Here is a 111,814-nt window from a genome sequence, read left to right as displayed (position 1 = left end):
CCAGCCCTTTGACCGGTACGGGTACGAAGTCGGTGTCGGCAACGTACTGCGCACGATCGGCATAAGCCAGGCGCTCGGCTTCGGCGATCAGGTGTACGGCTTCAGGGGCTGGCTCTATGCCCGCCGGTTTGTTGGTCTTGACCGGTTTGAGTGGTGCCAGGGCAAAGCGTGGGTCGCGGGTTTCCAGGGCCTGCAAGGTGCCGAGGATTTGCGCCACGGCGATTCCGCCCGACGACGGTGGCGGCATGCCGCAGACCTGCCAGCGTTTATAGTCGGTGCACAGCGGCGCGCGTTCCTTGGCCTTGTAGCCCTGGAGATCGTTCAGCGACAGGCTGCCGGGGTTGGTGTGGCCCTGAACCTTGGCGACGATTTCTTTTGCGATCGGCCCTGTGTACAGCGCGTCGGGACCTTCCTTGGCGATGCGCTTGAACACCGCGGCGAGTGCCGGGTTTTTCAGCTGTGTACCGACGGCTTTCGGGTGACCATCGGCAGTCAGAAAGTAGGCGGCCATGTCCGGTGAGCGCTGGATAAACGCGTCGGCCGCGATCAACTGATGCAGTCGTGGCGAGATGGCGAAACCCTGCTCGGCGAGTTTGATGGCGGGTTCGAACAGCCTCGCCCACGGCAGGCGACCGTGCTTTTGATGGGCCAGCTCCAGCGCCCGTAACACGCCCGGTGTACCCACCGAGCGCCCGCCGATCTGCGCCTGAGTGAAAGGCATCGGTTTGCCGTCGGCTTGCAGGAACAGTTTCTCGGTGGCGCCAGCCGGTGCGGTTTCGCGACCGTCGTAGGTGCGCACGGCCTTGCCATCCCACAGCACAATCAACGCGCCACCGCCGATACCCGACGATTGCGGCTCGACTAGCGTCAACACTGCTTGCATGGCAATGGCCGCATCAATCGCCGAACCACCCTCGCGTAGCATCTCCCGCCCGGCTTCGGCCGCCAGTGGGTTGGCGGCTGCGGCCATGTGTCTGGAGGCGTGCCGCGTCTGCAGGTCGGTGCGATAACCGGAGGTGATTTCCGGCGCGACCGGCAAGGTCGAGACCGAAGGCGAAGAGGGCGGGGCGTTACACGCGGCGAGGGTTAAAGCGGTGGCGATCAGCGAAAAGGCTGACAGGCGATAGCGGTTCAAGTGGAAGGCTGAGAACACGCGAGGCACTCCGTCCATGGGATAAAAGGTCCAGGGACTTTATCCGGTCGAAGGAGTGCTACGCAAATCAGGGGTCGCCCGCCACTTTTCTCGAGGCATAAAAAAACGGCCTACCTTTCGGTAAGCCGTTTTTAGTACTTGGTGGTACTTAGCCATTTTAGATCGACGGTTAGTCTAATGATTTACAAAATGTTTCATGGAGTCGAAGTATCCCAAGCCGTGCACATAGGTATCAAGCTCATCCGGATGTATCTGGGGGATAATGTCGGCGGGAATTCTTGATGAATTGGAAAGATTGTAGACGTGGAATTGATCACTGATTATTTTCCTCGCTACTATTTCGAACGACGGCAAAATCCTGGTGTGAAAATGCTGGTCCAGCCCACAAGGAGAAACTACGGTGCTTTTCTCTTCATAAAATCGGCTGATAGCTTGATTAAGATCAACCCCTACCATTACCACTTTATTGAAGCCCGCATGATAGGCGATTTGCAGAGCTAAATAGGCAACAGTGCGCGCATCGAAGAAGCCCCGTTTCAGGTTTTTACTGAAGCCAATGCGCCGATTGCGACGCTTGAGAAAATTACGATTTCTTATCAGCTCTTTATCTGCACCAACCAGCGCACCCCAGGAAAACTTTGGCGCCTTGTTCAGCAAAAATACCTTCCCTTTGGGCGTAATCGATAGATGCTGAACATGGTCCTCCCATAAGGCGACTCGCTCACTAAGAAGCATGGCTTGGGAGAACAATTCAGGTTGTTGCTTGGGAAAATCTTTATCGGTACAGGCATAGAAAAAAGGCTTCACGCCAGTTCCGATAAACTTTGAGATTGCCCCATTCATTGTAATCATAGGGATGTCAGCGAACTCCTCAGGATGAAAGTCTTTGGCAGACCCTCCCGAGGCGACGATAAAGACAGCGCCTTTATGAATATTGCGACACTCGTCCAAGTCACGAATATTAATTTTGGCACTCATTCCTAATTGCGTCCTGTTGTAATGATCATTTGATTTAGTTCGGCAGCAAATGATATTTCTGAAGCGTTCTGTGCGAGACAGATCGTCTCACCCTCCTTGGAATCTGTTCGCCATCGATTGTACTAAGATCAATCTCTTCACGCTCACGGCCTTTAGCCTCCTGTGAGACTGCTCGAATCCAGTGTGCGCTGCATTTTATTCTGTATACCAGATTCAATTTTTTCTAGCATACAGAGTGGCGAAGACTGTCAGGGCATTCGGAGAAATGAAACGAATGCCCCAGACACAAGAAAGCCCGCACTAGGCGGGCTTCTTGAGGTTGTTTAGAGACTCATGGAGACATCTGTAAACAGGTACTTGGTGGCTACACAGGGACTTGAACCCCGGACCCCAGCATTATGAATGCTATGCTCTAACCAACTGAGCTATGTAGCCAAGTGGCGCGCATTATTCACCTGGAACGACGATGCGTCAAGCGTAAATTTAAAATATTTCTCCACACTTTCAACCGCTTATCCCGCTGACCCGAAAAATCGGGTCAGGGGAGGGCATCAATCGAGCTGAAATCTCCCGGTATTCGCACTCAAGGCCTTGCTGCCCTGGCTCAAGGTGTCCGCGGCGAGGTTCACCGCCCGCGCGCCTTCGAGCAAGCGTACCGCCGCCTGATCGACTTGCTGGATGTTGCCGCTGACTTCATCGGCGGTATTCGCTTGCTCTTCAACGGCAGTGGCGATTTGTGCCAGGGTGTCGGTGACGCTTTGCACCGCGCTGGCGATTTCCCCCAGGCGTTCGCCGAGACCGGTGACGGCTTGCGCATCCGATTGCGCCTGGCCGCAGGCGGCTTCCATCAGGCTTACCGCTTCGTTCACGGTGCTACGCAGGCTGTCGACGGTGCCGGCGATCTGCGCGGTGGAGGACTGGGTGCGTTGCGACAGGCTGCGCACTTCATCGGCCACCACCGCAAAGCCGCGACCTTGCTCGCCAGCCCGTGCGGCCTCAATGGCGGCGTTGAGGGCCAGCAGGTTAGTCTGCTCGGCCACGCCGCGAATGGTATCGACCACCAATTGAATCTGCTGCCCTTGCTCGCTGACCCGACCCAGTGCCGCCGCCGTTTCGTTCAACCGCTGATTGAGCTGCTGAATACTCGCTGTCGTGCGTTGGCTGTCGCGGCTGCTGTCGGCGGCGATGCGCTGGGTGTGCTGAGCGCTGCCAGACGCCTGTTCGCAACTCTGGGCGACCCCTTGTGAGGTGGCGGCCAATTGCGTGGCCGCTGCGGCGATCTGGCTGATTTGCAACTGCTGGGCTTCGACTTCGCCAAGGGCGCCGCTGGAGTGATCGTTGAGGGTGCGTACCGCGTTGCTTAACTGCAGGGTTTCGTGATCGACCCCCAGCAAACTGTTTCGCAGTTGTACCACCGCGACGTTAAGCGAGGTGCTGATCGCCGCCAGTTCGTCGCGGCCCTGTACCGGTACTTGCAGGCTCAGGTTGCCGTCGCGCAGTGCTTCGGCCAGCAGTGTGATGCCGCTGGCGCTACGACGGATCGAGGCCTGCAAACAGATGAACAGGTACAGCGCAGCCAGCAGCAGGCAGCCAAAAATTGTCGCCACCAGGATGAACTGGCGGATGGCCGAGCCATGGTAATAATCCAGCCGTTGATCCAGAGAAACCAACGATTGCTGGCGCAGCGAGGCAAGGTTACCGAGGAGGGCGTCGAGACTGCGTTCGAAATCTTCGGGCTTTAGGTTGATGCTGCCGCCGAAAACGCCGTCGTCCAGCACTTTCAAACCGGCATCCAGCTGCTTGAGGCTGTCATGGTATTGCCCGGCCCAGGTTTGCAGGGCGCTGGGCAGGCGCGCTTCCAGCAAGCTGCCAGTTTTCACCAGCTGTTCCCGAGCGTCGCCGATGCGGCTGCGCAAGTCGCGCAGTTGCAGGCGGCTTTGCAGCGTGAACTGCCCGGACACCACCGAAGCTTGACCAACCGCGGCGAGGCGACCGACCCGTTCGATCAGGTCCGGTGCGTGTTGAGTGGAGATCTGCGTCAGCAGATAAGTTTCCAGCCATGGCGCGAGGGTCAGGCGATTGTCCATGGCGATTTGTTCGCGCAAGGCTTGCAGGGCGCTCAAAGCATTGGTGAAGCGATCGTAGCCGTCCGGCCACCATCCAACGCTGCTCAGGCTTTTCGAATCCAGGCCGGTGAGGGCGCTTTGCAGGGCTTGATAGCGGGTGAGGGTCTCGCCCTCGGCGCCTTCGGTTTTCAGGGCATTGCCCAAGTCTGTGATTGCTTGGGTCACGGCCGGCTGAACCGTGTCGAACGCTGCCATCGCCGCGATAGTTGCAGGTGTCGGCTGGCGATTGGTTTCGGTGGCGCGCCAGCGCGCGGCGCGGTCACGCTGGGCAGCGAGCAAGTTGTCGAGCGCATCCAGGGCAATCAATTGCCGGACCCCGGCGCGTTCGCCGGCGATCAGGCTCAACTTGTCACGATAGTCCTGGCCGATCATCCACAAGCTGCCTGCCAGCGGCAGGATAAACAGCAGAAACAGCAGTTGAAATTTGCGCGCGAAGCCGAAACGCCCCAGCAGCCCGATCCCCGGTGATAAAAAAGCCTGCATGCCCCATGACTCCTCTGGACACCACGCACCATTGGCGTGCGTCGAGGCCATGGCGACCGCGACTGATGTCCTTCTAAAAGGCCTCGAAAGTTCACCTTGGTCCGCTCTGTAGGCCGACTCTGTAGCGAAACTTCCCATTCTCGGTCCCCTTTGTAAGGGGCCGCGTTGAAGCGGATAAGCAAGGCAAGATTCAGACCATGGCTTTGCGCTATCACCTTTTTTGAGGTCGTTAGCAAGCTAAGGGGATAGCGCGACTGCACCGAAAAATGGCACATTGACCGACCTGCCTGTGCGCACCCATCCGCAGTACGGAAACTCTCATGGCCATCAGCAACGTTCAGTCCGCCACGACATCGGCGTCCGCTCCTTCACAAAGCAGTCCGCTGGTCATGCGCATCATCGGCGCGGTGGCGCTGGCGCATTTGATCAACGACCTGATTCAGGCGGTGCTGCCGTCGATCTATCCGATGCTCAAGGCCAACTATGGCCTGACTTTCACTCAGGTCGGCCTGATTACCCTGACCTTTCAACTGACGGCCTCGCTGTTGCAGCCGTGGGTTGGTTACCACACCGACCGCCATCCCAAGCCCTGGCTGTTGCCGGCTGGCACCGTTTGCACATTGATCGGTATTTTGATGATGTCGGTGGTCGGCAGCTTCCCGATGATCCTGCTGGCGGCAGGGTTGATCGGCATCGGCTCGTCGACTTTTCACCCGGAAGCTTCTCGTGTGGCGCGACTGGCCTCGGGCGGGCGCTTCGGCCTGGCGCAATCGACGTTTCAGGTCGGCGGTAATGCGGGCTCGGCCTTCGGGCCGTTGTTGGCGGCGGCAATCATCATTCCCTATGGTCAGGGCAATGTGGCCTGGTTCGGCTTGTTCGCGTTGTTTGCGTTGTTCGTGCTGTACCGGATCAGCCGCTGGTACGCCAATCACTTGAACCTGTTCAAACTCAAACAAGGTCAGGCAGCGACGCACGGTTTATCAAAAGGCCGGGTGATCAGTGCGTTGGTGGTGCTGGGGTTGCTGGTGTTCTCCAAGTATTTCTACATGGCCAGTCTCACCAGTTACTTCACGTTCTACCTGATCGAGAAGTTCGACCTGTCGGTGGCCAGCTCGCAGCTGCATCTGTTCCTGTTTCTCGGCGCGGTAGCGGCAGGGACCTTCTTCGGCGGGCCGATCGGCGACAGGATCGGGCGCAAGGCAGTGATCTGGTTCTCGATCCTCGGTGTGGCGCCGTTCACGCTGCTGCTGCCCCATGTGGATCTGTTTTGGACCAGTGTGTTGAGTGTGGTGATCGGTTTCATTCTGGCCTCGGCGTTCTCCGCTATCGTGGTGTATGCGCAAGAACTGGTGCCGGGAAATGTCGGGATGATTGCCGGGGTGTTCTTCGGCCTGATGTTCGGTTTCGGCGGGATTGGCGCGGCGTTGCTCGGGCATTTGGCGGATATTCGCGGCATCGAGTATGTGTACTTCCTGTGTTCGTTCTTGCCGCTGTTTGGGGTGTTGGCGATCTTTCTGCCAAGAACCAAAAAAGTCTGAACCAACACCCCTCGACTGTGGGAACCGGCGAGCTCGCTAAGCTCCCACAGTGTTTCGCAAGTGGGGCCGCTGATTTTGTTCGGCCCAAAAAGCCCGCCTCAAAAAATCCACATCGGCAGATTCGCCACCAGGCGGACCTCGTCGTAGCTTCCGTCGATCTGCCCGCCCGTGGCCCGATGGTTGTAGACGATGGTGCGAAACACCGCGTTTTTCAGTGCGCCGGATTGCACCACGTACGCCACCATTAAACCGTTTTCATCGTGTTTGGCATTGTCCAGACCCCGCACGTTGTAACCGGTATTGCGCCCGTTACGGTCGCCGCTGTAATGGGTGCCGTCGATGTCCCAGCCCTTTGCGTGCCACAGACTGGTAGTCAGGCCCGGTACCCCGAAGGACGCCAGATCCAGGTCGTAGCGCAGTTGCCAGGACTTCTCGTTCGGACCGTTGTAGTCCGAGTACAACGAGTTGGCCATGTAATTGCCCGTGGACTCCCAGACGTAATCGAAATACTCGTCGCCAAACACCTGCTGCCAGGCCAGAGTCAGGCTGTGGGCCCGGTGCGATGCGGTGAACGCCAGGCTGAAGGCGTCATTGTCGATGTAGCCCAGGCGCTGCTCGCCCTGATCCTCGGTGTGGTAGTAATTCAGTGCAGTCTTGAGCGCAATCTCGCGCCGATCCCCGATCAACTGGGTCAATCCCAGATAGGTCTGCTGCCACATGTCCTCGAAGCGTGAGGTGTAGAGGCTGACGTCCAGACCGTAAGGGGTTTTGGCCATTCCTCCGAGGTAGGAAATACGCGACCCCGAATACGCCCGGTTACCGAAGGTGGTGGTGAGTTTTTCGCTGCCGGTACCGGTTCGTGGAATCGCCCGTTCGAAGCTGCCGGCCTGCAATGACAGCCAATCGAGTTCGTTGCTGAACAGGCCTACGCCCTGAAAGCTCGAGGGCAGGGCGCGATTGTCCTTGTAACGCAGAATCGGGTTGTCGGTGAGCAAGCGACCGGCCTTGACTTCTGTGCTGGAAAAACGCAGCCGCAGATTACCGACACCCAAACGGCTCCAGGTCGGTAGCGCATCGCCATCGCTGTCCACCAGCACCCGATCGCCACCATTGGCGACACGCCCATGTCCGCGCTCCAGGTTGATGGCGCTGAACAATGAAGCGTCCAGCCCGAAGCCGACCGCCCCTTGGGTATATCCGGAGCTGTAGTTGAGCATCGCGGTTTGCACCCAGGTTTCACGGATGCGGGTCCGCTCCAGGCCATCTTCTTTCTTGATCCCCAGGTAGGTAGAACGTCGGGTGTGTTGGTTGGCATAGTAATGGCGCAAGTTCAGCCCCAAATGGCTGCCGTCGACAAAACCCGGGGCCTGGGCTTGAGTGGTCGGCGTTTCATCCGCCGTTACAATCAAAGGGCTGCCGACGGCAATGCCGGCCATCAGAAGTACACGAAAATCCATTTCGATAAGTCTCTAGAGGAACAAATCAGGCGCACGTCGCTAATGCTGTCAGTGAAGAAATTTGAGCGACAAAAATCCTGTGGGAGCGAGGTTTGCCCGCGAAGAATGCACCGCGTTTTTTCAGCGACTACGCGTTATCGTTCTTCGCGGGCAAGCCACGCTCCCACAGGCGAGACGGCGGGCTGGGCCAGTGGCGAATCGTGCCGCGCCAGTTTTCATAGGCCTTGCCGAGCCGAAGCAACCACTGGTCTGCGAAGCGCGGAGCGATCATCTGCAGGCCGATCGGCATGCCTTGGTCGGTAAAGCCGCAGTTGATTGACAGGGCTGGCTGCTCGCCCATGTTCCACGGCACAGTGAAGACGATGTGCTCGAACGGCAGGCGCGGGTCATTGGTGGGCGAGGCCCATTCAGCCGCAAAGGCACTGACCTGGTTGGTCGGCGACAACACCAAGTCGACATTATGAAAGACCTCGGCTGCCCGGCGCCGGATTTCGAACGTCTGGTTGAACCCCTCAACCGCCTGCACGGCGCTCAGCTTCTCGGCCGCTGCCGCCCAGTCGCGAATGTAGGGCAAGACTTGATCGAACCGCTCGGGGCTCAGGGCCAGCAACTGACTCCACTGTCGCGCCTGCCAGAATTGATCCAGGCCCTGGAGCACGGCTCGGTCCATCAGTGGCTTGATCTGACGTACCTGGGCGCCCTGGCTTTCGAATAGGCGAGCCGCTTCCCGAACCGCCGAGCACACCTGTTCGTCTGGTTGAATGCCACAGCCGGGATCGAGCATCAGACCGATTTTCAGCCCTTGGATCGACAACTGTTCCAGGGCCCAATCGCCTTGTTCCGGTAGCAGGCTGGTGGCATCCCGCGCATCGGGGCGGGACAGGTAGCGCATCATCAGTGCACAGTCATCCATGCTGCGGGTCATGGGGCCGGCACAACGGCCGGTGTAATACGGGTCGATGGGGATGCGCCCGAGTGTCGGCTTGAACCCCACCAGGGCGCACCAGGCTGCGGGCAAACGGACCGACCCGCCGATGTCGGTGCCGACATGCAGCGGCCCATAGCCGGCCGCTGCTGCCGCCGCCGCGCCGGCACTGGAACCACCGGGATTGTTCGCCAGGTTCCAGGGATTGCGTGTCACGCCGTGGAAACTCGACAGCCCCGACGACAACATCCCGTAGTCCGGAACCGTTGTCTTGCCCAGGACTATCGCTCCGGCCTCACGCATCCGCGCCGCCGGTGGTGCGTCCGCTGTGGCCGGGATCAACTCGGTCGCGGCGCAGCCCAGGGGAATGCAGTCGCCTTGCGTCGCTATCAACTCCTTGAGCGTCACAGGTAAACCATCGAGCAGACCACGGGGTTGGCCCCGGCTCCAGCGCTCGCTGGCGGCGGCCGCCTGTTCCCGGACCCGTTGCGGGTCAAAGGCGTACAAGGCATTAAGATGGGGTTCCCAGCGCTCGATGTGGGCCAGCAAATGGTCGTAGTACTCCAGCGGTGACAGCTCCTTGCTGGCGAACAACGCCAACAGTTGCACCGCCGATAGATCATGCAAATCGTTGACGCAGCTCATGCCGATTGCCGTCCTTTGGTATTCAGGGGCAAGCGCCGCGACCGGCGGCGCGAAAAGGTCAGGCTCAGGCGCCTGGAACCACCGAAACGTCAGCCACCGACGAGGATCGAAAGCCGAAGAACAACGCCATGAGTGCCCCGACGGCCCCCATGACCACGCAATAGCCTACGCAGACCCAAGGGCTCCACGGCATCAGTCCGATCAGCAGAAGCGGCGTGGTACTGGCCCAGAGTGCGTAGGCAATATTGTAGGTAAAGGAGATACCGGACACCCGGATCCGGGTCGGAAACAACCCCACCATTACCGAGGGCACCGCACCCACTACGCCGCAGGTCAGGCCGGCCAGCGCATAGGCCACGCTGATCCAGTAGCCACCACTGATCAGGCTGGCGTAAAGCACCGCGGTCCCCACCGGCAGCAGCAGGCTATAAACCAGCACCGCGCGCCAGGCGCCGATCCGGTCCACCAGTAATCCAGCCAGTACACAGCCGATATTCAGGAACACAATGCCCAGGCTGCTCAGCGCGAACGTATGGCTGGCACTCATGCCGAAGCTTTTCTGCATGACAGTCGGGGTGATCACCACCAGCACCACCACCGCCGATGTCAGCACACAGGTCAAAAGCATCGCCGGCAGGATGGATTTGCGGTGATCGCGCAATACTGTCCGTAATGGCAACTCCGCATCCAATTTACGTCGCGCCTGCAAGGCCATGAACACCGGGGTTTCACTCAGCCAGCGCCGCAGCCAGACCCCGATCACCCCGAATACACCACCCAGCAGGAAGGGGAGGCGCCAGGCGAAGTCGAGGATCTCGGCGGGGCTATAGAGCCGCGCCAGGAGGGTTGCGGTCAGTGCTCCCAGCAGATAGCCAAACGTTAATCCGGCCTGCAGCACACCCAGGGCATAGCCACGATGCCCGACCGGGGCATGCTCGGCCACGAACACCCAGGCGCTAGGCACTTCGCCGCCCACCGCGGCACCTTGCAGCACCCGCAACAGCAGCAGCGTCAAGGGTGCCCAGTAACCGATCTGTTCGTAGGTCGGCATGATTCCGATCAACAGGCAGGGCAAAGCCATCATCAGGATGCTCAGGCTGAACACCCGCTTGCGCCCCACCCGGTCTGCGAAATGCGCCATCAGGATGCCGCCCAGCGGACGTGCCAGATAGCCGGTGACGAAAATTCCGAAACTTTGTAGCAAGCGCAGCCACTCAGGCATCTCCGGCGGAAAGAACAACTGGCTGAGGGTCAGGGCGAAGAACACAAAGATGATGAAGTCGTAGATTTCCAGCGCACCACCCAGCGCCGCCAGGCCCAGGGTCTTGTAGTCAGACCGGGAAAAGCGACCGGGTTGTGGATCAATGTGGGCCGTCATAAAGGGGCTCTAAACAGGAACTCATGAAAACTCGCGACTGAAACAGCATTTGAAACCACGCCCTTGAACAGGCAGTGCCGTTCGAATGAAGCCATCAGGTACATAGCCGGTAATGGTCCATCCAATTACCGGGCGGGACAACCAGACAATGCATCTGGGTTGCTTTTTAGGGCAAATCTGTACATTGAGTTTTTGCGTGTTTAACCAATAATCGGGCACTTTCTAACCCTGGATATTGAGCGCAACATGGAAGAAATTCAGCGTAATTTCGACGATTTTAATCACCCGGACGTTGAAGCGATCGCGATTATCCGCGGTCGCGTGTTGCAGGCATTGCAACAATATTTGCTGGAGCGCGACTTCAAGCAGTCAAGCAGTTGATGCCCATCCTCATGTAATGACAGACGCCCCCTCCCCGGGGTTTTCAATCATCACAGGAAGACACTTATGAGCGCTCATACCCGTACTAAACGATTGACGGTTCCGCAACTGGTCGCGATGAAGGGCCAACAGAAAATCGTATCCCTGACGGCGTACTCCAGCTCTATTGCCAGGTTGATAGACCCAATCGTCGATTTCATTCTGGTCGGTGACTCTACTGCTATGGTCGGCTACGGTCGGGCCTCGACGCTGAGTATGCAGCTCGAAGAAATCATCGGACACACCCGGGCCGTGGTCGACAGCACGCGCCTGTCTTGCGTCATCGCCGACATGCCTTTCGGCAGCTATCAGGAATCTAACGAACAGGCCTTTCGCAATTGCGCGCAGGTCCTGGCGCGCACCGGTTGCGATGCCGTCAAGCTGGAAGCCAACAAGGCCCTGGCGGGTACCGTCGAGTTTCTGGTGGCACGCGGCATTCCGGTCATGGCCCACGTCGGGCTGATGCCGCAGTTCGTCAATGTCATGGGAGGGTTCAAGGCCCAGGGCCTGACCGCCGAAGCCGGTGCGATGATTGCCGAGGACGCTCGGGCCAACCTCGAAGCCGGGGCCTTCAGTCTGCTGCTCGAGGGGGTGGCTGAAGGCGTGGCCCGGCAAATTACCCTGGATTCGAAAATGCCCACCATCGGCATTGGCGCCTCACCGGTCTGCGACGGCCAGGTGCTGGTGACCGAGGACGTGCTGGGTCTGGGCGGTGAACAGGTGCCGCGCTTCGTCAAGCAGTACGCTGATGTCGGCGCGGTGATTCGCGGCGCTTGTGAGCGTTTTGCCGAAGAGGTGCGCGATGGCCGCTTCCCTGAATCGCGGCATTGCTATGGGCTCTAGGCATGGCTATGGCTCTTCGCTGATAGCCTGGGCCAGTTTCTTCAGGGCCAGGGGTATATCCTTGCTCCAGTCGAGGGTGTAGCTCAGGCGCACGTGATGCCGCCAGGCCCCCTGCTGGCTGAATATTTCCCCGGGGGCGATAACGATGCGCTGGGCCAGCAAGCGCTCGAACACCCGCCGCATGTCCACCGAGTGCCTGGCCTCGAGCCAGAAGGTCGCTCCGCCTTGCGGTGCGACAACCCGTAACTGGCCATCGCCGTGCGCCTCCAGCAAGGCCTCCATCCGTTTCATCCGGTCCAGCAGCATGGCCCGCAGCACCATTAGATGCTGGTCGATGCGCTTGGAGCTGAAGAGTTTGGCGATCGCTTTCTGACGGATCGGTGACAGACGAAATGCCCGTTCCAGAAATAACCGATGCAACTGAGGCCCGTGTCGGCGACACAGTACATAACCATAGGGCGCTTCCGAGCCGATGATCTTGTCGAAGGTTGAGAACACCAACAGCTTTTCCGGATCGGCAAAATCGCGATAGCGCGCGGGTTTGGGAGAGAAATAGAACTCGCCGTAGCTGTCGTTTTCGAACAGCCAGACATCCCGCTCCGCCAGCCAGCGACAGATTTGCTGTTTATCCTGCGCCGGCATCAGCTTGCCTTGGGGAATATTCACGGTCGACGACAGCACCGCCAGCCGGATGGGCTCACGCCTGAGCAACTCACTGAGCGTGGACAGATCGAAGCGTCCATCCTCGCCGAGCGGGACTTCGATCACGCGAATCTTGGCTGCCTGCAACTGACGCAGGATCGCCCATGAGCAAGGCGACTCCACCAGCGCCACAGTGCCACCCAGATTCAAGGCGCTGAGGGACAACTCCAGCACACTGCGCAGGTCTGAGCCGATAAACACGTGCTCGGCCTGCCAGTAGCTGTGAGTGGAACGGGTGTAGCGGTCGGCCAGGGCGCCGCGTAGCTCAGGCTCGCCGAACGGCTGATAGAGTGGCGCATGGGAGCGCGGGTATTGCCGGGCCAGTTCGCGCTCCATCATCAACAACGGGTTTTCCAGCGACAACAACATCGCCGGCGCGTCACTGCTAAGGGCCAGCATCCCCGGCTGGCGCGCGTTGGAGAATACGTTGTCCAGCAGATTGGGCGAGCCCTCGTTCAATAAGGGGGCCGGCATCGCCTTGGTGAAATAACCGAACTTGGGTTTGGCATAGATCCGTCCCTCGTCTTCGAGAAGCGAATAGGCGTACTTGGTCGTCGACACCGACACATTCAGGCGCCGGGCCAGTTGCCGCAAGGACGGCAATTTCTGTTCACGTTCCGAATTGGCGGTTTCGATCAGCTCGACCAGATAGCGGTACACCGCCTGATAGGCGAAAGAGGCGTCTTTGGTTGTAAGCAGGCTCACTTGCTGAAATTCCTGTGTGCCCACTGCACGAAAACGCTGGCGACCTGAAGCGGCAAGCCTGAGGTATGTTTTTCCAGGTGTTCAAGTCCAGCGATGACCTGGGACCTGATGGCAATGCCATCAAGCAAAACCAGACGACGTTCGAAAGGAAATGGCATGCTCTTCATCCCTGTAGTGATTGCCAATAAAACTATTCTTGCATAACTGGGCAGCGTTCCCGCGTTACCGGACAGGCTACGGATGGAGGAGGGGGGGCAATATGCAAAATCCCCGTATCAGCGAGTGATTACGGGGATTTTGTGTCTATCGAGGTCCGTGGAAAACCACGGTTCCTCTTTAGACGTTGAAACGGAAGTGCATCACGTCGCCGTCTTTAACGATGTAGTCCTTGCCTTCCAGGCGCCATTTACCGGCTTCTTTGGTGCCGGCTTCGCCCTTGTACTGGATGAAGTCGTCATAGGCGATGACTTCGGCGCGGATGAAGCCTTTTTCGAAGTCGGTGTGGATCACGCCGGCGGCTTGCGGTGCGGTAGCACCGACGCGGACTGTCCAGGCACGGACTTCTTCGACACCGGCGGTGAAGTAGGTCTGCAGGTGCAGCATTTCGTAGCCGGCGCGGATTACGCGGTTCAGGCCGGGCTCTTCGAGGCCCAGGGCTTCGAGGAACATGTCTTTCTCTTCGCCGTCTTCCAGTTCGGCGATTTCGGCTTCGATCTTGTTGCAGACCGGAACCACCACGGCGCCTTCTTCTTCGGCGATGGCCTTGACCACGTCCAGCAGCGGGTTGTTCTCGAAACCGTCTTCAGCGACGTTGGCGATGTACATGACCGGCTTGGTGGTCAGCAGGTGGAAACCGCGAATCACCTGCTTCTCGTCGGTGCTCATGTTCTTCATCAGGCTGCGCGCAGGCTTGCCCAGGGTGAAGTGAGCGATCAGCTGCTCAAGCAGGCCTTTCTGGACCACTGCGTCCTTGTCACCGCCCTTGGCGTTACGAGCGACTTTCTGCAGTTGCTTCTCGCAGCTGTCGAGGTCGGCGAAGATCAGTTCCAGGTCGATGATTTCGATGTCGCGTTTCGGGTCGACGCTATTGGAGACGTGAATCACGTTCTCGTCTTCGAAGCAGCGGACCACGTGGGCGATGGCATCGGTCTCGCGGATGTTGGCGAGGAACTTGTTGCCCAGGCCTTCACCTTTCGAGGCGCCGGCCACCAGGCCTGCGATGTCGACGAATTCCATGGTGGTCGGCAGGATGCGCTTGGGCTTGACGATGGCCGCCAGGGCTTCCAGACGCGGATCCGGCATCGGCACGATACCGCTGTTGGGCTCGATGGTGCAGAAGGGGAAGTTCTCGGCCGCGATCCCGGACTTGGTCAGGGCGTTGAACAGGGTGGACTTGCCGACGTTAGGCAGGCCGACGATGCCGCAATTGAATCCCATGGTGTTTCCCCTCGGATTAGAGTCAGGCCTTCTGGCTGTGCAGGTTTTTCATCGCGCGGTTCCATTCCCCGGCGAGGATATCCGGCAGCACGCCGAGGGCAAAGTCGATGCTGGCATCGAGTTTTTCCTGTTCGGCGCGTGGCGCACGACCCAGGACGAAATTTGAAACCATACTGGCGACGCCCGGGTGGCCGATGCCAAGCCGCAGGCGGTAGAACGTATTCTGATTGCCCAGTTGCGCGATGATGTCGCGCAACCCGTTGTGACCGCCATGGCCGCCGCCCTGCTTGAGCTTGGCGACGCCCGGAGGCAGGTCGAGTTCGTCATGCGCCACCAGAATCTCTTCCGGCTTTATGCGAAAGAAGCCGGCAAGTGCCGCTACGGCCTGGCCGCTGCGGTTCATGTAGGTGGTGGGAATCAGCAGACGAACATCCTGACCCTGATGCGAATAGCGCCCGGTCAGGCCGAAATATTTACGATCGGCCACAAGGTTGACACCCTGTGCCTGCGCGATGCGCTCAACAAAAAGGGCCCCTGCGTTATGCCGGGTCTGTTCGTATTCAGCGCCTGGATTTCCCAGGCCAACGATCAGTTTGATGGCAGTCACGATAGGGGCCCTTCCTTGAAGTGGTGGATAACATCGCCGCCATCAGGGAGTGCGGCGAAAGTGGACGACAAGTGCTCATTTACCATTATGTAAACTCCGCGTTCTCGCCCGCTTTCTCGCTACGCTCTAGTCCGCGATGTTACCGGTCACTCCGGCGTACAGAGTGAATTTACTCTGCAGCGCCTTCTGCAGCTTCTGGAGCAACACGTGGAGCGTGAACGTTGGCAACAGCCAGGTCGTTACCGTGAGCCAGAGCAACAAATTCAACGCCTTTAGGAGCGCTGATGTCGGACAGGTGAATGATCGAGCCGACTTCGGCGTTAGCCAGGTCAACTTCGATGAATTCAGGCAGGTCTTTCGGCAGGCAGGACACTTCGATTTCAGCAACAACGTGCGAAATCTCGCCGCCTTTCTTCACCGGAGCAGCTTCGTTGATGAAGTGCACTGGAACGATAGCGGTCAGCTTCTGGCCAGCAACTACGCGTACGAAGTCAGCGTGCATCACGTGGCCTTTGGCCGGGTGACGCTGCAGAGCCTTGATGATTACGTTTTGCTTGGTGCCGCCAACGTTCAGCTCGATGATGTGGCTGTAAGCCGCTTCGTTTTCGAGCAGTTTGGCAACTTCTTTAGCCAGCATGCTGATGGATTCAGGGGCTTTTTCGCCACCGTAAACTACAGCTGGAACCAGGCTTGCGAGACGACGCAGGCGGCGGCTCGCACCTTTCCCCAGGTCGGAACGCACTTCAGCATTCAGAGTAAAATCGTTCATGTTGTATCTCCAAAATAACCACATTCGCCCCAGCGTTTGCGACCAGCGCTAAAGGCGATATGGGCAAAAAAGCCCCGCCCCGACATGAATGCCGGGGCGGGGCGCTTTTCGTCAACAGGATGTAATGAAAAGGGCAGGGCCCTTAACGGAACATCGCGCTGATCGATTCTTCATTGCTGATGCGGCGGACCGCCTCGGCAACTACCGGTGCGATATCCAGTTGGCGGATACGCGCACAGGCTTGTGCTGCAGCGGACAGCGGGATGGTGTTCGTCACCACCAGCTCGTCCAGCACGGAATTTTCAATGTTTTCGATCGCCCGACCCGACAGCACAGGGTGCGTGCAGTAGGCGAAAACCTTGGCAGCGCCATGCTCTTTCAAGGCCTTGGCCGCGTGGCACAGAGTGCCGGCGGTATCGACCATGTCATCGACCAGAATACAGGTACGCCCTTCGACATCACCGATGATATGCATCACTTCAGAGTGATTGGCTTTCTCACGGCGTTTGTCGATGATCCCGAGATCCACGCCCAGGGATTTGGCAACAGCCCGTGCACGCACGACGCCGCCAATGTCCGGGGACACGATCATCAGGTTTTCGAAGCGCTGATCTTCAATGTCATCCACCAGTACCGGGGAGCCGTAGATGTTATCTACCGGAATATCGAAGAAACCCTGGATTTGGTCAGCATGCAGATCAACCGTGAGAACACGGTCGATGCCGACTACGGTAAGCATGTCAGCAACGACTTTCGCGCTGATAGCCACACGTGCGGAACGCGGACGGCGATCCTGACGGGCATAACCAAAGTAAGGAATAACAGCAGTGATACGAGTAGCCGAGGAGCGGCGGAAGGCATCAGCCATCACTACCAGTTCCATCAGGTTATCGTTGGTCGGAGCGCAAGTCGGCTGAATAATGAAGACATCTTTACCGCGGACGTTTTCATTGATCTCGGCTGTAATTTCGCCGTCGGAAAACTTACCGACAGAGATGTCGCCGAGAGGGATATGCAGCTGACGTACAACACGCCGAGCCAGATCGGGGTTAGCGTTCCCCGTAAAGACCATCATCTTGGACACGCGCAGTACCTGAAGGCTGAGGGTAACCTGGATGAGTATAGGAAAATGGCAGGGGCGGCTGGATTCGAACCAACGCATGGCAGGATCAAAACCTGCTGCCTTACCGCTTGGCGACGCCCCTGTATCTGTTGCTACGAGTACCCAGTACCCGATTCCTTTTAGAGCAGACTTTGCAGCTTGCGATGCAACATCGAAACGTTGCTTCCTTTTGCCACAAACCCTGTAAGGGTCTCTGTAAGAAGGGCCGAGACTTTATCAGCTTCAGCTTTGCTTGGGAAGCCCCCAAACACACAACTTCCAGTTCCGGTGAGTTTTGCTTCGGTAAATTTACCTAACAAATTCAAGGCGTTACGTACCTCTGGATAACGTCTTGCTACCACCGGTAAGCAGTCATTTCGACTGTTTCCCTTGGGAACGGGGCGCACTTTAATGGGAGGAGTGTTACGTGTCAACAGCGGATCTGAAAAAATTTCTGCTGTACTTACAGATACTTGCGGCACAAGCACCAGATACCACGGTTCCTCGGGTTCTACAGGCGTGAGTTTCTCCCCCACGCCCTCGGCGAAAGCCGCGTGGCCACGCACGAAAACCGGGACGTCGGCGCCAAGCGTCAGACCCAGCGCGGCCAGCCTGTCTTCATCCCAGCCCAGTTGCCAAAGATGATTGAGGCCCAGCAACGTGGTCGCCGCATTTGAACTGCCGCCACCGATTCCACCGCCCATGGGCAGGATTTTTTCGATCCAGATGTCGATGCCCAACGAACAACCGGATTGCTCCTGGAGTTTTTTTGCGGCTTTGACGATCAGGTTGCTGTCGTGAGGGACGTCGGCGAATTCGGTGTGCAACCGAATCACACCATCGTCGCGAACGGCGAAGGTGATTTCATCGCCGTAATCGAGAAACTGAAAAATCGTCTGCAACTCGTGGTAACCGTCTTCACGGCGACCGAGGATGTGCAGCATCAGGTTGAGTTTGGCGGGCGAGGGCAGTGTCAGGCGTGGGGCAGTCATCGTCATTGCCCCAGTTTGCGCGGTTGCCAGTCCTTGATCACCAGCGTGACATCAAGGTCGGTGCCGTGCAGTTTGATCCGCTCGGGCAGCCAATAGCCGTTTTGCTCGGCATAACTGAGGTACTCGACCTGCCAGCCATCCTGTTCAAGATTGGCCAGGCGGCTGTCGACGTCCAGGGTCAGACGACTTTTGCTGTCCGGGGCCGGGAGACCGCGAACCCACCACGCCAGATGGGACACCGGCAATTTCCAGCCCAGTTGTTCTTCGACCAGGGCTTCCGGAGTCGACGCGTCATAACGGCCCTGATTGGCCACTTCCAGCGAGACTTTGCCGGGGCGCCCGGTCAAGCGGGCCGCGCCACGACCCAGTGGGCCGGAGAGGCGGATGTCGTAGTAATCCTGGCGTTGCAGCCAGAACAGGGTGCCGCTGCCCGAATCTTTTGGCGCGCGGATACCGATCTTGCCGTTGATCTGCCAGCCGTCGAGGTTGCTCAGTTGTTGTTTGTGCTCGCGCCATTGGGCCGGGTTGCCGTGCCCCCCGACCGATTCGCGGGCGCTGAAGCCCGCGCAACCGGCGAGCAGGGCGATGAAGCTGAAAACGATGATGTGGCGCAAAAACATAATTTTAAAGAGTCTCTGATCCGGTCAGGCGCTTGATGGTGCTGCGCAGGGTAGGGCTGTCGGGCTGCTCCTTGAGGAACTTGCTCCAGACTTGTTTGGCTTCGCGTTGTTTGCCATTGGCCCACAGGACTTCGCCCAGATGAGCGGCAACTTCCTGATCAGGGAAGCGCTCCAGCGCCTGGCGCAAATAGCGCTCGGCTTCGTCGAGGTTGCCCAGGCGGAAATTCACCCAGCCGAGGCTGTCGAGAACGGCCGGGTCTTCCGGGTTCAACTGGTGCGCTTGTTCGATCAGGGCCTTGGCTTCGGCGTAGCGTGTGGTGCGGTCGGACAGGGTGTAGCCGAGGGCGTTCAACGCCATCGCATTGTCCGGGTCGCGTTTGATGATCAGTCGCAGGTCTTTTTCCATCTGCGCCAGGTCATTGCGTTTTTCCGCCTGCATGGCTCGGGTATACAGCAGATTCAAATCATCCGGGAATTTCTGCAGGGCCTGCTGCAAGACGTTCCAGGCCTTGTCGCCCTGTTTGTTGGCCGACAAGGTTTCGACTTCGATCAGGTACAACTGAATCGCGTAATCGGGTTGCTCGTCGCGCTGGGCCGCCAGACGGCTTTGGGCTTCGGCGGTCCTGCCGTTGTTCATCAGAATATCGGCCTGACGCAATTGCGCTGGCAGGTAATCGTTGCCGGGCCTGACCTGGGCGTACTCGATCAGCGCGCCCTGGGGGTCGTTACGCTCTTCAGCGATACGCCCAAGGTTCAGGTGCGCCGAGTCGACGTGGCTTTCCCTGGCGATCAAGTCTTCCAGATAACCTTTTGCTTCGTTCCAGGCCTTGGCTTCCAGGCAGACCAGGGCCAACGAATAACGCAGTTCGTCGTCTTCCGGGTATTGCTGCACCAGGCTCGAGAACTCGACCTTGGCGTCGTCCATGCGGTCCTGTTCGACCAGCATGCGCGCGTAGGTCAGGCGCAGGCGTTTGTCGTCCGGGTATTTCTTGATGCTTTTTTGCAGCAACGGCAAGGCTTCATCGCCACGGCTGAGCCCTTGCAGCAGGCGTGCGCGCAGCAGAATCGGCGCTATTTCGCCTTCTTCCGGCGGGTTGTCTTCGAGCAGGGTCAGCGCGCCTTTGGCGTCGCCATCCTGTTGCAACAGCAAGGCCTTGCCGAAAATCAGCTGGTTGTTGTGCGGGTGGCGCTGCAACAAACGGTCAAAACCTTTCATCAGGCCGTTGCGGGTTTCCTGGTCGGTATCGGCCGCGGACAGGGCGAGGAAGTCGAAATGCGTGTCGCCTTTGCCCTGCAGGACTTTTTCCATATAAACCATGGATTCGTCGTAACGCCCGGCGCGGGCGAGTTGCACGGCCGCCGCCCGTTGCGCCTCGAGATCGTTCGGGGCGTTTTTTGCCCAGATCAGCGAGGTGTCGAGGGCCGCTTGATCGGCGCCCAGGTATTCGGCAATACGAAATGCCCGCTCGGAGATGCCCGGATCCTGGGTATTGATGGCCTGGGTCACGTAGTTGTCCAGGGCAATGTCGTAACGATTGCGCTGGCCAGCCAGTTCGGCGCTCAACAGGCTGAAGACTGTTTCTTCGCTGAACGAGCTGTAAACCTTGGGCTTTTCAGGCGCCGGAGTGCTGTCTTCGACCGGCGGCGTACCGTCCGACGAAACGGGTGCCAAGGCCTGGCAGCCGCTGAGGAAGACAAAAGCAAGGAGCAACGCGGAAGATCTATTCATATAGGGAAGAGGACGACTAACCTGCGGTCGGATCATCATGACACAAGCCTTCGGCCAAACATAACCGCCCGGCCAATTTACCCGCACACGCAATCCCGGCAGGCCTGGTGCTGGTGTAAACGAGAACGGATCGCAGCTTCGGCAGCGTCAACCGGGACGATAGATATCGAGTGGTTGTTCTGGCTCTGTCGAAGTAGGACAATTGTCGGCTTCACGTCACCATCAGCGACCTTGAATGGCCTTCCTTGCACTCGGTATTAACCACAAGACTGCTTCAGTAGACGTCCGCGAGCGCGTGGCCTTTACCCCTGAGCAGCTGGTTGAGGCCTTGCAGCAGCTCTGCCGACTCACCGACAGCCGCGAAGCTGCGATCCTCTCCACCTGCAATCGCAGTGAACTGTATATAGAACAGGATCACCTTTCGGCTGACATCGTGCTGCGCTGGCTGGCCGATTATCATCATTTGAGCCTCGACGAGCTGCGTGCGAGCGCTTATGTGCATGAAGATGATGCGGCAGTTCGTCACATGATGCGGGTCGCTTCCGGGCTCGATTCGCTGGTGTTGGGCGAGCCGCAGATTCTCGGTCAGATGAAGTCGGCTTATGCTGTGGCTCGCGAAGCCGGCACCATCGGTCCGTTGCTCGGGCGGCTGTTCCAGGCCACGTTCAATGCGGCCAAACAGGTGCGAACCGATACCGCCATCGGCGAAAACCCGGTGTCCGTGGCGTTTGCCGCGGTCAGCCTGGCGAAACAGATTTTCAGTGATTTGCAACGCAGCCAGGCCTTGTTGATCGGCGCCGGCGAGACCATCACCCTGGTCGCCCGCCATCTGCATGAGCTGGGCGTGAAGCGAATCGTGGTCGCCAACCGCACCCTGGAGCGCGCAAGCACCCTGGCCGAGCAGTTTGGCGCCCACGCGGTGTTGCTCTCGGATATCCCGACAGAACTGGTGCGCAGCGATATCGTCATCAGTTCCACTGCCAGCCAATTGCCGATTCTCGGTAAAGGCGCAGTGGAAAGCGCCTTGAAATTGCGCAAGCACAAGCCGATCTTCATGGTGGATATCGCCGTTCCTCGGGATATCGAGCCGGAAGTCGGCGAGTTGGATGACGTTTACCTGTATAGCGTCGACGATCTCCACGAAGTGGTCGCCGAAAACCTCAAGAGCCGTCAGGGCGCTGCCCAGGCGGCCGAAGAGATGGTGTCGGTCGGTGCCGAAGATTTCATGGTTCGCCTGCGCGAACTGGCGGCGGTGGATGTGCTCAAGGCTTATCGTCAACAAAGCGAGCGCCTGCGCGACGAAGAGTTGCAGAAGGCCCAGCGCATGCTCGCCAACGGCAGCAGTGCCGAGGACGTGCTGGTGCAACTGGCCCGTGGCCTGACCAACAAACTCTTGCATGCCCCGAGCGTGCAATTGAAAAAGCTCTCTGCCGAAGGCCGCCTCGATGCGCTGGCCATGGCCCAGGAACTCTTTGCCCTCGGTGAGGGCTCATCGGATAGCTTTTCGGATAAGAAACCGCAATGAAAGCGTCACTGCTCAATAAGCTGGACATCCTCCAGGACCGTTTCGAGGAATTGACCGCCCTGCTTGGCGATGGCGAAGTCATTTCCGATCAGAACAAATTCCGCACCTATTCCAAGGAATACGCGGAGGTCGAGCCGATCGTCGACACCTATAAACAGCTGCTTAAAGTGCAGGGCGACCTCGAAGGCGCACAGGCACTGCTCAAGGACAGCGACCCGGACATGCGTGAAATGGCCGTGGAGGAAGTCCGCGAAGCCAAGGAGCGATTGATCGAGCTCGAAGCCAGCCTGCAACGCATGCTGCTGCCCAAGGATCCAAACGACGGTCGTAACGTGTTCCTGGAAATCCGCGCGGGCACCGGCGGTGACGAAGCGGCGATTTTCTCCGGCGACTTGTTCCGCATGTATTCGCGCTATGCCGAGCGGCGTGGCTGGCGGGTAGAGATTCTCTCGGAGAACGAAGGCGAACACGGTGGCTATAAAGAAGTTATCGCCCGTGTCGAAGGCGAGAACGTCTACGGCAAACTGAAGTTCGAATCCGGTGCGCACCGTGTGCAGCGGGTTCCGGCCACTGAATCTCAAGGTCGCATCCACACCTCGGCCTGCACCGTGGCGGTATTGCCCGAGCCGGATGAGCAGGAAGCCATCGAGATCAACCCGGCGGATCTGCGGGTCGACACCTATCGCTCCTCCGGTGCCGGTGGTCAGCACGTCAACAAGACCGACTCGGCGATTCGTATCACGCACTTGCCGTCGGGTATTGTCGTCGAGTGCCAGGAAGAACGTTCCCAGCACAAGAACCGCGCCCGGGCGATGTCCTGGCTGTCGGCCAAGCTCAACGACCAGCAGACCAGTGCCGCGGCCAATGCCATCGCCAGCGAGCGTAAATTGCTGGTCGGTTCCGGTGACCGCTCCGAGCGGATTCGTACCTACAACTTCGCCCAAGGCCGGGTCACCGACCATCGGGTCAACCTGACGCTGTATTCGCTCGACGAAATTCTTGCGGGCGGCGTGGATGCGGTGATCGAACCGTTGCTGGCCGAGTACCAGGCCGATCAATTGGCAGCGATAGGTGAGTAAATGACGATCATTGCCAGTTTGCTGCGCGCCGCCGATTTGCCTGATTCGCCCACCGCGCGTCTGGATGCCGAATTGCTGCTGGCGGCGGCCTTGGGAAAGTCCCGCAGCTTTCTGCACACCTGGCCTGAGCGTATCGTCCCGAGTGAAGCGGCACTGAAGTTTGCCGAGTACTTGCAGCGCCGCCGCAGCGGTGAGCCAGTGGCCTATATTCTGGGTCAGCAAGGCTTCTGGAAGCTCGACCTGGAAGTCGCGCCCCACACGTTGATTCCGCGTCCCGACACTGAATTGCTGGTGGAAGCGGCGTTGGAACTGTTGCCGGCCACCCCAGCCAAGGTGCTCGATCTGGGCACCGGCAGTGGTGCCATCGCCCTGGCGCTGGCCAGCGAGCGTCCGGCCTGGAAGGTCACCGCCGTGGATCGCGTGCTGGAAGCCGTGGCCCTGGCCGAGCGCAATCGTCAGCGCTTGAACCTGAACAATGCCACGGTGTTGAGCAGTCATTGGTTCAGTGCCCTGGAGGGCCAGCGCTTTCAACTGATCATCAGTAATCCGCCCTACATCGCTTCGACCGATCCGCATCTGGTGGAGGGCGACGTACGCTTTGAGCCGGCCAGTGCCTTGGTGGCGGGTGTCGATGGGCTCGACGATTTGCGTCTGATTGTCGCCCAGGCACCGGATTATCTTGAAGCGGGTGGCTGGTTGATGCTCGAACACGGTTACGATCAAGCCTGCGCAGTGTGCGATTTGCTGCTGACCCGCGGCTTTGAAGAAGTCCATAGCCGCACCGATCTGGGCGGTCACCAACGCATCAGTCTGGGGCGCTTGCCGTGCTGAATGATCAGGAATTGCTGCGATACAGCCGGCAGATTCTGCTGCAACACGTCGACATCGACGGCCAGTTACGGCTCAAAGAAAGCCGTGTGTTGATTATCGGTCTCGGTGGCCTCGGTTCGCCGGTTGCGCTGTACCTGGCCGCAGCTGGTGTCGGTGAGTTGCATCTGGCGGACTTCGACACGGTCGACCTGACCAATCTGCAACGCCAGATCGTTCACGACACCGACAGCGTCGGCCTGAGCAAGGTCGATTCGGCGATCCGTCGCCTGACCGCGATCAATCCAGAGATTCAGCTGATCGCCCATCGCACTGCATTGGACGAGGACTCACTGGCCGCCGCTGTTGCCTCGGTGGATCTGGTGCTGGACTGTTCCGACAATTTTTCCACCCGCGAGGCGGTCAACGCTGCGTGTGTGGCTGCGCGCAAGCCGTTGGTCAGCGGTGCGGCGATTCGCCTGGAAGGGCAATTGTCGGTGTTCGACCCGCGTCGTCCAGAGAGCCCGTGCTACCACTGTTTATACGGGCACGGCAGCGAGGCCGAGTTGACCTGCAGCGAGGCGGGCGTCGTCGGTCCTTTGGTCGGGTTGGTCGGCAGCCTCCAGGCACTGGAAGCGCTGAAACTGCTGGTGGGGTTCGGCGAGCCGCTGGTGGGGCGCCTGTTATTGATCGATGCCTTGGGCTCACGCTTCCGTGAATTGCGGGTCAAGCGTGATCCAGGCTGCAGCGTCTGCGGGTCGCGCCATGCGTGAAGCGCCGATTGCTGTGTTCGATTCCGGCGTCGGTGGACTCTCCGTGCTGGCCGAGATCCAGCAGTTGCTGCCAAACGAGTCTCTGTTGTACTTCGGCGATTGCGGGAATATTCCCTACGGCGAGAAAACCCCGGCATTCATCCGCCAGCGTTGCAGTGTCATGGCGCAGTTCTTTCAGCAGCAAGGCGCCAAGGCGCTGGTGCTGGCTTGCAACACCGCGACGGTGGCCGGCGTTGCGGACTTGCGGCGCGATTATCCCGAGTGGCCTATCGTCGGCATGGAGCCTGCGGTTAAACCGGCCGCTGCGGCAACGCGCAGCGGTGTGGTTGGCGTGCTCGCCACCACCGGTACTTTGCAGAGTGCCAAGTTTGCTGCCTTGCTCGATCGTTTCGCCACCGATGTACGGGTGATTACTCAGCCGTGCCCCGGGCTGGTGGAGCTGATTGAAAATGGCGATCTGCACAGCGAGACATTGCGTCAGTTGCTGCGAGGGTATGTCGAGCCGCTGCTGGCTGCAGGTGCAGATACGATCATTCTGGGCTGTACGCATTATCCCTTTTTAAAGCCGCTGCTAAAGCAGATGCTCCCGCAAAACATCAGCTTGATCGATACCGGTGCTGCTGTGGCGCGGCAGCTCCAGCGTCTGCTGGCCGAGCGAGAATTGCTGGCCGAGGGGCCTGCTCGCCCCGCACAGTTCTGGTCGAGTGCGGACCCAGAGCATTTCAGAAATATCTTGCCGATCCTGTGGAATATGTCTGGGGTTGTGCGAAGCTTCGAAAGATAGAGACGCGTAGCAAACGGATAATTGGGGTGAGCTTCTGATTAAACGGTGACTTCTATAGCTTTGTTTGTTGTGCAGCATAAAAACCATACTAAATTGTTCGGAAAAGGATGTTTCTAATGAAGCGACTATTCTGTTTGGCCGCGATTGCGACCGCATTGATGGGGCACAGTTTTACCGCGCAGGCGGCAGGGGTGGAGTTCGGGGTCGGCCAGACTAGCGATTCGACCATGACCTATCGACTGGGCATGCAGTTCGATTGGGACAAGAGCTGGTTGCAGAGTGATGTTGGCCGCTTGACCGGCTACTGGAGCGGCGCTTACACCTACTGGGATGGCGACAAAACGGCGAGCAATCACAGTTTGTCGTTCTCGCCGGTGCTGGTGTACGAGTTTGCCGGTCAGACCATCAAGCCCTACGTCGAAGCGGGTATCGGTATCGCGGTGTTTGCCAACACCGAATACGAAGATAACAAGCTCGGCAGTGCCTTTCAGTTCGAAGACCGTTTCGGATTTGGTCTGCGCTTTGCCGGCGGACATGAAGTCGGGATTCGCGCCACCCACTACTCCAATGCCGGGATCAGTACCCCGAACGACGGTGTAGAAAGCTACGCATTGCATTACACGATGCCGTTGTAAGCCTGCAATGTTTGGATGTGGGAGCTACCTGTAGCGGGGGCTCTCACATGGCATCGGGTGACTTCGATCTCAGCGATACGCCGTCGCAATCCCCTGGCGTTCGGTGATGCATTCCGGTGCGCCCATTTCGAACTCCCGGCAGATCAGCGGACGCTTTTCATAGATGGTGCACATCATGCTGTTGCGATCCAGTGCGGCGCACCAGCCGTCATCCAGTCGCAGCATGACTTCACCACCCCAATCATCGGTATCGATAAAACGTTCGGGCACGCCGGTGTCAGTGATCAACATCACTTCAAGCTGGCAGCAGCAGGCTGCGCAGGTCGAGCAGGTGACCGCAGGCTCGGTGACTTGCGTGTGGGGAATGGTTTTCATGGCGCGCAGTGTAAGGCAGTGGGCCCACGCTGTGTAAAAGGCCTGACAGACGCTCAGGCTTCACGGCATATCTTTGATCGGCGGCTTGTTTCGCGCTTGTTCGTCGATTGCCAGCCCCGCCCGGTCGGTTTGTTGCGGCAGGGGCCAAAGAACAGGCATGAGCAGCTCCGGCAAGGAGAATTCCAGTGGACGATTCTTGATCATGTCGAGGAGGTATCGCGCGGCTTGGCCTGCCGACCAGTCGAGATGTATCGGGACGCCGTCGTTCAGAGGCGTATCGATAAATCCTGGGCTGACCACGGTCATTTCGATGTTTTCCGGCGCCATGTCGATGCGCAACGACTCGAATAGATGACGTAACCCGGCCTTTGAATCGCCGTAGGATTCGGCCCGCGGCAGGGGTAACCAGGTCACCGAACTGGCAATGCCCACCAGATGCGGCGCAGTGCCCGCCTGCAGCAAGGGCCGGGCGGCTGCGATGCAATAACTGCTGGCAAGCAAGTTGGTACGCATGATGTGTTCGATGATTGACGAGTCGAGCTGATTGGCGTCGACGTATTCGCAGGTGCCTGCGTTAAGGATCATGGTGTCCAGAGAGCCCCATTCCTGCGCAATCTGCTCACCGATTTCGCGCACCCTTTGGCTGTTGGTCAAATCGCCTGCGACCACCAGCACTTGACCGGGATAGCGCTCAGACAGGGATATCAGTGATGCCTCCGAGCGGGAACTGGCCGCCAGATGAGCCCCGGTTTTCAGTATTTCTTCAGCCAGCACAGCACCAATACCGTTGCTGGCGCCGGTCAACCAGTATCGCCTTGGAGGTGTACGACTCATCCCAATCCCCTTATTTACCCAATATTTCCCTGGCTCAATTCCGTGTTCATGACGCAACGCTGCAGCATCAATTTAATGACGGTGGCGATAAACCCTGTCGTGATGGCAGGTTCTTGAACGCGGCCAGGGCCCGTTCACGGGAAGTGCTCAGATTGACGATAGGCGACGGATAGCCCCTCACGCCGAACAATCCGCCGAGATTGGCCAGATTGTGCAGGTCTTTATTGTTCATTTCGTTGAGCTCCGGCAACCAGTGCTTGATGAACACCCCTTGTGCATCGAACTTTTCCGACTGGCTCAGCGGGTTGAAAATCCGGAAGTAGGGCGCCGAATCAGTGCCGGTGGACGAACTCCACTGCCAGCCACCATTGTTCGCCGCCAGGTCGCCATCAATCAGGTGCCGCATGAAGAAGCTCTCGCCCTCACGCCAGTCGATCAACAGGTTCTTGGTCAGGAACATCGCCACCACCATGCGCAGACGGTTGTGCATCCAGCCGGTTTCCAGCAATTGGCGCATGGCGGCATCGATGATCGGCAGGCCAGTGCGGCCTTGCTGCCAGGCCTTGAGTTCTTGCGGGGCGTCACGCCAGACCAGGGCTTCGGTTTCCGGCCGGAAGGCGCGGTGCCGTGATACACGGGGGTAGCCCACCAATATGTGTTTGTAGAACTCGCGCCACAGCAGCTCGTTGATCCAGGTGATGGCGCCGACCTTGCCGCTTTCGAACTCGCCCTGATTGCTTCGCAACGCGGCGTGCAGGCACTGACGAGGGGAAATCACCCCGGCGGTGAGATAGGCCGAGAGCTGGCTGGTGCCGGGCTTTGCCGGGAAGTCGCGTTCGCTGTGGTAATAGTCGATCTGGGCGTCGACAAAGGTGTCGAGGCGGCGCCGGGCTTCGGTTTCACCGGCTGGCCAGAGGGCACGCAAGCTGTCGTTGGGAGAATCGAAACCCTCGACACGGGAGGGCGGTTCGTCGCTGCTGATATCCAATGGAGCCTGAAGGGCGGGTGCAGCGACCAATCCGGGCAATGAAGCGTGCAGGCGTTCGTAGCAGACCTTGCGAAACTGGCTGAAGACCTGGAAGTAGGTTCCGGTTCTGGTGAGCACGGTGCCTGGCTTGAACAGCAGCTGATCGAGGTGGCTGTAAAAGTCGATGCCCCGGGCTTTCAGCGCTTGGGCCACCGCCGCATCACGGCGGGTCTCATGAATGCCGTATTCCTCGTTGACGTGCACCGCGTCGATCTTCAACTGCTGGCACAGTTCGAGCAGAACCTTGGGCGCCTCATCCCAGCGGGGCGCCTGGCGAATCAGCAGCGGGATGTTCAGGGCGTCCAGCGCGCGACGTAATTCGCCGAGGTTGCGCAGCCAGAAATCCACTTTGCACGGCGCATCATCATGCGCAAGCCACTGCTGCGGGCTCAGCAAATACACCGCCACACTCGGGCCACGGGCTGCGGCGGCCGAGAGGGCGGTGTTGTCGTGCAGACGCAAGTCGCTGCGCAGCCAGATCAATTGCATGGTCGTATCCGTACGATTCATTAAATGAGCCCGCGCTGAATCAGGTCCAGATGGGCCGATAACGGGTTATCGGCCAGGATCAAATCAACAATGGCGGTGTTTTTTGCGGTCAAGTCGGCGTGGTGGATGCACACCGTTGGACCGGCGATCATTTTTGGGCAACTGACGCCATTCAAAAGTTTCGACAATTTTGCAAGATTCATGGCTTTGCTGGAATACAGCAGTACACCGCGGGCTTGCAGGTGATCGACCGCCAGCGTCAGTTCGCCCGCCGGGAGTGGCCAGTCGAAAACTTCCACCGGGCAATCGGTGCTGCTGATCAGCCAGGCGGTGAGCCATAGATGAGGCTCCAGAGGCAGGTCAGAGTGATTGATCAGCAGCAGCGGCGCGGTGCGCAACTGACGGTTGTTGTGATAGACCCTTGCGCCGAATTTGCTGCGCAACCAGGAATAGACAAACACCCGCTCCATCTGCGCGCCGAACTGGCCTTGCCAGCGTTGCTCCAGTTCCGCCAGCAACGGCATCAACAGGTGTTCACACAAGGTGCGTGGCGGATACAGCGCCATCGCCTGGTTCACCGTGTCATCAAGGGTGCGTTCGGCCAGTTGGGTAACGGCTTGCAGCAGTGTTTGGCGCAACACCAGCCAATCGTTTCCGACGGGCTCGGCAAGTACCTGAGGCGTGTCGAGCAGTTGCTTGACCTGACCGACCGCCACGCCGCGATTGAGCCAGGTGAGGATCGTCAGGATGCGTTGAACGTGTTCGGCACAGAACAGCCGATGCCCCTTGGGAGTGCGCTGAGGCACGATCAGCCCATAGCGCCGTTCCCAGGCGCGCAAGGTGACGGCATTGACCCCGGTCTGCCGGGCCACTTCACGGATGGGCAGCCAGCCTGCGTCCAGGGCCTTTTTGAAGTCGGTGCCGAGGTCTTCGCTGGCGCTGGTGTCCGGTGGGGTTTTCATTAGATTGCGTTTCGCAGGCTGAGGTTTTCCGGGTGCGGTTGCAGGTAAACCTGTTGCGCAATGTATGGATCCGGGTGCTGGCGAAAGTAGTGTTTGAGCAACGTCAGCGGTACCACCAGCGGCACGATGCCGTGACGATACTGGCTGATCACATGCTGCACTTCCTGTTTGTCTTCAGTGCTGATGGCCTGTTTGAGATAGCCGCTGAGGTGTTGCAGGACGTTAGTGTGGGTGCGGCGCGTGGCGCATTTTTTCAAGGCCGCCATCAGCTCGCTGAAATAGCGCGGGCCGATGACTTCAGGGTCGGTCCGGCCCATATTGCCGAGCAGGTTTCCCAGGGTTTTGTATTGCACCGGGTTGTGGGCCATTAACAGGTATTTGTAGCGCGAGTGAAAATCCGTGAGGCCGCGCCGGGTCAGGCCGGTTTGCAGCAACTGCTGCCAGGCGCTGTAGGCGAATATGCGGGTAAGGAAGTTTTCCCGCAGCACCGGATCGTTGAGCCGGCCTTCTTCCTCCACCGGCAAATCGGGATGCAGCGCGCAGAAGGTCCGGGCGTAAATGCCACGGCTACCGCCGTCCACCGGCGCGCCGTTGGCGTGGTAGACCTTGACCCGCTCCAGACCGCACGAAGGGGATTTCTGCATGAAGATATAGCCGCAGATGTCGCCCAGTTCCAAAGCCATTTTCCGAGCATATTCGGCCAGCGGCCGGGTGACGTTGTTTTCAGGGTTGACCGTGCCGACCGCCTGCGGATGTTCAGGGTTGCCGACCAGGCGGATCGGTTCGCGAGGGATACCCAGGCCGATGGCAACTTCCGGGCACACCGGGACGAAATCGAAATAATCGGAAAGGATGTGGCTGCACAGCCGTGACGTCTTGTGCCCGCCGTTGTAGCGCACCTCGGCCCCCATCAGGCAGGCGCTGATGGCGATTTTGGGTGGGGTCGTTGATTGTGCAGGCATCGGGGCACCTCGAATCCAGACCTGTACGGATTGTTAAATCTGTACAACATTCGTTCAGCATAGATTCAAAGGTGTACAAGTCAATTTTTTTGTATAGGTTTTTTCAGGGCTGCTGTCCGTGTCGACAGCAGCAATGTGCTCGAATCGAGGCGGTTCACTGCAGGTGTTCGTGCAGACGGCGGGCCGCTTCCTGGCCACTGAGCCAGGCGCCTTCGACACGGCCGGACAGGCACCAGTCACCGCATACATACAAGCCCAGATCAGCATCAGCCAGGGCACCCCACTCATGGCTGCTGGCCGGACGGGCGTAAAGCCAGCGGTGAGCGAGGCTGAAAGTCGGTGCAGGCATGGCGTCGTGTAGCAGTTCGGCAAAGGCACCATGCAATTGCTCGATCACCGCTTCCTTGGACAGATCGATATGCTGCCGGCTCCAGGCGCTGGTGGCGTGCAGCACCCACGTGTCGAGGGTGTTGTCGCGTCCCGGTTTGCTACGGTTGCGCGCCAGCCAATCGAGGGGGCTGTCCTGCACGAAGCAGCCTTCGATCGGGGTATCCAATGGTGTGTCGAAAGCCAGGGCGACCGCCCAGGTCGGCTCCATTTTTACCCCGGCGGCGGCCCCGGCGAGTTTCGGCGCGGCGGGCAGCAGCGCGGTCGCCTGAGGGGCTGGCGTGGCAATCACCACATGACTGAACGGCCCGTGGGTGAAGCCTTCGGCGTCTTGCAGATGCCAGTGCTCTTCACCACGATAGACCTCGGTGATCCGGCAGCTGAACTGCACTTCCAGGTCGCCGAGCAGCGCACGGGTGATGGCGCTCATACGCGGCGTGCCGACCCAGCGTGTCTGTTCGTCCGGCGAGGGGCTGAGTTGGCCGCCGTGGTAGGTATAGAGCTGCGGTGTCCACACGGCGACCCAACCGTTGGCTTGCCAGCGCTGGACTTCGGTGACGAAGCGACGGTCGCGGGCAGTGAAATATTGCGCGCCCATGTCCAGAGCACCCGCATCGCTGCGCTTGCTTGACATGCGTCCGCCACTGCCGCGGCTTTTATCGAACAGATGAACGACATGCCCGGCCTCCGTAAGGGCCTGGGCGGCTGAGAGTCCGGCGATGCCGGTGCCGATGATTGCGATAGGTACAGTCATAGGGGCCTCGTTTGCCTTTCTGTACAGACTACGCCGTGGTTCAAACCTGTACAATATTGTTTTTTGGTATAACTTTTAGCGTTCTCGTTCTGAGAGCTTGGCCTATTGTTAAACACAGAACCTGCCCGATACCAAAGATCCCTGCTTATAAAAATAGACTAGTGATCCGGGTAAAACGCCACGCGAGGAAGATGTCATGCACATATTGCTGACCGGCGGTACTGGTTTGATAGGACGTCAGCTCTGCCGACACTGGTTGAGTCAGGGACATCACCTCACGGTCTGGAGTCGCACGCCCGCTAAAGTCGCCAAAATCTGCGGCACTCAGGTACGGGGAATCGCACGGCTTGAGGATTTTGGGCCAGAACCGGTGGATGCAATTGTCAACCTTGCGGGGGCGCCGATCGCCGATCGGCTCTGGACCCACAAACGCAAAGCGCTGTTGTGGAGCAGCCGGATCACCCTGACTGAAACCCTGTTGGCCTGGCTCGAAAGTCGAGAGCAGAAACCGCAGGTGCTGATCTCCGGTTCAGCGATCGGTTGGTACGGCGACGGCGGCGAGCGGGAGTTGACCGAGCAATCGCCACCGGTCATCGATGATTTCGCCAGCCAGTTGTGCATCGCCTGGGAAGAAACCGCGCAACGTGCCGAGGCCTTGGGCATTCGCGTGGTTCTCATCCGTACCGGGTTGGTGTTGTCCGCCGAGGGCGGCTTTTTGTCGCGGCTGTTGTTGCCGTTCAAACTGGGGCTGGGCGGGCCGATCGGCAGCGGTCGGCAGTGGATGTCGTGGATTCATATCGAAGATCAAATCGCCCTGATTGATTTTCTTCTGCATCGCAATGAGGCCAGCGGTCCCTATAATGCCTGCGCGCCCAAACCGGTGCGCAATCGCGAATTCGCCAAAACGTTGGGTGACGTGTTGCATCGTCCCGCGTTCATGCCGATGCCGACTCTCGTCTTGAAGGTCGGACTGGGCGAGTTGTCATTGTTGTTGCTGGGGGGGCAGAAGGCGATGCCGGCTCGCTTGCTGGAAGCGGGTTTCACTTTCCGGTTCACTGATTTGCGCGCGGCATTGGACGATCTGTCCGGCCGCCTCTGAAATAGGACGTTGCATGACCGATCACGCATTGCTTCTGGTCAACCTGGGTTCACCTGCCTCCACCTCGGTGGCGGATGTGCGCAGTTACCTCAATCAATTTCTGATGGACCCGTATGTGATCGACCTGCCTTGGCCGGTGCGGCGTTTGCTGGTGTCGTTGATTCTGATCAAGCGCCCGGAACAATCGGCTCACGCTTACGCGTCGATCTGGTGGGAGGAGGGCTCACCACTGGTGGTGCTCAGCCGTCGCCTGCAACAGGCCATGACCCGGCAGTGGGCTCACGGGCCTGTTGAACTGGCGATGCGCTACGGCGAGCCGTCCATTGAGTCTGCGCTGGTGCGGTTGGCTGCCCAGGGGCATAAGAAAGTGACCCTGGCACCGCTTTATCCGCAATTCGCCGACAGCACCGTGACCACGGTGATCGAAGAAGCCAAGCGCGTGGTGCGCGATAAAAAGCTCGACGTGCAGTTCTCGGTTCTTCAGCCGTTCTACGATCAGCCGGAATACCTCGACGCGTTGGTGGCCAGTGTCAGGCCTTATCTGCAACAGGATTTCGATCATCTGCTGCTGAGCTTCCACGGTTTGCCGGAGCGTCACCTGAAAAAGCTCAATCCGGGGCACAGCTTCGAGGGTGGCGGCGATTGCTGCGCCGGTGCGCCACCGGAAGTGGTCGCGACCTGTTACCGCGGTCAGTGCCTGCGCACGGCCGCAGAGTTTGCCAAACGTGTGGGCATACCGGACGGCAAGTGGTCGGTATCGTTTCAGTCGCGTCTGGGCCGGGCCAAGTGGATAGAACCCTACACTGAAGCTCGCCTCGACGAGTTGGCCAAAAGCGGTGTGAAGAAAGTCCTGGTGATGTGCCCGGCGTTCGTTGCCGATTGCATCGAGACGCTGGAGGAGATCGGTGATCGCGGGAAGGAGCAATTCCGCGAGGCAGGAGGGGAGGAGTTGGTGCTGGTGCCTTGCCTCAACGATGAGCCACAGTGGGCGCGGGCGCTGAGCACCTTGTGCGAAAGGGCGCCATTGGCTTTGTAGGAACATACATTGAAGTGAAGGTGGGCTGGTTGTGGCGAGGGAGCTTGCTCCCGCTGGGTCGCGAAGCGGCCCCAAAATCTTTGCAGTCAATGAAGATTTTGTGAGTGCTGCGCACTGGTGCGCCAGCCCGGTCAAGCGGGAGCAAGCTCCCTCGCCACAGGGGATTGAGTCGCCTGCTTACAACAGCGGCTCATCCGCCTTCTTGTGCTTCCAGCTGTCATTGCCCGGCAGCAACAGGTTCAGCGCAATCGCCACCACCGCGCACAGCGCGATGCCTTTGAGGCCGAAATCGTTCTGGCCGGTACCGGTGCCGACCAGCATGCCGCCAATCCCGAACACCAGCGTCACCGAGACAATCACCAGGTTGCGTGCTTCGCCCAGGTCGATCTTGTGGCGGATCATGGTGTTCATGCCCACCGCGGCAATCGAACCGAACAACAGGCAGAGAATCCCGCCCATCACCGGCACCGGGATGCTTTGCAGCAGCGCGCCGAATTTGCCGATGAACGCCAGGCTGATCGCGAAGATCGCCGCCCAGGTCATGATTTTCGGGTTGTAGTTCTTGGTCAGCATCACCGCGCCAGTCACTTCGGCGTAAGTGGTGTTGGGTGGGCCGCCGAACAGACCGGCCGCGGTGGTGGCAATGCCGTCACCGAGCAAGGTGCGGTGCAGGCCGGGCTTTTTCAGGTAGTCGCGACCGGTCACGCTACCCACGGCAATCACGCCACCGATGTGCTCGATGGCCGGGGCCAGGGCCACCGGAACGATGAACAGAATCGCCTGCCAGTTGAATTCCGGCGCGGTGAAATGTGGAATCGCGAACCACGGTGCCACGGCAATCTTCGCGGTATCGACCACGCCGAAATAAAACGCCATGGCAAAACCCACCAGCACACCGGAGATAATCGGCACCAGGCGGAAAATACCTCTGCCGAACACCGCGACGATCAGGGTGGTCAGCAGCGCGGGCATCGAAATCATCATCGCCGTCTGGTAATGAATCAGCTCAGTGCCGTCGCCCGCCTTGCCCATCGCCATGTTGGCGGCAATCGGCGCCATGGCCAGGCCGATGGAGATGATTACCGGGCCAATCACCACCGGAGGCAGCAAACGGTCGATAAACCCGGTGCCTTTGATCTTCACCGCAAGGCCGAGGAAGGTGTAGACGAAACCGGCCGCCATCACGCCGCCCATGGTCGCCGCCAGGCCGAACTGACCCTTGGCGAGAATGATCGGGGTGATGAAGGCGAAGCTCGACGCCAGGAATACCGGCACCTGACGCCCGGTGACGATCTGGAACAGGATCGTCCCTAAACCTGCGGTGAACAGCGCCACGTTAGGGTCGAGGCCGGTAATCAGCGGCATCAACACCAGGGCGCCGAAGGCCACGAACAGCATCTGCGCGCCGGACAGAACCGTGCGCCAGAGCGGATCGTTGAACTCTTGCTGCATGGTCACGCGTCCTTCTGCTTGGTGCCGAAGATCTTGTCACCGGCATCGCCCAAGCCTGGGATGATGTAACCGTGTTCGTTCAGTTTCTGGTCAATGGAAGCGGTGTAGATGGTCACGTCCGGGTGAGCCTTCTCCACAGCGGCGATACCTTCGGGAGCTGCCACCAGGACCATCGCGCGAATGTCCTTGCAGCCGGCCTTCTTCAGCAAATCGATGGTGGCGACCATCGAGCCGCCGGTGGCCAGCATCGGGTCGATGATCATCGCAAGGCGCTCGTCGATTTCCGGCACCAGTTTTTCCAGGTAGGTGTGGGCTTCGAGGGTTTCCTCGTTACGGGCCACGCCCACGGCGCTGACTTTGGCGCCCGGGATCAGGCTCAGCACGCCTTCGAGCATGCCGATACCGGCACGCAGGATCGGCACCACGGTAATTTTCTTGCCGGCGATTTTCTCCACCGACACCGTGCCGCACCAGCCTTCGATGTCGTAGCTTTCCAGCGGCAGGTCTTTGGTGGCTTCATAGGTCAGCAGGGCGCCGACTTCCTGAGCGAGCTCACGGAAATTCTTCGTGCTGATGTCGGCGCGGCGCATAAGGCCAAGTTTATGACGGATCAGCGGATGGCGGATCTCACGGATGGGCATGGGGGAAGGCTCCGGCGGCGGGCAAAAAAACCGGCCTAGATTAATCTATCCGAGGGTGTTGTCCTATAGACATACAGTACGTTAGTCCACAAACGCTTGATCTGGCCGTGCGGGATGCGTACCTTTGCCCGCTTTTCCGAATCCGTCCCTCCCCCTCAAACCCCTTGGAGAGCGCCATGTCCGCTGATCTCGAGCATATCCGTCAAATCATGCGAGAGGCTGACTGCCTGTACACCGAAGCTGAAGTCGAGGCGGCCATCGCCCGCGTCGGTGCACATATCAACGAACAACTGGCTGAAAGCAATCCGGTGGTGTTCTGTGTGATGAACGGCGGCCTGATTTTCGCCGGCAAGCTGCTCACCCATCTGCAATTCCCGCTGGAAGCGTCGTACCTGCACGCCACCCGCTATCGCAACGAAACCAGCGGCGGCGAGCTGTTCTGGAAAGCCAAGCCGGAAGTTTCGTTCATCGACCGTGACGTACTGATCATCGACGACATCCTCGATGAAGGTCACACACTGGGCGCGATCATCGATTTCTGCAAACACGCCGGTGCCCGCAAAGTGCACACCGCCGTGCTGATCGACAAGGACCACGACCGCAAGGCTCGCCCGGACCTGAAGGCCGATTTCGTCGGCCTGCCGTGCATTGACCGTTACATCTTCGGTTATGGCATGGACTACAAAGGCTACTGGCGTAACGCGAACGGGATTTTTGCCGTTAAAGGCCTGTAAGCGGACCCGCCGTGCGCAGTTCACTTGAACTGCGCATTCAGTCCTGTCCGGCGAGCCAGCGTTCGCTTTTTTGCCGAGCCTGTTCCAGGTTGTTCACGTAAGCCAACTGACGCTGTTCCCGATGGATGCCCGCGCGCCTGAGTTTCAGGCGCACGCGCGCAGCCGTCCCGACCAGAATCAGGCCGATGCCGTCGGTGCGGTAATCCCTGAGGATATTGTCGAAGGCCGCCAGCGCCGTCATGTCCAGCATGGACACGGCACTCATCTCGACAATCACCACTTTGACCTCCGGGCTGAATTTGCGCAGCACGCCCAGGGCTTTTTCCGCCGCACCGAAAAACAGCGGCCCGCGTATCGCATAGCAACGAACATGCTCCGGCAAATCCTGTAAGGCTTGATGGAACTCTCGAGGCAGTTCGGCGGTGTCCGTGAGGTCGCTCATGCGCTTGACGAACAACCCGGCGGCCAGCAACAGCCCAACGGCAACGGCCAGCACCATGTCGAACAGCACTGTCAGGCTCAGGCAGGTCAGCAAGACCAGCACATCGCTGCGTGGTGCAATGCGCAAGGTGTGCACGACATGCCGGGCCTCGCTCATGTTCCACGCCACCATCACAAGCAATGCCGCCAGCGCGGCCATTGGCAAGTAGCTGAACAGCGGGGCGAGGACGAGTATCGCCAGCAGCACCACCGCGCTGTGGATAATTGCCGCCAATGGCGAAAACGCCCCGCTGCGTACGTTGGTGGCGCTGCGGGCAATCGCCGCGGTGGCGGTAATACCGCCGAACAACGGTGCGACCAGGTTACCAATGCCCTGACCCAGGAGTTCGGCGTTGGGGTCATGTTTGCTGCCCGTCATGCCATCGGCCACCACCGCGCACAACAGCGATTCGATGGCACCAAGCATGGCAATGGCGAACGCTGGCGCCATTAATTGGCGGATCAGGTCATAAGACAAATGCAGCGGCTGACCATTGGGCCCCGGCAAATTCCACGGCCAGTCGAAGCTCGGCAGAAACGGCGGAATGCCGGGGTGGCTGACTCCATCGACGATATAGCTGAAGCGCTCGCCCAGCGTCGCAATCGGTAACCCGCCGCTTTCCAGCGCCAGCCCCAACATTGCGCCGACGGCCAGCGCCACCAGATGCCCCGGAACCCTTGGCACAAACCGCGGCCAGACGATCAGAACCGCCAGGCACATGACACCGATGATCCCGTCCCCCAGACGGGCGCTGGGCAATGCCTGGAGCAGCGCACCTAATTGCTCGATGTAATGTTCGGCATGCCCGGTGGTACTCAGGCCCAGCAAATCCTTTAGTTGGAGTGTGGCGATGACAATGCCGATTCCGGCGGTAAAGCCCAGGGTCACCGGATAAGGAATGTACTGAATCAGCCGCCCGGCCCGAATCAGCCCCAAGGCAATCAGGATTGCCCCGGCGAGCATGGTGCAAAGCAGCAGGCCACCCAGGCCATATTGTTGGGTGATCGGCAGCAGTATCACCACGAACGCGGCTGTCGGCCCACTGACATTGAAACGCGAGCCTCCCGTCAGGGCGATCAGCGGGGCCGCGATCAGCACCGTATACAAACCTTGCTGGGGCGCTACTCCCACCGCAATCGCCAGGGCCATGGCCAGGGGAATGGCGATAATCCCTACCGTCACCCCGGCACTGATGTCGCCGCGCAAGCGTCTGAGGCTATAACCTGCACGCAGGGTTTGACGCCAGGCGGCGAATAACGGGGGGATGGAGAATGGCATAGGAACTCCACAGTAGACGGCACGCCGTCGAAATAGGGCTGAAAGCTCTTTCAGTATGCCCAGCCTTGTCTTCGAGAGTATTGATCTGGATCGGTTATTCGCCCGATTGATCATCATGCTAGAGTGCTCGGCCTCGTCCCAGGAGCCTGTCATGAGTCTTTTGATCCGCAGCTGCGCCGCCCTGATGTTGGTCTTCAGCCTACCCCTGGCCGCTGCCCCGGCACCGATGCATGTGCAGTTTTTGCCCCCGGACGACTTGACTCTGCGTGAAGCGGAACCCGAGCAGCAACAACTGTTGCAGGTCACCGAGTATTCAGTGGTCCTCGGCAGCCAACGTCAGTCCAACCAACAACCGATCCCGGTCACCTCACCGTTGCTGATCCGCCTCAAGGGCAAACCCTTGAATAAGGGCGCGACTATCAGCCAGGTGTTGGTCAACTTCGATGGCGAAAGCAAAAGCCTGAAAAAGCCGATCTACGACAACAAAAGCAAAACGCTAACGCTCTATTACCCGTTGGCCCAGTACCGGGTGGTGATCGACTTGTTGCGCAACGAAACGGTGTATTGCCAGTTTCTGAGTTACGCCAATGGCCATATCTGGGCCGATCTGCACACCGGCAGCGTTCGTCCGCGTTGAGCCCGGCATCAAGGCAGGGGTAAACTGCCCGCCCTGTGAAATGTCTGCGAGCTGGAGTCGGCAATGCGTAAAGATAAGAAGCAAGTGATTGGTGACGAGATCGGCGATGCGCAGATCAAACTGTTCCTCGATTTCGAGCCGGTCGACGCCACTTCACCGTCGCTGCACAAACTGATCAAGGCATACCGCGGCCTGCGCATCGATGACTTCGAGCGTTTTCTGACGTTCTTTGTCGAAGCCGGCTACGATCTGGACGGCAAGGATGAGCACGGCAATGACTTCGTGGCCCTGATTCAGGATCAACGTAACGCGGCCGAGTACATCGAGTTGATCGACAAGGCTCGCGGTTAAGATAAAAAGGCACACAAAAAAACGCCCCGCCCTCAATGAGGACGGGGCGTTTTTTATGCGGCTGAATCAAGCGTAGCTTTGGGTTTCGCTGCTTGCTTCAACCAGTTCCAGTGCGACGTTGTTCTGCGCATTGATCTTGCGATACAGCGCAGCGTCGGTTTCCAGGACTTTCTCTCGAGCCGGGAAGATTTCCGCCAGTTTGGCAGCCCACTCGCCCTTGGCCTTGTTCGAGAAGCACTTCTCGATCAGTTCCAGCATGATCGACACGGTCACCGAGGCGCCTGGCGAGGCGCCGAGCAGAGCGGCAAGAGAACCGTCCTTGGCCGCGACCAGTTCGGTACCGAACTGCAGAACGCCGCCTTTCTTCGGGTCTTTCTTGATGATCTGCACCCGTTGGCCGGCCACTTCCAGGCGCCAGTCTTCGGCTTTCGCTTCAGGGTAGAAGCGACGCAGGGATTCCAGGCGCTGCTCCATCGACTGCATCACTTCGCTGACCAGATACTTGGTCAGGTCCATGTTGTTTTTGGCCACGGCCAGCATTGGACCGATGTTGCCGGCGCGAACCGACATCGGCAGGTCCATGAACGAACCGTGCTTGAGGAACTTGGTGGTGAAACCGGCATAAGGTCCAAACAGCAGGGACTTCTTGCCATCGACCACTCGGGTGTCCAGGTGCGGCACGGACATCGGTGGCGAACCGACCGCGGCCTGGCTGTAGACCTTGGCCTGGTGGTGTTTGACCACTTCCGGGTTGTCGCAACGCAGCCACTGGCCGCTGATCGGGAAGCCGCCGAAGCCTTTGCTTTCTTCGATGCCCGACGCTTGCAGCAGCGGCAGTGCCGCGCCGCCGGCGCCGAGGAAGACGAATTTGGCGTCGACTTCGCGGGTATTGCCGCTGTTGACGTCCTTGATGCTGACGGTCCAGCCGCCGTTGTTACGCTTCAGGCCGGTGACGCGCTTGCAGTACTTGACCTGGGCATCGGGCGCGCTGGTCAGGTGCTTGAGCAGTTGGTTGGTCAGGGCGCCGAAGTTGACGTCGGTGCCGTTCATCACGCGGGTGGCGGCGAGGACTTCGTCAGCCGGACGGCCCGGCATCATCAGCGGCATCCACTCGGCCATCTTGGCTTTGTCTTCGGTGTATTCCATGTCCGAGAAGGCATGGTGCTTGCTCAGGGTCTTGAAGCGTTCCTTGAGGAAGGACACGCCATTCTCACCCTGCACGAAGCTCAGGTGCGGCACCGGGCTGATGAACGATTTGCACGAACCGAAGGTGCCTTTCTTGGTCAGGTAGGACCAGAACTGCTTCGACACCTCGAACTGGGTGTTGATATGCACGGCTTTCTTGATGTCGACGGTGCCGTCAGCGGCCTGCGGCGTGTAGTTCAGCTCACACAGCCCGGCGTGACCGGTACCGGCGTTGTTCCACGGATTGGAACTTTCCGCGGCACCGGAATCCATCAGCTCGACGACTTCCAGCTTGATCGCGGGGTCGAGCTCTTTAAGCAGTACAGCGAGGGTGGCACTCATGATGCCGGCCCCAACCAGTACTACGTCGACTGCTTCGTTATGCGCCATTTAACGCGTCTCCAAAATCTGCAGCACCAAATTGTCGGCATAGCTGCCAGGAGTGACGGGGCGTGTCAGTGATGCCCCAGGTACCCATGGCCAGGATCGCCATGTCCGAATCTTCGCAATTTTTCGCAACTTCGACGGATGCATGCGGCCTGGCTTCAAGAGTCACATGAACTCATTTCGGCACGCGGCTGGCAATTCGACTTATGGTCGAGACATCCGTTTGTGCAACCAAATCCGTAGCGGACAGGCTTCAGGCTCCGGTGTTCGAGGAGTACTCGGTCCTGTGTCGTTGGGCTGTTGTAGACGCTAATGGTGCATGTTCAGACGCAAAACTATTCATTTGCTCGCCACACTCTTGTGAAGTTGTGAAAACCCGTTTTTTTCACGCTCTTTTGAAGACGTGAACCTCAAAAAAGGGCTGTCCCAGCCTGGCACCGCGCCCGGATGGATTGCCGCCATGGGATGCATGGGCGGCAAAAACGGGCAAACAGCTCAGTGACCGAGCGTAATGACAGCTCTGCAGATTCGCGAAAAGTGGGGGTTTTGCTTGAGAAACAGCAAGCGCGCCAGCTTCACTCGATCTGTGTGGGCGGCTCTCTGTGGGCGGTTCGGGGTGTCAATACCGAGGCATTAACGATGCTGCGAGGCCCGATCAGGAGACGTCCTTATAATCGGGGGGAGATTGTATCTAAGAAACGCAGGGAAATGGTCGTGTTTAATGACTTTTATTAGGTGTCCGGTCAGGTGGTCAGCAGTTGCTGCGCGCGTGCACGTGGCGGGTGCTGGCTGACACGGGCGCTGGCGGGCAGGGGATGGTGCAGCCAGTTGAGGCGAATTTCTTCGATTTCGACCCAGCCATCGCCCATGGGCTGGAGGCTGCACTGCTTGAAGGCCTGGCAGTGGCCATTGTGGTCGAGCAGAGCGAAACTGCGGTGCAGCGGGCGTGGCGCGAACAGGGAGATGAGAAAACGCATGGCAACGTACCTTTTGGGGTGACTGCCATAAAGGTTGCCAGCGGGCGGTGACAAAGGTGTGACAGGAACCGCGCTGCGCCGGGTTTGTCAGAGATTTCAGTAATCGTTGCGCGAAGCTAGTTCGCCGCAGTGGCGCACCGCTATACTGCGGGCATTGTTAGTTGCCTGATTCTGGAGAGAAGAGCATGTTGCAACGCCTGTTGTTCGGTTTGATCACTGTGACCAGTTTGACCCTCGTCGGCTGCGCCCACAGCCCGCAACAACTGAACCCGGAACCCAAGCTGACGGCTCAGTTGGCGCCGATCGGCCATGGTCAGCCGGTGGTGGTGCGTGTGGTGGACGGTCGTCCATCGCCAACCCTGGGGACCCGTGGCGGTCTGTACCCGGAGACCAGTGCGATCACGGTGCAGGGCGCGCAGATTCTGCCGAAGCTGCAGGCTCAGGCTGAGGCGGCCGTGCGGTTGCTGGGCTTCACGCCGACGGCCAATGCGCTCAATGCGCCGCAATTGACGGTGACCCTGGCCGAGCTGAAGTATCAGTCGCCCAAAGAAGGTTTGTATGTGACTGAAGCAACAATTGGCGCGACGTTCCGTTCCGATGTGCAGAATGCCAACCGTCGTTACAGCGGTCGCTACGGCGCGTCGCTGGATCAGCGTTTTGGCATGGCGCCGAATCAGGAAACCAATACCAAGCTGGTCAGTGATGTGCTGAGTGATGCGTTGACCCGCTTGTTCAAGGACCCGACGATTGGTCAGGTGCTTGGCGAGTAACGGTTTGCAGCTTGTTTAAAGAACCCGGTGCCAGCGATGGCGCCGGGTTTTTTGTGCCTGCCGCTCCAGCAAGGGAAATCAAGCCGCTTGCGAATAGAAGTCCAGAACACTCACCCCGGTCAGCAAATCCGTCTCCGGCAAATCCGCATGTTGATGCCCGCCCAACGCGCAATACACCAGCCAATGCCGGTCCTGTACGTTGAAGGCGAGGCTGCCGACTAAGGTTTGTTGTTCGTCGCTTTGGGCAATGAGGTAAAGACGATCCTGGTTTTCGGCGTGGAGCATGACGGGGTCCGTGTCGGTTTCGAAGGGCGACAGACTGGCGGATTCAGATGACGGCGCCGTGACACAGGACAGCTATCGGTCAAATGGTTTCGTTATTTGTCGGAAAGCCGGGGCAGGCCGGTGCGCTTTCGGTAGAATTCGCGCCGCGGTCGTCGGTTGGGCGTCTGCCACACTGGTTCTGCCTGAGGTTTGTGATGTCGCTGCAATTGATTTCGCTCTTTACCGCTCATCCCGCCAAATTGATCAACCTGCTGGCCTTGCTGTTCGCCTGCCCGGGCGGCTGGTTGCTGCATGCCACCCGCCGTCGTGAACAACGCGCGATGGCCAGTATCGAAGCCCAGCGCCAGAGCCGACCCAGCGAAGAGCCGACGCTCGATTGGGCGACCTTGCGCATGAACCGGTTTTTCTACCGCTTCGGTTTTGCCTGCCTCGGGATGGCGTTACTGGTGTCGTGGGTCAGTACTCGCGTCTAATCGCGACGCGGTAACTTGTGGCGAGGGGGCTTGCCCCCGTTGGGCTGCACAGCAGCCCTGAAATGGCAATCGCTGGTCTTTCTGACATGCCCGCTGCCATCGGTTCTACGACTGCTGCGCAGCCGAACGGGGGCAAGCCCCCTCGCCACAAGGCGCCGTTGTCGTATCCAGCCATTACCCTAAAGAGGTAACCCGGCCTTGACCCGATACTGATTACGCACCGGCATCGCATATTGCAGCACCAGGAACGGACGATGTTCCTCAGGGCAAGCCTCCAGCCGACGCTGCCATTCTTCCTGAGCCTTGGCCAGTTCATCTGCCGCAAACAGCTCGGCCGCTTTCGGCACCTGCAATTGCGGGTCGGCGTCTTTCCACTGCGCATACGCCAGGTAATGCACCGGGAATAACCGGTAACCGCCCAGAATCTGCCTGTCCATTTCGATCGCCAATTGCTTGGTGTCTTCGAACAGTTCGGTGATCGGCGCGGCGAAGTTCACGTGGACCCGGCCTTTGTAGCCGGTAATGCCCTTGGCGATGCTCACGTCATCCTCGCCCGGCGCCTTGGTGTAGGTGCCGGTGGTGGCGCGGATGTACAGCTCGCGGGCCTTAGCCTGGTCGCAGGGGTCGTATTCGTAGCTGATCGACACCGGGGTGAGGTTCAGCGAGCGGATGACTTCGCCGAACGGCTCGTCCTTGCGGCTCATGTGGAACATCTTGAGGATCGCCGACTCGGTGCGGTCGTCGCCGTCCTTGGCCCGGCCTTCAGCCTGAGCAATCCAGATCGAGGCGCAATCGTTGCGGATCGAGTGATTGATGTAGGCCGACAACAATTGATACGCCGCCATTTTCTCGCGTCGACCAGTGATCGAACGGTGCACGATGAAGCTCTTGTTCAGGCGCATCAGGTCGCTGACAAAAGGCTTCTGCAGCAGGTTGTCGCCAATGGCGATGCGTGGGGTCGGCAGGCCGGCGTGGTACACGGCGTAGTTGACGAAGGCCGGGTCCATCACGATGTCGCGGTGGTTGGCGATGAACAGGTAGGCACTGCCGGACTTGAATTGCTCCACGCCGGTGTAGGTCACCCCGTCCGTGGCGCGCTCGATGGTGTGGTCGACGTAAAACTCGACTTTGTCCTGCAACGTGGCCACCGACGTGACGTCGGCGAACTCACGGCGCAGCCGATGCGCTATAAGAGGTTTGAGCATCCAGCCGAAGGCACCGGCAAAGCGCGGGAAGCGGAAGTGGGTGAGGATATCTAGAAACGCCTTGTCGCCGAGCAGCCGTGCCAGCACCGCTGGGACTTCGCTGTCGTCGTAAGGTCGGATGGCATCGAATTCGCCCATCATGCTCTCTTGTTAGAAACGGCTAGGGTAAGTAAAGGTATTGATCGAAAACCAACGGGGCATGGTCTGAAAGGTAGTCAGACGAAAATAGCCCTGCAAATAGACCGGCGATTATACGCACAAGTCACCTAGGAGACCGCGATGCTGGAAACTGCGCAGTATGAATGTCCGTATTGCGGTGAAGAAGTCGAGGCTGTTCTGGATTTGTCTGGCGGTGATCAGACCTATATCGAGGATTGTCCGGTGTGTTGTCGTCCCATTACCTTTGTCTTGCAGGTTCACGGCGAGGAATGGCACCTCGACGTCTACAGCGAAAACGAATGAAGGGGGTCACCCATGCAGCGTATCTATGAGCCGGAAAATCTGATGGAAGGCGAATTGCTGCTAAGTATGCTGGCCAGTGAAGGTATCGAGGCGCATCTGGTGGGCCGGGATTTGATCGGCGGTACCGGGGAATTGCCGATATTCGGCCTGCTGGGTGTATCGGTCGATAACGACCAGGCGCAATACGCGCGGGAACTGATCGCCGCGTACAATGCCGCGCTGCCGCTGTCCGGCGATGAACCGGACAGCTTTCCCGGCACGCTGGTCTGTTAGGCTGACGTTCGTTTGATCAAGAGTCGTATTGCCCCATGTGTGGACGTTATGCCCTGTTTCGCTGGAACCCCGCCTTCGCAGCCCTGCCCGGATTTCCCGCCGATCAGCAGGCCCAGTGGAATATTTCTCCCAACGATTCGGTGTTGATGCTGCGTGCCGGTGCAGATGGGCAGCGTGAGTTGGCCCGCGCCCGCTGGGGCCTGACGCCGCCGTGGCTGACCGACCTGTCCCGCACCCCGGCCCATGCCCGTGCCGAAACCGTTGCCGAACAGCCGATGTTTCGCGAAGCCTTGCGCCTGCGCCGTTGTCTGCTGCCGGCCAATGGTTTTTACGAGTGGCGCGGCACTACGCGCAAACGTCCGTACTGGCTGACGCCGGGGGAGGGCTCGACGCTGTACTTCGCGGCGATCTGGGAGGCGTACCCAGTGCAAGAGCAGGTATGGCTGAGTACGGCGGTGATCACCCAACCTGCTTCGAGTCAGCGTCGGCCGTTGATTCTCGATGCGGCGGGGCAGGAAGCCTGGCTCAATCCTGAAACCCCGCTACATGCCTTGCAAGCGCTGCTGGCCAGCGAACCCGCGGCGCTGCGCGAGCGGGTGCTGGCGAACATGGTGAATGATCCGAAGCTCAATGGGCCGGAGTGTTTGACCCCGGGCTGAGCGCGTAATGATCATTCCCATGCTCTGCGTGGGAACGATCATTGAACCCTAAACCTTGAACTGATTGATCAACCGGCGCTGCTGTTCCGCCAACTTGGTCAAATCCGCACTCGCTGCGCTCGATTCATCCGCGCCACCGGCCACTTCATTGGCTACTTGCCCGATGTTGATCACGTTGCGGTTAATGTCGTCGGCCACCGCGCTCTGTTCCTCGGCGGCGCTGGCGATCTGGGTGTTCATGTCGTTGATCACCGACACCGCTTGCGTAATGGTTTCCAGTGCTTCGGCCGCTTTCGCCGCGTGCTGCACGCTTTCGTCGGTGCGGTTCTGACTGTCTTCCATGACCCGCACCACATCGCGGGTGCCTTGCTGCAGTTGCTGGATCATGGTCTGGATTTCTTCCGTGGCCTTCTGGGTTTTCTGCGCCAGGTTGCGTACTTCATCGGCCACCACCGCAAAACCCCGGCCCTGTTCACCGGCCCGCGCCGCTTCGATGGCCGCATTCAAGGCCAGCAGGTTGGTCTGCTCGGCGATGCCGCGAATGGCCGTCAGGATCGCATTGATGTTTTCGCTGTCCTTGGCCAGGGTCTGCACCACGCTGACGGCTTTGCCGATTTCGATGGCCAACACACCAATCGAATTCGACGTATCCCGGACGATTTGCATGCCTTGCGCCGCCGCCTGATCTGCATGACTGGCAGCTTGCGCGGCCTGGGTGGCGTTGCGCGCCACGTCCTGGGCGGTGGCGGTCATTTCGTGTACGGCGGTGGCGACCTGATCGATCTCGGCCATTTGTTTGTGCACACCGATGTTGGTGCGAATGGCAATGTCGGCGGTGTGCTCCGACGAATCGCTGACGCTCTGCACCGATGTCACCACTTGAGTAATCATCGCCTGCAACTTGGCCAGGAAGGTGTTGAAGCCCTTGGCGATCGAGCCCAGTTCGTCGCTGCGGTCGCTGGTCAGACGGCGGGTCAGGTCGCCTTCGCCCTGGGCGATGTCATCGAGCATGGTCACCATCTGCTTCAGCGGCCGGGCAATGCCGTGGCCCACCAGCCAGATCACCAACAAACCAATGCCGGCGATCAGCAAGCCGACCATGGCCATGCCAAAGGTGTCGGACTTGCGCTGTGCGTCCAGGTCACCTTGAAGTTTTTGCAGGTCGGCCATCACCGCGTTCAGCGGCAGTTGCAGCATCAAGGTCCAGCGGGCGTCGGTCTGGCCGATGCCGAAGGGCAGGTACAACTCGATCCGGCCCTGGGCCTTGTCGACGGTGTAAGTCACTTCGCCGCGCTTGAGATTGGCCATGTTGGCAATCTGCTTGCTGTCGAGGATGTCGCTGACTTTTTCGCCGAATTTGCTCGGGTCTTTGGTGTAGGCGACGATTCGGCCGTTACCGCCGATCAGGGCCATTTCCCCGGCGCCGCTGTACAGTTTCTGATTCGCCCCCAGCAGCATTTCCTGGATGAAGTTCACCGACAGATCGGCGCCGACAATGCCCTGGAACGCGCCGTTGAGCATGATCGGTTCAATGAAGGACGCGAGCATGACGATCTTGTCGCCGACCTTGTAGGGCGCCGGATCGATCACGCAGGATTTTTTGGTTTCCTTGGAGCACAGGTAGTACTCGCTGGCGCGTACGCCGGTGGACAAGGTTTTCTGGTCGTCGACGTCGACCAGTTTGTCCAGACCCAGGCTGCCGTCTTCGTTACGGAACCACCACGGCAGGAAGCGCCCGTTACTGGCGTCGATGCCGACTACTTTGGTGTCGACGTAGGCCGCATCGTTGTGGTCGAGGGCGTTTTTTTCCCACCCAATATAGGTGCCGAGAATTTTCGGGTTCCGGGCGACGTTTTCCTTGATCAGGCTGATCAGTTGCTCACGGCTCAGGCTCAGTTGCGGCTGGCCGTCGGCGCCCGGTGTGCCGATCAATGCGTTGACCCGCACCAGACCGCCGGCAATCAGCAGCGGCGCTTCGAGTTCGCGCTGGATCTGGCTGACCTGGGTTTGCGCCAGCGACGTCAGGCGCTGTTCGATGACTTGCTCGAACTGCGCCTGAGTCCGTTGCTGGACCATGTCTTGGGTCCGGGCGCCGGAAAACAGCGCGTATAGCACCAGGGCTGCGACAACGCTGAGCACAATGGCGCCGGCCAGGGCGGCAACGGAAAACTGGATCGACTTGAATTTCATGGGTGCTCCGCACGCAAGAGGACGTCTGCAGAGCTGTATCGGCACTGGGGCGGTGGGGCATGAGCCAGGTGTAACGAATTGGCTGTTTTAGAGTGCTGGATGTCGTAAATGAATCATTGCTGGCCGTGATCAGCCGCGGCGGACGCTGTTGTGTGAATTTTTTCCTACGGTGATCGGGGCTTTGTCTGAAATGTACGTGCTACACGTCCGTTGTATCTAGCGCCGATACAAATCCCCACCTAGGATACGCGGCATGTTTCCAGGGAGCTTCTTGATGAGTAAGACATTGGTTTTGTGTGCACTGAGTGCAAGTCTGCTGCTTGCCGGTTGTCAGTCGGTCAACACCACCAACGGTGGCGCTGTGGGCGTTGAGCGCACGCAATACATGTTCAGTATGTTGTCGACCTCCGAGGTCAACCAGATGTACGCCCAGTCTTATCAACAGACCATCGGGGAGGCGAGCACCAAAGGCGTGCTGGATAAATCCAGTAATAATGCGAAGCGAGTCCAGGCCATCTCCAATCGCCTGATTGCCCAGGCACCGGTGTTTCGTCCGGATTCGGCCCAGTGGCAATGGGAAGTGAACCTGATCAAGAGCGACGAGCTGAATGCCTCCTGCGGGCCTGGCGGCAAGATCATTTTCTACAGCGGGCTGATCGACACCCTGCAACTCACTGATGACGAAATCGCCGCCATCATTGGCCATGAAATCGCTCACGCCTTGCGCGAGCACAGCCGTGAAGCGATGTCCAGGGCTTACGGTCTCGAAATGGCCAAGCAGGGCGCCGGTGCGTTGCTCGGTCTGGGGCAGGACAGCCTGGCCCTGGCAGACACCGTGGCCAAATACGGCATGACCTTGCCCAACAGTCGCGAGAACGAAAACGAAGCTGACTTGATCGGCCTCGAGCTGGCCGCCCGCGCCGGTTACAACCCGAACTCTGCGATCACCCTGTGGAACAAAATGAGCAAAGCCTCGGAAGGCGCGCCGCCAGAGTTCTTGAGCACTCACCCGGCGTCGGCCAGTCGGATTGCGTCGTTGCAGGCGGCGATTCCGAAAGTCATGCCGTTGTACGAGAGAGCCAGGAAATCCTGATCGTCATGTACTGAGGCTTGTGGCGAGGGGGCTTTTCGGAACGCCCCCTCGCCACAATCTGTTACTCACCAGATCCAGGGTTAAACCCAGCCACTGCTCTGCATCGCCTTGTACACCGCGACGATCGCCAGGATGAAGAATGCCGACGCCGCCAGGCGACGGATCAAAGTCAGCGGCAGTTTTTCCGCCGCAAAGTTGCCCGCCAGTACCACCGGCACGTTGGCAATCAACATCCCGGCGGTGGTGCCGAGGATCACCAGCCACAGATCCGGGTATTGCGCGGCGAGCATCACGGTCGCGACCTGAGTCTTGTCGCCCATCTCCGCGAGGAAAAACGCAATCAGCGTGGTCAGGAACGGCCCGAACTTGCGGGCGGTGCTGGCTTCGTCTTCGTCCATCTTGTCCGGCACCAGGGTCCACAACGCGGTGGCGGCGAAGCTGGCGGCGAGGATCCAGTGAAGCGTCGCATTCGAGAAGAAACTGCCGAACCAGGCGCCTACCGCACCGGCCGCCGCGTGGTTGGCCAGGGTTGCGGCGATGATGCCGGCGATGATCGGCCAGGGTTTGCGAAAGCGGGCAGCGAGAATGAGCGCGAGCAGCTGCGTCTTGTCGCCGATTTCGGCCAAGGCAACGATTGCGGTGGGAACGAGTAGAGAGTCCAGCATCATCAGGGTTTTCCTAAGGGGCGGGTCGACACGGCTATGACACGTACAGCCTTCCCGCCCCGGGTAAGGTGTTCGTGTCATAGGTCTTGTCAAACCCTGCGATCCGTCTGATGCGGACGCGTGGGTCGCATACGCCATGGTCTGAGGACCAAGTATGTTGACGTATGCCGGACGAGCATGGCGCTCGTGGGAGACTACTCCCCTAGGACGGAGCGGATTCTGCCTAGGCAAATCCGATAGGGCAAGCCCTCTTTTGCAAAAGCGTTTTCAGCCACGCTTGGCCCGGTAGATTCTAAAACCCTGTCCTTCAGCCTTGATCGCACACGCGCCCAAGTGCTCTTCGATCAGCGGCTGATACTTCAGGAAACTGTTTGCTACCAAGCGCAATTCACCGCCGTTTTTCAGATGTTTAGCCGCTTTTCGCAGCAAGTTCTCTGTGGCGAAGTAGTCGGTGTGTACGCCGACATGGAACGGTGGATTACTCAGAATCGCGCTCAAGCCCATGGGCGCTGCGTCGATGCCGTCACCGGTCAGCACTTCCGCTTCCAGACCGTTGGCGGCCAGGGTCAGGCGACTGCTGGCGGCGGCAAACGCGTCGACATCGAGCAGGGTGACCTGGTTGTGCGGGTAACGTCGCTTGACCGCCGCCCCCAACACGCCTGCGCCGCAACCGAAGTCCAGCAAGTGGCCGCTAGGCAGTTTGTCCAGATGCTCCAGCAACAGGGCACTGCCGCGATCCAGTCGACCATGGCTGAACACGCCCGGCAGGCTGATGACTTTCAACGGCCCTTCGGCTAATGGTAGTTCATAGGTCTGGGCCAGGCTTTCCAGCGATTTGGCTTCTGGCGCATTGGCCACGGTGACCTGCCAGAGCTGGCAATGCCGCGCACTGTCGAGCTTGCGTGGTTTGCCGAAGGGGTTCAGCTGCTTGGCCGCGCCTTCGATGCCGCTGCGTTTTTCGCCGACCAGATACAACTCACGACCGGCCAGACGAGAGGCGAGGGCGTTGAGGATATAGTCGGTCAGGTCCTTGGACTTGGGCAGAAACACCACGGCGCTGTCGAATTCGCGCTCGGGCGCATTCACGCCAAAATGGCTGCGCTCGGCGAAACGGGCGTCCAGTGCTGCTTGATCGCCGGCGTGCCAGCACCAGCCGTGGGCATCGGGCAGGCGACCCAGCAAGTCGTCGGCGGGCAAACCGGCCAGCAGCACCGAACCCTGGAACAACTCGGCCTGACGAAGCAGTACTTCACTGCGCGGATCCATACTCTGCTCCTTGAAAAAAAGTGCCGCAGTTTATCAACTGACGACCCGTAGCGCTTTACCGCTGAAGTAAGCCTGAGCGTTTTCCGTCAACTGGCCAACGATTCGCTGCCGCGCCTCGCGGCTACCCCAGGCGTTGTGCGGGGTGACGATCAGCCGTGGAATGTCCTGGGCCAGCAGCGGATTGCCCGCAGTCGGTGGTTCGACACTCAACACGTCGGTGGCCGCGCCGCCCAAGTGGCCGTTGCGCAGGGCGTCGGCCAATGCTTGTTCGTCGATCAAGCCACCGCGCGCGGTGTTGACCACGAAAGCACCGGGCTTCATCGAGGCCAGTTCACGGGCACCGATGAAGTGTCGGGTGTGTTCGTTGAGCGGGCAATGCAGGGTCAGGGCGTCGATTTGCGGCAGCAGTTCGTCCAGCGGCAAGCGATCCGGGCGGGCAGGGCGGCCCGGAATCTGCCCCAGCAAGACGCGCATGCCGAACGCTTCTGCCAGCCGCGCGACGGCACCGCCCAGTTCACCGTGGCCGAGCAAACCGAGGGTTTTACCTTCGAGTTCGACGATCGGGTAATCCAGCAGGCAGAACTGTTTCGCCTGTTGCCAGCGACCTTCGGCGACAGCTTTTTGATAGTCGCCCAGGCGCGTCGCCAGGTTCAGCAACAACATGATTGTGTGCTGAGCCACCGACGGCGTGCCGTAACCCTGGCAATTGCAAACAGTGATTCCGTGGGCGCGGGCGGCGGCCAGATCGACGTTATTAGTACCGGTGGCGGTGATCAGGATCAACTTCAACTCGGGGCTGGCCGCCATGGCCGCCACATCAATCAGGATTTTATTGGTGATGGCGACAGTGGCGCCTTTGAGGCGTTCGATCACCTGCGCAGGCGTGGTCTGGGCGAACAGCTGCAAGTCGCTGAAGCACTCGCGTAGCGGACTGAGGTCGAGATCGCCGAGGTCCAGGGACGGATGGTCGAGGAAAACGGCGCGGCGAGAGATCATCATCAACTGTACCTTTTGTGCGTTGAACTGAAGGCGTAACCTGCCGAGCCTACCAGATGAAACAAGCAGTTACGCTTGGCCAAAAGGAGCCCCCATGTACTGGACAGAATTCTTGACCGTTGCCCTGATTCACCTGTTGGCTGTTGCAAGCCCCGGCCCGGATTTCGCCGTGGTGGTGCGAGAGAGCGTGACTCACGGTCGCCGTGCCGGGACCTGGACGGCGCTGGGCGTTGGCTCGGCGATTTTCCTGCACGTCGGTTATTCGCTGCTGGGGATCGGGCTGATCGTGTCCCAGTCGATCGTGCTGTTTAACGCCTTGAAATGGGCCGCTGCCGCGTACCTGTTGTACATCGGCTACAAGGCCCTGCGCGCGCAACCGGCCAAACCTGCGGCTGACGATCTGCACCAGGAAGCGGGTGAGCGCACCGCGCGGGGCGCCTTCACTGCGGGGTTCGTGACTAATGGCCTGAACCCGAAAGCTACGCTGTTTTTCCTGTCGCTGTTCACCGTGGTGATCAACCCGCACACGCCGCTGGCGGTACAGGCCGGTTACGGGGTCTATCTGGCAGCGGCAACGGCGCTCTGGTTTTGCCTGGTGGCGATGTTGTTCAGTCAACAACGCGTGCGCGCCGGTTTCGCCCGCATGGGCCACTGGTTCGACCGGACGATGGGCGCGGTGCTGATCGCCATCGGCGTGAAACTCGCGTTCACCGAGATGCATTGACAGTGCTGAGCGTCTACGGGGGATTGAGTTCGCTCAATTTGTTCAGCGCGTTCAGGTACTCCCGAGGGTTTTCCCCGAGCAAACGGCGAAACATTGCGCTGAACGCCCGAGCACTGCCGTAGCCCAGATCGCGCGCCACGCTCTGCACGCTTTCCCCGGCGAGCAGACGCGGCAGGGCTTCCATCAGGCGCAGTTGCTGGCGCCAGGCATTGAAATTCATCTTCAGTTGCTGCTGGAACAGCCGCGCCAAAGTTCGAGAACTGGCGCCGACCTGCTGTGCCCAGTCTTCCAGGGTGTTGGAGTGCTCCGGTGCGCGCATCAGAGCCAGGCAGATGCCCAGCAGGCGTCGATCTTCGGGCATTGGAATGTGTAGCGGAAGGTTTTCCAGGCTGGCGATTTCTTCCAGCATCAGCCGCTGAATCAATGAGTTTTTCGCGTGTTGCGGACCTTGCACCGCACGCAGGATCAGCTCGCGCAGCAGTGGCGTGACGGCCAGCACGCAACACTGTTGCAGCGTTGGCGGCGACAGTTCGGGGGCAATGAACAGCGAACGCATGCGCACCTCGCCCGACATGAAAATTTCATGCGCCACCAATGGTGGAATCCACACGGCTCGGGTTGGTGGAATGACCCAGGCACCTTGCGCAGTGACCACTCGCATGGTGCCGCAAACGGCGTACAGCAACTGTGCTTCGCGGTGTTGATGCAGTTCCTGGTGAGCACCGTCCACGTAATCTCGCGGATAGGCGCTGACCGGCCCGTGCAGGAAATGGCTGATTAACATGTCAGATCCAATGACTTTGTTGTCAGAATTACTCTTTTTCGCCAACTTAGCATAAGCCGCTCACTACAACGTAAGCGTGCCGCGATGAACCAGTCCAGAAATGTCCTCCGCTATATCAACGCAGCTCATGTGATCGATCACATGTTCATGCTGATTTTTCCCGCCGCCGTTCTCGGCATGACCCAGGCCTTCGCGCAGGACTACGCCGCGCTGATCGGCCTGTCTCTCGGTGGTTTTATTGCCTTTGGCGCCTGTTCGCTGCCGGCCGGCTGGCTGGGGGATCGCTGGAGCCGACGGAAAATGATGCTGGTGTTTTTTTTCGGCATTGGCGCTTCGGCGATCTTTACCGGCGTGAGCAGCAGCGCACCGATGCTGGTACTCGGCCTGACGCTGATCGGTATTTTCGCCGCGATCTATCACCCGGTGGGCACCGCGATGCTGGTGGCTTACGCGCAGAACCGGGGCCGTGAAATCGGTATCAACGGCATGTGGGGCAACCTTGGCGTGGCGTTTTCGGCGCTGATCACCGGGTTGCTGGTGGCGCAACTCGGCTGGCGTTCGGCGTTCGTTTTGCCTGGCGTGGTGGCGATTGGGCTGGGCATCGGTTTCGCGTTTCAGGTGCGCGAAGAACCGATCCCCAAGCGTGCGCACACACCGCTCAAAGATGCGGCTGGCCAGCGGATTTCCATGGTCATGGTGTTCGGCGTACTGGCCTTGGCCACCGCGACCGGCGGTGTAGTGTTCAACGCCACGACCATGACCTATCCGAAACTGTTTCAGGAACGCCTGCACGATTTGTTTACTTCACCGCAAATCCTTGGTGTCGTAGTCAGCCTGGCGTATGCCTTCGGCGCCGTGGCGCAGTTGAGCATCGGCCGGGTCTTGCATCGTTTCAGTCTGAAATGGCCGTTCATAGTGTTGACGCTGTGCCAGGCGCCACTGTTGTTCGGGTTGGCCTATGTCGACGGCTGGGCCGTGATCGTGCTGGGTGCGGCGTTCATGTTCGTGGTGTTTGGCCAGGTCACGGTGAATGATGCGATGGTCGCCAACTTTGTCGCGCCGCAATGGCAATCCCGAGTCTTCGCGCTGCGTTACTGTTTATCGTTCGGTGCCAGTGCTACCGCGATTCCGCTGATTTCGTTCGTCGAACCGCGCCAAGGTTTTGTAGGCCTTTACCTGATATTGGCGAGTATTGCAGCGTTGACCTTCGTGGCTGCAATGGTTTTCCCCCGGACACCAGCCGAGGCTGCCGTAGGAAAAATGGCGTAACGGCTGACGAACTCTCACAAATGCTGGCGCAAAGCTAGCATTTGTACGGCTCTGCAAATCATACCTTTGGCTGATTTGGCTGGCGTTCAAGGCCTCTAGAGTGCTTAGCTTTAGCAGCCAAGACTGTGCAGTCAAAAAGGGACTCTTATGTTGCAGACTCGCGTTATTCCTCCAGCCGAGGGCGCTTACCAGTATCCGTTGTTGATTAAACGGCTGCTGATGTCCGGCGCCCGTTACGAAAAAACTCGGGAGATCATCTATCGCGATCAGTTGCGCTACAGCTATCCGACCCTGATCGAGCGGGTCGCACGGCTCGCCAATGTGCTGACAGAAGCCGGCGTGAAGGCCGGGGATACCGTGGCGGTGATGGACTGGGACAGCCATCGCTACCTGGAGTGCATGTTTGCCATCCCGATGATCGGCGCGGTGATCCACACCATCAACGTGCGCCTTTCGCCGGAACAGATTCTCTACACCATGAACCATGCCGAGGACCGCTTCGTGCTGGTCAACAGCGAGTTCGTCGGTTTGTACAAGGCGATTGCCGGGCACCTGACCACGGTGGAGAAAACCCTGCTGCTGACCGATTTACCGGAAAAGACTGCCGAGCTGCCAAACCTTGTCGGCGAGTACGAGCAGTTGCTGGCCGCGGCGAGCCCGCAGTACGACTTCCAGGACTTCGACGAAAACTCGGTGGCCACCACGTTCTACACCACCGGCACCACCGGTAACCCCAAAGGCGTGTATTTCACCCATCGGCAACTGGTGCTGCATACCATGGGTGTGGCGACCATCATGGGCGCCATCGACAGCGTGCGGCTGTTGGGCACCAACGACGTGTACATGCCGATCACCCCGATGTTCCATGTGCATGCCTGGGGCTTGCCGTATGTGGCGACCATGCTCGGGCTCAAGCAGGTTTATCCGGGCCGTTACGACCCCGAGTATCTGGTGGAGCTGTGGCGCAAGGAGAAGGTGAGCTTTTCCCACTGCGTGCCGACCATTCTGCAAATGGTCCTCAATGCCAAGGCGGCGCAAAACGTCGATTTCGGTGGCTGGAAAATCGTCATCGGCGGCAGTGCGCTCAACCATGCGCTGTACGACGCCGCCAAGGCCAAGGGCATCCAATTGACCGCCGCTTATGGCATGTCGGAGACCGGGCCATTGGTATCATGCGCCCACCTCAACGATGAGCTGATGGCCGGCACTGAAGATGAACGCACCACCTACCGGATCAAGGCGGGTGTGCCGGGGCCGTTGGTTGAGGCGGCAATCGTCGACACCGAGGGCAACTTCCTGCCAGCCGATGGCGAAACCCAGGGCGAACTGGTGCTGCGTGCGCCGTGGCTCACCGAGGGGTACTTCAACGAGCCGCAAAAAGGCGCCGAGCTTTGGGCCGGGGGCTGGCTGCACACCGGCGATGTGGCAACCCTGGACAGCATGGGCGTGATCGACATCCGTGACCGGATCAAGGATGTGATCAAGACCGGTGGCGAGTGGATCTCTTCCCTGGACCTGGAAGACTTGATCAGTCGCCACCCTGCGGTACGCGAGGTAGCAGTGGTGGGCATCGCCGATCCACAGTGGGGCGAGCGCCCATTTGCGCTGCTGGTGGTTCGCGAAGGGCATCAGATCGGGGCCAGGGAACTCAAGGAGCACCTCAAGCCGTACGTTGAACAGGGGCACCTGAGCAAGTGGGCTATCCCGAGTCAGATCGCCGTTGTTACTGAAATTCCCAAGACCAGCGTCGGCAAGCTCGACAAGAAGCGTATCCGCGTCGACATCACCGAATGGCAGGCCAACAACAGCACCTTCCTCTCGACGCTTTAAGCGTCATCTGGCGTGCCCAAAAGGGCACGCCAGAGCCACCAAGCAAGCGCTTGGCTTGTGAAATCCGAATTTTCAGCCATCCTTGCCGTGCCGACATGTGTCGGACTGGCGAAAGGACTGTTCCAGAGTGGCCGGCAGCGCAAATCACACTTTAGAGGGATCAAGCACTACTACCTGCTGGCTATAGTCCGCTCAAGGATTTTTAAGAACGGAGCTCACGCAATAAACGGGGCGATGCAACTTTGGAGTGACTTCGGACCGCTTGGCTTCCGGTTACCCAGCGTTTTTAAAAGTACTAAGCCATAACAATAATGCACATGGAGTAGCGTCGATGACATCAGTAAACCAGTTCTGGCGCCGGGCGAAACTGCCCCTGGCGGTCAGTCTCGCCTCTTCGCTCGCCGGGCCCGCATTCGGCGTCAGTTTCAACGTTGGTGAAATCGAAGGTCAATTCGACTCATCCCTGTCGATCGGAGCCAGTTGGTCTACTCAGAGTCCCAACAAAAACCTGATCGGCGTCAATAACGGGGGCCATGGCCTGTCCCAGACGTCCGATGACGGTCACGCCAACTTCAAGAGTGGCGAAACTTTCTCGAAGATCTTCAAGGGTATTCATGACCTTGAATTGAAATACGGCGACACCGGTGTCTTCGTCCGAGGCAAATACTGGTACGACTTCGAACTCAAGGATGAAAGCCGCGAATTCAAGGACATCAGCGACAGCAACCGCAAGGAAGGCGCCAAATCCTCCGGCGGCGAGATCCTCGACGCCTTCGTCTACCACAACTACTCCATTGCCGATCAGCCGGGTTCCGTGCGTCTGGGCAAGCAGGTTGTGAGTTGGGGTGAAAGTACTTTCATCGGCGGCGGCATCAACTCGATCAACCCGATCGACGTCTCCGCGTTCCGTCGTCCCGGCGCCGAGGTCAAGGAAGGTCTGATCCCGGTCAACATGTTCTACGTGTCCCAGAGCCTCACCGACACCCTGTCGGCCGAAGCCTTCTATCAGCTGGAATGGGACCAGACCGTCGTCGACAACTGCGGCACCTTTTTCTCCCAGCCCGACATCATTGCCGACGGTTGCGACAACAACCTGCGCGTGCTGAACAAGCGTTCGACCATTCCGGCCGCCGCTCTGCCGACATTGACCAGGCTGGGCGTGGACGTCAACGAAGAAGGTGTGCTGGTGCGCCGTGGCGCGGATCGCGATGCGCGGGACAGCGGTCAGTGGGGCGCGTCCCTCAAATACATGTTTGAGCCGCTGGATACCGAGTTCGGCGCCTACTTCATGAACTATCACAGCCGTGCGCCGATCTTCAGCGCCACGGGTGCTCCAGCATCGGCCTATGCACGGGCAGCGGCCTTGCCGGGGGCGCTTCGGGCTCTGGCACCATTGGTGGTCGCGGGTAACTCGAACTACTTCGTCGAGTACCCGGAAGACATCCGCCTCTACGGCTTGAGCTTCTCCACTACCTTGCCTACCGGCACGGCGTGGAGCGGTGAGCTCAGCTATCGTCCGAACGCGCCGGTGCAGCTCAACTCCACCGACATTCTGTTCGCCGGCGTGCGTCCATTGGGCGGCGCCCTGACCAATGCTTCGCTGCTTAATGGTGTGCCGGGTCAGGACTTGCACGGCTATCGCCGCAAGGAAATCACCCAGTTCCAGACCACCCTGACGCACTTCTTCGATCAGGTCATGGGCGCCAGCCGTCTGACCCTGGTGGGCGAACTGGGCGTGACCCATGTCGGTGGCCTGGAAAGCACCTCTGACGTCCGTTATGGCCGTGACCCGGTCTACGGGCCTGGCGAACTGCCGTCCACCGGTGGTCTCGATACCTGCTCGGCGATCCTTAATACCAGCACCATCAACGGTGCCGGCCCAGGTGCCGCTACCAATAACCGCAGCCGCAATTGCAACGACGACGGCTTCACTACGGCCACTTCGTGGGGTTATCGCGCCCGGGCCATTTGGGAATACCCCGACGTATTCGCCGGTGTGAACCTCAAGCCGAACGTGGCCTGGTCCCACGACGTGAGCGGTTACTCGCCAGGCCCTGGCGGCAACTTCGAGGAAGGTCGTAAAGCGGTAAGCCTGGGGCTCGATGCCGAATACCAGAACACCTACACCGCGAGCCTGGCGTACACCAACTTCTTCGACGGCAAGTACACCACCGTAGATGACCGCGACTTCGTTGCGCTCAGCTTCGGCGTGAACTTCTAAGCACAGTATTTTCAGGACGAACACATTTATGAAAATAACAAAGAGTCTGTTCCATGTTGGTGTTCTGGGGCTTTCGCTGCTGGCGACCGCTGTCATGGCGGCGGTCCCTGCGGCCGAAGCGGACAAGCTGGGCAAGAGCCTGACCCCGATGGGGGCCGAGATGGCAGGCAACGCCGACGGCTCGATCCCGGCCTGGAAACCGATGCCAAAAAACGCCGGTAGCGTGGACAGCAAGGGTTTTCTGTCTGATCCGTTCGCGAGTGAAAAACCGCTGTTCACCATCACCGCGCAGAACGTCGACCAGTACAAGGACAAACTCGCGCCGGGCCAGTACGCGATGTTCAAGCGCTACCCGGAAACCTTCAAGATGCCGGTCTACCCGTCCCATCGCGGCGCCACTGTGCCGGATGAGGTGTTTGCCTCCATCAAGAAGAACGCTACCAACACTAATCTGGTGTCCGGTGGCAACGGTCTGGAGAACTTCGAAACCGCGATCCCGTTCCCGATTCCGAAAAGTGGCGTTGAAGTCATCTGGAACCATATCACCCGTTATCGCGGCGGCAGTGTGACCCGCCTGATAACCCAGGCCACGCCGCAGGCGAACGGCTCGTTCAGCCTGGTGTACTTCGAGGACCAGTTCGTGTTCCGCGACAGGATGAAGGATTACGACCCGAAGAACCCAGGCAACATTTTGTTCTACTTCAAGCAGAAAGTGACCGCGCCGGCTCGTCTGGCCGGTGGTGTGCTGCTGGTGCACGAAACCCTCGACCAGGTTAAAGAACCGCGTTCGGCGTGGGTCTACAACGCCGGGCAGCGTCGTGTGCGTCGTGCGCCGCAAGTGTCCTACGACGGGCCGGGTACCGCTGCCGATGGCCTGCGTACCTCCGACAACCTGGACATGTACAACGGTGCGCCGGATCGCTATGACTGGAAGCTCGAAGGCAAGAAAGAGATGTACATCGCCTCCGACAGCTACAAGCTCGATTCGCCACAGCTGAAGTACGCCGACATCATCAAGGCTGGTCACATCAACCAGGACCTGGCTCGCTATGAACTGCGCCGGGTCTGGCATGTGGTCGCGACACTGAAGGAAGGTCAGCGTCACATCTACGCCAAACGTGACTTCTATATCGACGAAGACACCTGGCAGGCGGCAGTGGTCGACCACTACGACGGTCGCGGGCAACTGTGGCGCGTCGCCGAGGCTCACTCCGAGAACTACTACGACAAGCAAGTGCCGTGGTACGCCCTCGAAACCTTGTACGACCTGCAATCGGGCCGCTACCTGGCACTGGGCATGAAGAACGAAGAGAAGTCGGCCTATAACTTCGGCTTCACCGCCAGCACCGCCGACTTCACTCCGGCCGCGTTGCGTCAGGAAGGCGTTCGCTAAAACGTTGTAACCCGAGGCCGCATCCTCGTAAAAAACGCCCCGACTGGTTCGGGGCTTTTTTTTGGAAGTTCATAAAGAGCGTCGTAGCAGCTGTCCGGTATACCGACATTTTTGGTTGTAGTCTTTTTGTAGTCATTTGTAGCAATAACCTTCAATAGCTCTTCGTTTACCGCTAGGCTGCGGACATCTGTAACGCCGCCATCAGTATTTCAAACAAGAGCCGGCCATGACTGATCTGTCCCCACTTCCGGGTCCTGCAAGCGTTGCCGTCGCGGCACTGGACGGGCGCTTTTTCCGGCCTCCACTGCCTGACGGCCATGTGCTGCGACCGCGTCTGTGCGAGCGCCTGAGTGCAGGTCTCGGTGGCAGGCTGTTGCTGGTCAGCGCGCCGGCAGGGTTCGGCAAGAGTTCATTGGCGGTGGAGTTTTGTCAGGGGTTGCCGGATCACTGGCAAAGCCTGTGGCTGGGCTTGAGTCTGCGGGACAGTGATCCCGGCCGTTTTCTTGAGCGCCTGCTCGAAGGTCTTCAGGATTACTTTCCACAACTGGGCAGCCAGGCGTTGGGGCTGCTGAAAATGCGCCAACGTCATCAACCGTTCGCCTTTGAAGAATGGCTGGACGGTTTGCTCGATGAACTGACTGTGCACCTCTCACCCAACACGCCGCTGCTGTTGGTACTTGATGACTATCATCTGGCCCAGGGCCCGGTGCTTGATCGTTGTCTGCAGTTTTTCCTCAATCATTTACCCGATGGCTTGTTGGTCATGGTCACCAGTCGGCAGCGTCCGGACTGGCATCTGGCACGCCTGCGGCTGTCGCGGCAACTGCTCGAGTTGCATGAGCAGGATCTTCGGTTGACCCATGATGAAGCCCTGAGCCTGCTTGATCGACACAGCATTTCATTGCGTGGCGAGGCGCTGGAGAATTTGATCCAGCGCAGCGAAGGCTGGGTGGCAGGGCTGCGCTTTTGGCTATTGGCGGCCTCCGAGGTGGGCAGTGAGGGCGCATTGCCCCAATCGTTGTACGGTGGGGAAGGGCTGATTCGCGATTACCTGCTCGAAGAAGTCATCGATTGCCTGCCCGCCGAGGTACAGTCATTTCTGTACGACACCGCGCCCCAGGAGCGCTTTTGCAGTGAGCTGTGCGACGCTGTGCGCGAAGCCCATGACAGCGCCGAAATCCTGCGTTTCCTGCTGGCGCATCAGGTGTTTCTGGTGCCGTTGGACGAACACGGTCACTGGTATCGCTATCACCACCTTTTTTCCGATCTGTTGCGCAGCCGGCCCACCGCCCAGGCGATGGTGCCGACGGCCAGTTTGCACCTGCGCGCCTGCCGCTGGTTCAACGCCCAAGGGCTACTCGATGAGGCGGTGGAGCAGGCATTGCGCGCCGGGCATCTGGATGTCGCGGCGAATCTGGTGCAAAACCTTTCTGAAGAGCAACTGCTGGCCGAGCAGAACGTCGGCATGTTGCTGCGCTGGAAAATGGACTTGCCCGATAGCCTGTTAATCAGCACGCCACGGCTGATCGTGCTCTACAGCTGGGCATTGGGGCTGGCCTGTCAACTGGACGCCGCCGAGGAGCTGGCCAGTCACCTGAGCCGCTTCCTGCCGGCGCCGTCGGCTACTGCGCAAAAATCCATGCTGGCGCAATGGCTGGCCCTGAGCGGGATCATTGCCCGGGGGCGAGGCGATCGCGAGCTGACCATGCTCTATTGCACCGAAGCGCTGGAAAGCCTGCCGGCCAAACGGTATGGACAGCGACTGATGTGCCTGTCGACCTTGTCCAATCTGGCGATTGCCGATGGCGACTTGTGGCGTGCCCGGGGGTTGAATCGTGATTCGCTGGAGTTGGCACAGCGCGTTGGCAATCCGTTGTTCGAGGCCTTGGCTCATTACGACCGCGCCCGGGTATTGCAGGCGCGAGGGGAGATCCTGCGTTCACTGGATGAAGTCCGTCAGGGGCTGCAACGCCTGCAAGGTTTATCCCCACAACGGCTTTATGCGGTGCGCGCCCGCCTGACCTTGTACGAGGGTTTTTTGCTGGCGCTGCGCTTGCAACCCCAGGCCGCGCGGGCACGTTTACTCGCGGGGTTGGGTGAAGCCAGGGCCTGTCGTGACATCAGTGTACTGATCGGCCACTGTGTTATTGCCCGGCTGGACGGCAGCAGCGGCGAATTTGCAAAAGCCTTCGCCGAACTCGCTGAGGCCGAGCGGCTGATGCACATCTGGGACGTTCCGCCGATTTACTATCTGGCGATGATTACCCTGGTCAAATGCGAGCTGTGGCTAGCCCAGGGGCGCATCGATCTGGCCGAAGCCTGGCTCGCGCGATTGGGCCAGACTTACAACGGCGAGCACCCGGCGGCTCCTCCGGAATTTCATCCGCAATTACCGTTGCACATTGAACTGCAACAGGCGGTGCTGGACGTGATGAAGGGCCAGCCCATGCTCGCCGAAGGGCGCTTGAACGCGCTGCATGAGCACGGTCAGCGCAGTGGTCGGCAGATGCTCAGCGTGATGACGCTGAGTCAGAAAGTCATGCTGTTGCTGGTGAGTGGGCGTGAACCCGAGGCCCGCAAGGCGCTGTCCCAGGCTTTGGAGGCGGCCGCCGGAGGTGTCCTGCAACCGTTTGACCGATTACTGGCTGAGCACGCGGACTGGCTGCGCGGGCAACTTCAACTCTGTGCGCCGACGGCTGTTTCGCAGAGTCTCTTGGAAAAGCTTCCGGTCATGGCTTCCCGTTCGGTGGTGGAGTCATCGCCAGTCGCCGAACAACTCAGTACACGTGAGTTGGCCGTTCTGCGACTGATCGCACTGGGGTGTTCGAATCAGGAAATCAGTGAGCAGTTGTTCATTTCGCTGCATACGGTGAAGACACATGCCAGTCATATCAACAGTAAGCTTGGGGTAGAACGCAGGACCCAAGCTGTGGCAAGGGCTAAAGAGTTGGGGGTGTTGGGGTAGCGCATTTTTACGACGCAAATAGGTGTAAATGGATTAATGCGATTTTGTGCCAGAATTGGCCATTCCTGTTTTCCGAGCGTGCCCGATGTCTCAGCAGCCCACCCTCATTCGCGAAACCTTCCCCGTCGGCCCTTTGCAGTGCAACTGCACAATCATCGGCGACCCGATCAGCAAAAAGGCCATCGTGGTCGATCCGGGAGGTAATCACGAACTGATCCTCGCCCGTCTCGACGCCTTGGGCCTGAAGGTGGTCAGCATCATCCATACCCACGCACACCTAGATCACTTCCTGGCCTCGGGTCAGTTGAAGGAGAAAACCGGCGCGACGCTGCACCTGCATAAGGACGATCAGTTCCTCTGGGACAACCTGGAGATGCAGTGCCAGATGTTCGGTGTGCCTTACACCCCGGTGCCATCGCCGGATCGCTGGTTGGCCGACGAAGAAGAGCTGGCCTGCGGTTGTGGTGTTGCGTTGCACACGCCGGGTCATACGCCAGGTTCCATGAGCTTTTGGTTTTCAGAGGCTAAGCTGCTGATTGCCGGTGACACGCTGTTCAAGCGGGGGGTAGGGCGCACGGATTTGTGGGGCGGCGATCAGGCGACGCTCGTGCGGTCGATCAAGCAGCGGTTGTATACCCTCGACGAAGAGGCCACCGTAGTGGCCGGGCATGGTCCGGACACCTGTCTGGGCGATGAAATGCGCGGTAACCCCTTTGTGCGAGCCTGATGGCTCATGACGGAATTTTTGTCGTTGCCAGTGATCCAACGCCCGCAAAGGTTCATTGCTTAAGTCCGTTGCACCACAGAATGCAAAAAAAGTAGGAGCTCCTCCATGTTCACCTCGCGTCGTTTGATCGTTGTCGCTACTGCAGTGGCTCTGTTGTCCGGTTGCGCATCGCCGAACCCTTATGACAACCAGGGTCAGGCTGATGGCAGCTCCACGGGCATGAGCAAAACCGCCAAATACGGTGGCCTCGGCGCCCTGGCCGGTGCGCTGGCCGGTGCTGCCATCAGCCACGATAACCGTGGCAAGGGCGCGCTGATTGGCGCCGCCGTGGTGGGTGCTTCTGCCGCCGGTTACGGTTACTACGCCGACCAGCAAGAGAAAAAGCTGCGCGCCAGCATGGCCAACACCGGGGTTGAGGTGCAGCGCCAGGGCGATCAGATCAAGCTGATCATGCCGGGTAACATCACGTTCGCCACCGATTCGGCGAACATTGCCCCAAGCTTCTACCAGCCGCTGAACAACCTGGCGGGCTCGCTCAAGGAGTTCAACCAGAACCAGATCGAGATCGTCGGCTACACCGACAGCACCGGCAGCCGCCAGCACAACATGGACCTGTCCCAGCGTCGCGCCCAGAGCGTAGCGACTTACCTGACCTCACAGGGTGTCAGCGGCGCCAACCTGTCGGCACGTGGTGCCGGGCCGGATAACCCGATTGCCAGCAACGGTGATGCCAATGGCCGGGCACAGAACCGCCGCGTCGAGGTCAACCTGAAGGCGATTCCGGGCCAGCAATACGGCGGTCAGCAACAGCCAGGCACTGTTCAGCAGTACCCATAAGAGGCTGACCTCTTCCTGAAATGAAAATGCCCGATCCTTAAAGGATCGGGCTTTTTTTTGTGCCGCTTGTTCAGGCGATGAAAACTTCAGAATAAAAAAAAGCCCTCGGACAATCACTCGTCCGAGGGCTTTTTGTGTCGCGCGAAACCTGATTACTTCTTCAGGCCGTAATGCTCATCGAGCATGCCCGGCGCGTTCGGGGCTTTGGGAGCGTAATCGCGAGGCGGTTCCTGATCGCGCGGTGGCGTCAGGCGTTCCCGTGGAGCCTGCACCGCGTCAGCGTGCAGGGCAGCCAGCAAGCGTTGGCGAGTCTGCTCGTCCAGGGCCAGGCGGTTGGCACCCTCGGCGAGATGATCCTGCACTTCCTGATAGCTCTGAGTCAGTTTCTTGACCAGGGATGCAGTGCTGTTGAAGTGGGTGACCACTTCGTTCTGATACTTGTCAAAACGTTCCTGAATATCATCCAGCTGACGTTGCGTGCTGCTCGGAGCGGCATTCGGCACCAGGCGAGCGATCAGGAATCCAATGGCGACACCCACAACCAGGGCAAGAGTCGGCAACAACCAAACTAAGAGCGAGTGTTCCACGAGTCCTTCCTCTATAAACGGCTTTGCTTTACGTTAACGGCTCGAACCTGCGCTGTATACCGCGATTCACTCGCAATAGATTGGCACAGACAATTTGCTAGACGAGTCGACCCGATTCGAGGTCACGGAGTTCCTTCCTTGCTTATGCGCGAAACCCCTGTAGTGATTGATGGCCCGGTGGGTCAGTTGGAAGCCCTGTATCTGGAAAACATGAGCCCGGACAATGAGCAGCCCCGCGGCCTGGCGCTGATCTGCCATCCGAACCCGGTGCAGGGCGGCACGATGCTCAACAAAGTCGTCTCGACCCTGCAGCGCACCGCGCGGGACGCCGGTTTGATTACCTTGCGTTTCAACTACCGTGGCGTCGGTGCCAGTGAAGGCTCGCACGACATGGGCTCCGGCGAAGTCGACGATGCCCAGGCAGCGGCCGAGTGGCTGCGGGCCAAACATCCTGAATTACCTTTGACCCTGTTCGGTTTCTCCTTCGGCGGTTTTGTTGCAGCCAGTCTCGGCGGACGCCTGGAGGCCAAGGGTGAGCAGATCAAGCATCTGTTCATGGTCGCGCCTGCGGTCATGCGTCTGGGTGATCAGGATCAACTGCCGCACCAAGGTACATTGACCCTGATCCAGCCGGAAACCGACGAAGTGATCGATCCGCAACTCGTTTACGATTGGTCCGACGCACTCGATCGCCCCCATGAGCTGCTGAAAGTGGCAGAATGCGGACACTTTTTTCATGGCAAGCTGACCGATCTCAAGGATCTGATCCTGCCGCGTCTTTCGAATTGATTGCAGTCTGACAAGCGATTACCCATGACGACTCGTACCCGTATCCTCACCGGCATCACCACCACCGGCACGCCGCACCTGGGCAATTACGCGGGGGCTATCCGCCCGGCGATTCTTGCCAGCCGCGATAGCAATGCCGATTCGTTCTACTTCCTGGCCGACTACCACGCCCTGATCAAATGCGATGATCCGCTGCGCATCCAGCGCTCGCGTCTGGAAATCGCCGCGACCTGGCTGGCCGGTGGCCTGGACGTGGACCGGGTGACGTTCTATCGCCAGTCCGACATCCCGGAAATCCCGGAGCTGACCTGGCTGCTGACCTGCGTGGCCGCCAAGGGCTTGCTCAACCGCGCCCACGCCTACAAGGCGTCGGTGGACAAGAACGTCGAGAATGGCGAAGACCCGGATGCGGGCATCACCATGGGCCTGTACAGCTACCCGGTGCTGATGGCCGCGGACATCCTGATGTTCAACGCCCACAAGGTGCCGGTCGGTCGTGACCAGATCCAGCACGTGGAAATGGCCCGTGACATCGGCCAGCGCTTCAACCACTTGTTCGGCCAGGGCAAGGAGTTCTTCACCATGCCCGAGGCGCTGATCGAGGAAAGCGTCGCCACGCTGCCAGGCCTCGACGGTCGCAAGATGTCGAAGAGCTACGACAACACCATTCCGTTGTTCAGCAGCGCCAAAGAGATGAAAGACGCGATTTCGCGGATCGTGACCGACTCCCGTGCCCCGGGCGAAGCCAAAGATCCGGACAACTCGCACCTGTTCACCTTGTACCAGGCTTTCGCTACACCGGCACAAGCCGACGAATTCCGCAGCGAATTGCTCCAGGGCCTGGGTTGGGGCGAGGCGAAGAATCGCCTGTTCCAGTTGCTGGATAACGAGTTGGGCGAATCCCGCGAGCGTTATCACCAACTGATCGAACGCCCGGCCGACCTGGAAGACATCCTGCAGCTCGGCGCCAAAAAGGCGCGTGCCGTGGCCACGCCGTTCCTCAACGAACTGCGTGAAGCGGTCGGCCTGCGTTCTTTCGTCGCCCAGACTCAAGTTGCTGCCACCACCAAGAAGAAAGCCGCGAAAGCCGCGCGTTTTGTCAGCTTCCGTGAAGACGATGGCAGTTTCCGCTTCCGTCTACTGGCGGCCGATGGCGAGCAACTGCTGCTGTCGCGCCACTTCGCCGACGGCAAAACCGCAGGTCAGGTGACCAAACAACTGCAATCCGGCCAGTCATTGGACGTGCGCAGTGAAGACCTGAGCTTCAGCGTCTGGCTGGAAGGCGAGTGCGTGGCCGACAGCCCGGCCTTCGCCGACAGTGCTGCTCGCGATGCTGCCATCGGCGCATTGCGGGTTGCACTGACACCGGTTCAGGAATAAACAACGGTTCGGTCCGACCAAGGGCCGATTGCCATTCCCACGGGCCGTCGCTACAGTGACGGCCCGTTTTTGTTGCCTTGCTAACGAATTATGACGCCCCTAGAACGATACCAAGCTGATCTGAAACGCCCGGAATTCTTCCACGATGCTGCGCAGGAAACGGCAGTGCGTCATTTGCAGCGCCTGTACGACGATCTGGTCGCGGCCTCGCAGAACAAACCGGGCCTGCTCGGCAAACTGTTTGGCAAGAAGGACCAGGCGCCGGTCAAGGGCCTGTATTTCTGGGGCGGCGTGGGTCGCGGCAAGACTTACCTGGTCGACACCTTCTTCGAAGCGCTGCCGTTCAAGGAAAAGACCCGCACTCACTTCCACCGCTTCATGAAGCGCGTGCACGAAGAGATGAAGACTCTGGGCGGCGAGAAAAACCCGCTGACGATCATCGCCAAGCGCTTTTCCGACGAGACGCGAGTGATCTGTTTCGATGAATTCTTCGTCTCCGACATCACCGACGCCATGATCCTTGGCACGCTGATGGAAGAACTGTTCAAGAACGGCGTGACCCTGGTCGCGACCTCGAACATCGTGCCGGACGGTCTGTACAAGGACGGCCTGCAACGTGCGCGCTTCTTGCCGGCCATTGCGCTGATCAAGCAGAACACCGAGATCGTCAACGTCGACAGCGGCGTCGATTACCGTCTGCGTCACCTCGAGCAAGCGGAGCTGTTCCACTTCCCGCTGGACGAAGCCGCCCAGGAAAGCCTGCGCAAGAGTTTCCGGGCCCTGACGCCAGAATGCACGGCTGCCGTCGAGAACGACGTGCTGATGATCGAGAACCGTGAAATCCGCGCCGTGCGCACCTGCGATGACGTGGCCTGGTTCGACTTCCGCGAACTGTGCGACGGCCCGCGCAGCCAGAACGACTACATCGAACTGGGCAAGATCTTCCATGCCGTGTTGCTCAGCGGCGTCGAGCAGATGAGCGTCACCACCGACGACATCGCCCGACGTTTTATCAACATGGTCGACGAGTTCTACGACCGCAACGTGAAGCTGATCATCTCTGCCGAAGTCGAGCTTAAAGACCTCTACACCGGCGGTCGCCTGACCTTCGAGTTCCAGCGCACGCTTAGCCGCTTGCTGGAAATGCAGTCTCACGAATTCCTGTCCCGGGCGCACAAGCCGTAGGACATTTCGGAAAATAAAAAAGGGCCTGCATTGCAGGCCCTTTTTTATGCGCGCTGAAGAGCCAATGTGGATTGGTGTCTAGCTCTTAAGCTGCTTGTTGAAACTGCTGCCGATACTGATTCGGCGACAACTCCGTATGCTGGCGGAACAGTCGGGCGAAGAAGCTCGCATCGTCGTATCCGACTTCATAGCTGATGGTCTTGATGCTCTTGCGGCTGCCGGACAACAAGCCCTTGGCGGTCTCGATGCGCAGGCGTTGCAGGTAATGCAGCGGTTTATCGCCGGTGGCGGTCTGGAAGCGTCGCATGAAGTTGCGGATGCTCATGCCGTGTTCGCGGGCCACGTCTTCGAAGCGGAATTTATCGGCGAAGTGTTCTTCGAGCCAATGCTGGATCTGCAGGATGATCACATCCTGGTGCAGTTTCTGCCCGCCGAAACCGATCCGCCCCGGTGCATAGCTGCGTTGTACTTCGTAGAGAATGTCGCGAGCCACGGCCTGGGCCACGTTGGCACCGCAAAAGCGCTCGATCAGGTAAATGTAGAGGTCGCAGGCCGAGGTGGTGCCGCCGGCGCAATACAGGTTGTCGGCGTCGGTCAGGTGTTTGTCCTGATTGAGATGAACCTGCGGGAAGCGCTCGGCGAAAGCATTGAAGAAGCGCCAGTACGTGGTCGCTTCCTTGCCGTTGAGCAGCCCGGCTTCGGCGAGCCAGAACACCCCCGTGGCCTCGCCACACAGCACTGCCCCGCGGGCGTGTTGTTCGCGCAGCCACGGCAGGACCTGTGGATAACGTTTGCAGAGCGTGTCGAAATCGTCCCAGAAGGCGGGGAGGATGATGACGTCGGCATTTTCCAGGCCGCCGTCCACCGGCATGATCACGTCGCTGAAGCTGTTCACCGGTTTGCCGTCGGGGCTGACCAGCCGGGTTTCGAACGCCGGTGTCAGGCCGTGGCCCAGTTGTTTGCCATAGCGCAGGCTGGCCAGATGGAAGAAATCCTTGGCTTGCATGAGGGTGGAAGCGAAAACCCGGTCGATAGCCAGGATACTGACGCGCCGTAAGGGCTGTGAGGCTTGGTTAGACATAATTCAACTTTATTTTTATAGGGGAAAGTGGTCACCAGACGGCTGGATCGTCTTATTTTTTGTCGGATGTGTCCAGTGTCCTGTATCGGAAGCGAGGCTTAGTCTCTGAAGATCAATTCCGTTTGACAATAACGACAGGTGACACATGATCCCCAGAACCTTGTTCAGCCCCGAGCACGAACTTTTTCGCGACAGCGTGCGAACGTTCCTCGAAAAAGAGGCCGTGCCGTTCCATGGGCAATGGGAAAAACAAGGCTATATCGACCGCAATCTCTGGAACAAGGCGGGGGAGGCGGGGATGCTCTGTTCGCATCTGCCGGAAGAATACGGTGGGCTGGGGGCCGACTTTCTCTATAGCGCAGTGGTGATCGAGGAGGTCGGTCGTCTGGGGCTGACCGGGATCGGATTTTCTCTTCATTCGGACATTGTTGCGCCTTATATCCTGCATTACGGCAGTGAGGCGCTGAAACACAAATACCTGCCCAAGCTGGTGTCTGGCGAGATGGTCACTGCGATTGCCATGACCGAGCCGGGTGCTGGCTCCGACCTGCAAGGGGTGAAGACTACCGCGGTGCTGGAGGGCGACGAATACGTGATCAACGGTTCGAAGACTTTCATCACCAACGGCTTTCTGGCTGACCTGGTGATCGTCGTGGCCAAGACTGATCCGAAGGCGGGGGCGAAGGGCACCAGTCTGTTTCTGGTGGAGGCCAACACGCCGGGTTTCGCCAAGGGCAAGCGCCTGGAAAAGGTCGGCATGAAGGCTCAAGACACCTCGGAGCTGTTCTTCCAGGACGTTCGGGTGCCCAAGGAAAACCTGTTGGGCCAAGCGGGGATGGGCTTCGCTTACCTGATGCAGGAGTTACCGCAGGAGCGCTTGACGGTCGCGGTGGGAGGCTTGGCGTCAGCCGAAGCGGCGTTGCAGTGGACGCTGGATTACACCCGTGAACGCAAGGCTTTCGGCAAGGCCATCGCCGACTTCCAGAACACCCGCTTCAAGCTCGCTGAAATGGCGACCGAGATCCAGATCGGCCGGGTCTTCGTCGATCGCTGCCTGGAACTGCATCTGCAAGGCAAGCTCGACGTGCCGACAGCGGCGATGGCCAAGTACTGGGGCACCGACCTGCAATGCAAGGTGCTCGACGAATGCGTGCAGTTGCATGGCGGTTACGGATTCATGTGGGAATACCCGATCGCCCGGGCATGGGCGGATGCGCGGGTGCAGCGGATTTATGCCGGGACCAATGAAATCATGAAGGAGATTATTGCGCGGTCGCTGTAATGCAGCGTGATCGTTCCCATGCTCTGCGTGGGAACGATCGTCGACGTAAGTTACGGCGCAGGATTCGGCTGATCCTGGTGAATCGCCTCAATGCCTGCCAGCACTTCATCCGACAGCTTCAAATCGACACTGGCAATGTTGCTGTCCAGTTGCTCAAGCGTGGTGGCGCCAATGATGTTGCTGGTCACGAATGGCTGTTGTGTGACGAACGCCAGCGCCATCTGCGCCGGGTCCAGGCCGTGTTTACGGGCCAGTGCCACGTAACGACTGCACGCTGCTTCCGACTGTGGGTTGAAATAGCGGCTGAAGCGGCTGTAGAGGCTCAGGCGACCTTTGGGCGGGCGCGCGCCACCTTCGTACTTGCCCGACAGAAAGCCGAACGCCAGTGGCGAGTAGGCCAGCAAGCCGCACTGTTCGCGGATGGCAATTTCCGCCAGGCCGACTTCGAAGCTGCGATTGAGCAGGTTGTAGGGGTTCTGGATGGATACCGCGCGGGGCCAGCCACGGGCTTCGGCGAGGGCAAGGAAGCGCATGGTGCCCCACGGGGTTTCGTTGGACAGGCCGATGTGGCGGATCTTGCCGGCCTTGACCTGCTCGTCCAGCGCTTCGAGGGTGTCCTCCAGTGGCGTCAGATTGGCTTCTATTTTGTGCTTGTAGCCGAGCTGACCGAAGAAATTGGTGCTGCGTTCCGGCCAGTGCAACTGATACAGGTCGATGTAGTCGGTTTGCAGGCGCTTGAGGCTGGCATCCACGGCTTCGCGGATGTGTTGGCGGTTGTGCCGCAGGTTTTTGTCGCGAATGTAATCGATGGTGTTGCCGGGGCCGGCGATCTTGCTCGCCAGGATCCAGTCGGCACGATCGCCGCGACTTTTGAAATAGTTGCCGATGTAGCGCTCGGTGGTGGCGTAGGTGTCGGCCTTGGGCGGTACCGGGTACATCTCGGCGGTGTCGATGAAATTGATCCCGGCGCTCTTGGCGCGTTCGATCTGGGCGAAGGCTTCAGCCTGGCTGTTTTGCTCGCCCCAGGTCATGGTGCCGAGGCAGATGGCACTCACGTTCAGATCGGTACGGCCTAGCTGGCGATAGTCCATCGGGTGCTCCTTGGGCAAAACAATCATAAAAGCAGGTTGAAATATTTTTCGCAATCTGCATAATTGCGCACCTCTTTCTGCAGTGGAAGTGATGCGCCGCCGCCGAAGAATCTTGCCGTTGAACGGACGCGCCGACCCGAGCCCCCGAAAGCGTCTGTATCCGGCTGCCTTTGACTTGTCAAAGTACGCACTATTCAGTAAGATCCGCCGTCTAATTTACAGGGCGGCCCCTGAGGCTATAAAGAATGAAAACTTTTACTGCTAAACCGGAAACAGTAAAGCGCGACTGGTTTGTCGTCGACGCTGCTGGTCAGACCCTGGGTCGTCTGGCCACTGAAATCGCGAGCCGTCTGCGTGGCAAGCACAAGGCTGAGTACACTCCTCACGTTGACACCGGCGACTACATCGTCGTAATCAACGCTGAGCAAGTACGTGTTACTGGCGCTAAAACCACTGACAAAATGTACTACTCCCACTCCGGTTTCCCGGGCGGCATCAAGTCGATCAACTTCGAAAAGCTGATCGCTAAAGCCCCTGAGCGCGTGATCGAGACCGCGGTCAAAGGCATGCTGCCTAAGAACCCGCTGGGTCGCGACATGTATCGTAAGCTGAAAGTCTATGCGGGCGCTGCTCACCCTCATACTGCTCAGCAGCCCCAAGAACTGAAGTTTTAACGGAATAGTTCATTATGTCGGCGACTCAAAATTACGGCACTGGCCGTCGCAAGACTGCAACCGCACGCGTTTTCCTGCGTCCGGGCACTGGTAACATCTCCATCAACAACCGTTCGCTGGATAATTTCTTCGGCCGCGAAACTGCCCGCATGGTAGTTCGTCAGCCGCTGGAATTGACTGAGACTGTCGAGAAGTTCGACATCTACGTCACCGTGATCGGCGGTGGTGTAAGTGGTCAAGCTGGCGCAATCCGCCACGGTATCACTCGCGCTCTGATGGATTACGACGAAACTCTGCGCTCTGCTCTGCGCAAAGCTGGCTTCGTAACCCGCGATGCTCGTGAAGTTGAACGTAAGAAAGTCGGTCTGCGTAAAGCGCGTAAGCGTCCGCAGTACTCGAAGCGTTAATTCGCTTTCACGTTCAAAAAGAACGCCCAGTTTCCTTGCGAAGCTGGGCGTTTTTTTATGGGCGCTATTTATCAACGAATTGCGCTGTGACAACTTGCCACATCCGCAGAGGCCCTATACTACAAGGCTTGGCAGTGGAGCCCTTCGGTAATTACCTTGTCAGAATTGGGGCTTTTCATTACCATTCGGCAAAATTTTTATAAGTTCAGATTTTTACTTAGTAGACGCCTGATTTAACAGGCCACAAAGCTGATGGGAGAGGACTGAATGAGCAATGACGGCGTGAATGCAGGCCGGCGTCGCTTCTTGGTAGCAGCCACATCCGTGGTGGGTGCTGCAGGAGCGGTGGGGGCTGCGGTCCCGTTCGTGGGGTCATGGTTTCCCAGTGCCAAGGCGAAAGCCGCAGGTGCACCGGTGAAAGTGAATGTCAGCAAAATCGAGCCAGGCCAGCAAATGATTGCTGAGTGGCGCGGCCAGCCGGTGTTCATCGTCCGCCGTACCGAGGAAATCCTGGGGAATCTGAAAAAGATTGAGGGCCAGCTGTCTGACCCCGCCTCCAAGAACTCGACGCAACCGACCTATGTCGACCCGCAGACGCGTTCGATCAAGCCAGAAGTCCTGCTGCTGATCGGCATCTGCACTCACCTGGGTTGCTCACCGACCTTCCGTCCGGAAGTGGCACCTGCCGATCTGGGCAAGGATTGGGTCGGGGGCTACTTCTGCCCTTGTCACGGTTCCCACTACGATTTGGCTGGCCGCGTCTACAAGTCGCAACCCGCGCCTTTGAACCTGCCAGTTCCCCCGCATTCCTATGAGACCGATGACATCATTGTCGTTGGCGTCGATACGGAGAAAGCGTGATGAGCAAGTTCATGGATTGGGTTGATGCGCGCTTCCCCGCGACCAAAATGTGGGAAGACCATCTCAGCAAGTATTACGCCCCGAAGAACTTCAACTTCTTCTATTTCTTTGGCTCCCTGGCGCTGCTCGTTCTGGTCAATCAGATCGTTACCGGTGTCTGGCTGACCATGAGCTACACCCCGTCGGCGGAAGAAGCATTCGCTTCCGTCGAATACATCATGCGCGACGTCGAGTACGGCTCGATCCTGCGTCTGCTGCACTCCACTGGCGCTTCGGCGTTCTTCATCGTGGTTTATCTGCACATGTTCCGTGGCCTGCTCTACGGTTCGTACCAGAAGCCGCGTGAGCTGGTGTGGGTGTTCGGCATGCTGATCTACCTGGCGCTGATGGCTGAAGCCTTCATGGGTTACCTGCTGCCGTGGGGCCAGATGTCCTACTGGGGCGCCCAGGTGATCATCTCGCTGTTCGGTGCGATCCCGGTCATCGGTAACGACCTGACCCAGTGGATCCGTGGTGACTACCTGATTTCCGGTATTACCCTGAACCGTTTCTTCGCCTTGCATGTGGTTGCCTTGCCGATCGTGATCCTCGGCCTGGTAGTGCTGCACATTCTGGCGTTGCACGAAGTGGGTTCGAACAACCCGGACGGCGTGGACATCAAGAAACACAAAGACGAAAACGGCGTACCGCTGGACGGCATTGCCTTCCATCCGTACTACACCGTGAAAGATATCGTCGGCGTGGTGGTGTTCCTGTTCATCTTCTGCGCGATCGTGTTCTTCTTCCCGGAAATGGGCGGCTACTTCCTCGAGAAGCCGAACTTTGAAGTGGCGAACGCTTTCAAGACCCCTGAGCACATCGCTCCGGTCTGGTACTTCACGCCGTTCTACGCGATTCTGCGGGCAGTTCCGGACAAGCTCCTGGGTGTTGTTGCCATGGGTGCTTCGATTGCCTTGCTGTTCGTCCTGCCCTGGCTTGACCGTAGCCCGGTCAAGTCCATGCGCTACAAGGGTTGGCTGAGCAAGATCTGGCTCTGGGTATTCTGCATCTCCTTCGTGATTCTTGGCTGGCTGGGCGTGATGGCGCCTACCCCGGAACGTACGTTGCTGTCGCAGGTTTGTACCTTCCTGTACTTCGCCTACTTCATTCTGATGCCGTTCTACACCAGGCTCGAGAAGACCAAACCGGTTCCGGAAAGGGTGACTGGCTGATGAAAAAACTATTTGCTGTACTGATTCTTGCTGCTCTGCCAGCACTGTCCTTCGCGGCCGAACACGGCGGCCCAGAGCTGGAAAAAGTCGACATCGACGTTTCCGACAAGGCTGCCATGCAGGATGGCGCACGTACGTTCGCCAACTATTGCATGGGCTGCCACAGTGCCAAGTTCCAGCGTTACGAGCGTGTCGCCGATGACCTGGGCATTCCTCACGAGCTGATGCTCGAGAAGCTGGTGTTCACTGGCGCCAAGATCGGCGACCACATGAGCATCGGCATGCAGCCGGCTGACGCCAAGACCTGGTTTGGTGCGGCGCCACCCGACCTGACACTGGTGGCTCGCGTTCGTGGCACAGATTGGCTCTATGGCTACCTGCGTTCGTTCTATGAAGACCCGTCGCGTCCATGGGGCGTGAACAACAAGGTGTTCCCGAACGTCGGCATGCCTAACGTTCTGGTCGGCTTGCAGGGTCGCCAGGTGGTAGGCTGTAAGCAGGTTCAAGTCGTCGATGATGGCAAGAAGCAATTCGATCCGCTGACCGGCACCGCTTTGACTCATGAAGCCTGCGATCAACTGACTGTATTGCCGAAAACCGGCACGCTGACCGAAGAGCAGTTCAACGAGAAGGTCAAGAATCTGGTGACCTTCCTGGCCTACTCGGCCAACCCGGTGAAGCTGCAGCATCAGCGCATCGGTACCTATGTGTTGCTGTACCTGGCGTTCTTCTTCGTATTCGCTTACTTGCTCAAGCGTGAATACTGGAAAGACGTCCATTGATAACGTTGTAAGCCATTGCTGTTAATCGCACGCGCCCAGGGGCGTCTCTGAAGGTGTAACGAGTCTGGTGATCCAGGCGTTACGGGAGGCGCCCTCTGGGCGCGCGTGTTTTTCCGTTTCCGATAATTTCAACAAGCGAGGAGGACCGCCATGGGCGTGACCAATCGGTTGGCCTGTTACTCCGACCCCGCCGACCACTATTCCCACCGAGTGCGCATCGTACTTGCAGAGAAGGGTGTCAGCGCCGAGATCATTTACGTGGAGGCTGGTCGTCAGCCGCCTAAACTGATTGAAGTGAACCCTTACGGAAGCCTGCCCACCCTGGTCGATCGTGATCTGGCGTTGTGGGAGTCGACCGTGGTGATGGAATATCTGGATGAGCGTTACCCGCATCCGCCACTACTGCCGGTTTATCCTGTGGCGCGTGCCAACAGCCGCCTGCTGATTCATCGCATTCAGCGTGACTGGTGTGGCCTGGTGGATCTGATTCTGGATTCGCGGACCAAGGAAGCAGCTCGCGTGGTGGCTCGTAAAGAGCTGCGCGAAAGCCTGACCGGCGTGTCGCCGCTATTCGCCGACAAGCCGTTTTTCCTCAGTGAGGAACAAAGTCTGGTGGATTGCTGCCTACTACCAATACTCTGGCGATTGCCGATTCTGGGTATAGAACTGCCGCGGCCTGCCAAGCCGCTGCTTGATTACATGGAGCGCCAGTTTGCGCGTGAGGCTTTCCAGGCGAGTCTGTCTGGTGTCGAACGCGATATGCGCTAAGGCTTAAGGAGCCGCTATGAACTCCAGTCGACCTTATCTGGTCCGCGCGCTCTACGAGTGGATTGTGGACAACGATTGCACCCCGCACATGCTGGTCAATTCCGAGTATCCGTCGGTACAGGTGCCTCAGGGTTTTGCCAGTGACGGGCAGATTGTCCTGAACGTATCCCCGGCAGCCGTGCGTCATTTGCACATGGATAACGAGGCGGTCAGTTTCGAAGGGCGCTTCGGTGGCGTGCCGCACACCCTGTACGTGCCTATCGCATCGATCCTGGGCATTTACGCTCGGGAGAACGGCCAAGGCATGGTGTTCGATATGGAATCGCCTCTGGATGACGAGGAAGAGATCGAGCCGGATGATGATATCCCGCCACCCGACAGCGAGCCGCCGCGTCCCAGCGGTCGACCCAGTTTGAAAGTGGTGAAGTAATAAAAAAAGGCGATCCGGATGGATCGCCTTTTTTTATTGCTGCAGGAGGGATGTATCAGTCGATGTACTCAAACAGCTTCACAATCTTCTGCACGCCAGAAACGCCTTGCACCAGATTGGTCGCCTGCGCCGCTTCCTGCTTGGTCAGCAGGCCGAGCAGATAAACGATGCCGTTTTCGGTCACAACCTTGATGCGCGAGCCCGGGATGGAGGGATCGGTGAGCATCTGAGTCTTGATCTTGGTGGTCAGCCAAGTGTCGTTCTGGCGTGCCAGCAGCGAGGAGGGCTGCAGCACTTGCAGTTCGTTGTGCACCTTCTTCACGCGCTGAACGGAGGCGGCAACCTGTTCGGCCTTGGCCTTGAGGTCGGCGCGTGGAGTTTGCCCGGCCAGCAGCACCACGCCGTTGAAGCTGGTGACGACGATGTGCGAGTTGTTGTCCAGGTCCGGATCGGCCTTGGCGATGTTTACACCGGCCTTGGTTTCGATCAGGGAGTCGTCGATTTTGCTGCCGAAGGTGCGGGTGCCGCGATCATCGTCGATCGGCGCTTCACGGCTGGCGTTAACCACCGAGGTGCAGCCGCTGATGCCGAGGCACAGGGTCAAGGCCAGAAGGCCTAGGCGATTAGGGGTCATTCTTCACTCCCGAACAGTTGGCTGTCGATCAGATCGCAAAGGCAATGGATCGCCAGCAGGTGGACTTCCTGAATACGTGCAGTGACGTTGGCCGGTACGCGAATCTCGACGTCCTCCGGCAAAAGCAGTGACGCCATGCCGCCGCCATCACGACCCGTCAATGCTACGACAATCATTTCGCGATCATGTGCGGCCTGGATCGCTTGAATAATATTCGCCGAGTTGCCGCTGGTGGAAATGGCCAGCAATACGTCACCCGGTTGGCCGAGGGCGCGGATCTGTTTGGAGAAGATTTCGTTGTAGCTGTAGTCGTTGGCGATCGAGGTGATCGTCGAGCTGTCGGTGGTCAGCGCGATGGCCGGCAGACTCGGGCGCTCGCGCTCGAAACGGTTGAGCAGTTCGGACGAGAAGTGCTGTGCGTCACCGGCGGAACCGCCGTTGCCGCAGGACAGCATTTTGCCCTCGTTGAGCAGGGCGTTGACCATGACCTGGCTGGCTTGCTCGATGTGCGGTGCAAGTACGTCCATCGCCTGTTGCTTGGTGTCGATACTGGCCTGAAAAAGCTGGCGAATTCGCGATTGCATGTCCATCTGTGTGACCTTAATTAGCGCGGCTACTCGGCACATGAATGTGCAGCCCGCAAAGCAAAGAGCAAAAGTGTTGGGTGAAGGTGTCCGGTTCGGGGCGCAAGCGATCAGCTGTCGAAGGCATTCTGCAACCAGTTCAACTGATCAAGGTTGCTGTCGATGGCAACCACGTCGAAGCGGCAAGGGGAATTGGCCCAACGCGACTCGCGCTGAAGAAAGTACTGCGCGGCGAAAATCAGTTTCTGCCGTTTGCGCTCATCGATGCTATCGAGCGCGCCACCCCATTGGGTGTTTTTTCTGTATCGGACTTCGACGAATACTACTGTATCGCCATCAAGCATGACCAGATCAAGCTCGCCGCGTTTACATAACCAGTTCTGCGCCAGCAGGCGCAGACCTTGTTGCTGAAGATGCTCGAGCGCATGGCGCTCGGCATCCTTGCCGCTCTGCTGGCGTGACCTGTCGGGCATCAGCGTGAGGTGTCCGGCAGGCGTTGAACCTGACCGCTGACGAACTGTGCCCATGGCAACTGACGCACTACCCGTTGATTCTGAGTCATGCCCAGGCTGCCCGATTGACCTTCGATGCGGCTGTCCGGCAAGGCCTTGAGTTGCCCCAGGCGTGGTGCCAGGCGATAGGCGTCAACGCCCATCGCGTATAGGCGGCCCAGGCTGCCAGCGGCTTGTGGCCATTGTGCGGTGACTTGTTTGCGCAGCGGGTCGTTGGCATCCAGCAGCCATGGGGTTTCGCAGAAGCGAATACCGTTCATGTCGTTGTACTGGTTCTGGTCGCCGCTGGCGCTGAATACGTGGGAAGTGGCGTAAACCGGCACGTCACCCGCGTACTGGAAGTTCAGGGTCGGTTTGATCTGTTGAGCCTGTTGCGGCGTCGCGGCCAGGAAGATGAACTCGATGTCCTGACGACGCGAAGGCTGGGCGGCTACCTGCGAGCCAACGGTGTTTTGCAGGCTCTTGGCGCGGCCTTCGCTCTGACGCAGCTGGAACATGTCGGCAATTTGCTGGGCCAGTTGCACCGGTTGGTCGACGCGCTCGGTCGCGACAATGCTGCCGCCGTTGGCTTGCCAATCCTGGCTGAATGCTCTGAGTACGCGGTCACCCCATTCGCCTTTCGGCACCATGATGGCGGCGCGATGCAAGCCATCGGCGCGCGCACGACGGGATACTTCGCGGGCTTCGTCTTCAGCGGCAAGGCCGAATTGGAACAGCTGGGCCGGACCTTGTTCGCCTTCGCTGTAGTTCAGCGCCAGGGTGGTGATTGGCAGTTGCGGGCGAGCGCTGAGCTGTTTGACCAGCGGCTTTTCCAGCGGGCCGACCACCAATTGCACGCCGTCAGCCTGGGCCTTGCGATAGAACTCGTCGAGGGAGGTCAGGCGCGAGCTGTCATAGAACTCGATGGCTGGCGGCTTCTGCCCGGCTTGTTGCGCCTGGTAGTGTGCGGCCATGAAGCCTTCGCGCAATGCTTTGCCAACCGAGGCCAGCGGGCCGTCTTGCGGCAGCAGCAGGGCAATCTTGCTCAGGGGCTGGCTGGCCAGATCCTTGAGTTTGGTCAATGGCAGCGGCAGCTGGATGGCGGCCGGGTGCTTTGGATTGTTCGCGCGCCAGTTGTCGATCGCGGCTTGCTGCTGTTCCAGGGTGCCGGCTGTTTTCACTGCCCGGGCCAGGCTCAACCAGCCGCCGAGGTCGTCGTCGGTGGTCGGCTGCAATTGATCGGTCGGCAGCGAAGCGATCAGGGTCCAGATCGCTTCGTGGTTTTTGCTCGCAGCTTGATCGCTCAGCATGGGGGCGATGAAAATGCGCTCCCGTGCGGCGGCCAGGGTCTGGCCGTCGGCCTCAAGGGCGCGGGCATGGACGGTGCCGGTGCGAACCTGTTGTTCGGCTGGCAGTTCGCTCAGGCGTTGCAGGCTCGGATGGTTCAGGGCCGTCAGCGCCGCTTTGGGCTGATTGCGCACCATGGCCAATTCAGCCGCCAGGGTGCTGGCGAAGACCTGTTGGCCAGGCTTGAGTTGTTCCATCGGTACTTGTTGCAGGATTTGCGCGGATTGACCGGCATTGCCCTGACGATAAGCCAGGTCTGCCGCGCTCAAGCGCAGCAAGGCTGCCTTGTCCGGCGTTTTACTTTGAGTGGCCTGTTCGAGCAGTTGCTCGACACTGGCATCCGGGGTCCGTGGAAGTTCGCCAAGGCTGGAGGAGGGCGAGCTGGCGCAAGCCGCCAGCAAGGCAGCGAGGCAGAGGGCAGAGAACAGCCGCAGGCAAGCGATCATGTAAGTGTTCCTGATACTCGATCAAATAAGCGTGGAATTGTACCCAAGCGCTGGCCGGGGCGCGATGTTACTGGCGTGAATCGATCAATTTAGCTCATGCAAATGTTGCGACACTGCACAAAAGGCTGGAAAACCGAGGGTTGCTTGCAGGTATCGCGAATGTCGCTACGCGCTACAATGGCGGCTTTTACCGATCATGAGGTGTGCGCTTTGACTGCTCCAGGTGCTTTGAATTCCGCTGCTGGCTCGCTTTATGTGGTGGCGACGCCCATCGGCAACCTGGACGATATCAGTGCGCGTGCGCTGAAGATCCTGCGCGAGGTTTCGTTGATTGCTGCCGAAGACACTCGCCATTCCCAGCGATTGATGCAGCACTTCGGCATCCCCACGCCGCTGGCGGCCTGCCATGAACACAACGAGAGGGATGAAGGCAGCCGCTTTATCACTCGCTTGCTCGCTGGCGACGATGTGGCATTGATCTCCGATGCCGGGACGCCGCTGATTTCCGATCCGGGTTATCACCTGGTGCGTCAGGCCCGTGCCGCAGGGATCAATGTGGTGCCGGTTCCGGGGGCCTGTGCATTGATTGCGGCGCTCTCGGCGGCGGGGTTGCCATCGGACCGCTTCATCTTCGAAGGGTTTCTACCGGCCAAGGCTGTCGGCCGACGCGCTCGCCTGGAGCTGATAAAAGAAGAGCCGCGCACACTGATTTTTTATGAGGCTCCACACCGCATCCTTGAATGCCTGCAAGACATGGAGCTGGTGTTCGGCGCCGATCGTCCGGCATTGCTGGCGCGTGAGCTGACCAAGACCTTCGAAACCCTTAAAGGCTTGCCGCTGGCCGAGTTGCGCGAGTTCGTCGAATCGGACAGCAACCAGCAGCGCGGCGAGTGCGTAGTGCTGGTCGCTGGCTGGTCTGCTCCCGAGACTGAGGACGCTGTCAGCAGCGAAGCCATGCGTATTCTCAATCTGCTGCTTGAAGAAATGCCGCTCAAGCGTGCGGCGGCATTGGCGGCGCAAATTACTGGCGAGCGCAAGAATGTGCTCTATCAGGTTGCGCTGGATAAGCAGAAGGGCGAGTAAAAAAGCGACGCGCAGCGCCGGCCAGAGGCTTTTAGAGCTTGTTCTTCGACCGCTCTGCCGTTAATCTTCGCGGCGGAGAGTCGATCGGACAGTCGCTGCCCTCTATGAAAATTAGGGGGGGGAGGAAAGTCCGGGCTCCATAGGGCGAAGTGCCAGGTAATGCCTGGGAGGCGTGAGCCTACGGAAAGTGCCACAGAAAATAACCGCCTAAGCGCTTCGGCGCCGGTAAGGGTGAAAAGGTGCGGTAAGAGCGCACCGCACGTCTGGCAACAGTTCGTGGCTAGGTAAACCCCACTTGGAGCAAGACCAAATAGGGTCCCAAGGCGTGGCCCGCGCTGGGACCGGGTAGGTTGCTAAAGATGTCCAGTGATGGCCATCGTAGACGAATGACTGTTCAAGACAGAACCCGGCTTACAGATCGACTCTCCACCTTTTTTTCTCTCTGCTTCAATCATTGGCAGCGATATGTGTAATGGCAATTCCCCTCCCTGCTGAATCAATAGCAGAAGCGCTTTTGTAATACCGAAAAAATCTTACTCTTAACAAACTACTTTAACTTCTGAACGCAGCCTTCTGTGCTGATTCAAGTTATTGAACAAATTCATCCGCCAGATTCTCGTTTTCCCTCCTTTTGCACTCCTAAATCTCCGTTCTGTAAGGCTTTTCCTTCTATCCGCGCCTTGACGGTGTGGTGGGCGCATTCCTATAGTGTGCGCAAGTGGCGGAAAGTGGCATGAAGTGGGTTTTTTGAGCGCAAAACGCTAATATTTGGAGAAACGCTGACGTGTTTCGCGGAGCTAACGCTATCAGTCTCGATGCAAAGGGCCGTCTCGCCATGCCGAGCCGGTACCGTGACGAGCTCGTTTCGCGTAGTTCCGGTCAATTAATCGTCACCATCGATGCCGTTGATCCGTGTTTGTGTGTTTATCCCCTCGATGAGTGGGAAATTATCGAAACCAAACTGCGCGCACTGCCTTCGCTTCGCGAAGAAAACCGCCGCCTGCAACGTTTACTGATTGGTAATGCCGTCGACCTCGAGCTCGATGGCAGTGGTCGTTTTCTGGTCCCGCCGCGTCTTCGCGAATATGCCAAGTTGGATAAGCGCGCAATGTTGGTAGGCCAACTGAACAAGTTCCAATTGTGGGACGAGGATGCCTGGAATGCGGTTTCTGCCGCTGACCTGGCTGCTATTCAACAACCGGGCGCCATGCCTGATGAACTGCGTGATTTGATCCTGTGACTATTGATAGCGGCTTTAACCACATCACCGTACTGCTTGACGAAGCCGTCGAGGCTCTCGCCGTACGTCCTGATGGCTGCTATCTGGACGGCACGTTCGGACGCGGCGGACATAGCCGGTTGATTCTCAGCAAGCTCGGGCCCGATGGCCGGTTGCTCGGGTTCGACAAAGATCCTCAAGCGATTGCCACCGGGCAAACGCTAGCGGCCGAAGACGGCCGCTTTGTCGTTGTACAGCGCAGCTTTGCCGAGCTCGGTTCGGAAGTCGCCGAACGCGGTCTGGCCGGCAAGGTCAGCGGCGTTCTGCTTGACCTCGGCGTATCTTCGCCGCAGCTCGACGACCCTGAGCGCGGCTTCAGTTTTCTCAATGACGGCCCGTTGGACATGCGCATGGACCCGTCCCGTGGGATCAGCGCCGCCGAGTTCGTCAATACCGCACCAGTGGAAGAAATCGCCCGGGTGTTCAAGGAGTACGGCGAAGAACGTTTCTCCGGCCGCATGGCGCGTGCCGTGGCCGAACGTCGTGACATCAAGCCGTTCGAGCGCACTGCCGATCTGGCAGAAGTGCTGAAAGTCGCCAACCCTGCATGGGAAAAGGGCAAGAACCCGGCCACCCGTGCATTCCAGGGGCTGCGTATTCACGTCAACAACGAACTGGGCGATCTGGAAACCGGTCTTGAAGCCGCGCTGGAGTGCCTGGAAGTCGGCGGTCGCCTGGTGGTGATCAGCTTCCACTCGCTGGAAGACCGCATCGTCAAACTGTTCATGCGCAAACTGGTGAAAGGCGAAGCCGACAACTTGCCGCGCAACTTGCCGGTCCGTCACGTCGCCTTCGAACCGAAAATCAAAGTCCATGGCAAAGCGCAGTCCGCCTCCGAGGCCGAACTCAAAGCCAACCCACGTTCCCGTAGCGCCATCATGCGCGTCGCGGAGAAACTGCGGTGAGCAAGCTTTTCGCCAAACCACTTCCCGGCGGAAGCTTTTTCATGCTGCTGCTGTTTATCGGTGTGCTCGTATCGGCCATCGGCGTGTCCTATAGCGCCCACTGGAACCGTCAGCTGTTGAATTCGCTGTACAACGAATTGAGCGTGCGCGACAAGGCGCAGGCGGAGTGGGGCCGGTTGATTCTCGAACAAAGCACCTGGACCGCCCACAGCCGTATCGAAGTGTTGGCGACCGAGCAACTGAAGATGCGTATTCCTGGCGCTGCTGAAGTGCAGATGGTGGCGCCATGATGAAACTCGAAGGCGCACTCTTCCCGTGGCGATTCCGTCTGGTGCTGGGCTTGCTCGGCATCATGGTGGCGGCGATTTCCTGGCGCATCATTGATCTGCAAGTGGTCGACCGTGACTTCCTTAAAGGTCAGGGCGACGCGCGCAGTGTCCGTCATATTCCAATTCCGGCTCACCGTGGTCTGATCACCGACCGTAACGGCGAGCCGTTGGCCGTGAGTACCCCGGTCACCACGCTGTGGGCCAACGCCAAGGAAATGCAACTGGCCAAAGAGAAATGGCCGGCACTGGCGGCTGCCCTGGGGCAGGATCCCAAAGCCCTGGCCGAACGTCTCGAAGCCCAGGCCAACAAAGAATTCATCTACCTGGTGCGCGGGCTGACTCCCGAGCAGGGCCAGGCTGTGCTCGATCTGAAAGTGCCGGGCGTTTATGGCATCGAAGAGTTCCGGCGTTTCTACCCCGCCGGTGAAGTCACTGCCCACATGGTCGGCTTTACCGACATCGACGATCACGGGCGCGAAGGCGTCGAGCTGGCCTACGACGAATGGCTGGCCGGGGTGCCCGGCAAGCGACAGGTCATCAAGGACCGGCGCGGCCGGCTGATCAAAGATGTCCAGGTCACCAAAAACGCCAAGGCCGGCAAGCCCTTGGCGTTGTCCATTGACCTGCGCCTGCAATACCTGGCCAACCGCGAGCTGCGCAACGCGATCATCGAGAACGGCGCCAAGGCCGGTAGCCTGGTGATCATGGACGTGAAGACCGGCGAGATTCTCGCCATGGTCAACCAGCCGACCTACAACCCGAACAACCGTCGCAACCTGCAACCGGCGATGATGCGCAACCGCGCAATGATCGACGTGTTCGAGCCGGGCTCGACCATGAAAGCGATCTCCATGAGCGCCGCGATCGAAACCGGGCGCTGGAAACCGAGCGACACCGTCGAGGTGTACCCGGGCAGCTTGCAGATTGGTAAATACACCATCAAGGACGTATCCAAGACCGAAGGTCCGGTGCTCGACCTGACCGGTATCCTGATCAATTCCAGTAACGTCGGCATGAGTAAGGTCGCGTTCGACATCGGCGGCGAAACGATTTTCCGTCTGGCACAGAAAGTTGGCCTCGGCCAGGACACCGGCTTGGGTTTCCCGGGTGAGCGCGTCGGCAACCTGCCGAACTACCGCGAATGGCGCAAGGCTGAAACCGCCACGCTGTCCTACGGCTACGGTATTTCCGTGACCGCGATCCAGTTGGTCCACGCCTTCTCGGCCCTGGCCAACAATGGTCGCCTCGCACCGTTGACCCTGATCAAAACCGACAAGGCGCCGCAAACCACTCAGGTGCTGCCGGAAGCCGTCGCGAAAACCATGCAAGGCATGCTGCAACAAGTGATCGAAGCCCCGCGCGGCGTATTCCGTGCGCAGGTGCCGGCGTATCACGTGGGCGGCAAGTCGGGTACTGCGCGTAAGACGTCGGTCGGAACCAAAGGCTACGCCGAGAACTCCTACCGCTCGCTGTTCGCCGGTTTCGGCCCGATGAGCGACCCGCGTTACGCGATCGTGGTGGTGATCGACGAACCGACCAAGGCCGGTTACTTCGGTGGCTTGGTATCGGCGCCGGTGTTCAGCAAAGTGATGTCCGGGACCTTGCGCCTGATGAACATCACCCCGGACAACCTGCCAGCCACTCAACAAGCGAACGCCGCACCGGTCGTTCCGCTGAAAGCTAATGGAGGGCGCGGCTGATGTCGCTGAGCCTGAACAAGATTTTCGCCCACGCCGGCCATGATCTATTGATCCGCGAATTGGCGCTGGACAGCCGTAACGTACGGGCAGGTGATTTGTTCCTTGCGGTCCCTGGTGGCAAGTTCGACGGTCGTGCGCACATCGCCGACGCCTTGCAGCGCGGTGCTGCCGCCGTGGCTTATGAAGTCGAAGGCGCGACCGTGCTGCCGATTACCGACGTGCCGCTGATTCCGGTCAAAGGCCTGGCGGCGCAGCTGTCGGACATCGCCGGGCGCTTTTACGGCGACCCGAGCCGTCACATGAACCTGATCGGCGTGACCGGCACCAACGGTAAAACCAGCGTGACCCAATTGGTCGCGCAAGCCCTCGATTTGCTCGGTCAACACTGTGGCATCGTCGGCACTCTGGGCTCCGGTTTCTACGGCGCGCTGGAGAGCGGCCTGCACACCACGCCGAATCCGATTGCAGTGCAAGCGACCCTCGCCGACTTGAAAAAGGCCGGTGCCAAAGCCGTGGCCATGGAAGTCTCTTCCCATGGGCTGGATCAGGGCCGCGTAACCGCGCTGGCCTTCGATGTGGCGGTGATGACCAACCTGTCGCGTGATCATCTGGATTACCACGGCACCATGCAGGCCTATGGCGAAACCAAGGCCAAGTTGTTTGCCTGGAATGATCTGAAGTGCCGGGTGGTCAACCTCGACGACGATTTTGGCCGGCAACTGGCGGCTGATGAAGGTGAGTCGCGGCTGATCACTTACAGCCTGGAAGACTCCCGCGCTTACCTGTATTGCCGCGAAGCGCAGTTCAGTGACGAGGGCGTGCGCGCCACGCTGGTTACGCCGCAGGGCGAACACCATTTGCGCAGCACCTTGCTCGGCCGTTTCAACCTGAGCAACGTGTTGGCCGCGGTCGGTGCCTTGCTCGGTCTGGACTACGCGCTGGACGAAATCCTCAACGTGCTACCGAAACTCGAAGGCCCGGCCGGTCGCATGCAGCGTCTGGGCGGCGGCACTCAGCCGTTGGTGGTGGTCGATTACGCCCACACACCGGATGCGCTGGAAAAAGTCTTGATGGCCCTGCGTCCTCACGCCAAAGGCCGGTTGCTGTGCCTGTTCGGTTGCGGCGGTGATCGCGATCGCGGCAAGCGTCCGCTGATGGCTGAAGTGGTCGAGCGTCTGGCCGATGGTGTGCTGGTCACCGACGACAACCCGCGCACCGAAGACCCAGCCGCGATTTTCGACGACATCCGCGCCGGTTTCACCGCTGTGGATAAAGTCACCTTCGTCGCCGGTCGTGGCCAGGCGATTGCCCAGTTGATCGCCAGCGCTTCGGCGGATGACGTGATTGTCCTGGCTGGTAAAGGTCATGAGGACTATCAGGAAATCAATGGCGAACGCCTTGCTTTCTCCGATCTGGTCGAGGCCGATCATGCCCTGACCGCGTGGGAGGTGGCCCATGCTTAAAGCCTTGAAACTGAGCGAGCTGACCGGCGCACTGAATGCCCGTCTGATCTCCGTCGATGCCAGCTTTGATGGTGTCAGCATCGACAGCCGCGCGATCAAGCCCGGCCAGCTGTTTATTGCTCTGGCCGGTCCACGTTTCGATGGCCATGACTACCTGAACGACGTCGCCGCCAAAGGCGCCGTGGGTGCACTGGTCGAGCGCGAAGTGGCCGACAGCTCGCTGCCGCAACTGCTGGTCAAGGACACCCGCCAGGCCCTCGGCCAGTTGGGCGCGATCAACCGTGCCGCGTTCACTCAGCCGGTCGCGGCCGTTACCGGCTCCAGCGGCAAGACCACGGTCAAGGAAATGCTGGCAAGCATCCTGCGCACGCGCGGTCCGGTGCTGGCGACCCGTGGCAACCTGAACAATGACCTCGGCGCACCGCTGACCCTGCTCGAACTGGCGCCGGAACACACCGCCGCCGTGATCGAACTCGGCGCTTCGCGCATTGGCGAGATTGCCTACACCGTCGCCATGACCAAACCCCACGTGGCCATCATCAACAACGCCGGGACTGCCCACGTTGGTGAGTTCGGCGGGCCGGAAAAAATCGTCGAAGCCAAGGGCGAGATTCTCGAAGGGCTGGATGCCGATGGCATCGCTGTGCTGAATCTCGACGACAAGGCCTTCGACATCTGGAAGACCCGTGCCGCCGGTCGAAAAGTGCTGACTTTTGCCCTGAGCAACGTCAACGCCGATTTCCATGCCAGCGACCTGGATCGCGATGCCCGCGGTTGCCCGGCGTTCAACCTGCACGGCCCTGAAGGTGTGGAGCGGGTTCAGCTGAATCTGCTCGGCACTCACAACGTGGCCAATGCCATGGCCGCTGCCGCTGCCGCGCATGCCTTGGGTGTGTCGCTGTTCGGCATCGCCACCGGCCTTGGCGCGGTGCAACCGGTCAAGGGCCGCACCGTCGCGCAACTGGCGCCTAACGGCATGCGCGTAATCGATGACACATACAACGCGAACCCCACCTCTATGTGCGCCGCCGTTGATATACTCGCCGGCTTTTCCGGCCGCACCGTTTTGGTGCTCGGGGATATCGGCGAGTTGGGCGCGTGGGCAGAGCAGGGGCACCGCGATGTGGGCGATTACGCCCGCGGCAAGGTTTCCGCGCTTTACGCCGTCGGGCCAATGATGGCTCACGCCGTGAACGCTTTCGGCGAGCAGGCCTTTCACTTCAGCACACAGGCTGAACTGATCAAGGCCCTGGAAGCCGAGCAGGACACAAACACTACCTTTTTGATCAAGGGCTCGCGCAGCGCTGCGATGGAAAACATCGTTGCCGCTTTGTGCGGGACCAGTCTGGAGAAACATTAATGCTGCTGCTGCTAGCGGAGTATCTGCAACAGTTCTACAAAGGCTTCGCGGTCTTTCAGTACCTGACCCTGCGCGGGATTCTCGGTGTACTGACCGCGTTGGTCTTGTCGCTGTGCTATGGCCCGTGGATGATCCGCACTCTGCAGAACCGTCAAATCGGTCAATCCGTTCGCAACGACGGTCCGCAATCGCACCTGTCGAAGTCGGGCACCCCGACCATGGGCGGCGCGCTGATTCTTTCCTCCATCGGCGTCAGCACCTTGCTTTGGGCTGACCTGACCAACCGTTACGTTTGGGTCGTGTTGTTGGTGACCCTGCTGTTCGGCGCCATCGGCTGGGTTGACGACTATCGCAAAGTCATCGAGAAAAACTCCCGCGGCCTTCCGAGCCGCTGGAAGTATTTCTGGCAGTCGGTGTTCGGCCTGGGTGCGGCGATCTTCCTTTATATGACTGCCGCGACGCCGGTGGAAACCACCCTGATCCTGCCGATGCTCAAGGACTACAGCATTCCGCTGGGCGCAGGCTTCATCGTCCTGACCTATTTCGTGATTGTCGGCTCGAGCAACGCGGTCAACCTGACCGACGGCCTCGACGGTCTGGCGATCATGCCCACCGTGATGGTCGGCGGTGGCCTGGGGATCTTCTGCTACCTGTCGGGTAACGTGAAGTTCGCCGAATACCTGCTGATTCCTTACGTACCGGGCGCGGGTGAGCTGATTGTGTTCTGCGGCGCCTTGATCGGTGCGGGCCTGGGCTTCCTCTGGTTCAACACCTATCCGGCACAAGTCTTCATGGGCGATGTTGGCGCGCTGGCGCTGGGTGCGGCCCTGGGCACCATCGCAGTGATCGTCCGTCAGGAAATCGTCCTGTTCATCATGGGCGGTGTGTTCGTGATGGAGACCCTGTCAGTCGTCATTCAGGTCGCCTCCTTTAAGCTGACCGGTCGCCGTGTGTTCCGCATGGCACCGATTCACCACCACTTTGAACTCAAGGGCTGGCCCGAGCCGCGCGTGATCGTCCGTTTCTGGATCATCACCGTGATTCTCGTGTTGATCGGCCTTGCCACCCTGAAGCTGAGGTAGAACGAGTGTCTCTGATCGCTTCTGACCACTTCCGCATCGTTGTCGGCCTCGGCAAGAGCGGCATGTCCCTGGTTCGCTTCCTGGCGAACCGGGGCGTGTCGTTTGCTGTCGCCGATACGCGGGAAAATCCACCGGAACTGGCCACGCTCAAGCGTGACTATCCGCACGTGGAAGTGCGTTGTGGCGAGCTGGACGTCGAATTCCTGTGCCGTGCCGACGAGCTCTACGTGAGCCCCGGCCTGGCGCTGGCGACCCCGGCCCTGCAGGCTGCCGCCGCCCGTGGCGTGAAAATGTCCGGCGACATCGAGCTGTTCGCGCGTAACGCGAAAGCGCCGATTGTCGCCATTACCGGTTCCAACGCCAAAAGCACCGTCACCACCCTGGTCGGCGAGATGGCGGCTGCGGCCGGCAAGCGTGTTGCCGTTGGTGGCAACCTCGGCACACCGGCGCTGGATTTGCTCAGCGACGACATCGAGCTGTACGTGATGGAACTGTCGAGCTTCCAGCTCGAAACCACCGATCAGCTCAACGCCGAAGTGGCGACCGTGCTCAACATCAGTGAAGACCACATGGACCGCTACAGCGGTCTGCCGGCCTATCACTTGGCCAAGCACCGGATCTTCCGGGGCGCCAGGCAGTTTGTGGTCAACCGTCAGGACGCCCTGAGCCGTCCGCTGATGGGTGAAGGTCAGCCGTGCTGGACCTTCGGTTTGAACAAGCCCGACTTCAAGGCCTTCGGCATTCGAGAGGAGAGCGGCGAGAAATACCTGGCCTTCGAATTCCAGAACCTGATGCCGGTACGCGAGCTGAAAGTTCGTGGTGCGCATAACCAGTCCAACGCCCTCGCGGCATTGGCGCTCGGTCACGCCGTCGGCCTGCCGTTCGACGCCATGCTTTCAGCCCTGCGCAATTTCGCCGGGCTCGAGCACCGCTGCCAGTGGGTCCGCGACCTTGATGGCGTGAGCTACTACAACGATTCCAAAGCCACCAACGTCGGCGCCGCATTGGCGGCCATCGAAGGCCTGGGGGCGGACATCGACGGCAAACTTGTGCTGATCGCCGGTGGCGATGGCAAGGGCGCCGAATTCAAGGATTTGCGTGATCCGGTGGCGGCCAACTGCCGCGCCGTCATTTTGATGGGCCGTGATTCCGACAAGATCGGTGAGGCCATCGGCGATGCCGTGCCACTGATTCGCGTTGGCTCGCTGATCGAAGCGGTCGAGCAATGCCGCGCCATCGCCGAAAAGGGCGACGCGGTGCTGCTGTCGCCGGCTTGCGCCAGCTTCGACATGTTCAAGAACTATGAAGACCGTGGTCACCAGTTCGTCCGCGCCGTGGAGGATCTGGCATGAGCTTGAAGAACATCATCAAGCCGTATCCATCGCCGCTGATCACCGGGCGCGGTATCGACCTCGATTTCCCGATGCTCGCCGGTTGCCTGGCACTGCTCGGCCTGGGGCTGATCATGATTGCCTCGGCATCGACCGAGGTGGGGGCGGTGCAGTCGGGCAGCGCTCTGTACTACATGATTCGCCACCTGATCTACGTTGTGCTGGGCCTGGGTGCCTGCATCGTCACCATGATGATTCCGATTGCCACCTGGCAACGCCTGGGCTGGCTGATGCTGCTTGGTGCGTTCGGCTTGCTGGTGATGGTGATCGTCCCGGGGATCGGTCGGGAAGTGAACGGTTCGATGCGCTGGATCGGCTTCAGTTTCTTCAACGTTCAGCCTTCCGAGATCGCCAAGGTGTTCGTGGTGATCTACCTCGCCGGTTATCTGGTGCGCCGTCAGAAAGAAGTGCGTGAAAGCTGGATGGGCTTCTTCAAGCCGTTCATCGTGCTGCTGCCGATGGCGGGGCTGTTGCTGATGGAGCCGGACTTCGGTGCCACCGTCGTGATGATGGGGGCGGCGGCGGCAATGCTGTTCCTCGGCGGAGTCGGTCTGTTCCGGTTTTCCCTGATGGTGGTCCTGGCTGTCGCGGCGGTGGTGTTGTTGATTCAGATGCAGCCGTATCGAATGGCGCGTCTGACCAACTTTGCCGATCCGTGGGCCGACCAGTTCGGTGCCGGCTATCAGCTCTCCCAGGCCTTGATCGCTTTCGGTCGCGGCGAATGGCTGGGCGTCGGCCTGGGTAACAGCGTGCAGAAACAGTTCTACTTGCCGGAAGCCCACACCGACTTCGTGTTTTCGGTGCTGGCTGAAGAACTCGGGGCCGTGGGTTCCTTGTGCACGGTGGCGCTGTTCGTCTTCGTGTGTATTCGTGGCATGTACATCGGCCTGTGGGCCGAGAAAGCCAAACAGTTTTTTGCCGCCTACGTTGCTTACGGCTTGTCGTTCCTGTGGATCGGCCAGTTCCTGATCAACATCGGCGTGAACGTCGGCCTGCTGCCGACCAAAGGTCTGACCCTGCCATTCCTCAGTTATGGCGGCAGTTCGTTGGTGATCTGCTGTGCCTGTCTTGGCTTGTTGCTGCGCATCGAGTGGGAGAGTCGAACCCATTTGGGCAGCGAAGAAATGGAATTCCATGAGAGCGACTTCGCCGAGGAGCCGAACCATGGGCGCTAACGTACTGATCATGGCTGGCGGCACCGGGGGCCATGTGTTCCCGGCACTTTCCTGTGCGCGTGAGTTCCAGGCCCGTGGCTACACCGTGCACTGGCTCGGCACGCCCCGCGGGATCGAAAACGATCTGGTGCCGGCGGCCGGTATTGAATTGCATCGGATCCACGCCAGCGGTTTGCGCGGCAAGGGCAAATTGTCCCTGCTCAAGGCGCCGGTCATGTTGCTCAAGTCGATCTGGCAGGCGCGGGCGATCATTCGTCAGCTGCGGCCAGTCTGTGTGGTCGGCTTTGGTGGTTTTGTGACTGGTCCTGGCGGCGTTGCAGCCAGACTGGCCGGCGTGCCGGTCATCGTTCACGAGCAGAACGCCGTGGCCGGTACCGCCAATCGGTTGCTGGTGCCGTTGGCCGCCCGAGTCTGTGAAGCGTTCCCCGACACCTTTACCCTGTCGGACAGCCGTCGGACCACCGGTAACCCGGTGCGCACCGAGCTGTTCCTCGAAACACCGCGACCTGCCCTGGCCGGTCGCAAGGCGCGTTTGCTGATCCTGGGTGGAAGCCTGGGCGCAGAGCCGTTGAACAAGTTGCTGCCTGAAGCCCTGTCGCAAGTCGCCCCCGACCTGCGCCCGGACGTGTTCCATCAGGCCGGCAAAAACCACGATGAAGTGACTGCAGAGCGCTATCGCGCGGCTGGCGTCGAGGCGCAAGTGCAGCCATTCATCAAAGACATGGCCCAAGCCTATGGCTGGGCCGACCTGGTGGTGTGCCGCGCAGGAGCGCTGACCATCAGTGAACTGGCGGCCGCCGGTCTGCCCTCGATGCTGGTGCCTTTGCCCCACGCGATCGACGATCACCAGACCCGCAACGCCGATTATTTGGCCCGTGAAGGCGCTGCCTTCCTGATGCCGCAAAGAACGACTGGCGCAGCGGACCTTGCCGCTCGCCTGACAGAGGTCTTGATGCAACCGCAACGACTCAACGACATGGCCAGCGCGGCACGCCGCCTGGCCAAACCCGATGCCACTCGTAACGTGGTCGATACTTGCCTTGAGGTGGCCCATGGTTGAGAACAAGAAAGCCATGCCACAACCGGAAATGCGCCGTATCCGTCGTATCCACTTCGTCGGAATTGGCGGCGTGGGTATGTGCGGTATCGCCGAAGTGTTGCTGAACCTGGGCTATCAAGTGTCCGGTTCCGACCTGAAAGCTTCGCCGGTGACCGAGCGCCTGGAATCTTTTGGTGCGCATATTTTCATCGGCCACCGTGCCGAGAACGCCGCAGCCGCCGACGTGCTGGTGGTGTCGAGCGCCGTCAACACGTCCAACCCGGAAGTCGCGACCGCGCTGGAACGCCGGATTCCGGTGGTGCCGCGTGCCGAGATGCTCGCCGAGCTGATGCGCTACCGCCACGGTATCGCCGTCGCCGGTACTCACGGCAAAACCACCACCACCAGCCTGATCGCTTCGGTGTTCGCCGCCGGTGGCCTGGACCCGACGTTCGTCATCGGTGGCCGTCTGAATGCCGCGGGCACCAATGCTCAGCTTGGCACCAGCCGCTACCTGATCGCGGAAGCCGACGAAAGCGATGCCAGCTTCCTGCACTTGCAGCCGCTGGTGGCCGTGGTCACCAACATCGACGCCGATCACATGGCGACCTACGACGGCGACTTCAACAAGCTGAAGAAAACCTTCGTCGAGTTCCTGCACAACCTGCCGTTCTACGGTTTGGCGGTGGTGTGCCTGGACGATCCAGTGGTGCGTGAAATCCTCCCGCTGGTGAAGCGTCCGACGGTCACTTACGGCTTCGGCGATGACGCCGACGTGCGTGCCATCAATGTGCGCCAGCAAGGCATGCAGACTTTCTTCACCGTGCTGCGCCCTGATCGCGAGCCGCTGGATGTCTCGGTAAACATGCCGGGCAACCACAACGTGCTGAACGCGCTGGCGACCATTTGCATTGCCACTGATGAAGGCGTCAGTGATGAAGCCATCGTCCAGGGCCTGTCCGGGTTCCAGGGTGTTGGCCGTCGCTTCCAGGTGTACGGCGAATTGCCGGTCGAAGACGGCAGCGTGATGCTGGTGGACGACTACGGTCACCACCCGACCGAAGTCGCGGCCGTGATCAAAGCCGTGCGCGGTGGCTGGCCGGAGCGCCGTCTGGTGATGGTCTACCAGCCGCACCGTTACAGCCGCACCCGCGACCTGTACGACGATTTCGTCAATGTGCTGGCCGACGCCAACGTGCTGCTGCTGATGGAAGTCTATCCGGCCGGCGAAGAGCCGATCCCGGGCGCCGACAGCCGCAAGCTGTGCAACAGCATCCGTCAGCGCGGTCAGCTCGACCCGATCTACATCGAGCGCGGTATCGATCTCGCGCCGATCGTCAAGCCGCTGCTGCGTGCCGGCGACATTCTGCTGTGCCAGGGCGCCGGTGATATCGGCGGTCTCGCACCCAAACTGTTGAACAGTCCGTTGTTCGCCGGGGCCGTTGCCGCACCGGTAGAGGGGAAGTTGAAATGACTGCTGCTTACGCCAACCTCGTCTCCACTGTCGCGCCGAAGGATTTCGGTCGCGTTGCCGTGCTGTTCGGCGGCAAGAGTGCCGAGCGTGAAGTGTCCCTGAAGTCGGGTAATGCGGTGCTCGACGCACTGCAAAGCGCTGGTGTGGACGCGTTCGGTATTGATGTGGGCGATGACCTGCTGCAGCGCTTGCTGAACGAAAAAATCGACCGCGCCTTTATCATCCTCCACGGTCGTGGCGGTGAAGACGGCAGCATGCAGGGCCTGCTCGAATGCGCAGGGATTCCGTACACCGGCAGCGGCATTCTGGCCTCGGCACTGGCCATGGACAAACTGCGCACCAAGCAGGTCTGGCACAGCCTCGGCATTCCGACGCCACGCCACGCGGTACTGCGCTCCGAGGCCGATTGTATTTCGGCGGCCACGGAACTGGGCTTCCCGTTGATCGTCAAACCGGCCCATGAAGGTTCCAGTATCGGGATGGCCAAAGTGACTTCCGCGCCCGAGTTGATCGAGGCGTGGAAAGCGGCCGGTACCTACGATTCGCAAGTGTTGGTAGAGCAATGGATTCACGGTCCGGAGTTCACCATCGCCACCCTGCGTGACCAGGTGTTGCCACCGATTGCCTTGGGCACGACGCACAGTTTCTACGACTACGACGCCAAGTACATCGCCAACGATACCCAGTACCGCATTCCGTGCGGCCTGGACAGCGACAAAGAAAAGGAACTCATGGACCTCACGGCCAAAGCCTGTGAGGCGCTGGGTATCGCCGGTTGGGGCAGGGCGGACGTGATGCAGGACGCCGACGGGCAGTTCTGGTTCCTGGAAGTCAACACCGCACCGGGCATGACCGATCACAGTCTGGTGCCAATGGCGGCCCGTGCCGCCGGCCTGGATTTCCAGCAACTGGTTCTGGCGATTCTGGCCGCAAGCATCGAGCCACGAGGGTAAGACCATGCAAGGCGCACAGCTGAGACATCAGCCCTCCGCACCACCCGGCCGCAAGCCGGTGCCGCGGGGTGCCAGCCGAATGGTGGCCAAAGAGCCGATGTCCGTGCGCCTGCCGAAAGCCAACTTCGGTTTTCTGAAAAGCTTGTTCTGGCCCGTGCTGCTGGTGGCGTTGGGGTTCGGTACTTACGAAGGCGCACAGCGTTTGCTGCCGTACGCCGACCGGCCGATCACCAAAATCGCCGTGCAGGGCGACTTGAGTTACATCAGCCAGCAAGCGGTGCAGCAGCGGATCGCCCCGTACGTGGCGTCGAGCTTCTTCACCATCGACCTAGCGAGCATGCGCACCGAGCTTGAACAGATGCCATGGATTGCCCACGCCGAAGTGCGTCGGGTGTGGCCGGATCAGGTAGTGATTCGCCTGGAAGAACAACTGCCGGTGGCCCGTTGGGGCGATGAGTCGCTGTTGAACAACCAGGGACAGGCGTTCACCCCGCGCGAGCTGGCGAACTACGAACACTTGCCACAGCTGTTCGGCCCGCAGCGGGCCCAGCAACAAGTGATGCAGCAATACCAGGTGCTGAGCCAGATGCTCAGGCCATTGGGCTTCTCGATTGCACGCCTGGAGTTGCGTGAACGAGGCAGCTGGTTCCTGACCACCGGCGCAGGCAGCGCCGGTCCCGGAATCGAACTGCTGCTGGGACGCGGCAACCTGGTGGAAAAGATGCGCCGCTTCATTGCCATCTATGACAAGACGCTCAAAGAGCAGATTACGAACATTGCGCGCATCGATCTGCGCTACGCCAACGGCCTTGCCGTTGGCTGGCGGGAACCTGTAGCGCCGACGACAGCCCAACCCGCTGTCGCAAAGAATTAAGAAGAGGCAGGACCCATGGCAAACGTGCAAAGCGGCAAAATGATCGTCGGTCTCGATATCGGCACCTCCAAGGTGGTGGCGCTGGTCGGCGAGGTTGCGGACGACGGCACGCTCGAAATCGTCGGGATCGGTACTCATCCGTCCCGCGGCCTGAAAAAAGGCGTAGTGGTGAACATCGAGTCCACCGTCCAGTCGATCCAGCGCGCTATCGAAGAAGCGCAGCTGATGGCCGGTTGCCGGATCCATTCGGCGTTCGTCGGCGTGGCCGGCAATCACATCCGCAGCCTGAACTCCCACGGCATCGTGGCGATTCGTGATCGCGAAGTCAGCTCCGCCGACCTTGAGCGCGTCCTCGACGCCGCCCAGGCTGTGGCAATCCCGGCTGACCAGCGCGTGCTGCACACTCTGCCGCAGGATTATGTGATCGATAACCAGGAAGGCGTGCGCGAGCCGCTGGGCATGTCCGGCGTGCGTCTGGAAGCCAAGGTTCACGTGGTCACCTGCGCCGTCAACGCCGCACAGAACATTGAAAAATGTGTGCGCCGCTGCGGCCTGGAAATCGACGACATCATTCTCGAGCAGCTGGCTTCGGCGTATTCGGTGCTGACCGACGACGAGAAAGAGCTGGGCGTGTGCCTGGTGGACATCGGCGGCGGTACCACCGACATCGCGATCTTCACCGAAGGCGCGATCCGTCACACCGCGGTGATCCCGATTGCGGGCGACCAGGTGACCAACGACATCGCGATGGCGTTGCGCACCCCGACCCAGTACGCCGAAGAAATCAAGATTCGCTATGCCTGCGCCCTGGCCAAACTGGCCGGTGCCGGTGAAACCATCAAGGTGCCGAGTGTCGGCGACCGTCCACCGCGCGAACTGTCCCGCCAGGCCTTGGCCGAAGTGGTCGAGCCGCGTTACGACGAGCTGTTCACCCTGATCCAGGCCGAACTGCGTCGCAGCGGCTATGAAGACCTGATCCCGGCCGGCATCGTGCTGACCGGCGGTACGTCGAAGATGGAAGGCGCGGTCGAACTGGCCGAAGAGATCTTCCACATGCCGGTTCGCCTGGGCGTGCCCCATGGCGTCAAGGGTCTGGACGACGTGGTCCGCAACCCGATCTATTCCACCGGCGTTGGCCTGTTGATGTACGGCCTGCAGAAGCAGTCCGACGGGATTTCGTTCTCGGGCATCGGCAGCCGCGACAGCTACAGCAATGACGAACCGAAAGCCGCTCTGCTCGATCGCATCAAGAGCTGGGTACAAGGCAATTTCTAAAGCTTTACCGCAACACCGCTTCAAAAGCAGTAGGCGAAAAAACTAGAGAATGTAAGGAGAGGGAAAATGTTCGAACTCGTAGACAACATCCCCGCAAGCCCGGTTATTAAAGTTATCGGTGTTGGCGGAGGCGGCGGCAACGCTGTCAATCACATGGTCAAGAGCAACATTGAAGGCGTTGAATTCATCTGCGCCAACACTGATGCCCAAGCGCTGAAAAGCATCAGCGCGCGCACCATTCTGCAACTGGGCACCAGCGTGACCAAAGGTCTGGGCGCCGGCGCCAACCCTGAAGTAGGTCGTCAGGCCGCTCTCGAAGACCGTGAGCGCATTGCCGAAGTCCTGCAGGGCACCAACATGGTGTTCATCACGACCGGCATGGGCGGCGGTACCGGTACCGGTGCAGCGCCAATCATTGCTGAAGTGGCCAAGGAAATGGGGATCCTCACCGTTGCGGTGGTGACCCGTCCGTTCCCGTTCGAAGGCCGCAAGCGCATGCAGCTCGCCGACGAGGGCATCCGTCTGCTGTCTGAAAGCGTCGACTCGTTGATCACCATTCCCAACGAGAAGCTGCTGACCATCCTCGGCAAAGACGCAAGCCTCCTGTCGGCTTTCGCCAAGGCCGACGATGTACTGGCCGGCGCCGTTCGCGGTATCTCCGACATCATCAAGCGTCCGGGCATGATCAACGTCGACTTCGCCGACGTGCGTACCGTGATGAGCGAAATGGGTATGGCGATGATGGGCACTGGCTGCGCCAGCGGTCCGAACCGTGCACGTGAGGCGACCGAAGCGGCCATTCGCAACCCGCTGCTCGAAGACGTGAACCTGCAAGGTGCACGCGGCATCCTGGTGAACATCACCGCCGGTCCTGACCTGTCGCTGGGTGAGTACTCCGACGTGGGTAGCATCATCGAAGCCTTCGCATCCGAGCACGCAATGGTCAAGGTCGGTACCGTTATCGATCCGGACATGCGCGACGAACTGCACGTGACTGTGGTTGCCACAGGTCTGGGCGCTAAAATCGAGAAGCCTGTGAAGGTCATCGACAACACCGTTCACACCTCGATGGCTTCCCAGCCACAACAACAAGCCCCTGTTCGTCAGGAACAGCCTGCGGTGAACTACCGTGACCTGGACCGTCCGACCGTCATGCGCAACCAGGCTCAGGCCGGTGCTGCGACTGCCGCGAAGATGAACCCGCAAGATGATCTGGACTACCTGGACATCCCGGCTTTCCTGCGTCGTCAGGCCGATTGATGAAATGTATCAGGGGTATTAGGGTGATTGGTGTTCAGCAAAGGTCTGGTCTGCTATCATCGCCAGCCTTTGTTGATACCAGTTCGCAATTTGCGCTGAAGCGGCCCATGCCATGATTAAACAACGCACCCTGAAGAATATTATCCGTGCCACAGGTGTCGGCCTGCACTCCGGGGAGAAGGTCTACCTGACCCTCAAGCCAGCGCCTGTCGACACCGGCATTGTGTTTTGTCGTGCTGACCTCGACCCTGTGGTGCAGATTCCTGCCCGCGCGGAAAACGTTGGCGAAACCACTATGTCGACCACGCTTGTTAACGGTGACGTCAAAGTGGACACGGTGGAGCACCTGCTCTCGGCCATGGCTGGCCTGGGCATCGATAACGCCTACGTCGAGCTCTCCGCGTCCGAAGTCCCGATCATGGATGGTAGCGCTGGACCCTTCGTATTCCTGATTCAATCGGCCGGCCTGGAAGAGCAGGACGCCGCCAAGAAGTTCATCCGGATCCTGCGGGAAGTGACAGTGGAAGACGGCGACAAGCGCGCCACTTTCGTCCCTTTCGAAGGTTTCAAAGTGAGCTTCGAGATCGATTTCGATCACCCGGTTTTCCGTGACCGCACACAAAGTGCAAGCGTGGATTTTTCCAGCACTTCGTTCGTAAAAGAAGTCAGCCGCGCACGTACCTTTGGTTTCATGAGTGATATCGAGTACCTGCGCAAGCACAACCTCGCACTCGGCGGCAGCGTTGAAAACGCAATTGTGGTCGACGCGGATGGTGTACTGAACGAAGACGGCCTTCGCTATGAAGACGAATTCGTGAAGCACAAAATCCTCGATGCGATTGGTGACCTCTACCTGCTGGGCAATAGCCTGATTGGTGAGTTCAAGGGCTTCAAGTCCGGACACGCATTGAACAACCAGCTGCTGCGCAAGTTGATTGAGCAGACAGATGCTTGGGAAGTCGTGACGTTCGAAGACGCCAGCACCGCACCGATCTCTTACATGCGTCCTGTTGCGGCCGTGTAAGCAAAAAACCTCTCTAGTTTTTTAAAGGCTACCTTCGGGTGGCCTTTTTTTATGCCTGCGGGAAAGATCAATCCGCAGCGACCACCCGGTTCCGCCCATTTTCCTTGGCCTGATACAGCGCCTTGTCCGCTGCAAACAGCAACTGTTCCAGGCTGATGTCGGTTGCTGTCGTCCAGGTACTGATACCAATACTGACAGTAATTGGCGAGACATCCCCCCCCACCAACGGCAATTGCTCCACCGCTATACGGATTTTTTCGGCAATCTGTTGGGCGCCGGCGCTGTCGGTTTCAGCCAGGATCACTGAAAACTCCTCGCCACCATACCGGGCGACCATGTCCGCCGGCCGTCGGACATGGGTGTCGATCAACTTGGCCACCGAGCGCAAGGCATCGTCGCCTCCCTGGTGGCCGTGGCGATCATTGAACGCCTTGAAGTGATCGATATCGATCATCAACAGCGACAACGGCTGACCGGAGCGCTGGGCACGAAACCATTCATGGTGCAGGGCCTGATCCAGGCTTCGGCGATTGGCCAGACCGGTCAAGGGATCGGTGGCGGCCAATTGTGCCAGTTCCTGCTCGGCACTTTGGCGTCGACGCAGCTCCCGGCAGAGCAACCAGGTCAGCCACAGCAGACTTGCGCACAGGGCAATGGTTGCCGAGCTGACCACCACCGCGGTGCGCTTCCAGGCCGCAAAGACTTCATCGCTGGACAGCGCAACGATGACGATCAACGGCAAATTCCCGACCTTGGAGAAGGTGTACAAGCGCTCATCGTTGTATCGACTGGACATGCCGGTGAAGCTGCCGTTGCCTTCTTTGACGATGCGCTGGAAATTGGGGCGGTTGCTGAAATCCTTGCCGATCAGCTCTTCGGCCAGGCGGGGTTGGTGGGCCAGAAGAATCCCGTCCTTGCTGATCAGGCTGACCGTACTGTCGCGGCCGATGCTCAAACTGTTGAACAACTGATCGAAGTAGCTCAAGCGCATGGCGGCTTCGGCCACGCCGAGGAACTCACCCTGGGTGCCGTTCACCCGGCGGCTGAAACTGATCCGCCAATCCTGTTCCGGCGGCCGGGCCCTGAAGGGGCGACTGATGAACATGCCCGGGTCCGGATTGTTGATGTGGGTCTGGAAGTATTCGCGATCAGCAAAGTTGCTCTTTCTGGGCTCCACCGAGGCCGAGTCGGCGATCACATCGCCCTTGTTGTCGAGCAACAAGATGTTGCCCTTGTACGGCGCGGCAGTGGCGCGGTCGAAATAGGCCAGGTGACGAATGGCTGGGGAAACGTTCTTGAGGTCTTCCCGCTGGGAGGCAGCGATCAAACCCAGCAGGGACACGTCATAGAGTTCGACATTGCGCAGCACGTCGGCGTCGATCAATTGCACGATATTGTTGGCGGCGCGAGCGGCGGACAATTTGGCATTGGCGTGTTCGCGGATCAGCAGGAACGCGACGATGCTCAGTATTGCAATCACCAACAACACACTACTGAGAACCAGAAGCCGCTCCGAGCGTGTCGAACGGATCGGATCACGGGATTTCGCACTGTTCACACTCATGGTTCTGACTTCTGCAAATAAGGCGTTATGAAAGTGCTTTTACAAGAATCGGGCAGAGTCCTAGAAACCGGTTGCGTCCTGCGCGCCTATATAAATCCCGGATAAAAAAAGGCCAGCAAAACATGCTGGCCTTTTGCTAATTGAAGCTTAGAAGACATTCAGCGGGTAGTCGACAATTACCCGGTATTCATCCGTGTCCTGATCCAGCGCACCGTAACCGTTGCCGCCACGGTTAGACGCCCATTGCAGACGCATCGCCAGGTCTTTGGCCTTGCCACCCTGGACCACGTACTTGAGCTCGATGTCTCGTTCCCAATGCCTGGCGTTTCTGCCGTCGGCGCTGTACCACGAGGCGTAACCGCGACTGTCCGGATCGACCTTGGTCAGGTCCAGTTCACCCCGTGAGTAGGACACCGCCGAGGTCAGGCCGGGCATGTCGAGGCCAGCAAAGTCGTAGGCGTACTTGAGTTTCCACGAGCGCTCATTCGGACCGTTGAAGTCCGAATACTGCTGGGAGTTGTCGAGATAAATGCTGTCGCCCTGGCTGATGTAATCGAACGGCGTATTGCCGTTGACCCGCTGGTAGGCGGCGGTGACGCTGTGATGGCCCACGTCGACGGTGAAATGCAGGCTGTAAGTGTTGTTGTCGATGTTGCCCAGCAGTGCATCGCCGGTGTCTTGCGTGTGATAGAAGTGCAGGCCCGGGTTGAGGCTGACCAAGTCATTCAGCGCATAGGTGTAATCCAGGTCGTAGTAGTACTGGTTCCAGATGTCCTTGAGTTCGGCCGCATACAGGCTGCTGGTCAAACCCGGCAGGCCGCTCCAGGCCACGCCGGCCCAATTCAAATGCCGGCTTTCATCGCCATCGGCCAGGCTGCCATAGGACGTGCCGATGCGGGTGTGGCCGCTCTGGTTGTAGAGTTTGGTGAAGCTGGCCTGACCACCCTCGATCATCAACCCGTCGACACTGTGGTTGGTCAGGCTGACGCCGCGAAAGGTCTGCGGCAGCATGCGGGTATCGCCACCGGCGATCACCGGGTTGGCAAGGAACAGGTCGCCGGCCTTCAATTCGGTATCGAAGGCCCGCATTTTCAGGGTGCCGCCAGCCGTGGAAAACGAGCCCGGTGCCTTGCCGTTGCCATCGCTGATCGGCAGGATGCTCGACCCGTCGGTGCCACCACCGCCGTCGAGCTTGAGCCCGAGCATCGCGTGGGCATCAACGCCGAAACCGATGGTGCCCTGGCTGAAGCCCGATTCGAAGCGGCCGAGAAAGCCCTGACCCCACTCGATGTTGTCATCGGCCTTTTGCAGGCGATTGCGGTTCATGTAGTAGTTGCGGGCATTGAGGTTGAGGCTCGACCCATCGACAAAGCCTTCGCGGCTGGATTCGTCGTCGGCCTGCGCGTTGTTGGCCATCGTTGCAGTGATTGCAATGAACAGCGGACTGAATCTGAGAGGGAAACGCACGTGCGGTAAAGCTCCTTGGGTCAACTAAGTATTTCATTGTTTTGAAGTGCGGATGTTTGTTGTCAGGGAAGACGAACTGAAGGGGTTTAAAACCACCACGAAAAAAAGCCGCTGGTAGCAGCGGCTTTGAAGACAATTTTTCAAAGGGAAGAGCCGATGAAAAGTGTCGAGGGAAACAGAGCGATACGTATGGATCAGCTGTCTTTCTCAACCCGTGGCTGGGCTTGAGTGCTCGACGCTTGAGGGGTTTGCGCAGCCTCTTGGGCCTTGGCTGTCAGTTCGCTTTGATACTGTTCGTAGGCTTTGGCGCGTTCGGCATTTTGTGCGACGAATGTCTGCGACTCTTCAGCCATGGCGAACGGAGACAGGAACAAGGACGACAAAACGAAAGCGCTGGCAATACCCATACTGTTGGACATCTTTAAACCTTCTTGCTTGGCAAGTGCTGTTTGATGGGGCAACGATAAGGGGGATCAGGGATGGGAAAAAGAGTCGATCAGGATAAGGACTGTTGCCTGCACGGCAACAGTTACTGCGTTGGCAAGGAGGTGTAGGGGGGTAAGCAGAAAGTCACTGTTTCGTCGGGATCAGGCGGATATCAAAATTCCCTTCGAACTCATGCGTGCCCCCATCAACCTCCGCCCAGAACTTAAAAGTCCCCGATGCATAGCTTGTTTCATAATCGAATGATTTGAGTGTTAAATCGCCTGCTTGAGCCGTGTACTGAGTCCTGTGGGAGCCCTCTTGGCGAAAGTATGACAGTGTAATGACCTTTGGCCAGTTGCCTCCAACCGGCAAAGCTACCCCCACCTCAGCGTCTTTGAAAAACTCGATTTGAATACCCCTGGAGTTTTCAGCGTCGGTAAACATCTGCCCGTAAAGAGTTATGCCGTCTCTGGAGCCTTCTCTGTATGAAACGACACTCGCATTAATGGGGCCCTCATAGGATTTGGTCGCAATCAGTGTGCCTTTGGATTCTTGCACTACATTTTCGGTAGTCATGCCGAACTCCTGTTCGTGATGAAGAGAGGTCTTGCCGATATCTTGGGAGATGGCAAGGTTCTTCATTTGGGACCGTAAGCATCGAGCTGTCTACTGTCAGAAATAATAGGTTGAACGTGTTTTTTGCTTTCAGCAGACAGTCGCTACATATTTCGAAATCAAACCGGTAAATGAATCCCGAAGGTATTCATCCCATGATCACTGCGCACAAACACATCCCCGCCATGCATCAGCGCAATCGCCTTGACGATCGCCAACCCCAGTCCATGGTTGTTGCCACTGTTACTGCGTGACGCATCGACCCGGTAGAAACGTTCGAACAGGCGCGGCAGATGCTCATTGGCAATCGGCGACCCCGGGTTGGCGACGCCGATGCTCACTTGGTGCTCCTCGACTTCGATCCGCACCTGAATCACTTGCCCAGGCGCGGTGTGCTGCACCGCGTTGCTCAGCAAGTTGATCAACGCCCGGCGCAGATGTGCGATCTCGATTCGCACCTGCGCATCGCCACTGACCTCGACCTGAACCTGCGCATCCTCAAGAATGAAATCCAGATATTCCAGCGTCGTCGCCACTTCGTCGGCCAGTGAGGTGGACGTCAGTTGGGTGGCCTTGCTGCCTTGGTCGGCGCTGGCGAGGAACAGCATGTCGTTGATGATCGAGCGCAGCCGTTCAAGCTCTTCAAGGTTCGATTGCAGCACTTCGAAATAGTGTTCGGCTGAACGCCCGCGTGTCAGTGCAACCTGGGTCTGACCGATCAGGTTGGTCAGCGGCGAGCGCAGTTCATGGGCCACGTCGGCATTGAACGATTCCAGCCGCGAGTAGGCCTGTTCCACCCGTTCCAGGGTGGCGTTGAACGAACTGACGAACTGATCGAGCTCCGGGGGCAATGGCGACAGTTGCAGACGCCCGGACAGCCGTGGTGGCGCCAGGCGCTGGGCTTCCTGCGACAACTTGATCAGCGGCTTAAGGCCGATCCGCGCCACCCAATAACCGAGTAGCGAGGCCAGCAATACACCAATGATCGCCAGGCTGATCAGGGCGATCAGCAAGTGGTGCTGCGTCTCGTAAAAGGTTTCGGTGTCGATGCCTATCATGAAGCGCAGCGGTGGGCGCTGGTCCTTGGCTGGCAACTCGGTTAGCAGCACTTTCAGCGGGTACGGATGGTCGGGCAATGCCATGTCGCGCATGCCCAACGGGCCTTGTGCGAACGCGCGGATCGACGCGTCGGGTTGGCCGTATTCATAACCGGGATTGCCGCTGACCACCCAAAAGCGAATGCGTTTATCTTCTTCGCTCAGCAGCTTGAGCTTGGCGTTGATCTTCACCCAATGCTCGGGCGTGCCGTAACGGTTGAGCGCCGATTCGAGCACGCTGTAGCGGGCGTCGAGTTCGGCTTCGGGCAGCAGGCCCAAGCCCTTGTCGACCTGTTGATACAGCGCACCGCCGATCAACAGGAACACCAGCAACGCCACCAGCGTAAACATCCCGCTCAGGCGCAGCGCGATGGAGTTACTGGACACCACGGCTCTCCAGCACATAACCCATGCCACGAATGGTGTGCAGCAATTTCTCGTCGAACGGCCCGTCGAGCTTGGCCCGCAGGCGTTTGATCGCGACTTCGACCACGTTGGCGTCGCTGTCGAAATTGATGTCCCAGACCATCTCGGCGATGGCGGTTTTCGAGAGGATTTCACCCTGTCTGCGCGCCAACACACTCAACAGTGAGAACTCCTTGGCGGTCAGATCCAGGCGGGTGCCGGCGCGAGTGGCTTTGCGGCTGATCAAATCTATCCACAGGTCGGCGATGCTCACCTGCACCGGCTCATGGCCACCGCTGCGCCGGGTCAGCGCTTGCAGGCGCGCCACCAGTTCGAGGAAGGAAAACGGTTTGCCGAGGTAATCGTCCGCGCCATCGCGCAGGCCTTTGATGCGGTCTTCCACCCGCTCGCGGGCGGTGAGCATGATCACCGGGGTTTGCTTGCGCGCACGCAATGCGCGCAGCACGCCGAAACCGTCGAGGCCCGGCAGCATGACGTCGAGGACAATCACCGCGTAGTCATTTTCCAGCGCCAGGTGCAGGCCTTCGACGCCATCGCGGGCCACGTCCACGGTGTAACCTTGTTCCGTCAGACCGCGGTGCAGATAATCCGCGGTTTTTTCCTCGTCTTCGATAATCAGAACGCGCATGACCCCGCCTCAGTCTGTGGTCGCCAGCACCGGCTGCTGTGCTGGTGTGGGTCTATGGAATATCCGCTCAAGCCACAAGTATATGACCGGCGTGGTGAACAGCGTCAGCGCCTGGCTCACCAGCAAACCGCCGACCACCGCGATGCCCAATGGCTGGCGCAGTTCGGCGCCGGTGCCGTAGCCGATCATCAACGGCAAGGCACCGAGCAGGGCGGCAAGCGTAGTCATGATGATCGGCCGGAACCGTGTGAGGCAGGCTTCATGGATCGCCTCCAGCGGTGGCAGGCCACGGTTGCGCTGGGCATCCAGCGCGAAGTCGATCATCAGAATCCCGTTCTTCTTGACGATACCGATCAGCAGCACCAGCCCGATCAGCGCCATGATCGAAAAGTCCTGGCCGCAGATCCATAGCATGATCACTGCCCCGAGCCCCGCCGAGGGTAGGGTCGAGATGATTGTCAGCGGATGCACGAAGCTTTCGTACAGCACGCCGAGAATGATGTACACCGCCACCAACGCCGCCAGAATCAACCACGGCTGGCTGGCCAGCGAACTCTGGAACGCCTGGGCCGCGCCCTGGAAATTACCGCTGATGGCGGCCGGCATACCGATGTCAGCCTTGGCCTGGTTGAGCATGATCACCGCATCACCCAACGCCACGCCGGAAGCCAGGTTGAATGACAGGTTGGCCGCCGGGAACATTCCGTCGTGAGCGATGGATAACGGGCCGATGGTCGGCGCATCGAATTTCGCCAGGGCCGACAGCGGCACCATTTCCCCACTCAGTGGCGAGCGCAGGTAGAAATAGTTGAGGCTTTCGGCCTTGCCGCGCTGTTTGGTGTCCAGTTCCAGAATCACGTTGTACTGGTTGGTCTGGGTCTGGAATTCATTGATCTGCCGCTGGCCGAAGGCGTCGTACAGCGCTTCGTCGACATCGCTGGCGGTCAGGCCGAAACGCGCCGCCGCGCTGCGGTCGATGCTGATGTGGGTGATGCTGCCGCCCAGTTGCAAGTCGTTGGAAATGTCGCGGAACGCCGGGTTGCTGCGAAGTTTTTCCGTCAGGCGCTGGGTCCAGGTACTCAGGAGGGCACCGTCGTTGCTCTTGAGCACGTATTGGTACTGGGCGCGGCTTGGGCCGGAACTGAGGTTGATGTCTTGCCCGGCGCGCAGGTACAGCACGATGCCCGGGACTTTCATCAGTTGCGGGCGAATCCGGTCGATGAACTGGCTGGCGGACACATCGCGGTCGCCACGCTTTTTCAGCGAAATCCAGAAGCGGCCGTTGGCGATGGTCTGGTTGCTGCCCGAAACGCCGACCGAGTGGGAGAACGTCTCGACGGCGGGGTCGGCGGCGACGATTTCGGCCATCGCCAAGTGTTTTTTCACCATGTCGCCGTAGGAAATATCTGCAGCTGCTTCGGTGGTGCCGAGGACGAATCCGGTGTCCTGTACCGGGAAGAAGCCTTTGGGGATGAAAATGTAACCGGCAATGGCCAGCCCCAGCGACAGGCCGAACACACCGATCATCAATGTCTGATGGGCGAGGGCGCGGCGCAGGCCCTTATCGTACAGCGCCAGCAAGCGCTCGCCGAAACCCGGCTTGCTGTGGGCATGATGCGCCGGTGCGCGCATGAACAGCGCGGCCAGCGTCGGTGCCAGGGTCAGGGATACCACCACCGAAATCAGGATGGTCGAGGTCGCGGTCAAGGCGAACTCCTTGAACAGCCGCCCGACCACACCGCCCATGAACAGCAGCGGAATGAACGCCGCCACCAGCGAGAAACTGATCGAGACCACGGTAAAACCGATCTCGCCGGCGCCTTTGATCGCCGCCTCGCGCATGCCGTCGCCGGCCTCCAGGTGCCGGTGAATGTTTTCCACCACCACAATCGCATCGTCGACCACAAACCCGACGGACACCACGATCGCCACCAGCGTCAGGTTATTCAGGCTGAAGCCCATGATGTACATCAGGGCGAAACTGGCAGTCAGCGACACACCGAGCACCGCTGTCACGATCAGGGTCGCCGACAGTTGCCGCAGGAACAGCGCCATCACCGCCACCACCAGCAGGATCGCGATCATCAGGGTGACTTCCACTTCATGCAGCGAGGCGCGGATGGTCTGGGTGCGGTCGATCAGCACCTTGACCTGCACCGAGGCCGGCAACATGGCATTCAGCGTCGGCAGGGCCGCTTGAATACGATCAACGGTCTCGACGATGTTGGCGCTCGGTTGCCGGAAAATCACCAGGTTCACCCCCGGCTGGCCGTCAGCCCAGGCCTGGATGTAGGCATCTTCGGAACCGTTGACCACTTTGGCCACGTCCTTGAGATGAACTGGCGCACCATTCTTGTAGGAAACGATGAGTTGGCTGTAATCCTCGGGGTGGAACAACTGGTCGTTGGTGGACAGGGTCGAAATACTCGACTCGCCATATAACGCACCTTTGGCCTGGTTGAGGCTGGTTTGCTGGATCGCCAGGCGAATGTCCGCCAGGGTCAGGCCAATGGCGGCGAGTTTGTCCGCCGAGGCCTGCACGCGAATCGCCGGACGTTGCTGACCGGTGATGTTCACTTGGCCTACACCGTCGATCTGACTGATCTGACGGGCGAGCAGGGTTTCTACCAGATCGCTGAGTTCGGTGCCGGGCATTTGCGGTGAATTGATGCTGAGAATCAGCACCGGGCTGTCAGCCGGGTTGACCTTGCGCCAGGTCGGCAGGTTGGGCATATCTTTGGGCAGTTTGCCGGCGGCGGTGTTGATCGCGGCCTGGACTTCCTGGGCGGCGGTGTCGATGCTTTTGTCGAGGGTGAATTGCAGGGTCAGGATGGTCGAGCCCAGGGCGCTGCTCGAGGTCATCTGGGTTACGCCGGGGATGGCGCTGAATTGCACTTCAAGCGGCGTGGCCACCGACGAGGCCATGGTCTCCGGGTTGGCGCCGGGCAGCTGCGCGGCCACCTGAATGGTCGGGAATTCCGCTTCCGGCAGTGGCGCAATCGACAGTCGCGGGAAGGCGATGACGCCGAGCAATATAAGGGCAAAGGTCAGCAGGACCGTCGCCACCGGATGATCGATGCACCACGCGGAAATGGAACCGTGGCCCTTCATGGTTTTGGCTCCGACTGGACCACTTGCGCTGGCTCGCTCAGTACCTGAACCGTCGAGCCGGGTTTGAGCCTCGATTGGCCGTCGCTGACCAGCACGTCGCCTGGTTTAACGCCTTTGATAATGTCCTGGCCGCTGCCTTGATAAACCATTTGCACCTGCACGGCTTCGACCTTGTCGCCGTTGACCCTGTACACGAAATGTTGATCGAGCCCGCGTTGTACGACCGTGGGCGGCACCACCAGCGCATTTTTATCCAGCGCTGTCTGAATCTTTACCGTCACCAGCAGGCCCGGCCAGAGCTTCTGTGCGGGGTTGGCGAATTCGGCTTTGGCGCGGATGGTGCCGGTGTTGGTGTTGATCTGGTTGTCGATCAGGGTCAGGTGACCTTCGCCCAGCAGGTTGCCGGTTTCACCGTCAGTGTCAGCGCCGATGTAAGCCTTGACCGGTGCTTGCTGTGGATCGTTGATCAGGCCTTGCAGGGTCGGCAGCATTTGCTGCGGCAGGGAAAACTCCACGGCGATCGGGTCGATCTGGGTCACCGTGAACAGACCTTGGGTGTCGGTCATGCGCAGGAAGTTGCCTTCATCGACTGTGCGAATACCAACGCGACCGGTGACTGGCGAGCGAATCTGTGTGTAGGACAGCTGCACCAGAGCGGCGTCGATTGAGGCCTGATTGCCTTGGGCGGTGGCTTTGAGTTGGTTGACCAGGGCTTGTTGCTGGTCGTAGGTCTGCTTGGACACGCCGTCGTCGACACTGAGCAGTTTGTAGCGCTTGAGGTTGACCTGGGCCACTTGCAGTTGCGCCTGGCTTTCGCCCAGTTGCGCCCGGGCCAGGTCGAGGCTGGCGCGGATCGAGCGGTCATCGAGGGTGGCCAGCAGGTCGCCCTGGTTCACCAGTTGGCCTTCCTTGACCAGCAGTTTGGTGAGGATGCCGTCGATTTGCGGGCGCACGACCACGCTGTGTAAGGACAACACCGAGCCGATGCCGCTGACGTAGCGGGGCACATCTTTTTCGACGACGCTGACCACCCGCACGGGGATGGCGCTGGGGGCGGCCAGTTTGGTGGTGACGGGTTTGGTGGCGTACCAAACGCCCGTCGCTGCCAGGGTGATCAGAAGGGCGGCGAGCAGGGCGGTTTTTTTCTGAATTCGCATGCGAGTGGGGCGCCGGGCTGAGTGGTCTGGTTTTGTCAGGTTTATACCTTCCTTTATAAACCTGTTCGCCGGTCAGGAGCGTGACTGGTAACTGACGGCTCTGTCAGTTTGGACCGGGATCTTGTTTTGATCTTGGCGGCCTTATAGCCGACCAGGTTCTTGCTGACTGAGTACATATCCATTTCTGCGGTAACGGCCACTTATGGTTCCGCTCTTACAGCCATCCCTTTCAAGGTCTTTTCGTTTTGGCGGCCTTGATTACCCGGTCCGTTGAAACATG

General features: G+C 59.4%; 104 protein-coding genes, 2 tRNA genes, 1 other RNA gene, 1 pseudogene and 1 riboswitch (1 of these 109 cut by a window edge). Of the genes and pseudogenes, 57 read left to right on the top strand and 51 right to left on the bottom strand.

What is annotated here, in order from left to right; all coding sequences use genetic code 11:
- From ggt to AC1RL4_RS14040, 4 genes are all read right to left on the bottom strand, one after another.
- A protein-coding gene (ggt, locus tag AC1RL4_RS14055; protein ID WP_096481700.1) for a gamma-glutamyltransferase crosses the window boundary here: on the bottom strand, positions 1 to 1,153 show its 5' portion. 692 nt of this gene lie to the left of the window's left edge; only the first 1,153 of its 1,845 coding nucleotides appear in the window; it begins with the start codon at positions 1,151 to 1,153; the stop codon falls past the left edge of the window.
- 174 nt (positions 1,154 to 1,327) lie between these two features.
- Positions 1,328 to 2,131, bottom strand: a complete 804-nt coding sequence (locus AC1RL4_RS14050; protein WP_096481108.1) for a WaaZ-like lipopolysaccharide core biosynthesis protein — start codon at positions 2,129 to 2,131, stop codon at positions 1,328 to 1,330.
- Positions 2,132 to 2,489: 358 nt separating this feature from the next.
- Positions 2,490 to 2,566 (bottom strand) — tRNA-Met (locus AC1RL4_RS14045).
- Positions 2,567 to 2,682: 116 nt separating this feature from the next.
- A complete protein-coding gene (locus AC1RL4_RS14040) occupies positions 2,683 to 4,740 on the bottom strand; it encodes a methyl-accepting chemotaxis protein (RefSeq protein WP_028939866.1) in 2,058 nt (685 codons plus the stop codon).
- A gap of 320 nt (positions 4,741 to 5,060) precedes the next feature.
- Here AC1RL4_RS14040 and AC1RL4_RS14035 point away from each other — a divergent pair, with 320 nt between their 5' ends.
- The gene (locus AC1RL4_RS14035) at positions 5,061 to 6,278 is read left to right on the top strand and encodes an MFS transporter (protein ID WP_096481106.1); all 1,218 of its coding nucleotides are present in this window, start codon (positions 5,061 to 5,063) and stop codon (positions 6,276 to 6,278) included.
- A gap of 98 nt (positions 6,279 to 6,376) precedes the next feature.
- On the opposite strand, the gene AC1RL4_RS14030 is transcribed toward AC1RL4_RS14035, so the two are convergent.
- The 3 genes from AC1RL4_RS14030 to AC1RL4_RS14020 all read right to left on the bottom strand — a co-directional run bounded on the left by AC1RL4_RS14030 (position 6,377) and on the right by AC1RL4_RS14020 (position 10,683).
- Positions 6,377 to 7,714 carry an OprD family outer membrane porin gene (locus AC1RL4_RS14030; protein ID WP_374707273.1) on the bottom strand — a complete coding sequence of 446 codons (1,338 nt, stop codon included), beginning with the start codon at positions 7,712 to 7,714 and terminating at the stop codon, positions 6,377 to 6,379.
- A gap of 148 nt (positions 7,715 to 7,862) precedes the next feature.
- Positions 7,863 to 9,305, bottom strand: a complete 1,443-nt coding sequence (locus AC1RL4_RS14025; protein WP_096481102.1) for an amidase — start codon at positions 9,303 to 9,305, stop codon at positions 7,863 to 7,865.
- A 64-nt stretch (positions 9,306 to 9,369) separates the two neighbouring features.
- Positions 9,370 to 10,683, bottom strand: coding sequence for an MFS transporter (locus AC1RL4_RS14020; RefSeq protein ID WP_230173898.1), 1,314 nt, complete (start codon positions 10,681 to 10,683; stop codon positions 9,370 to 9,372).
- Between the two features lie 246 nt (positions 10,684 to 10,929).
- Between AC1RL4_RS14020 and AC1RL4_RS14015 the strand changes: the two genes are divergently transcribed.
- Positions 10,930 to 11,064: a hypothetical protein gene (locus AC1RL4_RS14015; protein ID WP_275406306.1), complete on the top strand. Its 135-nt coding sequence runs from the start codon at positions 10,930 to 10,932 to the stop codon at positions 11,062 to 11,064.
- Between the two features lie 66 nt (positions 11,065 to 11,130).
- Positions 11,131 to 11,946, top strand: coding sequence for a 3-methyl-2-oxobutanoate hydroxymethyltransferase (gene panB, locus AC1RL4_RS14010; protein ID WP_096481097.1), 816 nt, complete (start codon positions 11,131 to 11,133; stop codon positions 11,944 to 11,946).
- Positions 11,947 to 11,952: 6 nt separating this feature from the next.
- Here the strand turns inward: panB and AC1RL4_RS14005 are convergent, their stop codons facing one another.
- The 10 genes from AC1RL4_RS14005 to AC1RL4_RS13960 form a co-directional block, all read right to left on the bottom strand.
- Positions 11,953 to 13,353 (bottom strand): aminotransferase-like domain-containing protein, encoded by a 1,401-nt coding sequence (locus AC1RL4_RS14005; RefSeq protein ID WP_374707281.1) that lies wholly within the window; start codon positions 13,351 to 13,353, stop codon positions 11,953 to 11,955.
- Positions 13,350 to 13,511, bottom strand: coding sequence for a hypothetical protein (locus AC1RL4_RS14000; RefSeq protein ID WP_172901211.1), 162 nt, complete (start codon positions 13,509 to 13,511; stop codon positions 13,350 to 13,352). The genes AC1RL4_RS14005 and AC1RL4_RS14000 overlap by 4 nt, the downstream gene beginning before the upstream one ends.
- 178 nt (positions 13,512 to 13,689) lie before the next feature.
- Positions 13,690 to 14,790, bottom strand: a complete 1,101-nt coding sequence (ychF, locus tag AC1RL4_RS13995; RefSeq protein WP_018929566.1) for a redox-regulated ATPase YchF — start codon at positions 14,788 to 14,790, stop codon at positions 13,690 to 13,692.
- A 22-nt stretch (positions 14,791 to 14,812) separates the two neighbouring features.
- Positions 14,813 to 15,397, bottom strand: coding sequence for an aminoacyl-tRNA hydrolase (gene pth, locus AC1RL4_RS13990; RefSeq protein WP_019582395.1), 585 nt, complete (start codon positions 15,395 to 15,397; stop codon positions 14,813 to 14,815).
- A 169-nt stretch (positions 15,398 to 15,566) separates the two neighbouring features.
- Positions 15,567 to 16,166 (bottom strand): 50S ribosomal protein L25/general stress protein Ctc, encoded by a 600-nt coding sequence (locus AC1RL4_RS13985; protein WP_018929567.1) that lies wholly within the window; start codon positions 16,164 to 16,166, stop codon positions 15,567 to 15,569.
- Positions 16,167 to 16,308: 142 nt separating this feature from the next.
- A complete protein-coding gene (locus AC1RL4_RS13980) occupies positions 16,309 to 17,250 on the bottom strand; it encodes a ribose-phosphate pyrophosphokinase (RefSeq protein WP_003171603.1) in 942 nt (313 codons plus the stop codon).
- 46 nt (positions 17,251 to 17,296) lie between these two features.
- Positions 17,297 to 17,371, bottom strand: a tRNA-Gln gene (locus tag AC1RL4_RS13975).
- A gap of 37 nt (positions 17,372 to 17,408) precedes the next feature.
- A complete protein-coding gene (ispE, locus tag AC1RL4_RS13970; RefSeq protein WP_026331940.1) occupies positions 17,409 to 18,260 on the bottom strand; it encodes a 4-(cytidine 5'-diphospho)-2-C-methyl-D-erythritol kinase in 852 nt (283 codons plus the stop codon).
- A 2-nt stretch (positions 18,261 to 18,262) separates the two neighbouring features.
- Positions 18,263 to 18,880, bottom strand: a complete 618-nt coding sequence (lolB, locus tag AC1RL4_RS13965) for a lipoprotein insertase outer membrane protein LolB (RefSeq protein ID WP_019582393.1) — start codon at positions 18,878 to 18,880, stop codon at positions 18,263 to 18,265.
- Positions 18,881 to 18,884: 4 nt separating this feature from the next.
- The gene (locus tag AC1RL4_RS13960; protein ID WP_230173902.1) at positions 18,885 to 20,609 is read right to left on the bottom strand and encodes a tetratricopeptide repeat protein; all 1,725 of its coding nucleotides are present in this window, start codon (positions 20,607 to 20,609) and stop codon (positions 18,885 to 18,887) included.
- Between the two features lie 235 nt (positions 20,610 to 20,844).
- On the opposite strand from AC1RL4_RS13960, the gene hemA reads away from it, so the two are divergent.
- From hemA to AC1RL4_RS13930, 6 genes are all read left to right on the top strand, one after another.
- The gene (gene hemA, locus AC1RL4_RS13955) at positions 20,845 to 22,134 is read left to right on the top strand and encodes a glutamyl-tRNA reductase (protein WP_007939757.1); all 1,290 of its coding nucleotides are present in this window, start codon (positions 20,845 to 20,847) and stop codon (positions 22,132 to 22,134) included.
- Positions 22,131 to 23,213, top strand: coding sequence for a peptide chain release factor 1 (prfA, locus tag AC1RL4_RS13950; RefSeq protein ID WP_007939759.1), 1,083 nt, complete (start codon positions 22,131 to 22,133; stop codon positions 23,211 to 23,213). Before hemA ends, prfA begins: the two co-directional genes overlap by 4 nt.
- A complete protein-coding gene (gene prmC, locus AC1RL4_RS13945) occupies positions 23,214 to 24,044 on the top strand; it encodes a peptide chain release factor N(5)-glutamine methyltransferase (RefSeq protein WP_028939864.1) in 831 nt (276 codons plus the stop codon). It abuts the gene before it with no gap.
- Positions 24,038 to 24,793 (top strand): molybdopterin-synthase adenylyltransferase MoeB, encoded by a 756-nt coding sequence (locus AC1RL4_RS13940; protein ID WP_019582390.1) that lies wholly within the window; start codon positions 24,038 to 24,040, stop codon positions 24,791 to 24,793. The genes prmC and AC1RL4_RS13940 overlap by 7 nt, the downstream gene beginning before the upstream one ends.
- Positions 24,786 to 25,577 (top strand): glutamate racemase, encoded by a 792-nt coding sequence (gene murI, locus AC1RL4_RS13935; RefSeq protein WP_019582389.1) that lies wholly within the window; start codon positions 24,786 to 24,788, stop codon positions 25,575 to 25,577. The genes AC1RL4_RS13940 and murI overlap by 8 nt, the downstream gene beginning before the upstream one ends.
- 116 nt (positions 25,578 to 25,693) lie before the next feature.
- A complete protein-coding gene (locus AC1RL4_RS13930; protein ID WP_019582388.1) occupies positions 25,694 to 26,212 on the top strand; it encodes an acyloxyacyl hydrolase in 519 nt (172 codons plus the stop codon).
- A gap of 69 nt (positions 26,213 to 26,281) precedes the next feature.
- On the opposite strand, the gene AC1RL4_RS13925 is transcribed toward AC1RL4_RS13930, so the two are convergent.
- The 6 genes from AC1RL4_RS13925 to AC1RL4_RS13900 all read right to left on the bottom strand — a co-directional run bounded on the left by AC1RL4_RS13925 (position 26,282) and on the right by AC1RL4_RS13900 (position 32,002).
- The gene (locus tag AC1RL4_RS13925) at positions 26,282 to 26,587 is read right to left on the bottom strand and encodes a YkgJ family cysteine cluster protein (protein WP_019582387.1); all 306 of its coding nucleotides are present in this window, start codon (positions 26,585 to 26,587) and stop codon (positions 26,282 to 26,284) included.
- A 60-nt stretch (positions 26,588 to 26,647) separates the two neighbouring features.
- On the bottom strand, positions 26,648 to 27,421 hold the full coding sequence (locus tag AC1RL4_RS13920) for an SDR family NAD(P)-dependent oxidoreductase (RefSeq protein WP_230173905.1): 774 nt from the start codon (positions 27,419 to 27,421) through the stop codon (positions 26,648 to 26,650).
- A 67-nt stretch (positions 27,422 to 27,488) separates the two neighbouring features.
- Positions 27,489 to 28,937 (bottom strand): deoxyribodipyrimidine photo-lyase, encoded by a 1,449-nt coding sequence (phrB, locus tag AC1RL4_RS13915; protein WP_096481093.1) that lies wholly within the window; start codon positions 28,935 to 28,937, stop codon positions 27,489 to 27,491.
- A 20-nt stretch (positions 28,938 to 28,957) separates the two neighbouring features.
- Positions 28,958 to 29,899: a MerR family transcriptional regulator gene (locus AC1RL4_RS13910; RefSeq protein WP_019582384.1), complete on the bottom strand. Its 942-nt coding sequence runs from the start codon at positions 29,897 to 29,899 to the stop codon at positions 28,958 to 28,960.
- The gene (locus tag AC1RL4_RS13905) at positions 29,899 to 30,861 is read right to left on the bottom strand and encodes a YbgA family protein (RefSeq protein WP_028939861.1); all 963 of its coding nucleotides are present in this window, start codon (positions 30,859 to 30,861) and stop codon (positions 29,899 to 29,901) included. Before AC1RL4_RS13905 ends, AC1RL4_RS13910 begins: the two co-directional genes overlap by 1 nt.
- Before the next feature lie 154 nt (positions 30,862 to 31,015).
- Positions 31,016 to 32,002 (bottom strand): NAD(P)/FAD-dependent oxidoreductase, encoded by a 987-nt coding sequence (locus AC1RL4_RS13900; RefSeq protein WP_019582382.1) that lies wholly within the window; start codon positions 32,000 to 32,002, stop codon positions 31,016 to 31,018.
- Positions 32,003 to 32,198: 196 nt separating this feature from the next.
- On the opposite strand from AC1RL4_RS13900, the gene AC1RL4_RS13895 reads away from it, so the two are divergent.
- Positions 32,199 to 33,101: a TIGR01777 family oxidoreductase gene (locus AC1RL4_RS13895; RefSeq protein WP_019582381.1), complete on the top strand. Its 903-nt coding sequence runs from the start codon at positions 32,199 to 32,201 to the stop codon at positions 33,099 to 33,101.
- Positions 33,102 to 33,114: 13 nt separating this feature from the next.
- Positions 33,115 to 34,137: a ferrochelatase gene (gene hemH, locus AC1RL4_RS13890; RefSeq protein ID WP_019582380.1), complete on the top strand. Its 1,023-nt coding sequence runs from the start codon at positions 33,115 to 33,117 to the stop codon at positions 34,135 to 34,137.
- 177 nt (positions 34,138 to 34,314) lie between these two features.
- Here hemH and AC1RL4_RS13885 read toward each other — a convergent pair whose 3' ends face one another.
- Positions 34,315 to 35,589, bottom strand: coding sequence for a uracil-xanthine permease family protein (locus AC1RL4_RS13885; RefSeq protein ID WP_018929585.1), 1,275 nt, complete (start codon positions 35,587 to 35,589; stop codon positions 34,315 to 34,317).
- Positions 35,590 to 35,591: 2 nt separating this feature from the next.
- A complete protein-coding gene (upp, locus tag AC1RL4_RS13880) occupies positions 35,592 to 36,230 on the bottom strand; it encodes a uracil phosphoribosyltransferase (protein WP_007939777.1) in 639 nt (212 codons plus the stop codon).
- Positions 36,231 to 36,406: 176 nt separating this feature from the next.
- Here upp and AC1RL4_RS13875 point away from each other — a divergent pair, with 176 nt between their 5' ends.
- The gene (locus AC1RL4_RS13875) at positions 36,407 to 36,964 is read left to right on the top strand and encodes a hypoxanthine-guanine phosphoribosyltransferase (protein ID WP_007939779.1); all 558 of its coding nucleotides are present in this window, start codon (positions 36,407 to 36,409) and stop codon (positions 36,962 to 36,964) included.
- A 37-nt stretch (positions 36,965 to 37,001) separates the two neighbouring features.
- Here the strand turns inward: AC1RL4_RS13875 and dauA are convergent, their stop codons facing one another.
- The gene (dauA, locus tag AC1RL4_RS13870) at positions 37,002 to 38,723 is read right to left on the bottom strand and encodes a C4-dicarboxylic acid transporter DauA (protein ID WP_019582379.1); all 1,722 of its coding nucleotides are present in this window, start codon (positions 38,721 to 38,723) and stop codon (positions 37,002 to 37,004) included.
- A gap of 151 nt (positions 38,724 to 38,874) precedes the next feature.
- Between dauA and AC1RL4_RS13865 the strand changes: the two genes are divergently transcribed.
- Positions 38,875 to 39,360: a hypothetical protein gene (locus AC1RL4_RS13865; RefSeq protein ID WP_019582378.1), complete on the top strand. Its 486-nt coding sequence runs from the start codon at positions 38,875 to 38,877 to the stop codon at positions 39,358 to 39,360.
- Between the two features lie 63 nt (positions 39,361 to 39,423).
- Positions 39,424 to 39,711: a PA4642 family protein gene (locus tag AC1RL4_RS13860; RefSeq protein WP_018929588.1), complete on the top strand. Its 288-nt coding sequence runs from the start codon at positions 39,424 to 39,426 to the stop codon at positions 39,709 to 39,711.
- A 66-nt stretch (positions 39,712 to 39,777) separates the two neighbouring features.
- On the opposite strand, the gene mqo is transcribed toward AC1RL4_RS13860, so the two are convergent.
- Both mqo and AC1RL4_RS13850 read right to left on the bottom strand, forming a co-directional pair.
- On the bottom strand, positions 39,778 to 41,286 hold the full coding sequence (gene mqo, locus AC1RL4_RS13855) for a malate dehydrogenase (quinone) (RefSeq protein ID WP_204125522.1): 1,509 nt from the start codon (positions 41,284 to 41,286) through the stop codon (positions 39,778 to 39,780).
- A 740-nt stretch (positions 41,287 to 42,026) separates the two neighbouring features.
- A complete protein-coding gene (locus AC1RL4_RS13850) occupies positions 42,027 to 42,260 on the bottom strand; it encodes a hypothetical protein (protein ID WP_028939858.1) in 234 nt (77 codons plus the stop codon).
- 185 nt (positions 42,261 to 42,445) lie between these two features.
- Here AC1RL4_RS13850 and AC1RL4_RS13845 point away from each other — a divergent pair, with 185 nt between their 5' ends.
- Entirely contained in the window at positions 42,446 to 43,030 is a 585-nt protein-coding gene (locus tag AC1RL4_RS13845) for a YajG family lipoprotein (RefSeq protein WP_007939787.1), read from the top strand.
- A gap of 78 nt (positions 43,031 to 43,108) precedes the next feature.
- On the opposite strand, the gene AC1RL4_RS13840 is transcribed toward AC1RL4_RS13845, so the two are convergent.
- Positions 43,109 to 43,315 carry a hypothetical protein gene (locus AC1RL4_RS13840; protein ID WP_018929592.1) on the bottom strand — a complete coding sequence of 69 codons (207 nt, stop codon included), beginning with the start codon at positions 43,313 to 43,315 and terminating at the stop codon, positions 43,109 to 43,111.
- A gap of 194 nt (positions 43,316 to 43,509) precedes the next feature.
- Here AC1RL4_RS13840 and AC1RL4_RS13835 point away from each other — a divergent pair, with 194 nt between their 5' ends.
- Positions 43,510 to 43,788 carry a hypothetical protein gene (locus tag AC1RL4_RS13835; protein ID WP_007939791.1) on the top strand — a complete coding sequence of 93 codons (279 nt, stop codon included), beginning with the start codon at positions 43,510 to 43,512 and terminating at the stop codon, positions 43,786 to 43,788.
- Between the two features lie 179 nt (positions 43,789 to 43,967).
- Here AC1RL4_RS13835 and AC1RL4_RS13830 read toward each other — a convergent pair whose 3' ends face one another.
- Positions 43,968 to 45,134, bottom strand: coding sequence for a 1-acyl-sn-glycerol-3-phosphate acyltransferase (locus AC1RL4_RS13830; protein ID WP_033047169.1), 1,167 nt, complete (start codon positions 45,132 to 45,134; stop codon positions 43,968 to 43,970).
- 138 nt (positions 45,135 to 45,272) lie between these two features.
- Between AC1RL4_RS13830 and AC1RL4_RS13825 the strand changes: the two genes are divergently transcribed.
- Genes AC1RL4_RS13825 through AC1RL4_RS13815 form a run of 3 tightly spaced genes read left to right on the top strand, consistent with a single transcriptional unit; the run spans position 45,273 to position 46,387 of the window.
- A complete protein-coding gene (locus AC1RL4_RS13825; protein ID WP_018929594.1) occupies positions 45,273 to 45,455 on the top strand; it encodes a CPXCG motif-containing cysteine-rich protein in 183 nt (60 codons plus the stop codon).
- Positions 45,456 to 45,467: 12 nt separating this feature from the next.
- The gene (locus AC1RL4_RS13820; RefSeq protein WP_007939795.1) at positions 45,468 to 45,728 is read left to right on the top strand and encodes a putative signal transducing protein; all 261 of its coding nucleotides are present in this window, start codon (positions 45,468 to 45,470) and stop codon (positions 45,726 to 45,728) included.
- A 35-nt stretch (positions 45,729 to 45,763) separates the two neighbouring features.
- Positions 45,764 to 46,387 (top strand): SOS response-associated peptidase, encoded by a 624-nt coding sequence (locus tag AC1RL4_RS13815; protein ID WP_007939796.1) that lies wholly within the window; start codon positions 45,764 to 45,766, stop codon positions 46,385 to 46,387.
- Between the two features lie 48 nt (positions 46,388 to 46,435).
- Here the strand turns inward: AC1RL4_RS13815 and AC1RL4_RS13810 are convergent, their stop codons facing one another.
- Positions 46,436 to 47,179: a methyl-accepting chemotaxis protein gene (locus tag AC1RL4_RS13810; protein WP_371929209.1), complete on the bottom strand. Its 744-nt coding sequence runs from the start codon at positions 47,177 to 47,179 to the stop codon at positions 46,436 to 46,438.
- 111 nt (positions 47,180 to 47,290) lie between these two features.
- A pseudogene (locus AC1RL4_RS13805) lies at positions 47,291 to 47,488 on the bottom strand (HAMP domain-containing protein); the annotation flags it as partial.
- 1,363 nt (positions 47,489 to 48,851) lie between these two features.
- Here AC1RL4_RS13805 and AC1RL4_RS13800 point away from each other — a divergent pair.
- Positions 48,852 to 49,670 carry a M48 family metallopeptidase gene (locus AC1RL4_RS13800; protein WP_019582373.1) on the top strand — a complete coding sequence of 273 codons (819 nt, stop codon included), beginning with the start codon at positions 48,852 to 48,854 and terminating at the stop codon, positions 49,668 to 49,670.
- An 80-nt stretch (positions 49,671 to 49,750) separates the two neighbouring features.
- On the opposite strand, the gene AC1RL4_RS13795 is transcribed toward AC1RL4_RS13800, so the two are convergent.
- From AC1RL4_RS13795 to AC1RL4_RS13785, 3 genes are all read right to left on the bottom strand, one after another.
- Positions 49,751 to 50,335: a TMEM165/GDT1 family protein gene (locus AC1RL4_RS13795; RefSeq protein WP_026331939.1), complete on the bottom strand. Its 585-nt coding sequence runs from the start codon at positions 50,333 to 50,335 to the stop codon at positions 49,751 to 49,753.
- 91 nt (positions 50,336 to 50,426) lie between these two features.
- Positions 50,427 to 50,551: riboswitch (yybP-ykoY riboswitch) on the bottom strand.
- Positions 50,552 to 50,602: 51 nt separating this feature from the next.
- Positions 50,603 to 51,601, bottom strand: a complete 999-nt coding sequence (locus tag AC1RL4_RS13790) for a methyltransferase (RefSeq protein ID WP_019582371.1) — start codon at positions 51,599 to 51,601, stop codon at positions 50,603 to 50,605.
- A 33-nt stretch (positions 51,602 to 51,634) separates the two neighbouring features.
- Positions 51,635 to 52,600, bottom strand: coding sequence for a 2-hydroxyacid dehydrogenase (locus tag AC1RL4_RS13785; RefSeq protein WP_230173909.1), 966 nt, complete (start codon positions 52,598 to 52,600; stop codon positions 51,635 to 51,637).
- A gap of 91 nt (positions 52,601 to 52,691) precedes the next feature.
- On the opposite strand from AC1RL4_RS13785, the gene AC1RL4_RS13780 reads away from it, so the two are divergent.
- Positions 52,692 to 53,321, top strand: coding sequence for a LysE family translocator (locus AC1RL4_RS13780; RefSeq protein WP_230173911.1), 630 nt, complete (start codon positions 52,692 to 52,694; stop codon positions 53,319 to 53,321).
- Positions 53,322 to 53,334: 13 nt separating this feature from the next.
- Here the strand turns inward: AC1RL4_RS13780 and AC1RL4_RS13775 are convergent, their stop codons facing one another.
- Entirely contained in the window at positions 53,335 to 54,105 is a 771-nt protein-coding gene (locus AC1RL4_RS13775; protein WP_230173913.1) for an AraC family transcriptional regulator, read from the bottom strand.
- A gap of 84 nt (positions 54,106 to 54,189) precedes the next feature.
- Here AC1RL4_RS13775 and AC1RL4_RS13770 point away from each other — a divergent pair, with 84 nt between their 5' ends.
- The 7 genes from AC1RL4_RS13770 to AC1RL4_RS13740 all read left to right on the top strand — a co-directional run bounded on the left by AC1RL4_RS13770 (position 54,190) and on the right by AC1RL4_RS13740 (position 65,347).
- Entirely contained in the window at positions 54,190 to 55,374 is a 1,185-nt protein-coding gene (locus AC1RL4_RS13770) for an MFS transporter (RefSeq protein WP_019582367.1), read from the top strand.
- A gap of 147 nt (positions 55,375 to 55,521) precedes the next feature.
- Complete coding sequence (locus AC1RL4_RS13765; protein ID WP_018929602.1) at positions 55,522 to 57,204, top strand: fatty acid--CoA ligase; 1,683 nt, start codon at positions 55,522 to 55,524, stop codon at positions 57,202 to 57,204.
- A 331-nt stretch (positions 57,205 to 57,535) separates the two neighbouring features.
- Complete coding sequence (locus tag AC1RL4_RS13760; RefSeq protein WP_019582366.1) at positions 57,536 to 59,425, top strand: DUF1302 domain-containing protein; 1,890 nt, start codon at positions 57,536 to 57,538, stop codon at positions 59,423 to 59,425.
- Between the two features lie 28 nt (positions 59,426 to 59,453).
- Positions 59,454 to 60,818 carry a DUF1329 domain-containing protein gene (locus tag AC1RL4_RS13755; RefSeq protein WP_018929604.1) on the top strand — a complete coding sequence of 455 codons (1,365 nt, stop codon included), beginning with the start codon at positions 59,454 to 59,456 and terminating at the stop codon, positions 60,816 to 60,818.
- Positions 60,819 to 61,044: 226 nt separating this feature from the next.
- Positions 61,045 to 63,783, top strand: coding sequence for a winged helix-turn-helix domain-containing protein (locus AC1RL4_RS13750; RefSeq protein WP_230173917.1), 2,739 nt, complete (start codon positions 61,045 to 61,047; stop codon positions 63,781 to 63,783).
- 85 nt (positions 63,784 to 63,868) lie between these two features.
- Complete coding sequence (locus tag AC1RL4_RS13745; protein ID WP_019582364.1) at positions 63,869 to 64,510, top strand: MBL fold metallo-hydrolase; 642 nt, start codon at positions 63,869 to 63,871, stop codon at positions 64,508 to 64,510.
- Positions 64,511 to 64,615: 105 nt separating this feature from the next.
- Complete coding sequence (locus AC1RL4_RS13740) at positions 64,616 to 65,347, top strand: YiaD family glycine zipper/OmpA-like lipoprotein (protein ID WP_230173919.1); 732 nt, start codon at positions 64,616 to 64,618, stop codon at positions 65,345 to 65,347.
- A 152-nt stretch (positions 65,348 to 65,499) separates the two neighbouring features.
- Here AC1RL4_RS13740 and AC1RL4_RS13735 read toward each other — a convergent pair whose 3' ends face one another.
- Positions 65,500 to 65,934, bottom strand: coding sequence for a Z-ring associated ZapG family protein (locus tag AC1RL4_RS13735; protein WP_018930114.1), 435 nt, complete (start codon positions 65,932 to 65,934; stop codon positions 65,500 to 65,502).
- Between the two features lie 144 nt (positions 65,935 to 66,078).
- Here AC1RL4_RS13735 and AC1RL4_RS13730 point away from each other — a divergent pair, with 144 nt between their 5' ends.
- The 3 genes from AC1RL4_RS13730 to zapE all read left to right on the top strand — a co-directional run bounded on the left by AC1RL4_RS13730 (position 66,079) and on the right by zapE (position 69,288).
- Positions 66,079 to 66,723, top strand: a complete 645-nt coding sequence (locus tag AC1RL4_RS13730; protein WP_019582363.1) for an alpha/beta hydrolase — start codon at positions 66,079 to 66,081, stop codon at positions 66,721 to 66,723.
- Positions 66,724 to 66,747: 24 nt separating this feature from the next.
- Positions 66,748 to 68,103 carry a tryptophan--tRNA ligase gene (locus AC1RL4_RS13725; RefSeq protein ID WP_230173921.1) on the top strand — a complete coding sequence of 452 codons (1,356 nt, stop codon included), beginning with the start codon at positions 66,748 to 66,750 and terminating at the stop codon, positions 68,101 to 68,103.
- A gap of 90 nt (positions 68,104 to 68,193) precedes the next feature.
- Positions 68,194 to 69,288 carry a cell division protein ZapE gene (gene zapE / locus AC1RL4_RS13720; RefSeq protein WP_019582361.1) on the top strand — a complete coding sequence of 365 codons (1,095 nt, stop codon included), beginning with the start codon at positions 68,194 to 68,196 and terminating at the stop codon, positions 69,286 to 69,288.
- A gap of 85 nt (positions 69,289 to 69,373) precedes the next feature.
- On the opposite strand, the gene AC1RL4_RS13715 is transcribed toward zapE, so the two are convergent.
- Positions 69,374 to 70,270 (bottom strand): GlxA family transcriptional regulator, encoded by an 897-nt coding sequence (locus AC1RL4_RS13715; RefSeq protein WP_172901249.1) that lies wholly within the window; start codon positions 70,268 to 70,270, stop codon positions 69,374 to 69,376.
- A gap of 244 nt (positions 70,271 to 70,514) precedes the next feature.
- Between AC1RL4_RS13715 and AC1RL4_RS13710 the strand changes: the two genes are divergently transcribed.
- A complete protein-coding gene (locus AC1RL4_RS13710; protein ID WP_018930117.1) occupies positions 70,515 to 71,651 on the top strand; it encodes an acyl-CoA dehydrogenase family protein in 1,137 nt (378 codons plus the stop codon).
- Positions 71,652 to 71,701: 50 nt separating this feature from the next.
- Here AC1RL4_RS13710 and AC1RL4_RS13705 read toward each other — a convergent pair whose 3' ends face one another.
- Complete coding sequence (locus AC1RL4_RS13705) at positions 71,702 to 72,742, bottom strand: NADP(H)-dependent aldo-keto reductase (RefSeq protein WP_204125517.1); 1,041 nt, start codon at positions 72,740 to 72,742, stop codon at positions 71,702 to 71,704.
- A gap of 245 nt (positions 72,743 to 72,987) precedes the next feature.
- On the opposite strand from AC1RL4_RS13705, the gene rplM reads away from it, so the two are divergent.
- From rplM to AC1RL4_RS13670, 7 genes are all read left to right on the top strand, one after another.
- A complete protein-coding gene (rplM, locus tag AC1RL4_RS13700; protein WP_007939824.1) occupies positions 72,988 to 73,416 on the top strand; it encodes a 50S ribosomal protein L13 in 429 nt (142 codons plus the stop codon).
- A gap of 14 nt (positions 73,417 to 73,430) precedes the next feature.
- Complete coding sequence (gene rpsI / locus AC1RL4_RS13695; RefSeq protein WP_003228056.1) at positions 73,431 to 73,823, top strand: 30S ribosomal protein S9; 393 nt, start codon at positions 73,431 to 73,433, stop codon at positions 73,821 to 73,823.
- Positions 73,824 to 74,090: 267 nt separating this feature from the next.
- Entirely contained in the window at positions 74,091 to 74,684 is a 594-nt protein-coding gene (gene petA, locus AC1RL4_RS13690; protein ID WP_007939825.1) for a ubiquinol-cytochrome c reductase iron-sulfur subunit, read from the top strand.
- Positions 74,684 to 75,895 (top strand): cytochrome b, encoded by a 1,212-nt coding sequence (locus AC1RL4_RS13685; RefSeq protein ID WP_018930119.1) that lies wholly within the window; start codon positions 74,684 to 74,686, stop codon positions 75,893 to 75,895. Before petA ends, AC1RL4_RS13685 begins: the two co-directional genes overlap by 1 nt.
- Positions 75,895 to 76,677 carry a cytochrome c1 gene (locus AC1RL4_RS13680; protein ID WP_018930120.1) on the top strand — a complete coding sequence of 261 codons (783 nt, stop codon included), beginning with the start codon at positions 75,895 to 75,897 and terminating at the stop codon, positions 76,675 to 76,677. Before AC1RL4_RS13685 ends, AC1RL4_RS13680 begins: the two co-directional genes overlap by 1 nt.
- Before the next feature lie 150 nt (positions 76,678 to 76,827).
- Entirely contained in the window at positions 76,828 to 77,445 is a 618-nt protein-coding gene (locus AC1RL4_RS13675) for a glutathione S-transferase N-terminal domain-containing protein (protein ID WP_007939828.1), read from the top strand.
- 16 nt (positions 77,446 to 77,461) lie between these two features.
- Positions 77,462 to 77,875 (top strand): ClpXP protease specificity-enhancing factor, encoded by a 414-nt coding sequence (locus tag AC1RL4_RS13670; protein ID WP_007939829.1) that lies wholly within the window; start codon positions 77,462 to 77,464, stop codon positions 77,873 to 77,875.
- 55 nt (positions 77,876 to 77,930) lie between these two features.
- Here the strand turns inward: AC1RL4_RS13670 and AC1RL4_RS13665 are convergent, their stop codons facing one another.
- From AC1RL4_RS13665 to AC1RL4_RS13650, 4 genes are all read right to left on the bottom strand, one after another.
- Positions 77,931 to 78,509: a BON domain-containing protein gene (locus AC1RL4_RS13665; RefSeq protein WP_019582358.1), complete on the bottom strand. Its 579-nt coding sequence runs from the start codon at positions 78,507 to 78,509 to the stop codon at positions 77,931 to 77,933.
- The gene (locus AC1RL4_RS13660) at positions 78,506 to 79,099 is read right to left on the bottom strand and encodes a phosphoheptose isomerase (protein ID WP_007904374.1); all 594 of its coding nucleotides are present in this window, start codon (positions 79,097 to 79,099) and stop codon (positions 78,506 to 78,508) included. Before AC1RL4_RS13660 ends, AC1RL4_RS13665 begins: the two co-directional genes overlap by 4 nt.
- Positions 79,100 to 79,203: 104 nt before the next feature.
- On the bottom strand, positions 79,204 to 79,566 hold the full coding sequence (locus tag AC1RL4_RS13655; protein ID WP_019582357.1) for a YraN family protein: 363 nt from the start codon (positions 79,564 to 79,566) through the stop codon (positions 79,204 to 79,206).
- Positions 79,566 to 81,377, bottom strand: coding sequence for a penicillin-binding protein activator (locus AC1RL4_RS13650; protein WP_028939848.1), 1,812 nt, complete (start codon positions 81,375 to 81,377; stop codon positions 79,566 to 79,568). The genes AC1RL4_RS13655 and AC1RL4_RS13650 overlap by 1 nt, the downstream gene beginning before the upstream one ends.
- 177 nt (positions 81,378 to 81,554) lie before the next feature.
- Between AC1RL4_RS13650 and rsmI the strand changes: the two genes are divergently transcribed.
- The 18 genes from rsmI to lpxC all read left to right on the top strand — a co-directional run bounded on the left by rsmI (position 81,555) and on the right by lpxC (position 101,043).
- Entirely contained in the window at positions 81,555 to 82,460 is a 906-nt protein-coding gene (gene rsmI / locus AC1RL4_RS13645; protein WP_018930125.1) for a 16S rRNA (cytidine(1402)-2'-O)-methyltransferase, read from the top strand.
- A gap of 76 nt (positions 82,461 to 82,536) precedes the next feature.
- Positions 82,537 to 82,890: RNase P RNA component class A (rnpB, locus tag AC1RL4_RS13640), an RNA gene on the top strand.
- A 354-nt stretch (positions 82,891 to 83,244) separates the two neighbouring features.
- On the top strand, positions 83,245 to 83,700 hold the full coding sequence (gene mraZ / locus AC1RL4_RS13635; RefSeq protein WP_003205355.1) for a division/cell wall cluster transcriptional repressor MraZ: 456 nt from the start codon (positions 83,245 to 83,247) through the stop codon (positions 83,698 to 83,700).
- Entirely contained in the window at positions 83,697 to 84,644 is a 948-nt protein-coding gene (gene rsmH, locus AC1RL4_RS13630; RefSeq protein ID WP_007939834.1) for a 16S rRNA (cytosine(1402)-N(4))-methyltransferase RsmH, read from the top strand. Before mraZ ends, rsmH begins: the two co-directional genes overlap by 4 nt.
- Positions 84,641 to 84,934 (top strand): cell division protein FtsL, encoded by a 294-nt coding sequence (gene ftsL, locus AC1RL4_RS13625; protein WP_003205353.1) that lies wholly within the window; start codon positions 84,641 to 84,643, stop codon positions 84,932 to 84,934. Before rsmH ends, ftsL begins: the two co-directional genes overlap by 4 nt.
- Positions 84,934 to 86,673 (top strand): peptidoglycan D,D-transpeptidase FtsI family protein, encoded by a 1,740-nt coding sequence (locus tag AC1RL4_RS13620; RefSeq protein WP_019651807.1) that lies wholly within the window; start codon positions 84,934 to 84,936, stop codon positions 86,671 to 86,673. Before ftsL ends, AC1RL4_RS13620 begins: the two co-directional genes overlap by 1 nt.
- Positions 86,673 to 88,136 (top strand): UDP-N-acetylmuramoyl-L-alanyl-D-glutamate--2,6-diaminopimelate ligase, encoded by a 1,464-nt coding sequence (locus tag AC1RL4_RS13615; protein ID WP_096481075.1) that lies wholly within the window; start codon positions 86,673 to 86,675, stop codon positions 88,134 to 88,136. The genes AC1RL4_RS13620 and AC1RL4_RS13615 overlap by 1 nt, the downstream gene beginning before the upstream one ends.
- Positions 88,129 to 89,496, top strand: a complete 1,368-nt coding sequence (locus AC1RL4_RS13610) for a UDP-N-acetylmuramoyl-tripeptide--D-alanyl-D-alanine ligase (RefSeq protein ID WP_019582353.1) — start codon at positions 88,129 to 88,131, stop codon at positions 89,494 to 89,496. Before AC1RL4_RS13615 ends, AC1RL4_RS13610 begins: the two co-directional genes overlap by 8 nt.
- Positions 89,496 to 90,578: a phospho-N-acetylmuramoyl-pentapeptide-transferase gene (mraY, locus tag AC1RL4_RS13605; RefSeq protein WP_008016698.1), complete on the top strand. Its 1,083-nt coding sequence runs from the start codon at positions 89,496 to 89,498 to the stop codon at positions 90,576 to 90,578. The genes AC1RL4_RS13610 and mraY overlap by 1 nt, the downstream gene beginning before the upstream one ends.
- 5 nt (positions 90,579 to 90,583) lie before the next feature.
- Positions 90,584 to 91,930, top strand: coding sequence for a UDP-N-acetylmuramoyl-L-alanine--D-glutamate ligase (gene murD / locus AC1RL4_RS13600; protein ID WP_064616203.1), 1,347 nt, complete (start codon positions 90,584 to 90,586; stop codon positions 91,928 to 91,930).
- Positions 91,927 to 93,144, top strand: coding sequence for a putative lipid II flippase FtsW (gene ftsW / locus AC1RL4_RS13595; protein ID WP_019582352.1), 1,218 nt, complete (start codon positions 91,927 to 91,929; stop codon positions 93,142 to 93,144). Before murD ends, ftsW begins: the two co-directional genes overlap by 4 nt.
- Positions 93,134 to 94,204 carry an undecaprenyldiphospho-muramoylpentapeptide beta-N-acetylglucosaminyltransferase gene (gene murG / locus AC1RL4_RS13590; protein ID WP_018930134.1) on the top strand — a complete coding sequence of 357 codons (1,071 nt, stop codon included), beginning with the start codon at positions 93,134 to 93,136 and terminating at the stop codon, positions 94,202 to 94,204. Before ftsW ends, murG begins: the two co-directional genes overlap by 11 nt.
- A complete protein-coding gene (gene murC, locus AC1RL4_RS13585; protein WP_096481071.1) occupies positions 94,197 to 95,657 on the top strand; it encodes a UDP-N-acetylmuramate--L-alanine ligase in 1,461 nt (486 codons plus the stop codon). The genes murG and murC overlap by 8 nt, the downstream gene beginning before the upstream one ends.
- Positions 95,654 to 96,610 (top strand): D-alanine--D-alanine ligase, encoded by a 957-nt coding sequence (locus tag AC1RL4_RS13580; RefSeq protein ID WP_019582350.1) that lies wholly within the window; start codon positions 95,654 to 95,656, stop codon positions 96,608 to 96,610. The genes murC and AC1RL4_RS13580 overlap by 4 nt, the downstream gene beginning before the upstream one ends.
- Positions 96,611 to 96,614: 4 nt before the next feature.
- The gene (locus AC1RL4_RS13575; protein WP_007939848.1) at positions 96,615 to 97,484 is read left to right on the top strand and encodes a cell division protein FtsQ/DivIB; all 870 of its coding nucleotides are present in this window, start codon (positions 96,615 to 96,617) and stop codon (positions 97,482 to 97,484) included.
- Between the two features lie 15 nt (positions 97,485 to 97,499).
- Positions 97,500 to 98,759, top strand: coding sequence for a cell division protein FtsA (gene ftsA / locus AC1RL4_RS13570; protein ID WP_007939849.1), 1,260 nt, complete (start codon positions 97,500 to 97,502; stop codon positions 98,757 to 98,759).
- A 66-nt stretch (positions 98,760 to 98,825) separates the two neighbouring features.
- Complete coding sequence (gene ftsZ, locus AC1RL4_RS13565; RefSeq protein WP_007939850.1) at positions 98,826 to 100,019, top strand: cell division protein FtsZ; 1,194 nt, start codon at positions 98,826 to 98,828, stop codon at positions 100,017 to 100,019.
- Between the two features lie 112 nt (positions 100,020 to 100,131).
- Positions 100,132 to 101,043, top strand: coding sequence for a UDP-3-O-acyl-N-acetylglucosamine deacetylase (gene lpxC, locus AC1RL4_RS13560; protein ID WP_007939852.1), 912 nt, complete (start codon positions 100,132 to 100,134; stop codon positions 101,041 to 101,043).
- Between the two features lie 67 nt (positions 101,044 to 101,110).
- Here the strand turns inward: lpxC and AC1RL4_RS13555 are convergent, their stop codons facing one another.
- From AC1RL4_RS13555 to AC1RL4_RS13520, 8 genes are all read right to left on the bottom strand, one after another.
- A complete protein-coding gene (locus tag AC1RL4_RS13555) occupies positions 101,111 to 102,607 on the bottom strand; it encodes a sensor domain-containing diguanylate cyclase (RefSeq protein ID WP_019582349.1) in 1,497 nt (498 codons plus the stop codon).
- A 147-nt stretch (positions 102,608 to 102,754) separates the two neighbouring features.
- The gene (locus AC1RL4_RS13550; protein ID WP_230173923.1) at positions 102,755 to 104,074 is read right to left on the bottom strand and encodes an OprD family porin; all 1,320 of its coding nucleotides are present in this window, start codon (positions 104,072 to 104,074) and stop codon (positions 102,755 to 102,757) included.
- A 194-nt stretch (positions 104,075 to 104,268) separates the two neighbouring features.
- Positions 104,269 to 104,493 carry a hypothetical protein gene (locus AC1RL4_RS13545; protein ID WP_019582347.1) on the bottom strand — a complete coding sequence of 75 codons (225 nt, stop codon included), beginning with the start codon at positions 104,491 to 104,493 and terminating at the stop codon, positions 104,269 to 104,271.
- A gap of 151 nt (positions 104,494 to 104,644) precedes the next feature.
- The gene (locus tag AC1RL4_RS13540; protein ID WP_019582346.1) at positions 104,645 to 105,142 is read right to left on the bottom strand and encodes a hypothetical protein; all 498 of its coding nucleotides are present in this window, start codon (positions 105,140 to 105,142) and stop codon (positions 104,645 to 104,647) included.
- 92 nt (positions 105,143 to 105,234) lie between these two features.
- A complete protein-coding gene (locus AC1RL4_RS13535) occupies positions 105,235 to 106,599 on the bottom strand; it encodes a heavy metal sensor histidine kinase (RefSeq protein ID WP_019582345.1) in 1,365 nt (454 codons plus the stop codon).
- Complete coding sequence (locus AC1RL4_RS13530; protein WP_018930141.1) at positions 106,589 to 107,266, bottom strand: heavy metal response regulator transcription factor; 678 nt, start codon at positions 107,264 to 107,266, stop codon at positions 106,589 to 106,591. Before AC1RL4_RS13530 ends, AC1RL4_RS13535 begins: the two co-directional genes overlap by 11 nt.
- A 9-nt stretch (positions 107,267 to 107,275) precedes the next feature.
- A complete protein-coding gene (locus AC1RL4_RS13525; protein WP_019582343.1) occupies positions 107,276 to 110,377 on the bottom strand; it encodes a multidrug efflux RND transporter permease subunit in 3,102 nt (1,033 codons plus the stop codon).
- A complete protein-coding gene (locus AC1RL4_RS13520; protein WP_096481067.1) occupies positions 110,374 to 111,534 on the bottom strand; it encodes an efflux RND transporter periplasmic adaptor subunit in 1,161 nt (386 codons plus the stop codon). The genes AC1RL4_RS13525 and AC1RL4_RS13520 overlap by 4 nt, the downstream gene beginning before the upstream one ends.
- Positions 111,535 to 111,814: the final 280 nt, after the last annotated feature.

The organism is Pseudomonas sp. GW822-FHT07A10, assembly GCF_058798795.1.
Note: the sequence above shows the minus strand (reverse complement) of the source record. Positions and strands in the feature narration are given on the sequence as shown.

What these genes read in the sequence shown, in the direction of transcription:
- AC1RL4_RS14020 (WP_230173898.1), bottom strand. Translation starts at nt 10,683, where the DNA reads ATGACGGCCCACATTGATCCACAACCCGGTCGCTTTTCCCGGTCTGAC.
- lolB (WP_019582393.1), bottom strand. Translation starts at nt 18,880, where the DNA reads ATGTTTTTGCGCCACATCATCGTTTTCAGCTTCATCGCCCTGCTCGCC.
- AC1RL4_RS13765 (WP_018929602.1), top strand. Translation starts at nt 55,522, where the DNA reads ATGTTGCAGACTCGCGTTATTCCTCCAGCCGAGGGCGCTTACCAGTAT.
- AC1RL4_RS13875 (WP_007939779.1), top strand. Translation starts at nt 36,407, where the DNA reads ATGTCCGCTGATCTCGAGCATATCCGTCAAATCATGCGAGAGGCTGAC.
- AC1RL4_RS13580 (WP_019582350.1), top strand. Translation starts at nt 95,654, where the DNA reads ATGACTGCTGCTTACGCCAACCTCGTCTCCACTGTCGCGCCGAAGGAT.
- AC1RL4_RS13685 (WP_018930119.1), top strand. Translation starts at nt 74,684, where the DNA reads ATGAGCAAGTTCATGGATTGGGTTGATGCGCGCTTCCCCGCGACCAAA.
- AC1RL4_RS13660 (WP_007904374.1), bottom strand. Translation starts at nt 79,099, where the DNA reads ATGGACATGCAATCGCGAATTCGCCAGCTTTTTCAGGCCAGTATCGAC.
- AC1RL4_RS13730 (WP_019582363.1), top strand. Translation starts at nt 66,079, where the DNA reads ATGCGCGAAACCCCTGTAGTGATTGATGGCCCGGTGGGTCAGTTGGAA.
- AC1RL4_RS13670 (WP_007939829.1), top strand. Translation starts at nt 77,462, where the DNA reads ATGAACTCCAGTCGACCTTATCTGGTCCGCGCGCTCTACGAGTGGATT.
- AC1RL4_RS13555 (WP_019582349.1), bottom strand. Translation starts at nt 102,607, where the DNA reads ATGAGTGTGAACAGTGCGAAATCCCGTGATCCGATCCGTTCGACACGC.
- AC1RL4_RS14030 (WP_374707273.1), bottom strand. Translation starts at nt 7,714, where the DNA reads ATGGCCGGCATTGCCGTCGGCAGCCCTTTGATTGTAACGGCGGATGAA.
- ispE (WP_026331940.1), bottom strand. Translation starts at nt 18,260, where the DNA reads ATGACTGCCCCACGCCTGACACTGCCCTCGCCCGCCAAACTCAACCTG.
- AC1RL4_RS14025 (WP_096481102.1), bottom strand. Translation starts at nt 9,305, where the DNA reads ATGAGCTGCGTCAACGATTTGCATGATCTATCGGCGGTGCAACTGTTG.
- AC1RL4_RS13680 (WP_018930120.1), top strand. Translation starts at nt 75,895, where the DNA reads ATGAAAAAACTATTTGCTGTACTGATTCTTGCTGCTCTGCCAGCACTG.
- AC1RL4_RS13850 (WP_028939858.1), bottom strand. Translation starts at nt 42,260, where the DNA reads ATGCGTTTTCTCATCTCCCTGTTCGCGCCACGCCCGCTGCACCGCAGT.
- murI (WP_019582389.1), top strand. Translation starts at nt 24,786, where the DNA reads ATGCGTGAAGCGCCGATTGCTGTGTTCGATTCCGGCGTCGGTGGACTC.
- zapE (WP_019582361.1), top strand. Translation starts at nt 68,194, where the DNA reads ATGACGCCCCTAGAACGATACCAAGCTGATCTGAAACGCCCGGAATTC.
- AC1RL4_RS13825 (WP_018929594.1), top strand. Translation starts at nt 45,273, where the DNA reads ATGCTGGAAACTGCGCAGTATGAATGTCCGTATTGCGGTGAAGAAGTC.
- AC1RL4_RS13930 (WP_019582388.1), top strand. Translation starts at nt 25,694, where the DNA reads ATGAAGCGACTATTCTGTTTGGCCGCGATTGCGACCGCATTGATGGGG.
- rsmI (WP_018930125.1), top strand. Translation starts at nt 81,555, where the DNA reads ATGGCGGCTTTTACCGATCATGAGGTGTGCGCTTTGACTGCTCCAGGT.
- AC1RL4_RS13800 (WP_019582373.1), top strand. Translation starts at nt 48,852, where the DNA reads ATGAGTAAGACATTGGTTTTGTGTGCACTGAGTGCAAGTCTGCTGCTT.
- ftsZ (WP_007939850.1), top strand. Translation starts at nt 98,826, where the DNA reads ATGTTCGAACTCGTAGACAACATCCCCGCAAGCCCGGTTATTAAAGTT.
- hemA (WP_007939757.1), top strand. Translation starts at nt 20,845, where the DNA reads ATGGCCTTCCTTGCACTCGGTATTAACCACAAGACTGCTTCAGTAGAC.
- AC1RL4_RS13985 (WP_018929567.1), bottom strand. Translation starts at nt 16,166, where the DNA reads ATGAACGATTTTACTCTGAATGCTGAAGTGCGTTCCGACCTGGGGAAA.
- rplM (WP_007939824.1), top strand. Translation starts at nt 72,988, where the DNA reads ATGAAAACTTTTACTGCTAAACCGGAAACAGTAAAGCGCGACTGGTTT.
- AC1RL4_RS13710 (WP_018930117.1), top strand. Translation starts at nt 70,515, where the DNA reads ATGATCCCCAGAACCTTGTTCAGCCCCGAGCACGAACTTTTTCGCGAC.
- prfA (WP_007939759.1), top strand. Translation starts at nt 22,131, where the DNA reads ATGAAAGCGTCACTGCTCAATAAGCTGGACATCCTCCAGGACCGTTTC.
- AC1RL4_RS13925 (WP_019582387.1), bottom strand. Translation starts at nt 26,587, where the DNA reads ATGAAAACCATTCCCCACACGCAAGTCACCGAGCCTGCGGTCACCTGC.
- AC1RL4_RS13775 (WP_230173913.1), bottom strand. Translation starts at nt 54,105, where the DNA reads ATGTTAATCAGCCATTTCCTGCACGGGCCGGTCAGCGCCTATCCGCGA.
- petA (WP_007939825.1), top strand. Translation starts at nt 74,091, where the DNA reads ATGAGCAATGACGGCGTGAATGCAGGCCGGCGTCGCTTCTTGGTAGCA.
- AC1RL4_RS13835 (WP_007939791.1), top strand. Translation starts at nt 43,510, where the DNA reads ATGTCGCTGCAATTGATTTCGCTCTTTACCGCTCATCCCGCCAAATTG.
- AC1RL4_RS13540 (WP_019582346.1), bottom strand. Translation starts at nt 105,142, where the DNA reads ATGAAGAACCTTGCCATCTCCCAAGATATCGGCAAGACCTCTCTTCAT.
- murG (WP_018930134.1), top strand. Translation starts at nt 93,134, where the DNA reads ATGGGCGCTAACGTACTGATCATGGCTGGCGGCACCGGGGGCCATGTG.
- AC1RL4_RS14040 (WP_028939866.1), bottom strand. Translation starts at nt 4,740, where the DNA reads ATGCAGGCTTTTTTATCACCGGGGATCGGGCTGCTGGGGCGTTTCGGC.
- lpxC (WP_007939852.1), top strand. Translation starts at nt 100,132, where the DNA reads ATGATTAAACAACGCACCCTGAAGAATATTATCCGTGCCACAGGTGTC.
- AC1RL4_RS13530 (WP_018930141.1), bottom strand. Translation starts at nt 107,266, where the DNA reads ATGCGCGTTCTGATTATCGAAGACGAGGAAAAAACCGCGGATTATCTG.
- prmC (WP_028939864.1), top strand. Translation starts at nt 23,214, where the DNA reads ATGACGATCATTGCCAGTTTGCTGCGCGCCGCCGATTTGCCTGATTCG.
- AC1RL4_RS14050 (WP_096481108.1), bottom strand. Translation starts at nt 2,131, where the DNA reads ATGAGTGCCAAAATTAATATTCGTGACTTGGACGAGTGTCGCAATATT.
- AC1RL4_RS13610 (WP_019582353.1), top strand. Translation starts at nt 88,129, where the DNA reads ATGCTTAAAGCCTTGAAACTGAGCGAGCTGACCGGCGCACTGAATGCC.
- AC1RL4_RS13725 (WP_230173921.1), top strand. Translation starts at nt 66,748, where the DNA reads ATGACGACTCGTACCCGTATCCTCACCGGCATCACCACCACCGGCACG.
- mraY (WP_008016698.1), top strand. Translation starts at nt 89,496, where the DNA reads ATGCTGCTGCTGCTAGCGGAGTATCTGCAACAGTTCTACAAAGGCTTC.
- AC1RL4_RS13900 (WP_019582382.1), bottom strand. Translation starts at nt 32,002, where the DNA reads ATGACTGTACCTATCGCAATCATCGGCACCGGCATCGCCGGACTCTCA.
- AC1RL4_RS13770 (WP_019582367.1), top strand. Translation starts at nt 54,190, where the DNA reads ATGAACCAGTCCAGAAATGTCCTCCGCTATATCAACGCAGCTCATGTG.
- AC1RL4_RS13885 (WP_018929585.1), bottom strand. Translation starts at nt 35,589, where the DNA reads ATGCAGCAAGAGTTCAACGATCCGCTCTGGCGCACGGTTCTGTCCGGC.
- AC1RL4_RS13795 (WP_026331939.1), bottom strand. Translation starts at nt 50,335, where the DNA reads ATGCTGGACTCTCTACTCGTTCCCACCGCAATCGTTGCCTTGGCCGAA.
- AC1RL4_RS13675 (WP_007939828.1), top strand. Translation starts at nt 76,828, where the DNA reads ATGGGCGTGACCAATCGGTTGGCCTGTTACTCCGACCCCGCCGACCAC.
- AC1RL4_RS13780 (WP_230173911.1), top strand. Translation starts at nt 52,692, where the DNA reads ATGTACTGGACAGAATTCTTGACCGTTGCCCTGATTCACCTGTTGGCT.
- dauA (WP_019582379.1), bottom strand. Translation starts at nt 38,723, where the DNA reads ATGCCATTCTCCATCCCCCCGTTATTCGCCGCCTGGCGTCAAACCCTG.
- hemH (WP_019582380.1), top strand. Translation starts at nt 33,115, where the DNA reads ATGACCGATCACGCATTGCTTCTGGTCAACCTGGGTTCACCTGCCTCC.
- AC1RL4_RS13845 (WP_007939787.1), top strand. Translation starts at nt 42,446, where the DNA reads ATGTTGCAACGCCTGTTGTTCGGTTTGATCACTGTGACCAGTTTGACC.
- AC1RL4_RS13895 (WP_019582381.1), top strand. Translation starts at nt 32,199, where the DNA reads ATGCACATATTGCTGACCGGCGGTACTGGTTTGATAGGACGTCAGCTC.
- AC1RL4_RS13840 (WP_018929592.1), bottom strand. Translation starts at nt 43,315, where the DNA reads ATGCTCCACGCCGAAAACCAGGATCGTCTTTACCTCATTGCCCAAAGC.
- AC1RL4_RS13820 (WP_007939795.1), top strand. Translation starts at nt 45,468, where the DNA reads ATGCAGCGTATCTATGAGCCGGAAAATCTGATGGAAGGCGAATTGCTG.
- AC1RL4_RS13815 (WP_007939796.1), top strand. Translation starts at nt 45,764, where the DNA reads ATGTGTGGACGTTATGCCCTGTTTCGCTGGAACCCCGCCTTCGCAGCC.
- AC1RL4_RS13830 (WP_033047169.1), bottom strand. Translation starts at nt 45,134, where the DNA reads ATGATGGGCGAATTCGATGCCATCCGACCTTACGACGACAGCGAAGTC.
- AC1RL4_RS13525 (WP_019582343.1), bottom strand. Translation starts at nt 110,377, where the DNA reads ATGAAGGGCCACGGTTCCATTTCCGCGTGGTGCATCGATCATCCGGTG.
- rpsI (WP_003228056.1), top strand. Translation starts at nt 73,431, where the DNA reads ATGTCGGCGACTCAAAATTACGGCACTGGCCGTCGCAAGACTGCAACC.
- AC1RL4_RS13860 (WP_018929588.1), top strand. Translation starts at nt 39,424, where the DNA reads ATGCGTAAAGATAAGAAGCAAGTGATTGGTGACGAGATCGGCGATGCG.
- AC1RL4_RS13655 (WP_019582357.1), bottom strand. Translation starts at nt 79,566, where the DNA reads ATGCCCGACAGGTCACGCCAGCAGAGCGGCAAGGATGCCGAGCGCCAT.
- mqo (WP_204125522.1), bottom strand. Translation starts at nt 41,286, where the DNA reads ATGGCGCATAACGAAGCAGTCGACGTAGTACTGGTTGGGGCCGGCATC.
- AC1RL4_RS13705 (WP_204125517.1), bottom strand. Translation starts at nt 72,742, where the DNA reads ATGGACTATCGCCAGCTAGGCCGTACCGATCTGAACGTGAGTGCCATC.
- AC1RL4_RS13620 (WP_019651807.1), top strand. Translation starts at nt 84,934, where the DNA reads ATGAAACTCGAAGGCGCACTCTTCCCGTGGCGATTCCGTCTGGTGCTG.
- AC1RL4_RS13650 (WP_028939848.1), bottom strand. Translation starts at nt 81,377, where the DNA reads ATGATCGCTTGCCTGCGGCTGTTCTCTGCCCTCTGCCTCGCTGCCTTG.
- panB (WP_096481097.1), top strand. Translation starts at nt 11,131, where the DNA reads ATGAGCGCTCATACCCGTACTAAACGATTGACGGTTCCGCAACTGGTC.
- AC1RL4_RS13740 (WP_230173919.1), top strand. Translation starts at nt 64,616, where the DNA reads ATGTTCACCTCGCGTCGTTTGATCGTTGTCGCTACTGCAGTGGCTCTG.
- AC1RL4_RS13575 (WP_007939848.1), top strand. Translation starts at nt 96,615, where the DNA reads ATGCAAGGCGCACAGCTGAGACATCAGCCCTCCGCACCACCCGGCCGC.
- AC1RL4_RS13665 (WP_019582358.1), bottom strand. Translation starts at nt 78,509, where the DNA reads ATGACCCCTAATCGCCTAGGCCTTCTGGCCTTGACCCTGTGCCTCGGC.
- AC1RL4_RS13960 (WP_230173902.1), bottom strand. Translation starts at nt 20,609, where the DNA reads ATGAATAGATCTTCCGCGTTGCTCCTTGCTTTTGTCTTCCTCAGCGGC.
- AC1RL4_RS13865 (WP_019582378.1), top strand. Translation starts at nt 38,875, where the DNA reads ATGAGTCTTTTGATCCGCAGCTGCGCCGCCCTGATGTTGGTCTTCAGC.
- AC1RL4_RS13785 (WP_230173909.1), bottom strand. Translation starts at nt 52,600, where the DNA reads ATGATGATCTCTCGCCGCGCCGTTTTCCTCGACCATCCGTCCCTGGAC.
- ychF (WP_018929566.1), bottom strand. Translation starts at nt 14,790, where the DNA reads ATGGGATTCAATTGCGGCATCGTCGGCCTGCCTAACGTCGGCAAGTCC.
- AC1RL4_RS13920 (WP_230173905.1), bottom strand. Translation starts at nt 27,421, where the DNA reads ATGAGTCGTACACCTCCAAGGCGATACTGGTTGACCGGCGCCAGCAAC.
- AC1RL4_RS14035 (WP_096481106.1), top strand. Translation starts at nt 5,061, where the DNA reads ATGGCCATCAGCAACGTTCAGTCCGCCACGACATCGGCGTCCGCTCCT.
- AC1RL4_RS13760 (WP_019582366.1), top strand. Translation starts at nt 57,536, where the DNA reads ATGACATCAGTAAACCAGTTCTGGCGCCGGGCGAAACTGCCCCTGGCG.
- AC1RL4_RS13910 (WP_019582384.1), bottom strand. Translation starts at nt 29,899, where the DNA reads ATGAAAACCCCACCGGACACCAGCGCCAGCGAAGACCTCGGCACCGAC.
- AC1RL4_RS14000 (WP_172901211.1), bottom strand. Translation starts at nt 13,511, where the DNA reads ATGCCATTTCCTTTCGAACGTCGTCTGGTTTTGCTTGATGGCATTGCC.
- AC1RL4_RS13545 (WP_019582347.1), bottom strand. Translation starts at nt 104,493, where the DNA reads ATGTCCAACAGTATGGGTATTGCCAGCGCTTTCGTTTTGTCGTCCTTG.
- murC (WP_096481071.1), top strand. Translation starts at nt 94,197, where the DNA reads ATGGTTGAGAACAAGAAAGCCATGCCACAACCGGAAATGCGCCGTATC.
- AC1RL4_RS13905 (WP_028939861.1), bottom strand. Translation starts at nt 30,861, where the DNA reads ATGCCTGCACAATCAACGACCCCACCCAAAATCGCCATCAGCGCCTGC.
- AC1RL4_RS13790 (WP_019582371.1), bottom strand. Translation starts at nt 51,601, where the DNA reads ATGGATCCGCGCAGTGAAGTACTGCTTCGTCAGGCCGAGTTGTTCCAG.
- AC1RL4_RS13520 (WP_096481067.1), bottom strand. Translation starts at nt 111,534, where the DNA reads ATGCGAATTCAGAAAAAAACCGCCCTGCTCGCCGCCCTTCTGATCACC.
- AC1RL4_RS13750 (WP_230173917.1), top strand. Translation starts at nt 61,045, where the DNA reads ATGACTGATCTGTCCCCACTTCCGGGTCCTGCAAGCGTTGCCGTCGCG.
- AC1RL4_RS13810 (WP_371929209.1), bottom strand. Translation starts at nt 47,179, where the DNA reads ATGGCCGAGATCGATCAGGTCGCCACCGCCGTACACGAAATGACCGCC.
- AC1RL4_RS14015 (WP_275406306.1), top strand. Translation starts at nt 10,930, where the DNA reads ATGGAAGAAATTCAGCGTAATTTCGACGATTTTAATCACCCGGACGTT.
- ftsA (WP_007939849.1), top strand. Translation starts at nt 97,500, where the DNA reads ATGGCAAACGTGCAAAGCGGCAAAATGATCGTCGGTCTCGATATCGGC.
- AC1RL4_RS13745 (WP_019582364.1), top strand. Translation starts at nt 63,869, where the DNA reads ATGTCTCAGCAGCCCACCCTCATTCGCGAAACCTTCCCCGTCGGCCCT.
- ftsW (WP_019582352.1), top strand. Translation starts at nt 91,927, where the DNA reads ATGAGCTTGAAGAACATCATCAAGCCGTATCCATCGCCGCTGATCACC.
- AC1RL4_RS13615 (WP_096481075.1), top strand. Translation starts at nt 86,673, where the DNA reads ATGTCGCTGAGCCTGAACAAGATTTTCGCCCACGCCGGCCATGATCTA.
- AC1RL4_RS13755 (WP_018929604.1), top strand. Translation starts at nt 59,454, where the DNA reads ATGAAAATAACAAAGAGTCTGTTCCATGTTGGTGTTCTGGGGCTTTCG.
- phrB (WP_096481093.1), bottom strand. Translation starts at nt 28,937, where the DNA reads ATGCAATTGATCTGGCTGCGCAGCGACTTGCGTCTGCACGACAACACC.
- upp (WP_007939777.1), bottom strand. Translation starts at nt 36,230, where the DNA reads ATGCCCATCCGTGAGATCCGCCATCCGCTGATCCGTCATAAACTTGGC.